Here is an 82,626-nt window from a genome sequence, read left to right on the forward strand (position 1 = left end):
GCCTACGTTTGGCCCGCTCGCTGTGGCCGTCGGCACAGATCCGGACCCGGACCAACCGCCCCAGGCCACTGACCTGGGGCTTCGAGAGTCAGTGAGCCGAAAAATCGACCCCGGGTCCATGGCCCCGCGCCCGACGAACAGCGACCCACAGCAACAAGCCCCCTACCAGCGGTGAAGCCGCAGGTAGAGGGCTTGTTCGTGCGGGCTTACTTCTTCTTGCCCTGGTTCTTGACCGCCTCGATCGCCGCCGCGGCCGCCTCGGGGTCGAGGTAGGTGCCGCCGGGGGTGATCGGGTTGAAGTCGGCGTCCAGCTCGTAGGAGAGCGGGATGCCGGTCGGGATGTTCAGGCCCGCGATGTCGGCGTCGGAGATGCCGTCCAGGTGCTTGACCAGGGCGCGGAGCGAGTTGCCGTGGGCCGCGACCAGGACCGTGCGGCCGGCCAGGAGGTCGGGGACGATGCCGTCGTACCAGTACGGCAGCATGCGGTGGACGACGTCCTTCAGGCACTCCGTCTTCGGGCGGAGCTCCGGCGGGATGGTCGCGTAACGGGCGTCGTTCGCCTGCGAGAACTCGGAGTCGTCCGCGAGCTGCGGGGGCGGGGTGTCGTACGAGCGGCGCCAGAGCATGAACTGCTCCTCGCCGAACTCGGCCAGCGTCGCCGCCTTGTCCTTGCCCTGGAGGGCGCCGTAGTGCCGCTCGTTCAGGCGCCAGCTGCGGTGGACCGGGATCCAGTGGCGGTCCGCGGCTTCGAGGGCCAGCTGGGCCGTGCGGATCGCGCGCTTCTGCAGGGACGTGTGGACCACGTCGGGGAGGAGGTCGGCGTCCTTCAGGAGCTCGCCACCGCGGACTGCCTCCTTCTCGCCCTTCTCGTTCAGGTTGACGTCCACCCAGCCGGTGAACAGGTTCTTCGCGTTCCACTCGCTCTCGCCATGGCGGAGGAGGATCAGCTTGTACGGTGCGTCGGCCATGGGACAGAGCGTAATCCACGGCTTCCCGCGCCCGCCCGGCCTGGCCAGTGGGTGGACTGTCGGCGGCATCTGTTAAACGAGTGGCCACGGCAACCCCCCGCTCTGTAAGTTGTGCTTACCGCTCGAGCCACTTACAGCGCCCCCATGGGGCGTTCTTCGATCCGTGGGGGGTCTTGTCATGTCCGCCGCCCGTCTCCGACGTGCCGCCCGGGAGACCGTCTCCGGACTCCCCCGTGAGTTCTGGTGGCTGTGGACCAGCACCCTCGTCAACCGGCTCGGCGCGTTCGTGGCCACCTTCATGGCCCTCTACCTCACCCTCGACCGCGGCTGCTCGGCCTCCTACGCCGGCCTCGTCGCCTCGCTGCACGGGCTGGGCGGGGTCGTCTCCTCACTGGGCGGCGGGGTCATGGCCGACCGGCTGGGGCGGCGGCCCACGCTGCTCATCGCCCAGTCGGCCACCGCCGCCTCCGTCGCGCTGCTCGGCTTCATGACCGACCCCGTCACGATCGCCGCCGTCGCCTTCCTCGTCGGCATGGCCTCCAACGCCTCCCGGCCGGCCGTGCAGGCGATGATGGCCGACATCGTGCGCCCCGAGGACCGGGTCCGGGCCTTCTCGCTCAACTACTGGGCCATCAACCTCGGCTTCGCCGTCTCCTCCATGGCCGCCGGGTTCATCGCCGAGGTCAGCTATCGCGCCGGGTTCCTGATCGAGGCCGGGATGACGGCGGTCTGTGCCCTCGTCGTCTTCCTCAAGCTGCCCGAGTCGCGGCCCACGGCCACGGCCAAGCAGGCCGGCTCGGACGTCAGCCTCGGGACCGTCCTGCGCGACGGGCGGTACATGACCGTCGTCGGACTGTCCTTCCTGGTCGCGCTGGTCTTCCAGCAGGGGTCCGTGGGACTGCCGGTGGCCATGGGGCGGGCCGGGTTCTCGCCCGCCGACTACGGCCTCGCCATCGCGGTCAACGGCATCCTGATCGTCGCCCTGCAGATCCCGGTCACCCGCTTCATCGAGCACCGCGACCCGCGCACCCTGCTGGTGGTCTCCTCGGTGCTCGCCGGGTACGGCTTCGGGCTCACCGCCTTCGCCGGTTCCGTCGGCGTCTTCGCGCTCACCGTCTGCGTGTGGACCCTCGCCGAGATCGTCCACGCACCGACCCAGACCGGGCTCGTGGTCCGGCTCTCCCCGGTGCACGGCCGCGGTCGCTACCAGGGCGTCTACACCCTGTCCTGGTCCGTCGCCGCACTGGTCGCGCCGCTGATGTCCGGCGCGGTCATCGACCGGCTGGGCACGGAGTGGCTGTGGGGGCTGTGTGCGGCCGTGGGGACGGTCGCGGGCGTCGGATACGGCGTGCTCATGCGCGGGCCGGCGGGTGAACGGCCGGTGCCCGCCCAGCCGTCGTCCGCCTCGGTTCAGGTCACCGAAGTCTGAGCGGAAGTCCGGGCGCGGCTCGCCCGCCCCCGCGGTCCCCGGCCGAGAGCCGTCCCACGCCCCGCACCGAGAGCAGCACGGTGCGGGGCGTCTACCGGGAAGGAAGGTACGGCCCGCCGTCAGTGGCCGAACTGCCGGTCGAAGATACCCCCGACCTTGCCGAAGTCAGGCATGTCCTGGTCGGTGTCCGACGCGCCCTGGCCGGCGTCGGACATGGCCGGTGCGCTGCTCCCGGACTCGACTCCGGTGGTACCCATGTCGTCGTTGTCGTCGGCCAGGGCCTGGGCCGCGCCTCCGAGCAGAACGGTCCCGGCGAGAGCGACGGCACCGAGTGCGGCACGTACACGCATAAGCGTCTCCTTCGGTCGATGTGTGATCGTCAGAGGTATGCCGCCGACCCACAGGCGAGAAGCGTTGACGTGCACACAAGCACCCGATTAGAGGCCGCCGTCAGGACAGGGTGCGGCCCGCCCAGCCCGAGCCGACGCGGACCCGGCTGCCGAAGCCGCCGTGGCCGGTGCCCGGGTTGAGCCAGGTCACGCCGTCGGAGTCGGCCGAGAGGAGGTCGGCCCTGCCGTCGCCGTCCAGGTCACCGGCTCCGAGCACCTGGCGGTAGCTCCGGCCCCAGTCGCGGAAGACCGGCACGCGGTCGGCGAGCTTGCCGGTGCCGGTGCCGTTGTAGCGCCACAGCTCGCCGGAGCCGTCGAGGGCGAGCACGTCCCCGTGCCCGTCGCCGTCGAGGTCCCCGGCGCCGATCACCCGGGTGTACCCCTTCCAGGCGGACCGGATCTTGACGCGCGCCGCGAAACCCGCGCTGCCGTTGCCCGCGTACAGGTAGATGTCACCGGTCGCGGCGGAGCGGGCCAGCAGGTCGGCGCGGCCGTCGCCGGTCAGGTCACCGGGGGTGGTGAGGACGTCGTAGCCGCGCCAGTCACTGCTGGTCTTCTTGTACGGGGACGCCGGCGCGGGCAGCCGGCCCGCCGGGGTCTGGTACATGCGGGCCTCGCCCGTGGGCAGCACGGCGAGGACGTCGTTGAGGCGGTCCCCGTTCAGGTCGCCGAAGCCGGTGAACCGGGTGCCGGCGGGCCAGCCGGTGGTGACGGCGCCGCTGTGCACGGAGCCCGTGGCGAGGTGGCCCGCGGCGTCGCCGTCGTACCGGGTCAGGGTGGTGCCGCTCAGGGCGAGTACGTCGGCGCGGCGGTCGTCGCCGTAGTCGCGGGCGCGGGGCAGCGGGCGGGTGGTGCCGGAGACGGCGTGCAGGGGGCCGCCGAGCGCGGAGCTGTCGTACCAGAGCGCGGTGGGGCGGGTGCCCGCGACCGTGAGGGCGCCGCCGACGGTCCGGTTGCCGGTGGTGGTGGCCAGCGTCTTGGGCGCCGACCAGCCGCCGCGGGTGCGGAAGGCGGAGACGAACCGGTACGAGCCGTTGCCGATGGACACGGTCCAGGCCGCGTGCACGGTGCCGTCGGAGGCGATGCCGGAGGTGGGGGACGCGCCGGGACGGCGGTCGTCGGCCTGCTCGACGGCGCCCCAGTCGCCGGTGCGGGCGGAGCGGGTGGTCGAGATGACCACCTTGTCCGCGGCCCCGACGAGGGTGATGTCGCCGTTCGGGGCGGTCAGCGGGCGGGGCAGGGCGCGGGGGGCGTACCAGCCGGTGAGTCCGGTCCGTTCGGTGGCGCTCCACGCGTCACCGGGAGCGGCCTTGCGGGCGAAGCGGACGGGGCCGCCGACGCTCGCCCACAGGAGGGTGAGGCCGCCGGCCGGGTCGGCGTCCAGGCGGAGGGCGCCGGGCTGGGTGCCGGTGACAGGGGTCAGGTCCTCGGCCGCGCCCCACGCGGTCGCGCCGGCCTTGCGCTCCATGATCCGGGAGTAGTACGAGGGCCCGCCCGGAGGGGTGGAGCCGCCGCCGTCGCGGGGACGGTCGTCGAGGTTCCATGCGACGGCCGCGTTGCCCGCCTCGTCGAGGGTGGCGTGCAGCCCGGTCAGGGAGAACTCCCCGTCCTCGGCCCCGCTCGTGACGGTGTCGAACACGGTGGGCTCGGACCAGGCGTCACCGGGGGCCGGCCGCTCGGTCATGCGCAGCTCGCGGCCGCCCGTGATCCGGACGGCCCAGACGGCCGTGAGGCGCCCGGCGGCGCTGCCGAAGACCCGGGGGTACTCGGCCCTGGAGGAGAGGGTGGCGACGGTGGCCGGGTCGGACCAGCGGGTGGCGCCGGGTGCCAGGGTGGCGGCCTTCAGCAGGCTCCTGCCCTCCGGGAGGCGTTCGCTCCAGTAGGCGATGAAGGAGCCGTCGGCCTGCGGGGCGAGGGCACTGCCGGAGAGATCGGCGGTGGTGGACAGCGTCCGGGGCGCGGACAAGGTGGTGGTGCCCGCGGGGCGGACCTGGACGGTGAGCCGGCGGACCGCCGCGGTCTGCGTGGGGTCCTGGGGCTCGTCACGCAGGGCGACGAGGGCGCCGTCGGCGCGGGCCTGCAGGCCCAGGACGCGGTGCTGGGCGCCGGCGGCGAGCTCGGTGGAGGTGCCCCAGGCGCCGGGCTGTACGGGGTCGGTGGCCACCGTGGCCGTCCCCGCCGCCGTCGTTGCCGTCACCGCCGCCGCCTCGGCGGACAGCGCGGGCAGGGCGCCCAGCAGGCTTCCGCTCAGCACGAGCGCGAAAGCCCCTTTGAAGGCATACGAGTTCACGATCCGGCCCCCCGACCCCAGACTTGGTAATAAAAGTGTGTGGATCTTATTAGGAGCGGAGTGACCGAGCCCCCTGCCTCGATCTCTCCCGGCAGGGGGCTCGGTGCGGTGATCGGAGTGATCAGAGGGCGGCGTTGAAGCCGACCTGGTGGGACTGGCCGAGGGTGCCCAGCGCCTCGCCCTTGACGACGTCGAGCTGGGACAGCAGGTCGGCGCTGCTGAGGGTGGTGGAGTCGAGAGTGAAGCCGGCCTCGGGGCTCAGGCCGCCGGCGACGGTGTCGAGGTCGGCGTCGGAGATCTCGAGGGTCTGCACCTGGTGAGCGGAGTTCATGGGGTAACTGCCCTTCGCATGGGTGGTCCACAGGGGAAGCGGCCCCGCTGGGGACAGACGGTGGGCCGCGACCGCAGGCACGCGCCGTCCTTTTCAGGACACCGTGGCGCGATCCCGGCGGCGCGAGCGATCAAATCACGGAGCGCTCCGGGCATCCAGCCAACCGAGGCCCGCACCGGGCCAGTTGCCGCGCCGGGTGACCGAACCGTGCGGGCACGGTCACGCTTTGGGGGCAGCTTCTCCACACGCCGGGGCACATGGGCGGACCGCAGGGCTTGCCAGCGCCACGCCGACCAGGACAACTCCGTACCAACGGAACCGGCGGCTCCGCAGTTGCGTACGCGCTGTGCAGATTCGGGCGTGATCTCTTCGGCGGGCGCGCCGTCCGCGTGCACCGCGCGGCGTATGGCGCGCGTCACAGGCGGCCGTGTCACATCTCCTCGGATCGTTCCGTCACAGAGGTGTAGCCACCAGGCACCGAACACACAGGCAAACAGACCCCAGCCACCACACGGGAGCAGATCATGGACGCGCGTCTGAACCTCTTCGAGAACCCCGTCTCCGGCAAGTTCTTCAAGTACTTCAACTCGGCGGGGAAGGCGGTCTCGGACTCCAGCCTGCCGGCCGCCACGCAGGAGCTGGTGAAGATCCGGGCCAGCCAGATCAACGGCTGCGGGATGTGTCTCGACATGCACACCAAGGACGCCGCCGCCGCCGGGGAGACGGCGCAGCGGCTGCACCTGGTCGCGGCCTGGCGGGAGGCCAAGGTGTTCAGCGACGCCGAGCGGGCCGCGCTGGAGCTGGCGGAGCAGGGCACCCGGATCGCCGACGCGGCCGGTGGCGTCCCGGACGAGGTCTGGGCGAACGCCGCCAAGCACTACGACGAGGACCAGCTCGCCGCCCTCGTCGCGCTGATCGCCCTCATCAACGCCTACAACCGCATCAACGTCCTCGTCCAGCAGCCCGCCGGCGACTACATGCCCGGCATGTTCGGCTGAGCGGCAGGCAGCCCCGTCACGGGTGCATCCGAGCCCCCTTCAGCACCTTGTCCACGCCGTTCCTCGGGCCGTACACCGCCAGCCCCACCAGGTCCAGCCCGTCCGTCGGTACGGCCCGGACCGCCGCCCGGTTGTCGCGGTCGGCACCGGTCCCGAACAGGTCCGAGGGGAAGACGGCGCACGGCAGGGCGCGGCTCAGCGTCCTGCCGTGCGCCGCCTTCAGGGTCTCCTTGGTGCCCTCGAAGACCAGCACCGGCTGGCGGAACATGGGCAGGTAGCCGACCCCGTCCGCGTCCTCGTACGGCTCGCCGATCACCTCGGGCACCTGGCTGCCGAGGCCGCTGACCAGGAACGCGGTGACGTTCAGGCGCTGCCAGGGCGCCAGGTCCGCGCGCAGCAGCACGGCGATCTTCGTGTCGAAACGGATGGGTTCAGCGCTCATGGCAGGAGACTGCCGGGCGTCGTACGGCGTCGTCTTGTACGTTCTTTGCGTGGCCGCCCGGCAGGAAGTCAGCGCGTGGCGCCCCCGCGTCCCGGGCGTCACCGAGGTCTTCCACGCCCGCTTCACCGAGTACGCCTACCCGATGCACGTCCACGACGCCTGGACGCTGCTCATCGTGGACGACGGGGCCGTACGCTACGACCTCGACCGGCACGAGCACGGCACCCCGCACGACACCGTCAGCCTGCTCCCGCCGCACGTGCTGCGCCGGCGCGTCGGGCAGCTGCACTCCGCCCTCGCCCGGCCCGGTGACGAACTGGAGGCGGAGAGCAGGCTGACCCTCGTCGCGGAGCGGCTGCGGGACCATCTGCGCCGGACGGCCGCCGCGGAGCACCGCCCGGATCCCGTTCTCGCCCGTTCGCTGCGGGAGCTGCTCGACGCCCGTGTCGTCGACGGCGTCCCGCTGGAGGAGGCCGCGCGTCTGCTGCATGCCCATCCCGCCCACCTGGTGCGGGCGTTCAGCGGCGCGTACGGCATCGCCCCGCACCAGTACCTGATGTCGCGGCGGGTCGGGCGCGCCCGGCGGCTGCTGCTGGACGGGCTGGCACCGGGCGAGGTGGCCTCGGTCACCGGGTTCTACGACCAGGCCCATCTCACCCGGCACTTCAGGAAGCTGGTCGGGGTGCCACCGGGGCGCTACCGAAGCAGCTCGCGCTGAGCGTCGTACGGGGCGGGCCGCGGTCAGTCGGCGGGACGTTCGATCAGGTGCCTGAACGCGTCCAGGTTGCGTGTGGACTCGCCGCGGGACACGCGCCAGGCGTACTCCTTGCGGATCGAGGAGGCGAAGCCCAGCTCCAGGAGGGTGTTGAAGGCGCCGTCGGCCGCCTCCAGGACCTGGCCGAGGAGGCGGTCGATCTCGTCGGGGGTGACGGAGGCGAGGGGCAGACGGGCGGTGACGTAGATGTCGCCGAGGCGGTCGACGGCGTAACCCACGCCGTACAGCTTGAGGTTGCGCTCCAGGAGCCAGCGGTGGACACCGGCCTCGTTCTCGTCGGGGTGCCGGATGACGAAGGCGTTCAGGGAGAGGGAGTGGCGGCCCACCAGGAAGGAGACCGTCGTGGACAGCTTGCGGGTGCCGGGGAGCTTGACGACGTAGTTTCCGGGCTCGGGGCTCTCCCACTCCAGCTCGGCGTCCTTCAGGACGGCTTCCAGGACCTGCCCGACCGCCTTGTTGCCATCACCCATGGTGGGAGCGTACGCGACGGCGGTGGGACTGGGTCGCGGCCGTGTAGACGTCGGCGGTCGCGGCGGCGGCCGTGTCCCAGCCGAAGGACCGGGCGTGGCGCGCGGCGGCCTCGCCCATGCTCGTCGCGAGGGACGGCTCGTCGGCGAAACGGCTCAGCACGCGCGCGTAGTCGGCCGGCTTGTGGCCGTCCACGAGGAAGCCGGTGCGGCCGTCGCGCACGGCCACCGGCAGCCCGCCGACCGAGGCGGCGAGCACCGGCGTGCCGGCCGCCTGTGCCTCTATGGCGACCAGGCCGAAGGACTCGCTGTAGGACGGCATCACGAGCACGGACGCGGCCCGGAACCAGTCCGCGAGCTGCTCCTGGCCGACCGGCGGGCGGAACCGTACGACGTCCGCGATGCCGAGCCGCGCGGCGAGCTTCTGCAGCCCCTCGGGCTTGGCGAGCCCGCTGCCGCTCGGGCCGCCGACGACCGGGACGAGGATGCGCGAGCGAAGCTCCGGGCGTTCCTCCAGCAGCACCGCCACCGCGCGCAGGAGGATGTCCGGGGCCTTCAGGGGCTGTATGCGGCCGGCGAAGAGCGGGATCAGGGCGTCCTGCGGCAGGCCGAGGCGGGCGCGGGCGGCGGCGCGGCCGTCGGCCGGGCGGAAGCGGTCGAGGTTGACGCCCGGGTGCACGACGGCGACCTTCGCGGGGTCGGCGGCGTAGTGCCGTACCAGCTCGTCGGACTCCTCCGCCGTGTTGGCGATGAGCCGGTCGGCGGCGGCCACGATCTGGGTCTCGCCGATGACCCGGGCGGCGGGCTCGGGGGTGTCGCCGTCGGCCAGGTTGGCGTTCTTGACCTTGGCCATGGTGTGCATGGCGTGCACCAGCGGCACGCCCCAGCGCTGGGCGGCGAGCCAGCCGACGTGGCCGGAGAGCCAGTAGTGGGAGTGGACGAGGTCGTAGTGGCCGGGGCGGTGACCGGCCCAGGCCTGCATCACGCCGTGCGTGAAGGCGCACAGCTGGGCCGGGAGCTCCTCCTTGGCCAGGCCCTCGTAGGGGCCCGCGTCGACGTGCCGGACGAGGACGCCGGGGGCCAGCTGGACCGTGGGGGCGAGGCCGCCGGCCGTGGCCCGGGTGAAGATCTCGACCTCGATGTTGATCGCGGCGAGCCGCTGGGCCAGCTCCACGATGTAGACGTTCATGCCGCCGGCGTCGCCGGTGCCGGGCTGGTGGAGCGGAGAGGTGTGCACGGAGAGCATCGCGACCCGTCGGGGCCTGCGGAGCAGACGGAGCCGTGACGCGGCCGACGGGGAGCGTCGCCCGAGCCTGCTGACGTACTGGCTCACGTGGCCGTCCTCCTTGCTGCGGGCATGCCGGACGGAGGACCGACCTCGTCCTCCACGGTGGTCCAACAGCGGACGGGTGCGCTGCCATTTCCCGCCCAAGGGGCTTTGCCCAATCATTACCTTCGGGGATACGGTCCCGCGCCCCCGCGGAGCTCCCCCTTACCCTCGTACACATGACAGCCCGCGCAGCGACCCTCCCCCGCCCTCGGCTCCGCCCGAGTGGGAGGACCCCCGTCGTGGGAAACGTGACGCGCGGGACCACCAACCCCAACCGGCTGCGCCGCATGGACCGCTGGATCGCCGCGGCACACGGCAGCGAACTGCGGCGCGCCGGCGATCCCCTGGCCGTCGACCTCGGCTACGGCGCCGCCCCCTGGACGGCCGTGGAGCTGCTCGGACGCCTCACGACCGTCGCGCCCCGCACACGCGTCGTCGGCATCGAGATCGAGCCGGAACGGGTCGCGGCGGCGAGGGCGTACGAGCGGGAGGGGCTCACCTTCCGGCACGGCGGCTTCGAGGTCCCCGTGCCCGGGCGGCCGATGCTCATCCGGGCCGCCAACGTGCTGCGCCAGTACGACGAGACCGAGGTCGCCGCCGTCTGGGCGCGGCTGTGCGCACGGCTCGCCCCGGCGGGCGGCGGCTCGCGCGGCGGGCTGCTGGTCGAGGGGACGTGCGACGAGATCGGGCGGCGGCACGTGTGGGTGGCGCTCGGTCCGGAGGGTCCGAGGACGGTGACGTTCGCGACCCGGCTGGGCTCCCTGGAGCAGCCCTCCGACCTCGCCGAGCGGCTGCCGAAGGCTCTGATCCACCGCAACGTCCCCGGCGAGCCCGTGCACGCCTTCCTGCGGGACTTCGACCGCGCCTGGGCCGCCGCCGCGCCCTACGCCTCCTACGGCGCCCGCCAGCGCTGGCTGCGCGCGGTACGGGACCTGGCTGCCGACTGGCCGGTGACGGACCCCCCGTCGCGCTGGCGGCAGGGTGAAGTGACGGTGGCGTGGGAGGCGTTGGCGCCGCTGAGCTGATCTCACCCGTTCGGGGGTGGCGGGGCGGAACGATCCTCGTGCACCGTTCGTCACACCGGCGGGGAGATTCGTCGCGCCGCCCGCCTCTGTCGCTTTGCGGCGCGACATGGCACCATCCCCGGGGCACCGTAAGTTACTGACGGTAAATCAGCTTGGGGGCATGTGTGATGGGCTGGGGCAAGCGCAGCATCCTCTCGGCCGCCGTGACCGTGGTCTGCGCGGTGACCGTGCTGGGCGCGCCCGGCACGGCCTTCGCCGGCCCGGCGCCCACTCCGAGCGCGTCCCCGACTCCCCCGCCGGGCAAGGACCTTGAGCAGGTCCGCGAGAAGCTCGACAAGCTCTACCACGACGCGGCCGTCGCCACCGACGCCTACAACGCGGCCGAGGAGAAGGCGAAGCGGCAGTCCGCCACGATCGTCGCGCTGGCGAAGAAGATCGACCAGGGGCAGCAGCGGCTCGCCAGGCTCAGGAACCAGGCGGGCGCCGCCGCCCGCGAGCAGTACCGCACCGGCGGCATGCCGCCCACCGCCCAGTTCCTGCTCAGCGACGATCCCGGCCAGGTCCTGGACGGGGCGGGCCTGGTACTGCAGGGCCAGCGGGCCACGAAGTCCCTGATCGGCGAACTGGCCGGCACGCAGAAGCAGTTGCAGGGCTACGCCGACGACGCCGCCGAGCAGTGGAAGAAGCTGGACGCCGAGCGCACGGCCAAGGCCGCCGCCAAGAAGAGGATCCAGCAGCAGATCTCCGCCGCCGAGAAGCTCGAGTCCGAACTGGAGAAGAAGGACCGGGAACGGCTCGCCAGGCTGGAGGAGCAGGCCGCGCTGAAGGCGCAGACGAAGTGGCTCGACACCGGCATCCTCAAGAAGGTGCACGGTGCGGCGTCCGCGCAGGGCGAGAAGGCCGTCGCGTTCGCCACCGACCAGCTCGGCAAGCCGTACGTGTGGGGCGCCGAGGGCCCGGAGACCTACGACTGCTCGGGCCTGACCTCACAGGCGTGGGCGGCGGCGGGCCACCCCATCCCGCGCACCTCGCAGGAGCAGTGGAGACAGCTCAAGCACGTCGACGTCAAGGACATGCGCCCCGGCGACCTCATCATCTACTTCGACGACGCCAGCCATGTCGCGATGTACGTCGGCGACGGCGCGATCATCCACGCCCCGCGCCCCGGACGCACGGTGACGGTCGCGGGCGCCGGCTCGATGCCGATCCTGGGGGTCGTACGACCGGACGCGTGAGGCAGGTCATATGACGGCGCACACGCCTCGTGCGGACCCCGTCATGTGACCCACCGCACGCCCAACCCCCGTACGCCACCGGGTGCCGCGTGAGCTTCGTCATCCCCGCCGCCGGGTCGTCCTGTCCAACTGTCGTACGGAACGCGGCATATGACAGCGGTCTGCGCGGGAGCGACGCGGCTCACACCATTCCATCGGGGCGGGCCGAGCCGCTATGGTCACCCGTCGGTGGCCTCGAGACCCTCGGTGCCACCAATGCCCTCGGGGGGAGGGAAGGAACCCACGACGATGCCCGTACCCGTACCGCGGCAGAGAGCGATCCCGGCCGTGGAGAGTGGTCAGGCGCAGGCTGCTGCCCCGGTTGCCGGCGGCGGCCCCCTCAAGGAAGAGGCCCACCGCGACGCCACGACCGTCCACGGCACCGGCGCCACTCTCACACTGCTGCTGATCGAGGACGATCCGGCCGGCTCGCCGATCGTGCCCGAGCTGCTGGACCCGTCCGGCAAGCCGATCCGCGTCCGCACCGCCCGCAACCTCACCGAGGCCGAGCGGCTGCTCACCGACGACGTGCACTGCATCCTGCTGGACCTGGCGCTCCCGGCGCCGGGCGGCAGCGGCACCGACGACGAGCTGGCCGTGCTCCGGCACGTCCTCCGGCTCGCGCCCCGGCATGCCGTCCTCGCGCTGACCGCCTCCGGCGACGCCGAGCGCGGCGCCGAGGCCGTGCGCGTGGGCGCGCAGGACTACCTCTTCCGGGACGAGCTGGACGGCCGGCTGCTCAGCCGCGCCATCCGGTACGCGGTGGAGCGGAAACGCTCCGACACGGCCGAGCGGCGGCTGGCGGAGGGCCGGCTGCGCGCGCAGGAGAACCGCCGCCTGGAGCGCGGGCTGCTGCCCACGCCCCTGCTGGAGGGCTCCTCGCTGCGCTTCGCCGCCCGCTATCGCCCCGGCCGCTCGCGTGCGCTGCTCGGCGGCGACTTCTACGACGCCGTCCGCACACCCGACGGCACCGTGCACGCCATGATCGGCGACGTCTGCGGCCACGGCCCGGACGAGGCCGCGCTCGGCGTGGAGCTGCGCATCGCCTGGCGGGCGCTGACGCTGGCGGGCCTGTGCGGGGACGAACTGCTCGGCACCCTCCAGGAGGTGCTGGAGCACGAGCGTGCGGACGAGGAGATCTTCGCGACGCTGTGCACGGTGGACATCGCCCCTGACGGCCGCCGCGCGGGCCTGTGCCTGGCCGGCCATCCCGCCCCGCTGCTGGCCCGCCCGGGCCGGACGGCTCGTCTCCTCCCGTACGACAACAACGGCCCCGCCCTCGGCCTGCTCCCCGGCGCCCGCTGGCCGCGGATGCAGGTGGAGCTGGGCTCCGAGTGGAGCCTGATGCTCTACACCGACGGTCTGATCGAGGGCCGGGTCGGTGCGGGCGGAGAGCGGCTCGGCCAGGACGGCATGGTGGAGATGATCCGCCGGCAGCTGTCCGAGGGGCTGCGCGGGGAGAACCTGCTGCGGGCGGCGGTCAGTGAGGTGCGGGACCTCAACGGGGGCGAGCTGACGGACGACGTGGCTGTGGTGCTGCTGGATCGGGCGCCGTGATCGGGGTCGCGCCGTAGGGGCTCTTCGCCGTCGCACCCGGCGGTCAGCCGGTGGCCCTACGGCGAGACGCCCCTAGCGTCCGCCGTTGTACGGCCCGTAGGGACCGTCGCTGCTGCTGCCTCGCCCCCGGCGGCGAAATCCCCGGCCCCCGGCCTGCTGAAGCGCAGGCCTGACATCCACGAAGAAGACGATCGTGGCGACCAGGCCCGCGAGCTGCAGGAACAGCATCGGTACGAACAGGTTCACGGCGACCGCGACGCCGAGGATGATCAGCCAGAAGCCCTTGTTCTGCTTGTCCGCGGCGCGGTACGCGTCCTCGCGGAAGATCGCGGCCATCACGAACGCCACGATGGCGAGCGCCAGCATGGCGGTGAAGATCAGCCACATCGCTCCGCCGACCGCCGTCATCAGCACAATGCCCACCACCCGAGTCGAGTCGTCCGTACCCACCGTACCCGTACAACGGGCCGGACACCCCCAAGGTGCCCGGCCCGTTGTCACGCCCCGGCCCCGGTCACTTGGCCGGAGGCGTCGTCTTCTTCACGGTGGTGGACTTCCGGGGAGCCGGGGCCTTCTTCGCCGCCGGCTTCCTCTCCGCGGCGGGCCCGGCCTCGGCCTCGGCCGGCTTCGGCCCGTCCGTGGCCTCGGCCGGCTCGGACCTGCCCTCGACGGCGATCGCCAGGTCCTCGATCTCCTCGGCGGCCTCGCCGCGCCAGCTCTTCACGGCCTGCTCACCGTGCTCGGCGACCTTCTCGTAGGTCTCGCGGGCCCTGACGGCGTACTCGGCGGCGACGCCGACCCCGCGCAGCGCGAGGTCCTGGGCCTGCTCACCGAGCTTCTTCAGGTCGACGTCGAGCGTGCCGATGAACTCGTTCACCTTGGTCTGGAGGGTCTCCTGCGCCTCCTTGGCCCGGGCGGCGGCCTTCTCCTGCACGGCCTTCGGGTCGGTGTTGCGCACGGCCTCGATGCGGGCCGGGGCCTCGGCGCGCAGCTGCTCGACCAGGGCGGGCACCTTCTTGGCCTGCTGGAGGGCGAGGTCGGCGGTGCCGGCGGCGAAGTAGAGCGGAGTCGGGTCGCTGAGGGTCTTGCGCAGGTCGTCAGTGATGGCCATGGTGATGGTCCTCCCGGATTCGCGTTCGGCTGAGGTTGGTGTGGTCCGCGGTGGGGGCCGGCGCCTTGGTCCGGTTATCCGGCCGTCCGCCGCGGACCGGCATCGACGTCGCTTCCGTCGGCCGTGCGGGTGCCGCGCACGGCGGTGCCGCCGGTGTCCTCGTCCGCGTCCCCCGCCTGGTCCGCCGCGTCCTCGCCCGCGGCGGGATCGCCGATCCCGAATCCGTTCTCTTTGCGGAAGGACTCGTAGATCTGCAGCAGCACCTGCTTCTGCCGCTCGTTGAGCGAGGGGTCGGCGAGGATGACGGCGCGCGTCTCCACTTCGTCCCGGTCCCGCTCGGCGTCGAGGATCCCGGCGCGGACGTACAGCGTCTCGGCGGAGATGCGCAGAGCCTTGGCGACCTGCTGGAGCACCTCCGCGCTGGGCTTGCGCAGCCCGCGCTCGATCTGGCTCAGGTAGGGATTGGACACCCCGGCGGCGTCGGCGAGTTGCCGCAGCGACAGCTGGGCGTTCCGCCGCTGTTCGCGCAGGTACTCACCGAGGTTGCCGACGTTCAGCGATGCCATGCCCCCACCTTGCCGCACTCTCGCTAACAATTGCAAGCACCTGCTTGCAAGAGTGTGTCGCCCCGGACGGCGTCCGTAGCGTTCGCATCCCATCCAATGCAACGGGCCGAACGCTCACCGTTGCGTTAAAAACGGACCGTTGCAACAATATTCGGCTCTCTAGCTGCGGTGATACCGGCACCATGCGGCGAACGTATTGCTCAATCCATGAACGCAACGTAGCGTTTCTCATGTCGGAAACACAGCCGCAGGAGGAGAGCACGATGCAGAAGTTCGACAGCCCCGCCCCGATCTCCGCCGTCCTCGACGTCCCCGCGGGACGCGTCCAGTTCGTCGCCGCCGACCGGGCCGACACCACGGTCGAGGTGCGGCCCGCGAACGCCTCGAAGGGCCGCGACGTGAAGGCGGCCGAGCAGACCAAGGTCGAATACGCCGACGGCGTCCTGCGGATCGCGGCCCCGCCCGCGAAGAACGCGCTGCTCGGGAACTCCGGCTCCCTGGAGGTGACCGTCCAGCTGCCCGCCGGTTCCCGGGTCGAGGTGAAGGCCGCCGCCACCGAGTTCCGGTCCGTCGGACGGCTCGGCGACGTCGCCTTCGACGGCGCGGACGGCGCGATCGAGGTGGACGAGGCCGCGAACGTCCGCCTCACCGCCCTCGCCGGTGACGTCTCGGTCGGCCGCCTGGGGGGCTCCGCGGAGATCAGCACACAAAAGGGCGACATCCGGATCGCCGAGGCCGTGCGCGGCACGGTCGTGCTGCGCACCTCGACGGGCGATCTGTCGGTCGGCGCCGCCGCCGGAGTGTCCGCCTCCCTGGACGCCGGCACCCGCTACGGACGCATCCACAACGCGCTCAGGAACGCCCAGGGCGCCGCCGCCGACCTGAACATCCACGCGACCACCGACCACGGCGACATCGACGCCCGCAGCCTCTGAGGAGCCGCACGCGACGCTCCCGGGTCTGTGCCACCTTCCTGGCGCACAAGCCCGGATAACGTCGGGGCATGCGCCCGGATGGCTGGCACCTCACCGAAGACGTCGACGACTTCCTCGCCCGAGCCGGAGACTTCCTGCGCTCGCGCCCCGCTCTGCACACCATGCCGCTGACGGTGACCGAGAAACTGCGCACGCGGGGGACGGCCGCACACGGCACCCGAGGCCAAGCCCCCGTGTTCGGCCGGCTGGAGCGCGCGGGCGAGGTCGGCGCCACCTTCTACCGCCTCCCGTCCCGCGGCCTGAGCGTCACCTCTCTCACTCCCGAGCAGGCCGATGCCCTCGCCGCCCACCTGGTCGCCCTGGGACACTCCCTTCCCTACGTCAGCGCGGACCACGGCACCGCCACCGCTTTCGCCGAGGCCTGGCAGCGGCACACAGGCGCGACACCGACGCTCCGCGTCCGGCTCCAGCTGTACCGCCTCGGCACGCTCACCCCGCCGGAGCCGGCCCCGGCGGGCCGGGGCCGGCTCGTGGGCGAGCAGGACCATGACCACCTCGTGCGCTGGTGCCGTGAGTTCGCCGCGGACGTCGGGGAGGCCGTCTCCGTCGACGCCGCTTCCTGGGCCGGCACACGCTTCGCCGAGAAGCGCTACACCTTCTGGGAGACCCCGGACGGCACGCCCGTCTCCATGGCGGGCGTGAACCCGATGGTCGCCGGCCAGGTCCGGGTGGACCCCGTCCACACCCCGGCCCACCTGCGCGGTCGCGGCTACGCGGGCGCCGTGACCGCCGAGGTGAGCCGGGCCGCGCTGGCCGCGGGCGCCACGGAGGTGGTGCTGTTCACCAACGCGGCCAACCCCACCAGCAACGCCCTCTACCAGCGCATCGGATACGTCCCGGTCACCGACTTCGCCGTGTACGACTTCTGATGCCTACCGGGCGAGCCGGATCGGTTCGTTCAGGCGGGTCAGCTTGTGGGGGTTGCGGACGACGTGGATACGGGTGATCCGGCCGTCCTCCACCGTGAGGCACACCGCGCTCGGTTCGCCGTCGAACTCGATGCGGCCGGCCGGTGTTCCGTTGAGCCACACGGCCGTCGCCTCCAGCGTGTCCACCACCCGGTGGGCGCGCGCGAGCACCTCCGCGACCTGGCCGGCCCCGTGGAACGGAACCAGCGCGGCGGCCACCACTCCGCCCCCGTCGGTGACCATGACCACGTCCGGGGCCATGACCGCCAGCAGGTCCTGAAGCTGCCCGGTGCGCAGCGCGGCCAGGAAGCGTTCCACCACGGCCTGCTGCTCCGAGCGGCTCACCCGCACGCGCGGGCGCCGGGCCGCCACGTGCTCGCGGGCACGCCGCGCGATCTGCCGTACCGTGGCGGCCGTCTTACCGACGGCCTCGGCGATGTCGCCGTAGCTCAGCTCGAAGACCTCGCGGAGTACGAACACCGCCCGCTCGGTCGGCCCGAGCGTCTCCAGTACGGTCAGCATCGCGACCGAGACGCTCTCCGCGAGTTCGACGTCCTCGGCGACATCGGGGCTGGTCAGCAGCGGTTCCGGCAGCCACTCACCGACGTACTCCTCGCGGCTGCGGGCGAGGGTGCGCAGCCGGTTGAGCGCCTGCCGGGTGACGATCCGGACCAGGTACGCCCGCGGGTCGCGCACCTGCGCGTGGTCGGCGCCGGCCCACCGCAGCCAGGACTCCTGCAGCACGTCCTCCGCGTCGGCCGCCGAGCCGAGCATCTCGTAGGCGACCGTGAAGAGCAGGCTGCGGTGGGCGACGAACGGATCCTGTGTCATGCCGCCGGTGCCGGCCCGGACGTCGCGGTCCGTGCGGCCAGGGGGATCTCGCAGGCGTCGGAGAAGCCCTGCGACTTCACCCCGAGCGCCGTGTTGTTCCTGGTCGCGAAGTTGGCGAAGGCGATCGACGCGGTGATCTCGACCAACGCCGCCGGTCCGAGCCGGTCCAGCAGGCGCGCGGACAGGTCGTCCGAGACGGTCGGCGGCGTGGCCGTCATGGCCTCGGCGTACTCCATCACGTCCCGCTCCAGCGGGGTGAAGACGTCCGATTCCCGCCAGCGCGGTACCTGACTCGCCTTGGTCAGGTCCAGGTTCTTGTTCTGTGCCTGGAAGTAGTTGACGTCGAGGCACCAGCTGCAGCCGACCTGCGCGGCGACGGCCATGTGCACGAACGACTTCAGGCTCTCGTCCGCCGCGTTCCACCCGCTCATCCTGACCCCCATCTCCTGGCCCGCCTGGGCGACGGCGGGGTTGTGCCAGGTGGCCTCGAGGGGTTCGGGCACGGCACCCAACTGCTCGATCAGGCTTTCCCTGGTCTCGGGGTCGATCTCGGCCTTCGGGACGCGGAGCGTCATGGTGTCCTCCTCGTGTGCTTACCGGTTCGACATGAAGACACCGCCGAGGGCGCGCATGTGACATCCCTGCGTCGTCAGTCGGTGACGAGGTCCTCCGGAGCCGACCGGGCGAGGCCCGCGAGGGTGCCGAGCGCCTGGGTGAGGACGTCCGGCCGGGCCGTGGCCAGGCCCAGCCGGACGGCGTTCGGCGCGTGGTGGTCGCCGACGGTGAACGCGGCCGCGGGGACCACCCCGATGCCGTGCCGTGCGGCGGCGGCGACGAACGTGTCCGCGCGCCACGGGCGCGGCAGCTGCCACCAGCAGTGGTAGGAGCGCGGATCGCTCCGCACGGCGAGACCGGCCAGCTGCCGGGCCGCGATCCGCTGCCGTACCGCCGCCTCCCGCTGTTTGGCCCGCACCAGCTTGCGCACGGTGCCGTCCTGCTGCCAGCGGTGAGCGGCCTCCAGGGCGAAGCGCATGGGGACCCCGCCGCCCGAGCGCAGACCGGCGGCGATCTCGCTCGCCAGGGTGGGCGGAGCCACCGCGAAGCCGAGGGTCAGACCGGGTGCGATGCGCTTGGACAGGCTGTCGACCAGGACGGTCCGTTCGGGGGCACGGGCGGCGAGCGGCGGCAGTTCGTCGCGCAGGAACGCCCAGACGGCATCCTCGACGGCGGGCAGCGCGAGCCTGTCCAGGACCTCCGCCAGCTCTGCGACCCGCTCCTCGGGCATCGACAGCGACAGCGGGTTGTGCACCCTCGGCTGCACGTACACGGCGTGCAGCCCGAGCGCGGCGTGTGCCTCGGCCACGGCCTGCGGGACCAGTCCGTCCCGGTCCATGGCCAGCGGTACGAGGGTGATGCCGAGCCGCGCGGCCACGGCCTTGACGACGGGGTACGTCAGCTCCTCCACACCGAGGCGACCGCCGGGCGGCACCAGGGCGGTGACGACGGCCGAGAGGGCCTGGCGTCCGTTGCCCGCGAACAGGATCCGCGCGGGGTCGGGGCGCCAGCCGCCGCGGGCCAGGAGATCGGCGGCGGACTCCCGCACGGCCGGCAGGCCGGCCGCGCCGACCGGCCCGAGGACGTGGCCGAGCGCGTCGGGGCGCAGCAGAGCGCCGAGCCCGTCGGCGAGCAGGGCGCTCAGCTCGGGGACGGCCGGGTAGTTGAGCCCCAGGTCGACGCGGGCGGACGCCGGTTCGGTGAGCGCGAGGCCGGAGCCGCCCGAGTCCGCGGACGCCGCGCGCACGAACGTGCCGCGGCCCACCTCGCCCACCGTCAGGCCGCGGCGGGCCAGTTCCCGGTACACGCGCGTGGCGGTGGAGTTGGCGATGCCGCGCTGCCGCGCGAAGGTGCGTTGCGGGGGCAGGCGGTCGCCCGGCCGCAGGGCGCCGGACCTGATCTCCCCGGCCACGGCGTCGGCGACGCTCCGGTAGTCCTGCACGGCCCTGCTCCCCTCGTCGCCCGAGCCCATCCCACCACAGGATTGCACCGAGCGCAATGTTTTGATTGCACTGAACTATTGCCCCGCCGTACGCTCCTGGCATTGCACCGCGTCCGGCACCGCGTCCGGCACCGCGTCCGGCACTCGACGAGGGGGTTTTCATGGTGGAACCGAGCGGGATCCTCGGTGTGTCGGTGGTGGCACTCGGCATGGTGCTCACCCCCGGCCCGAACATGATCTATCTCGTCTCCCGGAGCATCACCCAGGGCCGGCGCGCCGGGATGATCTCCCTCGGCGGTGTGGCGCTGGGCTTCATGGTGTACCTGCTCGCCGCGAACCTCGGCCTGTCGGTCGTCTTCCTCGCGGTGCCCGAACTGTACGTCGCCGTGAAGCTGGCCGGCGCCGCCTACCTCGCCCACCTCGCCTGGAACGCGCTGAAGCCGGGCGGCATCTCCGTCTTCGACCCGCAGGACGTGCCGCACGACTCGCCGCGCAGGCTGTTCACCATGGGCCTGATGACGAACCTGCTCAATCCGAAGATCGCCATCATGTACGTGTCCCTCATCCCCCAGTTCATCGACCTGGACAAGGGCCATGTCCTGCTCCAGGGGCTGATCCTCGGCTCGTTCCAGATCGTGGTCAGCATCGCGGTCAACACGGCCATCGTGCTCGCCGCCGGCACGATCGCCGTCTTCCTCTCCCACCGCCCCTCCTGGCTGAAGGCGCAGCGCTACATGATGGGTACGGTCCTCGGCGCTCTGGCCGTCTCCCTGGCCGTCGACACCTCGGGCCCGGCGTAGCCGGCCAAGGCCGTCAGGAGTCGTCAGGAGGGGTCAGGAGCGGTCAGGAATCGAGAAGCGCCGGCCGGTGCACCCCCGCTAGCGTGGCCGCCATGGACCTCACCGCCCCGCACGCCGCCGACAGCCACGACCTGATCCGGGTGCACGGCGCCCGCGAGAACAACCTCAAGGACGTCAGCGTCGAGCTCCCCAAGCGCCGGCTGACGGTGTTCACCGGCGTGTCCGGCTCGGGCAAGAGCTCGCTGGTGTTCGACACGATCGCCGCCGAGTCACAGCGGCTGATCAACGAGACGTACAGCGCGTTCGTGCAGGGCTTCATGCCCACGCTGGCGCGGCCCGAGGTCGACGTGCTCGACGGGATCACGACCGCGATCATCGTGGACCAGCAGCGGATGGGCGCCGACCCCCGCTCCACCGTCGGCACCGCCACCGACGCCAACGCCGTGCTGCGCATCCTGTTCAGCCGGCTCGGCAGGCCGTACATCGGCTCGCCCAAGGCGTTCTCCTTCAACGTGGCCTCGGTCAGCGGCGCCGGTGCGGTCACCGTGGAGCGCGGCGGGCAGCAGGTGAAGGAGCGGCGCAGTTTCAGCGTCACCGGCGGCATGTGTCCGCGCTGCGAGGGCCGGGGCACGGTCTCCGACCTCGACCTCACCCAGCTCTTCGACGACTCCCTGTCCCTCAACGAGGGCGCGCTGACCGTCCCCGGCTACAAGTCCGGCGGCTGGAACCACCGCCTCTACACGGAGTCCGGCCTGTACGACCCCGACAAGCCGATCCGGCAGTTCACCAAGCGGGAGCTGCACGCCTTCCTGTACAAGGAACCGACCCGGATGAAGATCGCGGGCATCAACATGACCTACGAGGGTCTGATCCCGCGCATCCAGAAGTCGATGCTCGCCAAGGACAAGGAGGGCATGCAGCCGCACATCCGGGCGTTCGTGGACCGTGCGGTCACCTTCACCACCTGCCCGGAGTGCGCGGGCACCCGGCTCACCGAGGCGGCCCGGTCCTCGAAGATCGCGGGTGTCAGCATCGCCGACGCGTGCGCTATGCAGATCAGCGACCTGGCCGAGTGGGTACGGTCCCTGGCCGAGCCGTCGGTGGCGCCGCTGCTCGACTCGCTGCGGCACACCCTCGACTCGTTCGTGGAGATCGGCCTCGGCTATCTCTCGCTCGACCGGCCGGCGGGCACGCTGTCGGGCGGTGAGGCCCAGCGCGTGAAGATGATCCGCCACCTCGGCTCCTCGCTCACCGACGTCACGTACGTCTTCGACGAACCGACCATCGGACTGCACCCGCACGACATCCAGCGGATGAACGAGCTGCTGCTGCGGCTGCGCGACAAGGGCAACACCGTGCTGGTCGTGGAGCACAAGCCGGAGGCCATCGCGATCGCCGACCACGTCGTCGACCTCGGTCCCGGCGCGGGCACGGCGGGCGGCACCGTGTGCTTCGAGGGCACCGTCGAGGGGCTGCGGGCCAGCGGCACGCTCACCGGCCGCCACCTGGACGACCGGGCCGCCGTCAAGGACACGGTGCGCAAGCCGGCCGGTGCCCTGGAGATCCGGGGCGCGACGACGCACAACCTGCAAGGCGTCGACGTCGACATCCCGCTGGGCGTGCTGTGCGTCGTCACCGGGGTCGCCGGCTCCGGCAAGAGTTCACTGGTGCACGGGTCGATCCCGGCCGGCGAGGGTGTGGTGTCGATCGACCAGACGCCGATCCGCGGGTCGCGCCGCAGCAACCCGGCGACGTACACCGGGCTGCTGGAGCCGATCCGCAAGGCGTTCGCCAAGGCCAACGGCGTGAAACCGGCGCTGTTCAGCGCCAACTCCGAGGGTGCCTGCCCCGCCTGCAACGGCGCCGGGGTCGTCTACACCGACCTGGCGATGATGGCCGGTGTCGCCACGACCTGTGAGGAGTGCGAGGGCAAGCGGTTCCAGGCCTCGGTGCTGGAGTACACCTTCGGCGGGCGCGACATCGCGGAGGTGCTGGCGATGCCGGTGGCCGAGGCGGAGGAGTTCTTCGGCGCGGGCGAGGGGCACCTCCCGGCGGCCCACCGGATCCTCGACCGCATGTCCGACGTCGGCCTCGGCTACCTCACCCTCGGCCAGCCGCTCACCACCCTGTCCGGCGGCGAACGCCAGCGCCTGAAGCTGGCCACGCACATGGCCGACAAGGGCGGGATCTACGTCCTGGACGAGCCGACGACAGGCCTCCACCTGGCGGATGTGGAACAGCTCCTCTCCCTCCTGGACCGCCTGGTCGACTCCGGCAAGTCGGTGATCGTCGTGGAACACCACCAGGCGGTCATGGCCCACGCCGACTGGATCATCGACCTCGGCCCCGGCGCCGGCCACGACGGCGGCCGCGTCGTCTTCGAGGGCACCCCGGCCGAGCTGGTCGCCGCGCGGCCCACGCTGACCGGCGAGCACCTGGCCGAGTACGTGGGGTGTGAGGGCGCGGTTCGGCGCCGTTGAGCCGAGTGCCGTCTCCCGAGTGCGGGTGCGTCGTGGCTGATCGCGCAGTTCCCCTCGCCTCTGGGGAGGTGCAGCCGGCGTCACCTTCCGGGCTACCCCGCGAGCACCGCCTCGCACGTCGACCAGGCCGGTGCGCTCAGCAGGGGGCGGACGCGGGTGAAGAGGCCGAGGAGGGCCGGCCCCCACCGGCTGCGGAAGGCGGGGTCCAGGCGGGCGAGGTCGAGTTCGTTGGCGGCGGTCAGCTCGGCGAAGTCCCGGCGCTGGCCGGCCCCGGGGACGTGGGCGCGGCCGGTGAACCGGTCCTGGAAGACCCCGTCGTCCTCGGCGAGCGCCGGATAGGTGGCCTTGCGGTCGCAGGAGCCGTACAGGTACACGAGTGCCTCGGCCTCGGCACCGATGACGGCCGCCAGTCCGGCGCGGCGCCCGGGCGGCAGCAGGGCGTCGGGAAAGCCGTCGGTTCCGTAGCAGGCGTGGCACAGGCCCGCGAGCCGGAGAGCCGGGCGGGCGCCCCACCGCGCCAGTTGCCGTTCGACGCGCTGGAGATGCGCGAGGAGGGTGCCGCCCGGATGCGCGAGCTCGGCGGCTCCCAGGCCGCGCAGGAACGCGAGCGCGGTGGTCGGGGAATCCGGCACGGGCCCCCTCCGTCCGTCGGTCCGCGGGACGTCGCCCTGCCGATCATCCGGCGGCCGGTGCGGGCCGGTCAATCCTCGGTTCTCCTCCGCCGGCCCGAGCTTTCGCTTCACCCCGGTCATGGACCGCGCGCTCCGTACAGCCGGTGCGCGCCCCGCTCCCCCGCTTCCGCCACGCACCCATGGGGCGAGCCTACGCAGCGCCGCCCGGACGGGTCGGCCAGGCCAGGGTGCGGGCGAGGTACGGGTCGGTCCGGCGCCGGGACGACAGGCCCAGGGAGGCGATGGCCGCCGCCAGGGTCATCGCGTACGACTCCACCGCGCGGCGCACGTTGGGGGCGTCCAGGCTCGTCCCGGTGACCAGGCGGTCGAGGTCGACGTAGGCGGAGCGGACGATCTCGATCCACCGGTACACCCGCCAGTCCTGCTGCCAGTTCCGGGTGAACCGGGCGGGCAGCAGGCTCTCCCAGCGGCGGAACATGCGGTCGCGGATCTCCGGCCGGGTCGGCGTGAGGTGCATGTGCCGGACCAGCTCGTACAGCGGGTCGCCGACCAGGGCCAGTTCCCAGTCGATGAGGGTCAGCGCCAGGTCGTCGTCGCGGCGCACCAGGTTCCAGGGGTTGAGGTCGCCGTGCAGCAGGGCGGGGGCGCGGTCGGTGACCTGGTGCCGGGCGAGGATCTCGCGCAGCCGGGGCGCGTCGGGCAGGCCGAGGAAGCGGGCCAGCCGCTGGGACTGGCGGGGCAGCCCGGCCACCAGCGCGACCAGCTGGTCGCTGAGCCAGCCGTAGAAGCCGGGCCGGCCGGCCACCGGGTCGACCGTGGCGTAGTCGATCCCGGCCAGCGCGGCCAGCTGGTCGACCAGGCGGTCCGCCTCGTGCGGGCGCAGCCCGTGCACCGGGTGCTCGGGTCTGCGGCCGAGGTCGCGGCCGGCCTCGTAGGTGTGGACGGCGAACCGGTCCCCGGCGTAGCGGTGGGCGGGATCGGTGGCGTGGCTCTCGCCGAGCGCCAGCACCCGGGGCGCGGCCACCAACGCCCCGGACCGCTCGATCGCCGCGAGGACGGCGTGCTCGCTGAGGAAGCTGCGCTCGCGCCGCAGCACGACGGTCGCCTCCCGCCGGACGACGACGGGGAAGGGCGCGCCGGGGACCTGGATCACCGTGTTGAGGTGCGCGGCGCCCTTGAACACCCGCTCGGCCGGGGCCGCGCCCTCCAGGAACAGCGCGTCGCCGACCGCGCGGTGCCCGAACGCGGGGTGCTCGGGCACCCGCCGGTCCGGGGTCCAGGCGATGCCCCGGCGGGCGCGACCCGCCGCGCCGGGCCGCCGGGCACCGGCCGAGACCCCCCGCCGGAAGAGGATCCGCTCGATCTCCGGCTGCTCCGGCACCCGGCCCAGCCGCAGCGGCTCGGTGGCGCGGCGCAGGGCCGCGTGCACGGCGGCGGTCGCCTCGTCCAGGCGCCGCCGGCCGCAGGAGTCCTCCAGGGAGCGCGCGGCGCGGATCACGTCCGCGTAGAGAGACTGCGCGTGCTCGAAGGCGACGTAGTGGCGCAGGTCCTTGTGCAGTCCGGCGGTCGCGGCGGGCCGCACCCGGCGTACCGCCCGCTCCCAGGCGCCGGTGGCCTCGGGCCACTGGTGGTCGGGGTAGCGCATCCGCACGAGGTGGACGGCGAGGTCGTGCAAGGGGTCGCCGTAGCCCGCCAGTTCCCAGTCCAGGCAGTGCAGCGGCGCGTCACCGGCGGCCGGCACCACCAGGTTGCCGCGGTGCAGATCGCCGTGGAGCAGGCCGTACGGCCGCCGGGTCATCGCCGGCACCCGGTCGGCGAACCGCAGCAGGGCGTCCTCGGGCACGCCGAGGGCCGTGAACAGGCCGCCGTAGCGGCTCCAGTTGGGCCGGCGGATCTGCCGGTCGGCCTGGTGGGCGAGGGCGCGCAGGAAGGCCTGGGAGTCGGTGTGGTTGGCCGGCCAGGACGACGGCAGCGGCGGCAGGGCCGCGCCGCGCACCTGCGCGATGGCCGCGAGCAGCTCCGCCAGCTCGGTCAGCAGGGGCCCGGCGACCGGTTTGCCGGGGCCGCACAGCTCGGCCAGCGGGGTGCCCTCGGCATGGCTGTGGAGGGCGAAGCCGTCCCCGTCCAGCAGGCATTCCGGCACCTGCGGCAGTACGGCCCGCACCGCCCGCAGGATCTCCGGCTCGCTCGGCCAGGTACGGATCACCACCGGCGGCACGTCCGGTCGCGCCACCCGTACGGTCACCAGGGTGCCCGGCTCCCGGCCGAGCAACCGGGCCAGCGGCTCGGTCAGCGGCAGCACGTGGTTGTCGTGGTGGAAGCCGGGGCCCCTCGGCCGGGTGGCGAACGCGCGGGCCAGGAACGCCCGGACGACGTCCGCTGGAATTCTGCCGGCGTGCCCCCCGGCCGCGGCACGGGGAACAGGCGGTGCGCCCACTGGCCGCTCCGGGGTCGATCGCGCGAAAAGGAAGGGTCGGGCCCAGTCGAGCAGCCGGGCGGGTGGTCCGCCACTCGTCTGTGCCAGGCCGAGGGCCGGCTCGTTGCCGTTCCTCCCGCACGGTTACGCACGCGTCCGAGCGGTGACCCGGACGTGTCGGCATGCTAGCCGACCGGACGGCCGCTCCGGAGCAACCTCAGCAGGGGCTGGAGCGACCGTACGACGTGCCGGGCGCCGGCTGCGCGCAGCAGTCTCTCCTTCACCTCGTTACGCGCGTAGCCGAGGAAGGGCACGCCCGCGGCACGGGCCGCGGCGAGGTCCGACGGGGCGTCGCCGATCATCAGGGCGGCCGAGGGCGCGGCGCCCATCGCGTTCAGGGCGCGGTTGAGGCACTGCGGATGCGGTTTGAGATGGTGCAGCTGCTCGGTACGGCCGTACAGGTGCGGGCTGAAGCAGCCGGTGAGGCCGCGGGTCTCCAGGTAGGTGCGGGCAGCCCGCGGCGAGTTGTTGGTGGTGACGGCCAGCCGGGCGCCGACGGCCGTCCAGGTGCGGATCAGCGGGTCGGCGTAGGCGGTGGGCAGCGCGGAGGCCGCGGCCTTCAGCTCCTCCTGGGTGAGCCGCTCCTCCAGCCCGGCGACCAGGTCGCTGCCGGGGCGTCTGCGGCCCACCGCGCGCAGCACGACCTGCGGGTCCAGCGTGTCCCGTTCGCTGTCGGTGAGCAGACCGTGCAGGCCCTGCCGTGCCAGCCACTCCACCAGGTCCGCGGCCACCCGTTCCGCCTTGTGCCCGGCGAAGAGGCGGCAGATCGGCCCGTCGAAGTCCCACAGCACGAACCGGGCCGGTGTGATCAGTTCCCGAAGCTTCTCGATCTCACTCGCATCAGAAGTCACTAGGAGAGTGTCAGGTCCGTCGTGATGGTTTCCCAGAGGGCGTCGAACCACTTCTGCGATTGCTCCACGAACGCCGCGTCCCGCTGCCCGGCCCGCTGCTCGAAGGAGAACAGCAGCGACTCGGAGCCGAGGGTGTCGTACATCTCCAGCATCCCGCGCTCGGTGGGCTCCTCGCGGCGCGTGATCATGTAGTGCGCGAAGAGCGCCTCCTCCCCGTTGAGCAGGTAGAGCTTGACCGGAGGGGTGAACGGCAGCGCCCGGAAGGTGACATGGACGTCGATGTCGTGGGTGCCGCGCAGCGCCTGGAGGTTGTACTGGAGCACCTGGCCCTGGGCGTTGCGCATCGCCAGCCAGCGCTGGTGGACGGCCTCGTCCTCCTCGCTCCCGGCGTCGACGGAGACCGGGAAGGCGAGGTTGATGTCGCGGGACGGCAGCAGGATGCGGGCGTCGATCCGCTCGGGGTGCAGCCGGCCCTCGTGGATCAGGCGCAGCGGCTCTCCGAGCGCCGGGATCAGGCTCTGCGCGGTCAGGCAGACGGCGTCGATGCGCACGTGCGGTGCCGAGAACGCCTGGGTCAGCCGGGGCGCGAGCGCCACCATCGTCGGCTGGGGCTCCTCCCGCTGCCACGCGGACTGCGGCTCGGCGACCCGGGGCGGGCTGCCCTTGCTGACGCCGGCGAGCAGTCCGTCCCCCTGGAGCACCCGCAGCGCCTGACGTACGGCACCCCGCTCGACCCCGAACTCCCCGGCCAGTTCGGCCTGGGTCGGCAGCCGCTCGCCGGGCCGCAGTACGCCGGTGCGGATGCGCGCACGCAGGGTGTCGGCGATCTCCTGAGGCGTGAGTTTTCTGCTGCCGTTCGCTGCCATATGCTCCTGGGTCACGGCCAAACGCTACAACTCTGATCCATCTACCGGGAGTTGGCTGCCAACGATTCCAAGTTGGCCGGTGGCGCGGCCGGGCTAGGGACCGAGGACCAGCTCCGAACTGATCGTCCCCCACAGCGCGTCGAACCACAGCCGCGACTGCTCCACGAACGCGGCGTCCCGCTGCCCGGCACGCCGCTCGAACCCGAACAGCATCGAGCGCGTGCCGTCGGCGTCGTACAGCTCCAGGTGCGCGTGCTCGATCTCCCGTTCGCGCCGTTTGAGCGTGTAGTACGCGAACAGCGCCTCCGAGCCGTTGAGCAGGTACAGCTTGACCGGCGGGGTGAACGGCAGGGCGCGGAAGCAGACCCGCACGTCGATGCCGTGCGTGGCGTACAGGGCCAGCAGGTTCTGCCGCAGCACCAGGCCCTGGGCGTTGCGCTGGGCCAGCCAGCGGCGGTGCAGCAGACCCTGGTCGTCGGCGGCCACGGGCACCGGGAAGGCGAGGTCGATGTCACGGCTGGGCAGCAGCACCCGGACGTCGATCTTGGCCGGTTTGAGCCGTCTGGCATGGATCTGCCGGAGCGGCTCCCCGACGGCCATCGTGAGCGAGACGGCGGTCAGGCACAGTGCGTCGATGCGCACGTGCGGCACGGCGAAGGCCTCAGCGATGCGGGGGGCGAGGCCCACCATGGTGGGCTGCGGCGGCGCCGCCTCTCCGGCCGGCGGGCACGCCGGCCCCGGCACCGCCGCCACCCTGGCCGGGCTGCCCTTGGAAACGTTGGTCAGCAGCCGCTCCGACTGCAGAATGCGCAACGCCTGCCGCACGGCGCCCCGTTCGACACCGAACTCGTCGGCCAGCGCGGCCTGGGTGGGCATGCGCTGACCCGCCCGCAGCACCCCGGACCTGATCCGGGTGCGCAGTTCGTCGGCGATGTCACGGGACGCGTGAGGCCGGTGTGACCTCGTCCGTCCATTGGCGGAGACGTGCTCCGGGTCCACGAACAAACACTACAACTTCCCGCCAAGTTGCGGCAGTTCGCCGACGGCTGGTTATGAGTCGCTTCCCAACGGAGATAAGTACAGTGGAGTTGGCTGCCAACTCGCATGACATGGTCAAGCTTCCCAGTGGTTGGCCGCCGGGCTCCCTTCCGGAGGGGAGCCGGGAGTCCGGACAGGGGACGGCCACCGAAGCGCACAGTCACAACTGAACACGACTTCGCACAGCCACAACTGAAGACCGCAGCACAGCCACAACTGAACAGCTCGCTACGGATGAACGGTCAGCGTCACCGGGAGAGAGGAGCGGTCAGAAGATGTCCGGGCACCACGGCCGCCCGGACGAGCGGAACAGGGCGTCGGCCTTCCGGGCGACGCCCTCTCGTTCTTCCTGGACCCGGCCGAGCGCGGCCAGCCGCACCAGGGACTCGCCCCCGAGCCAGAGCGAGGCCAACTCACCCACGTCCAGCGTCAGATCGGCGCTCTCGGTGCTCGTCGGGGTGCAGGACGCCCCCTCGGGCGAGACCTCCAGCCGGAACCGGCCCCCGGCGAGACCGCCGCCGTCCACGACCTCCAGTACGACCGTGCCCGCCCCCTCGTACGTCCGTGCCTCCAGAGCGCGTACGACGTCCAGGATCCGCACCCAGAGCCAGTCCGCGTGCGAGGTGATCCGGGCCGCGCGCGGGTCGGGGAGATAGCGCGGGAGCAGGTCGTCGGGGCCTCGGTAGCCGCACCTGACCCTCGTGATCCAGTCGATCGAGCACAGGAAGTGCCACAGGGCGCGCTCGGCCGCCGTCGTGGTGGCGATGAGCCCCAGCACACTGGCGGTCTGATCCGGCTGCTTGCCGGTCCAGGTCTCGTCGGACTTGTACGCCACCAGCCCCTCGACCTCGCCATGGGCCGAGCGGTAGACGGCGTAGAAGGGCTCGGTCCAGTCGTCGTGGAAGCGGACCGCCCCGGTGTTCACCTGCCACCACAGCTCGTCGCGGCTGACCGCGCCGGGCTGGAGGCGACGGAACCGCTCGAACAGCTCGGGGCCGAGCTTGCGCACGTCCTCACCGTCCACCAGATCGATCCGGCCTCCGTCGCCCGGGCCCGACCAGCGCGGGTCGAGGCCCGCCCGGGGCACCTCGACGGTCCACTCGTTCGACCAGGTGGCCGGGCCGAAGCCGTAGCGGCCGTAGATCGGGTACTCGGCGGCGATCAGGGTGGCGACGACGTCACCGCGCTCCTTCGCCGCGGCCAGGTCCTGCGCCATCATGCGGCTCAGCAGGCCGCGGCGGCGGTGGGTGGCGCTCACACTGACGTTGGTGATGGCGTCCGCGGGCACGGACGCGCCGCCGACCGCGGTCAGTTCCTGGGCGAAGGACCGGAAGGTGGCCACACAGCGGCCGTCGTCGAAGGCCCCGAGGAGCCGGCCCGGCACGAACTGCGCCCTCCGGGCCTCGATCTGCTCAGGTGTCAGGACGGGCGGGCGCAGGAACCCGACGGCATGCGCGTGCAACCAGTCCTCGAACTCGGCCTCGGTGAGGATGCGGACGTCGCTCATAGAGCCACGGTAGGCGGCGCCCCGGAGCCTGTCGCCCGTATTTCGCCGCCCCCACCGTGCCCATCGTCCCCCACCGTGGCGCACCATCCCCCGCCGTCCTCCTGTCGACTCAGAGCAGCAGGTCGTCCACCTGGGCCTCGCCCACGCGGTAGCGGCGGGCGATCTCCGCGCTGCAGTCGTCGGCCGTGCGCTGCAGGTGCTGGCGGCGGCGGGAGACCTCCTGCTCGTAGCGGACCAGGCGGCCCATCGCGGTGGCCAGCTCCACGTCCGTACGCGCCTGAAGATCGCTCAGCTCGACCTCGGCGAGCATCTCGGCGGCCAGTTGCCGGTACTCCTCGTTGTGCGGGGTGCCGAGCGTGACATGGCGGGCCGAGGAACGGTGCCGGGCCGGGGCGTCCTTGAGGATCTCCGGAAGCCGGTCGACCATGGAGCCGTCCGCCGGCGCCGGCACGGACGCCCGGCCGCGCCGGCACAGCTCGGCACGCAGGATGTCGATCCGGCCCTGCAGCAGCCGCCGCACATAACTGAGGTCCGCCTCGTCGCGCTGGGCGTCGCGGCGCAGGGTGCGCAGCTCGGGCAGACTCAGCCGGGCCAGATCGGGCCCGGGAGGCTCGGCGGGCAGGGCCGGCGCCACGGACAGCGCCGGATCCACGGACAGCGCCGGATCCACGGACAGGACGGGGTCCACGGACAGGACGGGGTCCACGGACAGGACGGGGTCCACGGACAGGACGGGGTCCACGGGCAGGGGCGGATCCGCCGGAGCGTCGGCGCGCTGGGCGGGCGGCCGGTACGTCCCCTGCACCCCCTGCGCCCCGTGTGCCCCCGGTGTTTCCAGCCGCCCGCTGGTGCTCGGTGTGCTCATGTGCGTGTGACCGTCCCCTCGACCGGCGTGTGGGAGCATCGTGCCACCCCAACTGGCCGCTATGTGACCGAGTGCTCCCGAACAGCCCCAGATGGGGGGTAAGGGATCTATATTGGACCCCCTATGACCATGTGCCGGGCACCCGGCATGATGGTCCGCATGCGTGCGGTGGTGCAGAGAGTGGACGGCGCGAGCGTCGTCGTGGACGGCGAGACGGTCGGCGCGATCGAGGGCGAGGGGCTGTGCGTCCTCGTCGGGGTGACCCACGAGGACACCAAGGAGAAGGCGGCGCAGCTGGCCCGCAAACTCTGGTCGATCCGCATGCTGCAGGACGAGCGGTCATGCAGCGACATCGACGCCCCGCTGCTGGTCGTCAGCCAGTTCACCCTCTACGGCGACGCCCGCAAGGGCCGCCGGCCCACCTGGAACGCGGCGGCCCCGGGTGACGTGGCCGAGCCGCTGGTGGACGAGGTCGTGGCTCAGCTGCGGGCCTTGGGGGCGACGGTGGCCACGGGCCGCTTCGGCGCCCGGATGCGGGTGTCTCTGACGAACGACGGGCCGTTCACGGTGCTGCTGGAGATCTAGGCGCGGGGCAGCCCGCGACGGCGGGTCGCGCACCGGAAGGGGCGCGGGGAACTGCGCGACCAGCCCACCCGCACCCGCACGACTACGGCTGAACCACGACCTCCTGCGCCGCCGCGGTCTCTCCGGCCAGGAGCCTCGCATCGACCGGCACATTGCGCTTCACCAGTGCCAGCGCCACCGGCCCCAGCTCATGGTGCCGTACGGACGTCGTCACGAAACCGATCTTCCGGCCCTCCGGCCCCTCGTCCGCGACGCGGATCTCCGTGCCCGCCACCGGCAGGTGGACGTCGCTGCCGTCCAGGTGCAGGAAGACCAGGCGGCGCGGCGGCTTGCCCAGGTTCTGGACGCGGGCGACCGTCTCCTGTCCCCGGTAGCAGCCCTTCTGCAGATGCACGGCCGTGCCGATCCAGCCCAGCTCGTGCGGAATGGTCCGGTGGTCGGTCTCGAAGCCGAGCCGCGGCTGGTGGTGCTCGACGCGCAGCGCCTCGTGGGCGAGGAGCCCGGCGGCCGGGCCGTGCGTGGCCGCGAAGGACTCCAGGTCGGCACGCGGCAGGAACAGATCACGGCCGTACGCCGTCTCCCGTACGACGACACCGTCCGGCACCTCGCCGATGGACCCGGCGGGCAGGTGCACCACGGCGTAGTCACCCGTTCGGTCGGCGACCTCCACCCGGTAGAAGAACTTCATCGACTCCAGGTAGGCGATCAGCGCGTCCTGCGTACCCGGCTCCACGTGCGCCCAGACGGTCGTACCGTCGTCCACCAGGTACAGCGCGTGCTCGATGTGCCCGTGTGCGGACAGGATCAGCGCCTCGGTCGCCTCACCGGCCGGCAGCTCGCTGACGTGCTGGGTGAGCAGGAGGTGCAGCCAGCTCAACCGGTCGTCGCCACTGACGGTGACGACGCCCCGATGGGACAGGTCGACGAATCCGGTGCCGTCGGCGAGGGCGCGCTGTTCGCGGAACAGGTCGCCGTAGTGGGCGGCGACACCTTCGTCCACACCCTCGGCGGGGACGGCGCCGGGCAGGGACAGCAGGGGACTCTTCATGGGGTCAGCCTACGACGTGGTAGTTGAACTCTTCAGGGAACAGTCCTTGCACCGGCCGAAGATCGCGAAGTGCTTCATGTCGGTGTCGAACCCGAACTGTGCACGCAGCTTCGCCGTGAACTCCGCGGCGATGCCGACGTCGGCCTCGATCACGTTCTCGCAGTCCCGGCACACCAGGTGCAGATGGTGGTGGCGGTCGGCGAGATGGTAGGTCGGCGCACCGTGCCCGAGGTGGGCGTGGCTGACCAGACCCAGTTCCTCCAGCAGCTCCAGGGTCCGGTAGACCGTGGAAATGTTGACCCCCGACGCCGTCTTCCTCACCTCGCTGAGGATGTCGTCGGGGGTCGCGTGCTCAAGGGTGTCCACGGCTTCGAGGACAAGCTGCCGCTGCGGCGTCAGCCGGTAGCCGCGCTGCCTGAGGTCGCTCTTCCAGTCGGTGCTCACCACACCGAAGAGTCTAGGACCACTTGGTACCGGGGCTACTGGAGCGGGCCTACTTGAAGAAGGCGATCCCGTCGTCCGGCATGTCGTCCGGCAGGGCCTTGGCCCAGCGCTCGACGTCCTCCGGGGTGACGACCTTCTTCAGGTGCGCCGACATGTAGGGGCGCAGCTCGACCTCGGGGGTCTGCTTCTCGCCGACCCACATCAGGTCGCTCTTGACGTAGCCGTAGAGCCGCTTGCCACCGCTGTACGGCTGCGAGGCGGCCGTGCGGGCGACGGCGTCCGTGACCAGGTCGATCTGCGGCTTCTTGTCGGCCATCTCGCCGTACCAGATCTCGATGACACCGTCGTCGCGGGTCATCGTCACCTCGACCTTGCGGCCGGCGTCGATCCGCCAGAAGCCGTGCTCCGACTCCAGCGGACGGACCTTGTTGCCGTCGTTGTCCAGCACCCAGGTGTGGGATTGGTACTCCAGGAAGTCCCGGCCGTCGTGGGTGAAGCTGACCTCCTGGCCGAAGTTGCACTTCTCGGAGCCGGGGAAGTCGTGCACGCCCGCACCGGCCCAGTTGCCGAGCAGGAAGGCGAGCGGGACGAGGTCCTTGTGCAGGTCGGACGGGATCTCGATCATGAGGGGCGTTTCCTAGGTGGGGGTCAGCGCTGGCCCTGGTACAGCTTCTTCACGGTCAGACCGGCGAAGGCGAGCACGCCGACGCAGACCAGGACCAGCAGGGTTTCGAAGAAGATCTCCACGGGTGCTCCTTGAGCGAGGGTGGGCATACGACAGAGCCGGGGCCCAGCTTACGCGGCCGGGGTCGGGCTCTCTTGAGGAGGTGGGCCGACCAGGGCCCCGGCCCCATTCGGCCCGCCTGGCTCGCCCCGGGATCGGTCGGCACCGAACCTTGATCCAGGTTCAACCTGAAATCGGAGGCCAGAACATGCTCAAGGTGCTGCGGAGGATGGCGACGGGTGTGGCTGCCGGCCTGTTGCTGACGGTCACGCCGACTACCGCCCACGCCCAGGACACCGGCTCCCTGGAACACGCCCCCGCTCCCAGCGCCGAAGATCCCGCGGCCCTGTCAGACGTCACAGACCTGGTGGGCACCCCGCTGAACGCAGGACTCTTCGGCTGAGCCCTGGTCACGTGACGACAGCAGGATGAGGCACAGCGTCCCGATCACCATCGCACCCTGGCCAGCGGGAGGCAGCAGTCGCGCCTACTTTTCCCCACGGGGCATATGCGGGGCAGGGACGGGCCAGGACTCGTTCGCCGGGTCGTCCAGCCACACGCGTTGTCCGTACGCGTCGACCGTGAGGCCGAAGCGGGTCACGCTGGGGGACCCCCGCTCCTTCCACCACCAGTAGGCGTCGGTCACCTCGTCCCAGAGGCGTCGGTGTCCTGACTGCCAGACGCACGCGCGCCGCTCGCCGTCCCGGAACATCACGCACGCCCACGACTCGTCCGTCAAGCTGTAGAACCACACAGGCCGAGCGCCGTCGCGCTTTTCTGCCACGGCCTGACGGCACTGGAACACCCGCAGGCCGAGCACGAACGGCAGATCTGTGAACTGGCCCGTCACGAAATCCTCGTCAGTGAGGGGTGTCGTGGTCCGCTCCGCGTCCTCCAGGGGGCCCGCCGACAGATAGTCGGCGTGGCTGACGGCCGGGCCCCTTTGCGCGCGGAGCTTCATGAACTCCACGCACCGGGTGAAGGGCCCCACGGCCACCTCACCCTCGGCCTCCAAGCGGACCACGGCGTCCGCGTTGCCGTAAGGGGTACCCCATGGCGCGAGGATCACGCCGCCAGGCCGGGTCTGCCGGATCCACGCTGCTGGTACCTGGCGGATGCCGACGGTGGCCAGGATCCGGTCGTACGGAGCCGCCGCGGGGCAGCCCTCGAACCCGTCCCCCACGACCACTTCCGGATACAAGCCGTGCCTGCACAGTCGGTCACGGGCCAGCGCGGACACGGCCCGGTCCACTTCGACGGTGGTCACGTTGCGGGGCCCGAGCCGGTGGGTCAGCACGCCGGCCGTTTCGCCGGTGCCCGTTCCCACGTCCAGCACCCGCATGTCGTCTTCCACCGCCAGGTCCTGGAGCAGGGCGTAGACCACGGACGGCATGGACGAGGAACTGGTGGAAAGCTCGCCCGGACCGGCCCCCACGTGTGCACCGTCATCCCACTGCGTGACGATGGGCACGTTGCTGTCCGCCGCCGCGTACCAGGCATCCGGGTCCTCGCACCTGTCGACGGGGACGCTCGCACGGGTCGTCATGTCGTAGGGCCACATCAGATCCGGGAGGAACGCGGCCCGGTCGACGGCCGCGAACGTCGGCGCCCAGTCCGAGGACAACGCGCCTGATTCCATGAGGACCCGCCCCAGCTCTTTTCGGCCGGGGCGGTCCACGCGCAGCACGTCGGGTGTCACTTGCGGTGCTTCCCGTCGCCTTCCGGGCTGCCGCCGTCGGGGCTCGGGGGCTCCTGGGGCGGGTTCCACGGCTGGCCGGGAAGGTTGTCGTCGTCCCCGTGGGCGTGCGGCTCGATGGGTACGTTCATCGCCTGGGCTCCCTCCGTAGTCGCCATGACGACAACGCTAGGAGCCCAAGCACGTCAACTCCCAGCCGATTGCACGTGATTGCGGCCCGATCATCCGAGTGAGTCCATAGCCGCCGTGATCAGTGCGCGCGCCTTCGGCCCGTAGACAGCCGCCTCAGACAACCTGGCAAACGTGTCGGCGTATGCGCCTACCTCACTGGGCTGCGTGAGCGTGAGGTAGCCCGAGACCAACTCGACGTTGACCTGCACCTTGTCGAAGATCCAGAACCCCTCTACCGGCATACGAGAACGGCCCAGCCCCATGGGCACCACGCCCACGCTGACATTGGGTAGTGAACCCACGGTAAGCAAGTGGTCGAGCTGTTCGAGTTGCGTGTCCGCCCCGCCCAACGCATTCCGTAGCACTGGCTCCTCAATCAGGAACGCGAAACGGCGATGCCCCTCGTAGAGGACGCGTTGACGATCCATGCGCACGGCCACGGCATCCGCCACGTCGTCGATCTCGACCCGCCGACGCTGGACCCCCCGCAACACGTCTTCCGTGTAGCCGTACGTCTGGATGAGTCCCGGAACGAGCCCAGGTGAGTACGAGCGGAACCAACAGGTCCTCTCATACAAGGGCAAGCGCGCTTCCTGTGACTGCCGGAGGCCGGCACGCTCCATCCGGTGCCACTGCACGAACATGCCCTCTACGGCGCGGAGAGAGGCGATCAGGTCGTCCGTCTGGTCCTCGGCGCCGCAGGCCCGGCACCAAGCTCGAATGTCGTCGGCAGAAGGCTGAGTCTTCGCCGTCGAAATCCGCGACACCTTGGACGGGTGCCACCCGCAGGCTTTCGCGAGTCCCTTGCCATCCAGGCCGGCGTCCTTGCAGATCTCCCTGAGCCGATCGGCAAGGACTTGCCGAGCTGCCTGAAGGCTTGACGATCCTGACGCGGGCATGGCTCCGACCGGTCAGACCGGCTTGTACTCGTCGTGCGGCGTGGCCCGCTCCCAGACCTTTTCGAACGCCGTGCTCACCAGCTCCACGACCGCCGGTTCGGTGTGCCATTCACGGTCGACCACCTCACCGTTCCCGGAGAAGTACGTGAACAGCACAGAGGAGTTGTCGAACATCCACAGGTCGGTTCCCGGGAGCGGGATGTCCGCCGCCCTGCGCCGGGGCAGCCATCGCACCAGCTCACCAGCCGCGATGTTGGGGAACGTCACGTCGTACTCGTACTTGATGTAGTCCGTCACCGGCTCCGAGACGATCCGGGCCCGCCTCATCACCACTCCGCGCGCCCTGGTCTCGATCACCACGTCCAGGAACGGACGCCACCAGGTCGACCGGTCTGCGGTGGGGTCGAGTCGCTTGCCGTTCTGCCACGCGATGAACTCCGGATCACCGGGCTGGTAGGCATCGCGCATTTCGAGGTGCACGGCCGAGCGCTGGGCCTTGGCCAGACCCTCAAGAACAGGGTTCATCACTGGCGCTGCCCTCCGAGCGCGGGATGTACTGCACCATGACCTTGGGCAGCCGAATGATCGTCTCGTGGTCCGGCACGTCCGTCGAGTGCCCCGGAACAGAGCCGATCTCCTGGCACGCCTTCACCTCAGCCTCGGTGGCCTTGTAGGACTGGATCAGCAGATCCCCCGTTTCCTCTTCCAGCCAGATCGTCGGCGAGTCCGTGTCAGGCGTGTTCGGGATGATCCCAAGGAAACGTAACCGCATGCCTTCTCCCTGCATCGATGCCATTGCGTCCGGTGGATGACGTTCGCCTGGCGAGCGATGCCCGTCAAGGGCGCATGGGAGCAGGTAAGTCGACGACCATGAGGGCTCAGCCGAGCGGCCTTACCGCTTGACTCCGTCCACGAAGGCGGACCAGGCGCCCGCGCCGAAGAGGAGGGGGGTGCGGGTGGTGTCCTTGCTGTCGCGGACGGGGACGAGCCCCTTCGCGGGGACGTTGTCGGCGACTTCCAGGCAGTTGCCGCCGTCCGAGTTGCTGTAGCTGCTCTTGCGCCAGTCGGCGGTGCGGAGGAGGTCGTCGGACACCTCGACGCACTCGCCGCCGTCCTGGTTGCTGTAGCTGCTCTTGCGCCACGTGATGGTGCTCAGATCGATGGCTCGCATGGCGCCTCCTCCAGGATCCGGCCGATGAACTCCCGCGATTCGCCCGGAGATAGGGCCACATCGCGTACTCGATCGTATCGGAGCTGGAGCCGGTCGACGGCAGTACTTTCCTGGACCAGTTCGCCCGAATAGCCCGTCTCGACCCAGGCGACGATCCGGCCGGCATGGTGCAGGAACATGGTGTGGGTGTTCGTCAGCGCGTGCAGCCCTTTCGCATGCGGCAGCACCTGGACGGTGACGTTGGGGCGCTCGCCCATCGCCAGAAGATGACGCAGTTGCGCCTGCCACGCGACCGGATCACTCAACGGGCTGCGCAGCACCGTCTCCGAGAGGATTGCGCGGAACTGCGGCCCGCCCTCCGCCAGCAGCGGCTCACGACGCCCCATGCGGGCCGACACCTGCTTGTCCAGCTCCGCTCCCGTCAGTCCGCCCTGCGTAAGCAACTCGGCCGCGTATTCGGGGGTTTGCAGCAGACCAGGGACGATGCTCGGCGAGTACTGCCACATACTCACCGCCTCAGCCTCCCGCAGCATGTACTGCCGATACCGCTCCTTGAACTGCGTAGGGTCCGCCACCGCCAGCTCCCACAGGGTCAGCACCAACCGCCCCGTGCCGTAGTACTGGTCCAGCGCCTGCGCCACCTCCGGCCCGCCCAGTGTGTGGCCGTTCTCCAGCTTGCCGAAGAGGGACGCGTCCCAGCCCACCGCGTCGGCCAGCGTCCGCAGGCTCACGCCCCGGGCGGCCCGCAGTAACCGCAGCTCCTCGGCGAAACGAACCCTCGGCTCCTGGCTCCGCCCCGTGATCGCCCTGCGCTGCGGCACCGCGCCCTCCCCTGTTCGTGGAACTTGTGGAATTTGGGCCGCCCGCTGTGGCACTAGCCGCCATTCCGCTCGTGTCCGCCTTCGCCCTGGGCCATCCTCGTATCAGCCCAGGAGTACGCAGAGTAGTGCAACTGTCGCATTCCGTAGAGAAGTTGAGCAAAGGAGCGAACGCCATGAGAACGGAACCGGCCGGCTACGAACCCGGAACCGTGCTGTACGACCCCGCCACCCGGCGCGTCGGCGAGTACCAGGACCGCTCGGGGCCGTACGCGCTGCTGCGTCCCCTCGGCGGTGGCCGCGAGTGGCAGGCCGATCCCGCCACGGTGCGCCCCGCCACCGACCGCGAACGCCTCAGCGCGAGCGTCCACGCGAGGAACGGCCGTACGCGGGCCGTGCCGCCCGACCCCGGCGACCTCAGCCGGCCGCCCCGGCCGGTCCCCGGTTGCCCGGCGTGCATGAGGCTGGCCGAGCTGCGGGAGACGGCGCGGGCGGTGTGTGATCGCAGCGCCGAGACCGACGCCAATGTGCTGCTCCGGCAGCACCAGCGGCAGGAGCACCGGGCATGAGCGGCGCCCAGGGCGGCGGGCTGCCGTACGAGGAGTGCAAGCGGTACCGGGCGGAGCACGGCGCACCGGGGGACGAGGCCCCGCTCTCCCCGGGCTATGCGCTCCCGCCCTTCCACCCCGGTTTCGCCACCCGGCCCCGGCACCGGCAGCGGCGGCGGCCCCGGCTCGACGGTGCCACCGTGAGCGGCGTACTCACCGCCCTCTGTGTCGCCACGCTGCTCGTCACGATCGTCGCCGCGGCTACGCTTCCGGTATGACCAAGAAGCTCGTGATCAAGGTGACGGCCGGGGCGGACGCCCCCGAGCGCTGTTCGCAGGCGTTCACGGTGGCCGCGGTGGCCGTGGCCAGCGGGGTCGAGGTGTCGCTGTGGCTGACCGGGGAGTCGTCCTGGTTCGCGCTGCCGGGGCGGGCCGCCGAGTTCGAGCTGCCGCACGCGGCTCCGCTGCCGGACCTGATCGAGTCGATCCTCGCGGCCGGGCGCATCACGCTGTGCACGCAGTGTGCCGCCCGGCGGGAGATCACCGAGAAGGACGTCATCGAGGGCGTACGGATCGCGGGCGCGCAGGTCTTCGTACAGGAAGCGCTCGGCGACGACACGCAGGCGCTCGTCTACTGATCCGTACGGACCGGCTGAGGCGAGCGCCCGCTCACGCGTCTCAGAAGACGAGGGCGTCCGCCGCCGTGGGCTCCCGAACCGTGATCTTGGGGGCGTGGACGTATGTCCTTGCGGCGACCGGCAGGGCACGACCCGCATCGACGACCACGGCAGGCCCTTCCGCACCGCCGGCATGCGCGGCGACAAGCAGTACTGGTACAACGCGGCGGACGGCGTGGGCGCCTGGCAGCCCTGGACAGGCCGAACGCGCGGGCTACCGCCGCTTCTTGCCGTCCAGCTCGTCCCACCACTCGTCGGACTGGGGATCGCCGGAGGGGTCGTCCCACCAGCGGTCCTCAGGGCCCCGCCGGTTGGCGATCATCGCGGCTACCGGCGGGATGACCATGGCCACGACGCACATGCCGACGGCCGCCGGCACCGACCAGAGGCGCACGACCGCCCACGCCAGGACGAAGAGACCGATGCACGTCCCCATCATGGCGAAGTAGACGTGACGCCGCCGCGCGTACATGCATCCAGGGTAGGGCGGGCGGCCCCTGTTACAACTGATCCACAATTCCCGCTCGTCCGCCCCCGCGGGGTTACCGTGGCGTAGCCACACCAGTCGCCGCCCCGGGGGGAAACACCACATGCGCGCCCTGCGAATCATCCTGATCCTCGTCGTGATCCTGGGCGGGCTGTTCGTGATCGCGGACCGGGTCGCCGTGCACTTCGCCGAGGGGGAGGCCGCCGACAAGCTGAAGGCGACCGAGAACCTGGCCGCGACGCCGGACGTGGACATCAAGGGGTTCCCGTTCCTGACCCAGGTCGCGGGCGGGTCCCTCGACGACGTCGAGGTCGGCATCAAGGACTACCAGGCCGCCACCGGCAAGGCCGGGCAGACGATCAGGATCGACGACCTCAAGGCCGACATGAAGGGCGTCACCTTCTCCGGGGACTACAGCTCCGCCACCGCCGACAGCGCCACCGGTACCGCGACGATCTCCTACTCCGAGCTGCTGAAGACCGCCAACTCGCAGCCGACCGAGGTCGCCCCCGGGATCACGGCCCGGATCGTCGGCCTGTCCGACGGCGGCAACGGCAAGATCAAGGTCATGGTGGAGGGCACCGTCGCGGCCCTCGGGATCAAGCAGACCGTGCCCGTGCTCAGCACGGTGACCGTCGAGAACGACAAGGTGCAGGTCCACGCCGACTCGCTGCCCAGGCTCGGTGCCGCCGCGATCGCCGAGAACCGCATCCGTGAGATCACCGACTTCCAGCAGGCCGTCGACCGGCTGCCCGGCGGCATCAAGCTGGACAAGGTGCAGGCCGCGAAGAACGGGGTGGAGATCACGGTGAAGGGTTCCGACGTCAAGCTGGCCGGGTAACGGGACAGCAGGGCGATCGTCCGGTCTCGTCCGACTGGCGAGACGGGGTCGTCCGTAGCGTAGATGAGAAGACTCCCGCAAGCGCTCGGCGGGCCGCGCGACGGCCGCCGGGCGTTTGTTCGTTCCGCCATACGGACGATCGTGTCTCGCCATGTGACACACCGGTGACACGCCCGCCCGGACGTCCCTACGATCGTCGGCATGAAGCGACAGGCGGATCTCACGAAGCGGCGGGCAGTGGACCTGTGCCGCGTTGCCGCCATGCTCTGTCGCCCCTTCTGAGCGAGAGTCCCCGACTCCCGCATCCCTCAGCCGCCCTGCTGCAAGGGCACCCGTGCGCCGCCCGCCTCGCGAGCGCGCACCCCTCTACTCGCACGCCCCGCCGCAACTGCCCCGGAGGAGAAAGAGCATGAGCCGCACCGACGTCCTGGTCGACGCCGACTGGCTGCAGGAGCACCTGGACGACCCGGCCATCGCCATCGTCGAGGTGGACGAGGACACGTCCGCCTACGAGAAGAACCACATCAAGAACGCGATCCGCATCGACTGGACCAAGGACCTCCAGGACCCGGTCCGCCGCGACTTCATCGACCAGGAGGGCTTCGAGAAGCTCCTGTCGAAGAAGGGCATCGCCAACGACACCCTGGTGATCCTCTACGGCGGCAACAACAACTGGTTCGCGTCGTACGCCTACTGGTACTTCAAGCTGTACGGCCACGAGAACGTCAAGCTCCTCGACGGCGGCCGCAAGAAGTGGGAGCTGGACGCCCGCGAGCTGGTCGCCGGCGACGAGGTCCCCGAGCGCCCGGCCACCGACTACAGGGCCAAGGCTCAGGACACCTCCATCCGGGCCTTCCGTGACGACGTCGTCGCCGCGATCGGCTCGCACAACCTGGTGGACGTGCGCTCGCCCGACGAGTTCTCCGGCAAGCTGCTCGCCCCGGCGCACCTGCCGCAGGAGCAGTCGCAGCGTCCGGGCCACGTCCCGAGCGCCCGCAACATCCCGTGGTCGAAGAACGCCAACGACGACGGCACCTTCAAGTCGGACGAGGACCTCAAGGCCCTCTACGCCGAGGAGAACGTGGACCTCGCCAAGGACACGATCGCCTACTGCCGCATCGGTGAGCGCTCGGCCCTGACCTGGTTCGTGCTGCACGAGCTGCTCGGCGTCGAGAACGTCAAGAACTACGACGGCTCCTGGACCGAGTACGGCTCCCTCGTCGGCGTGCCGATCGAGCTCGGCGCCAACAAGTAATCCCAACCCCTCTGGAGAGACAGCATGTGCGGAGCGAAGGCCGGCGGCCCGGACGCCTCGACGATCAAGCCCGGTGAGACCACGATCCAGGGTCAGGTGACCCGCGACGGCGAGCCGGTGACGGGCTACGTCCGTCTGCTGGACTCGACCGGCGAGTTCACCGCGGAGGTGCCCACCTCGGCGACCGGCCAGTTCCGGTTCTACGCGGCCGAGGGCACGTGGACCGTGCGCGCGCTGGTGCCCGGCGGCACGGCGGACCGCACGGTCGTGGTGGCGGAGAAGGGTGCTCTGGCCGAGGTCGCCATCGCGGTCTGAGTGCACCGCGTGACGGCCGTGCGCTGAGAGACGGCTGAGGGCCGTACCCCCGGGGTTGGACGCCAGTGGGGGTGCGGCCCTTCGGCATGCCGGGGCGTTCCTTCAGAGGGGCGCCCCTCAGAGGGGTGTCCCTTCAGAGGGCGCGGAGCAGCCCCGGGCTGAGACGGTGAGGTGCCGCTCACGACGGCACCGTCGCCGGGTGCGGATGCGTGGGGCTCATTCGCAACGAGCCCGCACCCGGCAGACGGCCGGTCCCCCAGGGCGCCTAGCCCAGCGCGCGCCCCAGCAGCCACACGACCGGTGCCGCCGCCGACAGGGGCAGGGCCACGCCCGCGGTGAAGTGGACGAAGCGGGACGGGTAGTCGTAGCTCGCCACCCGGTGTCCGATCAGTGCGCAGACGCCGGCCGCCGCTCCCAGGGCGGCGCCCTTCGCGCCCAGGCCGGTCATCCCGCCGACGGCGATCCCCGCACCCGCCGCCGCCAGCAGCGACACCACCACCGACACCGGCGAGGGCAGCGGCAGGGCGCGGGCCAGGATCGCCACCGCCACCGCCGCCGCGCCCACCGACACCGCGTGCGGATCGGCGCCCAGGTACCCGGTGGCCAGGACCGAGAGGGCCGCCGAGACGACCGTCGCCATCAGGCCGTACATCCGCTCGTCCGGCGAGGCGTGCGAGCGCAGCTGCAGGACCAGGCACAGCAGGACCCAGACGCCGAGCGGGCCGAGGATCGCGGCGGGCACGTGGTCGCGGCCGGCGGCCAGGACGGCCACGTCCGCGGCGAGCCCGCCCGCGAAGGCCAGCGCGATGCCCTGCCGGGCCGGCCACATGCCGTTCAGCCGGAACCAGCCCGCCGCCGTCACCGCCTGGAGCAGCACGAGCGGGACGACCAGCGCGTACGAGGCGACCGGTGCCGTCGCGGCCAGCAGCAGGCCCAGTACCGCGGTCAGCAGGGCCGGCTGCATACCGGGCTCGATGATCGGCGAACGGCCCTCGAGGCGCGCCCGCTGGGCATCCGTGATCCGCGAGTTGCCGCCGATGGTGGCGGGACCGTAGTCGGGCTCGGCCTCCTCCGCTACGGCCTCCGGCGCCGCTGCCGGTGCCGGTGCGGGCTGCGGCTGAGGAGCGGCCGGGTACGGCTGGGCGTACTGCTGCCCGTACTGGCCCTCGAACGTCTGCGGCGGCACATGCGCCGCCTCCGCCGCCTGCACCGGCATCTGCACCGACCCGTGCGTCTGCGTCTCCCAGGTCTGCCCCTGCCACTGCTGGGTCAGCTGGGGGTCGTAGCCGGGCTGCTGCCCGTACTGCTGCTCGTCGTACCCGGACCACTGCTGCTGGTACGGGTCGTAGCCCTCGTAGGGGCCGCCCTGGTACGGCTGTCCCCCCTGGTAGGGCTGTCCGCCCTGATACGGCTGGTCGCTCATCGCCTCACCCTCCTGCGAACGGCGGGAGCACCTCGACCGTGCCGCCCTCGGCCAGCCGTACCGTCTCATGCGCGCGGGTCCCGACGGGGTCACCGTCGACGAGGAAGGAGCATCGCTGCAGTACGCGCGTGAGTTCACCGGGGTGTCGCGCGCGCACCGCGGCCAGCGCGTCGGCGAGCGTGTCCGCGTCGTACGGCTCCTCGGCGACCTGGGCCGCGGCCTTGGCGGCGGCCCAGTAGCGCACCGTGACCTTGGGCATCTCGTTCCTCAATCGGCGGCAGGAAAGACAAAAGACAGAAGACAGATGGTGTCAGGCTAGCCCGCCCGGCCCGCGGCCCAGTGCGCGATCCGGGCGAGGAGCGCCTCGCCGGCCGCGTGTTCGGCGTGCCCCATGCCCGGCTCCACCCAGAGTTCCCCGTGGTCACCGGCTGCCTCGGCGAGCATCCGGGGGTGGTCGAGGGGGAAGTAGGCGTCGCGGTCGCCGTGCACGATCAGCAGGGGCGTGGGAGCGATCCCGGGGACCGACTCCACCGGGGACAGGGGGACCGGGTCCCAGTCGCGGGGGTGGATACGGGTGCGCAGGCCGTAGCGGCCGACCAGGCGGCCCTCGGGGCGGGTGACCAGCCAGTGCAGGCGGCGCATCGGGGCCGTACCCCGGTAGTACCAGCGGGCCGGGGCGCTGACCGAGACCACCGCGTCGATCGTGCCGGGGTGCAGGGCCGCGTGCCGCAGGACCACCGAGCCGCCCATGGAGAAGCCGACGGTCACCACGCGCGCGTGGCCGAGAGCGCGGGCCCGCTCGACGGCCGCGGACAGGTCCAGAACCTCCTTGTCGCCGACCGTGGAACGGCCGCCGGAGCGTCCGTGGCCCCGGAAGGAGAAGGTGAGGACCGCACCGTAACCGCGCAGGACCCCCGCCACCCGTCGTACATGCGGCCGGTCCACGTCCCCGGTGAACCCGTGGGCGACGACGAACACCAGGTCGCCTGAACGTGTACAGGAGGCATCCGGATGCGTTTCGTATACGACCGCGCCCGGGTCGTATACGAAATCGACCGGAACGCCGTCGGCCGTGCGCAGAAACGTCCGGATAGGCGCCCGTCTGCCTGTCTCGCGATACGGACGAACGGTGGAACGTGCCACATGACCTGCCGGACCGTTGCTCATGTGGGCTATTCTGCTGGGCAGAGGACTCGGGCAGCGCAGCCCCCGGGTCCTTTTGTGCTTTCGGACGCGTTGTATACGAAGCGGGAAACCTCGGGTGACCGCCGGTGTACGGGCCTTCGGGAACGCAGAGCAGTGCCCGTCCGCACAGCCTCGCAGGGATCGAGGAGGAACCAGACGTATGAGTTCTCTGCTGCTCCTGACCAACGCCCTCCAGCCGTCGACGGAGGTGCTCCCGGCCCTCGGCCTGCTGCTGCACAACGTGCGCGTGGCTCCCGCGGAGGGCCCCGCCCTGGTCGACACCCCGGGCGCCGACGTGATCCTCGTCGACGGCCGCCGCGACCTGCCCCAGGTGCGCAGCCTGTGCCAGCTGCTGCGCTCCACCGGCCCCGGCTGTCCGCTGGTCCTGGTCGTCACCGAGGGCGGTCTGGCCGCCGTCACCGCCGACTGGGGCATTGACGACGTACTCCTCGACACCGCGGGCCCCGCGGAGGTGGAGGCCCGGCTGCGGCTCGCCATGGGGCGCCAGCAGATCGTCAACGACGACTCCCCCATGGAGATCCGCAACGGCGATCTGTCGGTGGACGAGGCGACGTACAGCGCGAAACTCAAGGGCCGGGTCCTCGACCTCACCTTCAAGGAGTTCGAGCTGCTCAAGTACCTCGCCCAGCACCCGGGCCGCGTCTTCACCCGCGCCCAGCTGCTGCAGGAGGTGTGGGGCTACGACTACTTCGGCGGTACCCGGACGGTCGACGTCCACGTGCGGCGGCTGCGCGCCAAGCTCGGCCCGGAGCACGAGTCGCTGATCGGCACCGTCCGCAACGTCGGTTACCGGTTCGTCACGCCCGAGAAGGCCGACCGGACCGCCGAGGAGGCCAGGGCCAAGGCGGACCGGGCCAAGGCCGACCGGGCCAAGGCGGCGGATGGGGCCGCATCGGCCGCCCGGGACGACGCCGAGGTCCACGCGGACGCCTAGTCCGGCGCCCGGTTCATCGCTTGCGCACATCCAAGGACTGGTACGCCCTGCCCAGAGCAGGTCAATCCGCGTAGACTCCGCGCGTGGCCAAGGTGACTCGGGATGACGTGGCACGGCTGGCTGGGACCTCCACCGCCGTCGTCAGTTATGTCATCAACAACGGACCCCGGCCGGTCGCCCCGGCCACGCGCGAGCGTGTCCTCGCGGCGATCAAGGAACTGGGGTACCGCCCCGACCGGGTCGCCCAGGCGATGGCGTCCCGGCGCACCGACCTCATAGGCCTGATCATCCCGGACGCCCGCCAGCCGTTCTTCGGCGAGATGGCGCACGCGGTCGAGCAGGCCGCCTCCGAGCGCGGAAAGATGGTCCTGGTCGGCAACACCGACTACATCGGCGAGCGCGAGGTCCACTATCTGCGCGCCTTCCTGGGCATGCGCGTCTCCGGGCTGATCCTGGTGAGTCACGCCCTGAACGACCTCGCCGCCGCCGAGATCGACGCCTGGGACGCCCGGGTGGTGCTGCTGCACGAGCGCCCCGAGGCCATCGACGACGTGGCCGTGGTCACGGACGACCTCGGCGGCGCCCAGCTCGCCGTACGCCACCTGCTGGAGCACGGCTACGAGTACGTCGCCTGTATGGGCGGTACGGCGGAGACACCGGCCGTCGGCGACCCGGTCTCCGACCACGTCGAGGGCTGGAAGCGGGCCATGGACGAGGCAGGCCTGCCCACCGAGGGCCGGCTGTTCGAGGCGCCGTACAACCGCTACGACGCCTATCGCGTCGCTCTGGACATCCTCTCCGGCCCCGACCGGCCGCCGGCGATCTTCTGCTCCACCGACGACCAGGCGATCGGCCTGCTGCGGGCCGCGCGCGAGCTGCGCATCGACGTGCCCGGCAAGCTGGCGGTGGCCGGGTTCGACGACATCAAGGAGGCGGCGCTGGCCGACCCGCCGCTGACCACGGTCGCCTCGGACCGCTCGGCGATGGCCCGTGCGGCGGTCGACCTGGTCCTGGACGACGGGCTGCGGGTGGCGGGCTCACGCCGCGAGCGCCTGAAGACGTTCCCGTCCCGGCTGGTACTCCGCACGAGCTGCGGCTGCGAGGCCTGAGCCTCACCGGCAGGTCAACCGGCACGTCGACCCGCACGTCAACCGGCGGGTCTTTATATCGGGCAAACGAGGTTCTGCCGGGCTTCTCAGCGAGCACTCAGGAACCTCTCATGGTCACGGGGGATTCTTCTGGACATGACCGAGAGCCAGGGTTCCCACCCCCAGCAGCCCAGCAGCTACTCCGCTCCCGTGAACTCCGAGTGGCCGCCTCCGCCGCCGTACCAGCCGGTGACGGCGGTGGTGGCCGAGCCGCGCAAGAAGCGCAACCGCCGCCCCGCCGCCCTCCTCGCGGCCGTCGCGATCGTGGCGGCGGCGGTCGGCGGCGCCACGGCGTACGGCTTCCAGGAGCTGACCGGCAAGGACACGGTCGCCTCCGCCGGTACGGCCACGCATGTGGTGCCGACCGGCAAGAAGGGCGACGTCGCCGCGATCGCCGCCGCGGTCAGCCCGAGCGTGGTCGAGATCAACGCGGCCCTGGGCAACGGCTCCTCCACCGGCTCCGGGGTGATCATCAAGTCGAACGGCGAGATCGTCACCAACAACCACGTCGTCTCCGGCGCGCAGTCCCTCAAGGTGCGCACCAGCGACGGCACGAGCTACACCGCCGACGTCGTCGGTACCGACAGCTCCAAGGACCTCGCGCTGATCAAACTGCGCGGCGCCTCCGGGCTGAAGCCGGCCTCACTGGGCAGTTCGTCGGGCGTCCAGGTCGGTGACACGGTCGTCGCGATCGGCTCCCCCGAGGGCCTGACCGGCACCGTCACCAGCGGTATCGTCTCCGCGCTCAACCGGGACGTGACCGTCTCCACCGACGAGAACCAGGGCCAGGGCGGCGACGGTCAGTGGCCGTTCCAGTTCGGCGGCCGTGAGTTCAACGGCGACACGGGCTCGTCCACGACGACCTACAAGGCCATCCAGACCGACGCCTCGCTGAACCCCGGCAACTCCGGCGGCGCGCTGATCGACGCGAGCGGCAACGTCATCGGCATCAACTCCGCGATGTACTCGTCGAGCCAGCAGTCCTCCTCGTCGTCGGACGCGGGCAGCATCGGCCTCGGCTTCGCGATCCCCGTCAACACCGTCAAGTCCGACCTGGCCAAGCTGCGGGCGGGCGACAAGAGCTAACGCTTCACCCTCAGTCAGCAGGGAGTACGTCATGAACCAGCATGTCTCGCACCAGACCGCCGGCCTCCGTCCCGCCGACGTCACCCTCGCCCTGTCGATCGTCCGCGACCTGCACGCGCCCTTCCCGGCGCCCCGCGCCCCCCGGGTGATCCTGCCGCCGGTCCCGCGCGAGCTGATGGGCCTGCGCACCTCCGCCGCCCGCCCCCACCGCCGCAAGGTGCCGCTGCGCCGCCTCACCGCGGTCCAGGCCTGACCCCGGCGCTGCGCCACCCGGCGCGACCCGGCGCTGTGCCGCCCGGACCATCGGGCGTGGCAGGCTGAGACACACGCGTTCATCCTGTCCACCGCACCCCGAGGAATCGCGAGCGATGAGCCCCGCCGAAGGCGACCGTGACCCCCAGCGCATCCTGATCGTCGACGACGAGCCGGCCGTGCGCGAGGCACTGCAGCGCAGCCTCGCGTTCGACGGGTACGACACGGAGGTGGCCGTCGACGGCGCGGACGCGCTGGAGAAGGCGACCGCCTACAAGCCCGACCTGGTCGTCCTGGACATCCAGATGCCGCGCATGGACGGTCTGACGGCGGCCCGCCGCATCCGCGGGGCCGGCGACACGACGCCCATCTTGATGCTGACGGCCCGGGACACGGTCGGCGACCGGGTGACCGGTCTGGACGCGGGCGCCGACGACTATCTGGTCAAACCCTTCGAGCTGGACGAGCTGTTCGCCCGTATCCGCGCGCTGCTGCGGCGCAGCTCGTACGCGGCGGCGGTGTCGGCTCAGGCCCAGGAGGACGAGGCGCTGGCCTTCGCGGACCTGCGGATGGACCTGGCGACCCGCGAGGTGACCCGGGGCGGCCGGCAGGTCGAACTGACCCGCACGGAGTTCACTCTGCTGGAGATGTTCATGGCGCATCCGCGCCAGGTACTGACCCGCGAGCAGATCCTGAAGGCGGTCTGGGGCTTCGACTTCGAACCGTCCTCCAACTCGCTCGACGTCTACGTCATGTACCTGCGCCGCAAGACCGAGGCCGGCGGCGAGCCGCGCCTCGTGCACACGGTGCGGGGCGTGGGATACGTCCTGCGCCAGGGCGGCGCCGAGTGAACAAGCTGGTACGGCGCTACCGCTCGCTCCCGATCCGGGCCCGGCTGGCGATGCTGGTCGCGGCGGCGGTGGCGTTCGCGGTGGCGGCGGTCTCGGTCACCTGCTGGTTCATCGTGCAGCGCAAACTGGACGTGCAGGTCGACAAGACCCTCGACAACTTCAACCAGCGGCTGTCCGAGGACCAGATCGCCGCGGTCCTGGCCACCTGTCCGAGGACCGCGGACCAGCCGCCGCCCAACGCGGTGCGTCCCACCTTCTACTACATGCAGGTGGTCAGGTCGGACGGCCGGGCCTGCGTGTTCAACTACTCCAAGGGATCGGTGACGCCCTCGGCGCAGGACGCGGAAGTGGCCGCGAAGGGGGACGTCCGCATCTACCACGACGCCAAGGACATCCACGGCAACGACGTACGGGTCAAGACCGTGCCCATACTGGTGGGAGGCCCCGGCCTCGTCCCCCAGCGCTACCCGGGCGTCGCCCTGATGGTCGCCGTCTCCCTCAAGGACACCCAGCGGACCCTCAACGACCTGGCACTCGTCCTGCTCCTCGTCTCCGGCATCGGGGTGATCGGCGCGGGAGCCGCGGGGCTCGTGGTGGCCCGTGCGGGTCTGCGCCCGGTCGACAAGCTCACCGAGGCCGTGGAGGAGGTGGCCCGGACCGAGGACCTGACGATCCGCATCCCGGTGGAGGACGACAGCGAGGACGAGGTCGCCCGGCTCTCCCGGTCCTTCAACTCGATGACCGCCTCGCTGGCCAGCTCCCGTGACCTCCAGCAGCAGCTGATCGCCGACGCCGGCCACGAACTCCGCACCCCGCTGACGTCGTTGCGCACGAACATCGAGCTCCTCACCCGCAGCGAGGAGACGGGCCGGCCGCTCCCGCCCGAGGACCGCAAGGCCCTGCTGGCCTCGGTGAAGGCGCAGATGACGGAACTGGCCGCGCTGATCGGTGACTTGCAGGAGCTGTCCCGCTCGGAGGGCCAGCGCGGCGAGCGCCTCCAGACGGTGGCGCTGCGCGACACCGTCGAGGCGGCCCTGCGCCGCGCCCGGCTGCGGGGACCGGAGCTGACGATCACGGCGGACCTGGAGCCCTGGTACGTCCGGGCGGAGCCCTCCGCGCTGGAGCGGGCGGTCGTCAACATCCTCGACAACGCGGTGAAGTTCAGCCCCGAGGGCGGCACGATCGAGGTGCGGCTGGGCGAGGGCGTACTGACCGTACGGGACCACGGCCCCGGCATCCCCGAGGACGAACTCCCCCACGTCTTCGACCGCTTCTGGCGCTCCCCCAGCGCCCGCGCCCTGCCCGGCTCGGGCCTCGGCCTGTCCATCGTGGCCCGCACGGTCCAGCAGGCGGGCGGCAAGGTCACCCTGACCCGGGCGAACGGCGGCGGCACGACGGCGACGGTACGCCTGCCGGGCGCACCGACACCTCCGCCGGAGACACCGGAGACACCCGGGAGGCCGGCCGGCTGAGCGGGCCTTCCGGGCGCGCCCGGTCGGCTCAGTCCGGCTTCGGCCGGGTGCGCAGGTGCTCGATCTGGGCGCGGCTGAGGTCGTTCGCGCGGCGCATGTGCCGGATGATCACCTGGAGTTCGGCATCGGTGTGGTCGTCGAAGATGGCCTGCCAGCCCTGCCGGAGGTCCCCCCACACAGCGGCGACCCGGGCGATGTGCTCCGGGACCGGGGTGACCAGGACGCGGCGGCGGTCCCGCCGGTCGGGGGTGCGCACGACATAGCCGCCGCGTTCGAGCCGGTCCACCAGGCGGGTGGCCGAGCCGGTGGTGAGACCGGTCATGTCGGCGATCTGGCGGACCGTGAGGGGTTGCGGCTCGGCCGTCAGCAGGCTCAGACACTGCACGTCCGTGGGGTGCAGGCCGAGGTGGTCGGCGACGGCCTGGTTGAACAGGACGTAGGCCGCCAGGTAGCGGCGCGATTCCGTGGACAGTTCCTCGTACAGCCGGTCCCGGCTCGGCTCCGTCATATCGCTCGCCTCCAAAATCGCTGCGCGGCGCAGCAACCGACTGCTATTCTCCTGCGTGACGCAGCTAATGCGCCACACAGTCATTCTATCCACTGGGGGACACCCATGCTCACCGTCGCCGTCACCGGCGCCACCGGCGCCCAGGGCGGGGCCACCGCCCGCGCCCTGCTGGCAGCCGGCCACCGCGTCCGCGCCCTGACCCGCCGCCCCGACGCACCGGCCGCCACCGCCCTGCGCACCCTCGGCGCCGAGATCCGCCGCGCCGACTTCGACGACCGCGCCTCCCTCGACGCGGCCCTCACCGGCGCCGACGCGCTCTTCGCGGTCACCACCCCGTTCGGCACCGACACCGACACCGAGGTCCGGCAGGGCCGGGCGCTGGTCGACGCCGCCTCCGCCGCCCGCCTCGGGCACGTCGTCCTCACCTCGGCCGCGCACGCCGACCGCGGCACCGGCATACCGCACTACGACAGCAAGTACGCGATCGAACGGCATCTGCGCGAGTCCGGGGTGCCCTGGACGGTGATCGCACCGGCCGCCTTCATGGACAACCACGCAGGCGGCTGGGCCCTCGAAGGGCTGCGCGAGAACACCTTCGGCTGGCCCATGCCCGCCGACCGGCCGATCACGCTCATCCCCTCCGCCGACATCGGCGCGTTCGCCGCCCTGGTCATGGACCGCCGCGACGAGTTCTCCGGCAGTCGCATCGACATCGCCTCCGACACCTGTACGCCCGCACAGATCGCGGACGTCCTCGCCACCGCCACCGGCCGCCCGGTCACCCACCACGAGGTGCCCCTGCAGTACGTCCGGGCCCACTCCACCGACCTGGCGGCCATGTTCGAGTACTTCAACACCCACGGTCTGGATGTCGACGTCGCCGGCCTGCGGCGCTCCTGCCCCGAGGTGGGCTGGCACACCTTCGCGCAGTGGGCGTCCGCACAGGACTGGCCGCGGCTGCTGACCGACCCCGCCCTCGGAGGAACCCCCGCATGAAACCCGTCGGCTACTGGCTCAACCGCACCGACAAGGCCCTGACCCACGCCATGAACGCCACGCTGACGGAGTTCGGCCTCACCCGTGTCGACTGGCAGGTGCTCAACGTCCTCCGCGACACACCCCGGGCCGGCGACTCCGACGTCCTGTCGGCCCTCGCCGTCAACGCCGACGTCCCCACGCTGAAGGCGTCCGTCGACGCCGTACTCACCGGCGGCTGGGCGACCCGCACCGCCCGGGACCGGCTCACCCTCACCCCGGACGGCCGGCGCCGGCTGGCCGCCGTCGCCGAGCGGGTCGACGCGTTCCGCGACCGGTGCATGACCGGAATCTCGCCCGACGAGTACCGCACCGCCGTCCGGGTCCTGGAACGCATGGCCACCAACGCGGAGGACGTCACCGCGGAGGACGGCAACCTTTCGCCCGGCCGGTGACGACTGCCCGGCGGTCACCCCCGGGAGAAGGTCAGCCCCGCATGCCGCAGCACCGCGGTACGGCCAAGCCCCGCCACCGCAGGGGCCGCACGGCGCTCGGGTCCGGCCGGCCGCTCGCGCTCACCGCCACCGCCGCCCTCGCCTACGGCCTCCTGGGCACCGGCACCGGCACCGGCACCGGCACCGGCACCGAGCAGCGGGCTCCAGTGGCAAGGTGTTGCCGATGTGGGCGGTGTGCAGGAGGTCAAGGACCGACTGGAGGCCGCCTTTCTCGCGCCGCTGCGCAACCCCGAGTTGAGGAAGCCGTACGGCCCCGGGATGCGGGAAGAGTTCATCGCGCGGGCCGTCGCCGGGGAGCCGGGCGCCGCCTTCCCGTCCGTGTCGGTCGACGACGTGCTCGACACGTGGGCCGGCAACTGCGAACGCAACATGCACGAGGTCTTCCAGACCACCTAGCCGGAAAAGGGCAATTCCGGTGAGACCTCAATCAATGAGTCACCTGCCGTACCCTCTACCCATGAGCAGCGACGACACCGTACGGGCCTTCCCCGCCCGCTCCATCGAGACCCATTCCGCGCTCACTCCGGACCAGGCCGAGGCCGTGCTGGCCCTGCTCGCCGAGGCCGCCCGGGTCGACGGACAGCAGCCGGTGTCCGAGCAGGGGCGGCTGCAGCTGCGCGGAGGTGCCCGCGAGGGCGTCTCGCATCTGCTGCTGACCGTCGGCGGCGAACTCGTCGGCTACGCCCAGCTGGAGGACACCGACCCGGTGGAGGCACCGGCCGCCGAACTCGTCGTACACCCCACGCACCGCGGGCACGGGCACGGCCGGGCGCTCGGCTCGGCGCTGCTCGCCGCCTCCGGCAAGCGGCTGCGGGTCTGGGCGCACGGCGGGCACTCCGCCGCCCGGCATCTCGCCCAGGTGCTCGGCCTGACCCTGTTCCGCGAACTGCGCCAGATGCGGCGGCCGTTGACCGATCTGGCGCTGCCCGGACCGGTACTGCCGGAGGGCGTGACCGTGCGCGCCTTCGTGCCCGGCAAGGACGACGCCGCCTGGCTCGACGTCAACGCCGCCGCCTTCGCCCACCACCCCGAGCAGGGCTCGCTGACCCAGCGGGACCTCGACGACCGCAAGTCCCAGCCGTGGTTCGACCCGGCCGGGTTCTTCCTCGCCGAGCGGCGCGGGGAGTTGATCGGCTTCCACTGGACCAAGGTGCACGCCGAGGAGGGGCTCGGCGAGGTGTACGTCCTCGGCGTGCGGCCCGGCGAGCAGGGCGGCGGGCTCGGCAAGGCCCTCACCACGATCGGCCTGCGCCACCTGGCCGACCAGCAGCTGCCGACCGCGATGCTCTACGTCGACGCCGACAACCAGGCGGCGGTGTCGGTGTACGAGCGGCTGGGGTTCAGCACGTACGAGACGGACCTGATGTACCGCACGGAGACCTGAGCACCGGCCGCCGGCACACCTGATCACCGTCGGGCTACGGGCGACCGCGGGCCGTAGCCGGCGGCGACCGGCTCCCGGCCCGCACCGGCGAGGGGCACCGGAACGTCACATTCGCGATCATGACGCCCGGGAGCCGCCCTGCGCTATCCCGCACGTCATGTCGCCGTAACCATCGATTCAGCCAGGCTTGCGACGCTCGGCCAATGAAGCCCGCCGTGCCAGAGCCTTCGCCGCCCCCCGGGGGGCCCGCGGTGAACGGGACCGTGACGCTCCCTCCCGCACGTTCCGACGCGCCCGTCTCGCCCATGGCGCGGAAGAATGGGTTCATGAGTCAGCAAGACACCCAGGCAGCCGAGGTCCAGCACGTCCAGCCCTCCGTGGGCTCCATCGCCGCGCACCGCCCGCACACGGTGTCCGCGACCGTCTCCGATCTGGAACCCGACCTCGATGCCGACCTCGACGCATACGAAGAGTCGCAGGTCGACGGCGCACCGTTGCCGCAGGGCCGGTTCCTCGACCGTGAACGCAGCTGGCTCGCCTTCAACGAGCGCGTCCTGGAACTGGCCGAGGACCCGAACACGCCCCTGCTGGAGCGCGCGAACTTCCTGGCGATCTTCGCCAGCAACCTGGACGAGTTCTTCATGGTCCGGGTGGCAGGGCTGAAGCGCCGCATCGCCACCGGTGTGGCGACGCGCTCCGCCTCCGGCCTGCAGCCGCGCGAGGTGCTGGAGATGATCTGGGCCCGCTCGCGCGAGCTCATGGCCCGGCACGCCGCCTGCTACCACGAGGACGTCGCCCCCGCACTCGCGGACGAGGGCATCCACCTGGTCCGCTGGAACGAGCTTGCCGAGAAGGAGCAGGCCCGCCTCTTCACGCTCTTCCGCCACCAGATCTTCCCGGTCCTCACCCCGCTGGCCGTGGACCCCGCGCACCCGTTCCCGTACATCTCCGGCCTGTCCCTGAACCTGGCCGTCGTCGTGCGCAACCCGGTCAGCGGCCACAAGCACTTCGCCCGCGTGAAGGTGCCGCCGCTGCTGTCCCGCTTCCTGGAGGCCGCCCCGGGCCGGTACGTCCCGCTGGAGGACGTCATCGCCGCCCACCTGGAGGAGCTGTTCCCGGGTATGGAGGTGCTGGAGCACCACGCCTTCCGGCTGACCCGGAACGAGGACCTGGAGGTCGAGGAGGACGACGCCGAGAACCTCCTCCAGGCCCTGGAGAAGGAGCTCATGCGGCGCCGCTTCGGCCCGCCGGTGCGCCTGGAGGTCGAGGAGTCCATCGACCGCGAGGTGCTGGACCTGCTGGTCCGCGAGCTGAAGATCAGCGAGGCCGAGGTGTACCCGCTCCCCGGCCCCCTGGACCTCACCGGCCTCTTCCGCATCCACAGCCTCGACCGGCCCGAGCTGAAGTACCCGAAGTTCATCGCCGGCACCCACCGGGACCTCGCCGAGGTCGAGTCGGCGTCCGCGCCCGACATCTTCGCGGCCCTGCGCACCCGGGACGTACTGCTGCACCACCCGTACGACAGCTTCTCCACCTCGGTGCAGGCCTTCCTGGAGCAGGCGGCGGCCGACCCCGACGTCCTCGCGATCAAGCAGACCCTGTACCGCACCTCCGGCGACTCCCCGATAGTCGACGCGCTCATCGACGCCGCCGAGTCCGGCAAACAGGTCCTCGTCCTGGTCGAGATCAAGGCCCGCTTCGACGAGCACGCCAACATCAAATGGGCGCGCAAGCTGGAGGAGGCCGGCTGCCACGTCGTCTACGGCCTGGTCGGCCTGAAGACGCACTGCAAGCTGTCCTTGGTGGTCCGCCAGGAGGGCGAGACCCTGCGCCGCTACAGCCACGTCGGCACCGGCAACTACCACCCGAAGACGGCGCGCCTGTACGAGGACCTCGGCCTGCTTACGGCCGACCCGCAGGTCGGCGCGGACCTCTCCGACCTGTTCAACCGCCTGTCGGGCTACTCCCGCCGCGAGACCTACCGCCGCCTGCTGGTGGCCCCCAAGTCCCTGCGGGACGGTCTGATCTCGCGGATCGACAAGGAAGTCCAGCACCACCGCGCGGGCCGTCCGGCCTTCGTCCGCATCAAGGTCAACTCCATAGTCGACGAGGCGGTCATCGACGCCCTCTACCGCGCGTCCGAGGCGGGCGTGCCGGTGGACGTGTGGGTGCGCGGCATCTGCGCGATCCGCCCCGGCGTCACCGGCCTGTCCGACAACATCCGGGTCCGCTCGGTCCTCGGCCGCTTCCTGGAGCACTCCCGCGTGTTCGCCTTCGGCAACGGCGGCGAACCCGAGGTGTGGATCGGCAGCGCCGACATGATGCACCGCAACCTCGACCGCCGGATAGAGGCCCTGGTGCGGGTCGTCGACCCCGCCCACCGCGCAGCCCTCAACCGGCTGCTGGACACCGGCATGTCCGACACGACCGTCTCCTGGCACCTCGGCCCGGACGGCGAGTGGACGCGACGCGCGACCGACGCGGACGGCCAACCCCTGCGCAACGTCCAGGAGATGCTCATAGACGCCCGGAGGCGCCGGCGTGGCACAGCAACACCTTGACCCGACGGACCCCACGGCCGAGGTGGTGACCGGGGACGCCCTGGCGGCGTACCTGCGCGCCCAGGCCACGGAGTTCCTCCGCGCCCTGCGCCTGCACCGCGAGACGGGAGGCAACACGGCGAACGGCACGGAGGAACCCGTCGACGCGGCACGCCTGCTGCGCCGCTCGGCCCGCCGGGTCAGCGGCAGCCTGCACACCTTCCGCCCCCTCCTCGACCCCGACTGGTCCGAGGAGATGCGACCCGAACTGGCGTGGCTGTCGGGCACGTTGGGCCTGGAGCACGCATACGAGTCCCGCCTGGAACGGCTGCTCCTGGCATTGCACCGCCTGTCGGGGGTGACGGCGCTCCCGGCCCAGGCGGTCGATGCGGCAGCCGTCGTGGCTGCCGGCAGTCGTGCCGCCGGGGCGGCGCCCGCGCCACTGAAAGCGGCACCTGCCGACGCCAGTGGCCCGGCCAACCGGACGACCACCGCAGAACGCGGCAGCCTGACCGTCGGCGCGGCGAAGGCCGGCGCCCTGCTGGAACGCCAGCTGACGCTGGCCCGGACCCGAGCCCACTCCACGGCGCTGCAAGCCCTCGGCTCCTCCCGCTTCCACGCCGTCGCCGACAAGGTCGCCGTACTCGCCAGCGAGGTCCCCCTCACCGCCACCGCCCCCACCACCGGCCTGCGCCCCCTGGCAGCCGCCGCGGAGGAACGGCTGACAGACGCCATCACCGCGCTCCCCCTGGTCACCGCGGGCCACCCGTACAACGCGGAGGCCCTCGTCCACGGCCTGTCCCCGGACCCGTCCCCCCACCCGCAGGACGGCCCCTGGCACCAGGTCCGCCTGCTGCTGCGCCTGCACCGGTACGCCCGGGAGGTGCTGCACGGGGGCAACGCGCCGGTGGACGTACGGCTGTTGGCGGCGGGGCAGGCGCTGAACCGGCACCGGGACGCCTCGGAGGCGGCAGCGGCGGCGGCCCAGGCCGCCCGTACCCCCCGTATCGCCCCGGCGACGGCGTACGCGCTCGGCGTGCTCCACGCCGACCAGCGGCACGAGGTGGAGGCCGCCAGGTTCGCCTTCCAGCAGGCCTGGCAGAAGCAGACCGTCAGCGCACCCTGAGGCCCACGTGGCCTGCGCCAGGTCAGGCCACGGCGTCGCCGGTGGGTCCGGACGCGAAGGCCAGGATGTGCGGGACGGCTTCGCGCAGGCTCGCGAAGTGGCAGTGCACGCCCTCCACCGGGGCGGGGGCGTTCACGCCCCACACCGTCATACCGGCACGCAGCCCGGACCGCACTCCGGACGCGGCGTCCTCGATGACCAGGCAGTCTCCCGGCTCCGCACCCAGTCGCGCAGCGGCCTGCAGGTACGGAACGGGAGACGGCTTGCCCTCCGCGACAGCGGCTGCGTCGACGATCAGGCCGGGCACCGGCAGGCCCGTCCGCAGGAAACGGCCGCGCACCCGGTGCTCGTAGTTCGAGGTCACCAGAGCCCAGGACCCCGGCGGCAGGCCGCACAGCACCTCTGCCGCACCGTCGAAGGCCGTGTAGAGGCCGGACCGGACGTCGTCGTCCTCCAGCTCGTGCAGCGTGGCCAGGCACTCACGCGGATCGTGGCACGCAGCGACCTGGGCGAAGGTTTCGACGGGTCTGGTCCGCAGAGCCACCCCGTAGACCTCGTCCGGGTCCAGTCCGTAGTGCTCCGCCCACGCTCGCCACACCCGGCGCTGGTTGTCCAGGGCGTCGATCAGCGTGCCGTCGACATCGAACAGGACGTACCTCGTCCGGCCGGGCTGCGCTGTTTCGCTGGTCACGCCTCGATCATGCCAGCACAAGGGAGTTGACGTCCGAGGCGTAGCCGGGTCTCCGGACGCCCTGGATCGACCAGCGCCTCGCCCGACCTACCCGCGCTCGATGGCTGCGAGGGCCGGGGAGATCAGTTCCCTGTCCCGTTCGTAGGTCAGACGTGCGCGGGCTTCATCCGGCGACAGCCAGAGCAGCTCGCTCACTTCGGCGGTGGGCTCGAAGGTCCCGCCCGTCGACTCCGCGCACCAGTACTCGACTTCCTTCTGCCGGCCCCGGTGGTCGGTGTAGCGGGAAGACGGCAGGCCGGCTCCGAGCCGGCAGGTGTGCCCGGTCTCTTCCTGTACTTCTCGCAGGGCGGCAGCGCGGGCCGTCTCGCCCTTCTCGATCTTCCCTTTCGGCCAGGACCAGTCCGACCACCTGGGCCTGAAGATCAGGGCCAGTTCGACGGTGCCGGAGGATGAGCGGCGCCAGAGCACACAGCCGGCCGCACGAACCGGTGAGGTACGTCCCATGGGTCCATGTTGCCCGGTTCCAGGGCCGCGCCCGGCCAGGAGCAGCACGGTGCGCCCTCCTCGCGAACGGCCGCCCGAAGCCGGTGCGTTGCGGGGCGGCCGGGACGGTTTCCGGCCACTTCATCCCCTGGGCCCAAGGGCGGGATGCGGCGGTCACAGGTCCGCCAGGTGGCCCTCCGCGTCGGTGCGGGCCTGGCTGCGGGCCCTGCGGGCGGGGCCGCGCCAGCCGCAGCTGCAGCGGGCCACGCAGAAGCGGCCCTGTTCGGTCGTCGTGACGAGGTGTTCCTGCCCGGACCGGGCGTGTTCCGGCCCGTCCTGCCGTACCGCGGTGACTGTCACCCCGACAACGTTACCCACCCGTGCGCAAAGGGTTCGCACGGCTGTCCCCGCGCCCGGCCCGCGCGTGACGGCGCCTCCTACCCGTCGTTATCCGGACGACAGGGGGCCCGTGACGGACGTACCGGCTGGGGGTAGGCAGGCGATGGATCGGCGGCAGCAAAGGAACGCGGGCAGGACGTTCGTCGCGGTCGGCATCATGCTCGGCCTCGGGGCTGGTGCCACGGGCTGTTCCGGCACCGGGGCCGCCGCCGAGGACGTCAGGGGCGGGGGCGACCCGGTCGCCGTTCTGCACCGGAGCGCCGACACACTGAGCGGCGCGGGCAGTTCCAAGGCCACCACGTCCATGGAGATGGCCGCGGGCGGCACCCGCGTCACCATCCGCGGCAAGGGCGTCTACGACTTCCACAGCCGGCTCGGCCGGCTCACGGTCGTCCTGCCCGAGGACCCGTCGGGCACCGCCGAGCACCAGCCGATCACGGAACTCCTCGCTCCCGGCGCCCTGTTCATGAAGAACCGGGGTGCGGGTGTGCCGGCCGACAAGTGGGTGCGGGTCGACACCGCCACGCTGTCCGACGGGAACCTCGTCACCGGCGGCGCGACCGACCCGTACGCGGCGGCCGAGGTGCTGCGCGGGACGCGGACGGCGACCTACGTCGGCAGGACCGAGGTCGGCGGCACAGCCGTACGGCACTACCGGGGCACGGCCGACCTGCGCAGCGCGGCCCGCCTGGCCTCCGCCGACTACCGGCAGCCGCTGGCCGCGGCGGCGAAAGGGTTCGCCACCACCCGGGTTCCGTTCGACGCCTATCTGGACGACCAGGGCCGCATCCGCAAGCTCAGACAGCACTTCAGCTTCGTCAACAGCCGGCAGAAGATCCCGGTGGCGGTCGCCTCGACGACGCTGCTGTACGACTTCGGCGCCCCCGCCGGCGTACGGCTGCCACGCTCGGCGGACATCTACGCGGGCCGCATCGCCGAGGGCGGCAACTAGTCCGTCCCATCACCCCGTAAGTAGCCCGTCCGTGCCATGCGCGGCGTGTAGAGGGCTGCCTACTCTAGGAATTCGGTGACGGCAGGGAAGAGGTGAGGCGGGTGGCTCCGGTCGGCGGTACGGCGGTGCAGGACCATGTGGCCCTCGCCGAGATCGAGCTGTGCGGAGAGCTGATCATCGCGGCCTCCGCGGCCGAGGACCGGCTCAGCCTGGAGAGCATCGACGAGGTGCTGCGGGTCGCCGAGGAGAAGGAAGCCTGAGGACCCAGGCGTGAGCCGGGTGGGACCCGGGTCGGCTCAGGTGCGCAGCAGACGGCCGATCGCCTTCGTCGCCTCGTCCACCTTCGCGTCGATCTCGTCGCCCCCCTTGAGGGCCGCGTCCGCGACACAGTGCCGCAGATGCTCCTCCAGCAGCTGCAGCGCGAAGGACTGCAGTGCCTTGGTGGAGGCCGAGACCTGGGTGAGTATGTCGATGCAGTACGTGTCCTCGTCGACCATGCGCTGCAGGCCGCGGATCTGGCCCTCGATCCGGCGCAGCCGCTTGAGGTGCTCGTCCTTCTGCTTGTGGTAGCCGTGCGTGGCGCCGGCCTCGGTCGTCGTCATCGCTGGGCCTCCCTCTCGGACGAACGGCGGATCCCACGGATCCCGCGGATCAAGTGGATACATACCCCTACTGGGTATATGGTAACGAATTCCGCGGGGTAGGAGGGCCTTGGTACGCCCCCGTGCTGATCACTCTGCCCGATGGGCGACACTGGGATGCGGCCCGATAGCCGTGGCCGGATGATGCGCCTAGCATCAGCCTGACCGAAACCGAAGCACCGCGAGGACCCCAAGTGCGCTTTCGTCTGACCCCCAGGGAGACGAGCTTCTACGACATGTTCGCCGCATCCGCGGACAACATCGTCACGGGCTCGAAGCTCCTGATGGAACTGCTCGGGGCGGACGCACCTGCCCGAGCCGAGATCGCAGAGCGTATGCGGGCCGCGGAACACGCGGGTGACGACGCCACGCACGCGATCTTCCACCAGCTGAACTCCTCGTTCATCACGCCGTTCGACCGCGAGGACATCTACGCCCTCGCCGGGTCCCTCGACGACATCATGGACTTCATGGAGGAGGCCGTCGACCTGGTCGTCCTCTACAACGTCGAGGAACTGCCGAAGGGCGTCGAGCAGCAGATCGAGGTGCTGGCCCGGGCCGCCGAGCTGACGGCGGAGGCGATGCCCAACCTGCGCACGATGGACAACCTCACCGAGTACTGGATCGAGGTGAACCGCCTGGAGAACCAGGCGGACCAGATCCACCGCAAGCTTCTCGCGCACCTCTTCAACGGCAAGTACGACGCGATCGAGGTGCTCAAGCTCAAGCAGATCGTGGACGTCCTGGAAGAGGCGGCGGACGCGTTCGAGCACGTGGCGAACACGGTGGAGACCATCGCCGTCAAGGAGTCCTGAGGCGTCGATGGCCACCTTCGCCCTGGTCGTGACCATCGCGGTCGCGCTCTTCTTCACGTACACGAACGGCTTCCACGACTCGGCGAACGCGATCGCCACGTCGGTGTCGACGCGGGCGCTGACCCCGCGGGCGGCCCTCGCCATGGCCGCGGTCATGAACCTGGCCGGCGCCTTCCTGGGCTCGGGCGTCGCCAAGACGGTCAGTGAGGGCCTGATCGAGACCCCGGCCGGCTCGACCGGCCTGGGCATCCTCTTCGCCGCCCTGGTCGGCGCCATCACCTGGAACCTGACCACCTGGTACTTCGGCCTGCCGTCCTCCTCCTCCCACGCGCTGTTCGGCGGCCTGGTGGGCGCGGCCCTGGCAGGCGGTACCGCCGTCCACTGGAACGGCGTGGTGGACAAGATCATCATTCCGATGTTCCTGTCCCCGGTGGTCGGCCTGATCGTCGGCTACCTGGTCATGCTGGCCATCATGTGGCTGTTCCGCCGATCCAACCCGCACAAGGCCAAGCGGGGCTTCCGCATCGCGCAGACGGTCTCGGCGGCGGGCATGGCGCTCGGGCACGGCCTCCAGGACGCCCAGAAGACGATGGGTGTCGTGGTGATGGCACTGGTGATTTCCGGCCACGAGACCTTCGGTGATCCGATCCCGGTCTGGGTCAAGATCGTCTCGGCCCTGATGCTCTCCCTCGGCACCTACGCGGGCGGCTGGCGCATCATGCGCACCCTCGGCCGCAAGATCATCGAACTCGATCCGCCGCAGGGCTTCGCGGCCGAGACCACCGGTGCCTCGATCATGTTCGGCACGGCGTACCTCTTCAAGGCCCCGATCTCCACGACCCACGTCATCACCTCGGCGATCATGGGTGTGGGCGCCACCAAGCGCGTCAACGCCGTCCGCTGGGGCGTGGCCAAGAACATCGTCCTGGGCTGGTTCATCACGATGCCGGCCGCCGCACTGGTGGCCGCACTGGCCTTCGGCGTACTGAACCTGACGGTCCTGTAACCGCCCTTCCCGAGCGCCCGGCGAATCGGCCGGGGCTGAGCAGCAGAACGCAGTGGGCCCGCCCCCGGGAGCCAGGGGCGGGCCCTTTTGCGTCCTCGCGGTGGCACCGCCATGCAGCACCGCGAGGGGATCAGGGGCCGATCAGCCGAAGCGGCCGGAGATGTAGTCCTCCGTCGCCTGCACCGACGGGTTGGAGAAGATCCGCTCGGTGTCGTCGATCTCGATGAGGCGGCCGGGCTGGCCCACCGCCGCCAGGTTGAAGAACGCCGTACGGTCCGAGACACGCGCGGCCTGCTGCATGTTGTGCGTCACGATGACGATCGTGAAGCGCTCCTTCAGCTCGCCGATCAGGTCCTCGATCGCCAGGGTCGAGATGGGGTCCAGCGCCGAGCAGGGCTCGTCCATCAGGAGGACCTTCGGTTCCACCGCGATCGCACGGGCGATGCACAGGCGCTGCTGCTGGCCGCCGGAGAGGCCGGAGCCCGGCTTGTTCAGGCGGTCCTTGACCTCGTTCCAGAGGTTCGCGCCCTTGAGGGACTTCTCGACGATGTCGTTCAGTTCCGACTTCTTGTACTTGCCGTTCAGGCGCAGGCCCGCCGCCACGTTGTCGAATATCGACATCGTGGGGAAGGGGTTGGGGCGCTGGAACACCATGCCGACCTCGCGGCGGACGGACACCGGGTCGATGCCGGTGCCGTACAGGTCCTCGTCGTCCAGCAGCACCTTGCCCTCGACGCGGCCACCGGGGGTGACCTCGTGCATCCGGTTCAGCGTGCGCAGGAACGTCGACTTGCCGCAGCCGGAGGGGCCGATGAACGCCGTCACCGAACGCGGCTCGACGGTCATCGAGATGTCCTCGATCGCCTTGTGGGAGCCGTAGTAGGCGGTCAGTCCGCTTACGTCGATTCGCTTGGCCATGTCGTCTACTTCACTTCCAGAGATTCAAGCTCGGTCGCTGTTGGCCGCCGTCAGCGACCGGTCTTCGGGGCCTTCCAGCGGGCGATGCCGCGGGCCACCAGGTTGAGGATCATCACGAAGGCGATCAGCGTGAGGGACGCCGCCCACGCGCGGTCGTAGGCCGCGTTGGCGCCCGCGCTCTGCGCGTACTGCTGGTAGATGTACAGCGGCAGCGACGCCTGCGCACCCTCGAACGGGTTGTTGTTGATGAACGGGTTGCCGAACACCAGCAGCAGTACCGGGGCGGTCTCGCCCGCGATACGGGCGATGGCCAGCATGACGCCGGTGGTGATACCGCCGATGGAGGTCGGCAGGACCACCTTCAGGATGGTCCGCCACTTCGGCACACCGAGCGCCAGCGAGGCCTCGCGCAGCTCGTTCGGGACGAGCTTGAGCATCTCCTCGGTGGAGCGGACGACGACCGGCATCATCAGGATGGCCAGGGCCAGCGAACCGGCGAAGCCGAACGGCTGCATCTCGAAGATGAGCATCAGCGACAGGATGAACAGGCCGGCGACGATCGACGGGATACCCGTCATGACGTCCACGAAGAACGTGACGGCCTTGGCGAGCTTGCCCCGCCCGTACTCCACCAGGTAGATCGCGGTGAGGATGCCGATCGGCGCACCGATGACGGTGGCGAGGCCGACCTGCTCCAGGCTGCCGATGATGGCGTGGTAGATACCGCCACCGGGCTCGGAGTCGGCGACGACGCCCATGGAGTGGGTGAGGAAGTAGACGTCGAGGACCTTCACACCGCGCGAGACGGTCACCCAGATCAGGGAGACCAGCGGGACGACGGCGAGCAGGAAGGCGACCCAGACGAAGGAGGTGGCGATCCGGTCCTTGGCCTGCCGGCGGCCCTCCACCCTGGAGGCGATGCCGTAGGTGCCGAGGAGGAAGAGGAACGCGGCGATCAGACCCCACTGGACCTTGCTGTGCAGGCCGCCGACCAGGCCGATGGCCACGGCCAGGACGATCGAGCCGGCGGCGATGGCCCACGGGGACCACGTCGGGAGGCTGGCGCCGCGCAGCGTGCTGGGGCGCTTGTCGGTGACGGCTGCGGTGGTCATGCGTTGGCCCCCGAGTACTCCTTGCGGCGGGCGATGATCGCGCGGGCCGCGCCGTTGACCAGCAGGGTGATGACGAACAGGACGAGACCGGAGGCGATCAGCGCGTCGCGGCCCTGCTCGGTGGCCTCACCGAACTTGCTGGCGATGTTCTGGGCGAAGGTGCCGCCGCCCGGGTTCAGCAGGCTGAGGTGGATGACGTAGTCCGGGGAGAGCACGGTGGCGACGGCCATCGTCTCGCCGAGGGCGCGGCCGAGACCGAGCATGGACGCGGAGATCACACCGGAGCGGCCGAAGGGCAGGACGGCCATGCGGACGACCTCCCAGCGGGTGGCGCCGAGGGCCAGCGCGGCCTCCTCGTGCATCCGCGGGACCTGCCGGAACACCTCACGGCTGACGTTGGTGATGATCGGCAGGATCATGATCGCCAGCAGGATGCCGACGGTGAGCATGGCACGGGGCGCGCCGTCGTCCCAGGAGAAGAGGCCGGTCCAGCCGAGGTAGTCGTTCAGCCAGCCGTACAGGCCCGTCATGTGCGGGACGAGGATCAGGGCGCCCCAGAGGCCGTAGACGATGGACGGCACGGCGGCGAGCAGGTCGATCACATAGGCGATGGGACCCCTCAGCCGGCGCGGGGCGTAGTGGGTGAGGAACAGCGCGATCGCGACGGCGACGGGGACCGCGATGACCATGGCGATGATCGAGGAGACGACCGTGCCGTAGGCCAGCACCGCGATGCCGAAGCTCGGCGGGGTGAGGTTGGTGTTCCACTCGAAGGTGGTCAGGAAGTTCCCGTGGTCCTTGCTGATCGCGAGGGAGGCACGGTAGGTGAGGAAGACCGCGATCGCGGCCATGATCACCAGCAGCAGGACGCCGGAGCCGCGGGACAGGCCGAGGAAGATGCGGTCGCCGGGGCGGGCCGCGCCGTGGGCGCCTCGCTTCTGCTCGGTCGCTGTGGGCTGGGGCGTGGGGGGAGGTGCGTCGGTTGTCTTGGTCGATATGTCCATCGGGATCTCCGGTCTGCGGAGCCGGGCGCCCTCACGGGCGGCGACTCATGGCGGCGGTGCACCGGACGGTGCGGCCCGGGCCCTGTCGGGCACGGGCCGCACTCTCGGATCAGGTCAGCTCAGGCCCTCGATGGTGGTGCGGACCTTGGCGATGATCTCGTCGGGGATCGGGGCGTAGTCGTTGCTCGACAGCGCCTTCTGGCCGTCCTCGCTGGCGATGTAGCGCAGGAAGGCCTTGGTGGCGGGCAGGGTGTCGGACTTGTTGCCCTTGTCGCAGACGATCTCGTACGTCACCAGGGTCATCGGGTAGGCGTTCTCGGCCTTGGTGGCGTAGTCCAGCTTCAGCGACAGGTCCTTGCCGGTACCGACGACCTTGGCGGCCGCGATGTCGGCGGTGGCGCTCTCCACGGACGGCTTGACCGGGGTCTTGGCGCCGGTGGCGATGGCGACGGTGGTCATGTCCTTGGCGTAGGACAGCTCGAAGTAGCCGATCGCGCCGGCGTTCTGCTTGACGCCCTGGGCCACACCGGCGGAGCCGGAGGCCGCCTGGCCGCCCTGGGCCTGCCAGGCCTTGCCGCCGGAGTACTTCCAGTTGTCCGGGGTGGTGGCGATCAGGTACTTGGTGAAGTTGTCCGTCGTACCGGAGTCCTCGGAACGGTGGAAGGCCTGGATCTTCAGGTCGGGCAGCTTCGCCGACGGGTTCAGCTTCTTGATCGCCGGGTCGTTCCAGTTCTTGATCTTGCTGTCGAAGATCTTGGCGATCGTCGGGGCGTCCAGGACCAGGTTGTCGACACCCGGGACGTTGTAGCCGAGGGCGATCGGGCCGCCGACCATCGGCAGGTCGATGCCCTGGCCGCCGGAGCAGACCTTCTTGGAGGCGGTGACGTCTTCCGGCTTCAGCGCGGAGTCCGAACCGGCGAACGCGAGCTGGCCCTGGTTGAAGGAGGTGACGCCGGCGCCGGAGCCGCCGCCCTTGTAGTTGATCTGCACGCCACAGGCCTGCGAGAACGCCTTGACCCATGCGTCGATCGCGTTCTTCTGCGCGGACGAGCCGTCTGCCAGCAGCTGGCCCTTGGCACCGTCGCACTTGACCGAGGAGGCGTTGGCGGAGCCGGACGGATTGCCCGAGCCCTTGCCGCCGCCACCGTTGTCGTCGGAGCCGCACGCCGTCAGGGCCAGGGCGCCGGTCACGGCGATCGCACCGAGCGAAAGGGCGCGCAGCCGGTTCTTGCGCTGAAGCTTCACTTTCGGGAGTTCCTTCCAGGAGCCGCCGCTGTCGGCGGCGTGCGAGGTGGTGAGGTGCCGAGCCCATGAGCGAGCGCGCTCCGCACCGTGCACGGCCGAAATTAGGCAGAACAGGTGAAGCCGCCGATGGCCGGAAGTGAACGGGGGGTGAACCCCTGCCATCGGCCCGGTGAGGTCACGGAATGCTTACGGGGAGAGCACGTGGAGGTTCCGACGGCCGGGTTACACGCACACGTCTTCGACGTTCGTTTCCCTGTGCGCGAACTGTTACGAACCAATGTGCGCACGGGGTCGTCTCACCCCAGGAAGGGCCAAGGGGGCCCGCGGAGAGGCGACAGAAGACGATGCACATGGAACGCCGTACGTTCATCGCGGGCGGCACGGCCGCGCTGGCCGCGACCGCACTGACCGGCTGCGGCTCGGGCTCGGGCAGGTCCACCGCGTCGGCGACCACGGGCTCATCGTCCCTCACGTCCCTCAAGACCACCAGCGCGAACGCCGCCGCGACCTGGGCGGCGCTCGCCCGTGACCTGGACGGCCCCCTGATCCGCCCCGGCGACGCCACGTGGAAGACCGCCCACCAGCTGTACAACACCCGCTTCGACGGTCTGAAACCGGCCGCGGTGGCGTACGCGGCGCACACCGACGACATCCGTACGACGCTGGCGTACGCCCACGCGCACAACCTACGGGTGTCGATACGCAACGGCGGCCACTCCTACGCGGGCTACTCCTCCGGCGACAACCGCCTCGTCCTGGACGTGTCCCGGCTGAACCGCATACGGGTCAGCGGCGGGACGGCGGTGGTCGGCGCCGGCTCCAAGCTGATCGACGTCTACCGGGCGCTGGCCGCCAAGGGCGTGACCATACCCGCGGGCTCCTGCCCCACCGTCGGCGTCTCCGGCCTGGTCCTCGGCGGCGGCCACGGCGTCGCCTCCCGCGCCTACGGCCTGACCTGCGACAGCCTCACCCAGGCGACACTGATCACGGCCGACGGCACCCAGGTGACGGCCGACGCGAGGAACCACTCCGACCTCTTCTGGGCGCTGCGCGGCGCGGGCAACGGCAACTTCGGCGTCGTCACCGAGCTGCAGTTCAAGACCCACCCGGCGCCGCAGGCGGTCACCGCGTACATGACGTGGCCCTGGGCGAAGGCGGCCGCGGTGCTGAGGGCCTGGCAGGAGTGGGGCCCGAGCCAGCCCGACGAGATCTGGTCCTCCGTGCACCTGGCGGCCTCGCCGGGCCGCACCCCGACCATCTCCGTGGCCTGCTTCTCCCTCGGCACCTACGGCGAACTGCAGAACGCCGTGGACCGCCTGGCCCACGCGGCCGGCGCGAACGCCGCCTCCGTCACCCTGCGCCGCCGGGGCTACGAGGAGGCGATGGAGATCTACGCCGGCTGCTCCTCCTTCTCCACCGACGCCCAGTGCCACCTGCCCGGCTCCACCCCGGGCCGCTCCCCGCAGGGCAAGCTCGGCCGTGAGACGTACGCGGCCCGCTCCGACTTCTTCGACCGCTCCCTGTCCGCGGCGGGCATCCAGACGGTGCTGCGGCAGATCGGCTCGGTGCGGGGCGGCGCGGGCAGCATCGCGTTCACGGCCCTCGGCGGCGCGGTCAACCGCGTCTCGCCCACGGCGACGGCGTTCGTCCACCGCCGCTCCCGGATGCTGGCGCAGTACATCGCGTCCTGGGGAGCGGGGGCCTCCGGCGGTTCGGCCCAGTCATGGCTGGCCTCGGCCCACCAGGCGATGTCTCCTTACGCCTCCGGCGCGGCGTACCAGAACTACACGGACGCGACGCTGAGGGACTGGAAGAAGGCGTACTACGGGGACGCGGTGGCGCGGCTGGGGAAGGTGAAGCAGCAGTACGACCCGCAGCGGTTCTTCTCGTACGCGCAGGGGCTGTGAGGACGGGGCCCGCGGGGCGCCGCCGGCGCGGACCCAAGCGAACCCACCCCGCCCAGCCGCAGCACCGGCTAGGCCGCCAGGTCGCGTTCCTCTGACCCGACCGGCTTACGGGCGCTGGGAAGCACCGCACCCTCACGCGCCCCGCCCACCGGCCGGCGCCGTACGATCCACCCCGCCCTCGGCGACCGCTCCACCGCCCGCATCAAGGGGGTGAGCAGCGCCATGGCCGGCGGCGACAGCAGCAGCGCGACCGCCGTACCGAGCGCGAAACCGCCGACGACGTCCGTCGGGTAGTGCACCCCCATGTACACCCGGCAGAAGCCCTCCAGCAGCGCCAGCCCGATCCCGGCGATGCCGAACCGCCGGTTGGCGACGAACAGCCCCACGCCCAGCGCCATGGTGATCGTCGCGTGGTCGCTGACGAAGGAGAAGTCGGTCTTGCCGGAGACGAGGACGTCCAGCCCCTGGTGTTGCACGAAGGGGCGGGGTCTCTCCACGAACCCCCGGATGGGCACGTTCACCAGCACCGCGACGCCGGCCGCGAGCGGCGCCCACACCAGCGCGGCGACAGAGGAGGCGGCATCCTCGCCGCCCCGGCGCCGCACGGACCACCAGCACCACAGCACCAGCAGGACCATGGCCAGCAGCAGGCCGTACTCGCCGACGAACTCCATGACCCGGTCGAACCAGTGCGGGGCGTCCTTGGCCAGGCCATTGATGTCGTAGAGCAGGTCGACGTCGGGGTTCGATCCGGATTCGGCGAGTACAGCCATGGTGCTGCGGCCCCTTCGTCGGCTACCGGACGCACCTCGTGTGCGCCGCTCCTACCCCCGTGGTTCGTAGATCCGCTTCCGCTGCACTGCCGTACTGACGTCCGCTCGGCTACGTCAACAGGAACGCACGGCCACCATCAATACGTTCCACTCTCCACTGAAAGATCACGCAGACGTTATCGAAGAGAGACTCATCACCGCAGCTCAGGCTGGTGGTTCACGCACCGTGCACACCGTCTCAAACCGGTGTGGGGAGCGCTTTTGCGCCATCCGCGGTGACCCGGGTGGCGCCGAAGTAGTCGCCCGTGTCGACGGGATCGAACCGGATGACGGCCCCGGTGCGCGGCGCGTCGATCATGTACCCGCCGCCCACGTAGATGCCCACGTGATGGATGGCCCGCGAGTCGCTGCGGTCGGTGGAGAAGAACACCAGGTCACCCGGCAGGAGCTGATCCCGCGAAGGGTGCGGGCCGGCGTTGTACTGGTCGTTGGCGACGCGCGGCAGGGTGATCCCGACCTTCGCGTACGCCGCCTGGGTGAGCCCCGAGCAGTCGAACCGCCCGCCCTGCGCGGCCGATCCCTCGCCGCCCCACAGGTAGGGCGTCCCCAGCTTGCTCTGCGCGAAGGCGATGGCACCGGCGGCCTGCCGGGTGGGGTCGAGCCGGCTGACGGGCGCGGCGAAGCTCTGCTCCAGGCTGCGGATCCGCTTGACGTAGTTCCGCGTCTCGCTGATGGACGGGACCCCGCCGGCCCTTATGACGCGGTAGGCACCGGCGTTGTAGGCGGCGAGCATGTTGTCGGAGACGTTGCCCGGCACGTCCTTCACGTCCTTGGCGAGTTCGCAGTCGTACGAAGCGGCCGACGGGATCGCGTCGTTGGGATCCCAGACGTCCCGCTTGCCGTCCCCGTTGCCGTCGATGCCGTGCGTGGCCCACGTGCCGGGGATGAACTGGGCGATGCCGCGCGCGTCGGCGGGGCTGACGACGTTCGGGTTCCAGCCACTCTCCTGGTACAGCTGGGCGGCCAGCAGCGCCGGAGTGAGCGCCGGGCACAGGTTGCCCCACTGCTGCACGAGCGACGTGTAGGCGGCCGGTACGGCCCCCTTCGCGAGCCCCCGGCTGCCCGAGGTGGCCGAGTTGAGGAGGTTTCCGGCGACGACGTACACCCCGACGACGAGCAGCACGACGAAGCTCAGCCCGCCCCCCACGAGGGCACCACCGACGACCCACGCCTTACGCACCGTCAACCGCCCCTCGCCACCGGCAAGTCCACCGGCAGCAGTCTAAGAGCGGACCCGTCCCGGCACGAGAACCCCGGACCGCCGCACCGCACGAAGGTGCGGACAGGTCTCTGACGCGCCATCACCCGGCGGGAGTGCGGGGCACCGGCTCAGGAGTCGCCGGCCGCGTCCCTGTACAGCTCGGCCGCCTCGCCGCGCAGCACCACGCTGTACGACACGTCGTCGGTGGAGCCGCCGTCCTCGTGTCCGCCGAGGATGCCGACGACCTGGCCGTCGCCGTTGATCCAGGGACTGCCGCTGGTGCCGCTGGTGAAGGCGGGGCAGTTGATGCGCTGCTGGCCCGTGCTGTGCCGGGTCGGCTTGTTGGTGCAGCTGATGGGTTCCTCGCGGGTGTCGGGGTAGCCGATGAGCGTCACGGCGGTGGCGCCGGTGGCCGTGCCGGGCGCGAACCGGTTGCCGCCCACCACGTCCTCGACGCGCTTGCCGTCCAGTTCGGTGACGGCGGCGAAGGCCAGGTCGCCGTCCTCGTCCCGGCCCCTGGCCCAGCTGTCGGGCAGGTACCGCCTGCTCACCGTCCACACCCCGTACGGCGCCTTCCCGTCCCGGTAGCCCGGCACGAACACCAGGTCGCCGTCGGTGTCGCTGACGCAGTGTGCGGCCGTGGCGATGAGGTCGCGCCGCGGGCTGTGCACGACCGAGGCCGTGCAGAAGTGCCCGCCGGCCAGATGGCCGGCCCGGTCCGCGCCGAACAGCGCGCCGACCCGCGGCGTCTGCCGGTTCGCGACGGCATCGACGGTGACCCCGAAGGGCCCCGGCCCGTCGTCGGCGGCCGCCACGGATGCCGAGGTGACGGCGAGCATCACCACAGCACCGAGCAACGCGGGACGCGAGGTGACCGAGATGCGTGAGGAGCACTTCATCAGCCCCCACTCTGTCCCAGGAAGGTGAGAATCGCGCTCCGGCTTCGCTGAGATTTTCCTGTGAAACGTCCTACGGCCGCCGCCCCCGGCTCAGCGATGAACTCTTGCGCATACCGGGACGTACTCCCTATAGGCGCTCTTTGTCCGGAAGGACAGCCCTTCACCCAGAAGGTGGTGACCAGAAGGTGATGAGTCGGATGGCAACCTCGACCCCCATGACCCGTACCCGTACGGCACTCGGCACGACGGCGGTCGCCTTCACCGCCGCCCTCGTCCTGGCCGCCTGCTCAGGCGGAGGAAGCGGCGGTCACGCGAACGTGAGCGGCTCGGCGAAGGCCGGCTCGGGGAACCGGGTGACGGTCACCGAGACCGAGTACGCGCTGAAACTGTCCCGGTCGTCCTTCACACCGGGCACCTACACCTTCGTCTCCGACAACCACGGCAAGATCACACACGCCCTGTCCATCGACGGCCCCGGCGTGGAGGACGCCAAGACCAAGAACGTCGACAGCGGTCAGCAGGCCACGCTGACGGTGACCCTCAAGAAGGGCACCTACGACCTGTACTGCCCGATCGACAGCCACAAGCAGCTCGGCATGGACAAGCACATCACGGTCGGCTGACCGGCTTCAGCCCCCACGACACCCCGGTCAGCTCCTCCGACAGTGTCCACAGCCGGCGGGCCGCCCGGGGGTCGCTGGCCGCCGTGCTGCGGCCGACGAGGGTGGGGGCGCCGCGCATCTCGCCGAGGCCGGCGGGGCCGACGTACGACGCTCCGGGGAGGTCCTGGCTCGCGGCGTAGAGGGTGGGCAGGGCGCCCGCCTTGTCGGTCTGCGCGAACACCCTGTTGCCGACGGCCATGACGGCCCTGGCCAGCCGGTTCTCGGTGTGGCTCTGCAGGTTGGTGGCCGCGTAGCCAGGGTGGGCGGCGAGGGCGCGGACGGGGGATCCGGCCTCGGTGAGGCGGCGCTGGAGCTCCAGCGTGAACAGGAGGTTGGCCAGCTTGGACTGGGCGTAGGCGCGGACCGGGGTGTAGCGGCCGCGCAGGTTGACGTCGGCGAAGTGGATCACACCGTCGCCCAGGCGGTGGGCGCCGGAGGAGACCGTCACCACCCGGTCGGTGAGGTGCGGCAGCAGCAGGTTGGTCAGCGCGAAGTGCCCGAGGTGGTTCGTGCCGAACTGCATCTCGAAGCCCTGCTCGGTGCGCTGCTCCGGCAGCATCATCACGCCGGCGTTGTTGATCAGCAGGTCCAGCGGGCGGTCCCAGGCGTCCGCGAACTCCCGCACCGAGTCCAGGTCGGCCAGGTCCAGGCGGCGCACCTCGGTACTGCCGCCCGCCTTCGCCGCGGCGGCGCCGCCCCGCGCGAGATCCCGTACGGCGAAGACCACATGCGCGCCGGCGCGGGCCAGCGCCTCCGCGGTCGCGAGGCCCAGGCCGCTGTTGGCGCCGGTGATCACGGCCGTACGGCCGGTCAGGTCGGGGAGATGGGTCGGGTTCCAGGTATCAGCCACGCCCCCAAAGTAGGCGCCGACAACAATGATGTCAATGACAACATCAGGTTACGATGGTCCGCATGCCGCGCATGTCCCCGTCACCGACGAACCGCCCCTATCACCACGGGGACCTGCGCGCCGCCCTGCTCAAGAGCGCGGACCGCACCCTGCGCGAGAAGGGGGTCGGCGCGCTCTCGCTGCGCGAGCTGGCCCGTGACACCGGCGTGAGCCACGCCGCCCCCGGCCGGCACTTCAAGGACAAGCAGGCCCTGCTCGACGCCCTCGCACTGGACGGATACGAGCGCCTGAACCAGGCGCTGAACGCCGCGACCGACCGGCCGGAGCAGACCTTCGAGCAGCGGATGACGGCCCTCGCGCGGGCCTACCTCGGCTTCGCCGTCGACAATCCGGAGCTGCTCGAGCTGATGTTCGCCCGCAAGCACGACCCCGACAGCTCCGCACAGCTCGCCGCGGCCGTCGACGAGTCCCTCGGCTCCTTCACCCGGATGATCGCGGACGCCCAGGGGCGCGGCGAGATAGTCGAGGGCGATCCCGAGCGGATCACCCTGGTCGCCGCCGCGAGCCTGCACGGCCTCGCCGCCCTCATCGCCAGCTGCGCGCTCGACGCCGAGGAGACGATGAGCGGCCTGGACGCACACGTCCACCTGCTCCTGCACGGCCTCACACCCCGCTGACCCGTCCCCCCGGCCGCCCCCGCACCAGCACCAGCCCCCTCGCTGTGCGGCCCCTGTGCCCCGGGCCAAGCGGCGCCCAGCACAGCGCCGGCACACCGCCGCGGTGAACGAGGCCGTCAAGCTGGGCGCCAGGTCCGTACAACGCGGCCGGCACCTCCGTCCTCAACGACGTCACCAACGGCACCTGTTCCACGCCGTACTTCTGCACCGCCCGGTCCGGCTACGACGGCCCGACCGGCCGGGGCACCCCGCAGGGCACGGACGCCTTCGCCGCCAACTGAGCCGACCACCCCGTCGGGTCACGGGGAGCCGCCAGGTGAGGGGGACGTGGGATCTCCTTGTCCGCTTTCCCTCCCCCTCCCGTGAGAACATCGTCTCGACGCCTCACCCGACCGGCCGTCAGAAGCCGGACCAGGCCGTGAAGAAGGACAACGACGCAACCACACGCCAGGTTCCGGACGCACCTCGTTGCCCGGCGTGACCTGCCGTGATACACAGAGTGACCGTACGGGCTATTCGTACGAAACCCGCCAGCCAATGACGTCAAGTCGACATACGTTGGCGACGTTGTCGGCGACAATGAGGCCTGACCTCTGCACACCGCAGGGGGCCAAGCGGAACTACCCACCAGGGGCGGTGACTTACATGCTCTTTGCGGCCGACAAGGGAGACATCAACACCATCATCGGCGGGATCGCTCCGGACTGGGGCCCCTTCGGCAGCCTGGGCAACGAGGCCAAGGTGATGATCGAGGTGGTCATGGCCGTGGCCATCCTGCTCTGCCTCGGCATCGCGGTCTGGGGCGCGGCCAAGCAGCGGATCGGCGCCACGGCCCTGCGCGACACCTTCAGCGCCGAACAGGGCAAGGGCCTCATCATCGCCGGCCTGACCGGGGTCTTCATCATCGGTTCCCTCGGCACCCTGTTCACGATCGTGTACGGCATGGCGGTCTGACCCCGCCTTCCTCCCCCGGCTGAGGTTGCGTCTCCCTGATGTCCCTGATGTCGAGTCACCACACCCCGCCCGCGCGGGAACCAGCACGGCTACCGTCGTATCTCTACGAGGTGGAGAGGGCGAACGCGGCATGAACCCCGGAGACGAACAGGCCTACACCGACTACGGCGACACGGGCCACACCCGCACCCGCCTCCCTGACACCGACCCCTACGGCGGCGCCCCCCGCCGAGGCCCCCACCGCTCCTCCTCCCGAAGCCTGGTCACGGTGGTCGGCGTGGTGGTCCTCCTGATCGCAGCGATCGCTTTCGCCAACAGAGGCGACAGCTCGTCCGCCGACGACTCGACACCAAAGACCGCCCCACCCAGAACCTCCCCCACAGCCCCCTCGGGCACCCGCCCCGTCCAAACCACCCCCGGCACCATCCCCTCAGGCTTCGCCCGTACGGAGCAGGGGGCGCAGAGTGCGGCGGCGAATTATGCAGTGGTCTTGTGGTCCGACAGCATGGTTGACACGGGCAGCCGCCACGCAATCATCCAGGCCGTCACCGATCCCAGCGCTTTGAATCGCCTTCAGGCCAGCTTCGACGCCAACTATTCGGCTGACTTCCTCAAGAACGTGGGGCTCACCCCGGACGGGAACGCCCCCAAGGGCGACACCTTCGTGAACCGCACCCTGCCGGCCGGTACGAAGGTCACTTCCTACAGCGGCGAAGTGGCGATTGTCGACGTCTGGTGCAACACGCTCTTCGGCCTGGCCGGTGAGAGCTCGAACAATCCTGTGACCAGCGGCTGGTCCACTGTCACATTCAAGCTGAAGTGGAACAGCAGTGACTGGAAGATTCTGGAGGCCAGCCAGAAGACCGGCCCCACGCCGATCACTGGCGACAACCCCGTCTCCGGCGCTGATGAGATCGGTAAGGCGGTCAAGGAGTTCGGAGGGTTCACCTATGCCCGGTAGTCCGCAGCGCATCTTCAAGCTTGCCGGCCTGGTGGGAACGGTGCAGGTGGCTGTTGTGCTCCAGGCCACGCGAGCGATGGCGGCGCCATCACCCACGCCCGCTCCCAGCAAGAGTGCAAACTGCAGCCTGCTCGCGCCACCCGCAAGGAAATACTGTGAATCGGGTGGCAGTTCCAAGGGCTCTGGTCCCGCCATCGATAACCCCCTCACCGACACCCTCGACCCCCTCTCCTCCCTGGCCAAAGGCTGTGCCGATGCTGCCTCCTGGACCATCGGGAAGCTCAGCAAGGCCGTGAAGGAAACCGCCAACGTCGACTTCACCAACCCCAAGTTTCTGCAGCAGTACGCCATCGTGTTCGCCGCGTCCACGATCCTGACCCTCCTGCTGTGGCTGCTCGCCGTAGCCAAGCGCGCCGTGCGCGGCGTGCCGCTCACCACCGCCATCTCCGAAGCCATCGGCTTCCTCTGGCTCACGGTGCTCGCCTCCGCCTTCACCCCGCTGATCCTCTACACCGTCGTATCGGCCACGGACGGCGTGACGGACGTCCTCGCCAAGGCCACCGGCGACCAGGCCGACACGTTCTTCGGCACCTTCTCCGGCGCCCTCGGCAAGGGCACCAACATCGGCGGCGGACCGATCATGCTGATCGTCGTCTCCCTCGTGAGCATCCTCGCCGCCGGCGTCCTGTGGCTGGAGCTCGTCATCAGGGCCGCGCTCCTCTACGTCGGCGCCCTCCTCGGCACCGTCGTCTACGCCGGACTCGTCGACAAGAACCTGTGGGGGCACGTGCGCCGCTGGGCGGGCATCATGATCGCCGTGATCCTCGTCAAGCCCGTCATCGTGATCGTGCTCGGGCTCGCCGGGGCCCTGTCCAGCGGCAACGGCCCCGACGCCTTCTCCGCCGTCGTCTCCGGCCTCGCCATCATCCTGCTCGCCATCTTCGCCAGCGCGATGATCTACCGCTTCGTCCCCGGCTTCGGCGACGAGATCGCGAACGGCCGCAACAACCGCATCATGCAGGGCGCCGAGAGCAAGGCCGCCGCCGTCATCAGCTCCCCCGCCACCCTCGTCGCCCAGGGCATCAAGACCCACAGCACCCGCGCCGGCAACAACCAGGCGGCACCGGGCGGCTCCAGCAGCCCCCGCCCCGCCAACCCCGCCACCGGCGGAGTCGCCGCCCACAGCAGCCGTACCCCCACCGGTGGCGGCGGAGCCGTCCCCTCCGCCACGCCCGCGCCCCGCGCGCCCAGCCCGGTCAACACCCCGCACGCAGGCAACACCCGCAACAACCGCACGGGAGGTGAAGGGCGTTGACGACCGAGTCCCACCTGTCCCATCCGGTCACGCCTCGCCGTACATATCTGATCGGCCGCGCCCGGCCGAACGCGATCATCGGCCGGAACCGCGAGTCCGGTGAGATCGCGCTGATCATCGCGGGCGCGTTCCTCGGCATGATGTGCGGCCTCCTCGTCCCGGTCCTGTCCCTGCGGATCCTGCTGCTGACGGGCTTCCCGCTGCTCGCACTCGCCGCGGTCTACGTGCCCTACAAGCGCCGCACCTTCTACAAGTGGTTCGAGATCAACCGCAGCTACAAACGCACCGTCAAGGGCGGCCAGGCGGTCTACCGCTCGGCCTCCATGGAAGCCGGCACCCGCCTCGACGGACGCGAAGTCGAAGTCGGCCCTCCCCCCGGCATCGGCCGCATCACCTGGCTCGCCGCGCCCTTCGGGCCGGACGAGATCGCCGTACTGCTGCACGCCGACCGCAAGACGGTCACCGCCGCCATCGAGATCGAGGGCCCCGGCGTCGGCCTGCGCGACTCCGAGGACCAGGAGGCCCTGGTCGACCGGTTCGGCACACTGCTCAAGCACGTCGCCAACGGCGACGGGTTCGTGACGCGGCTGCAGATGCTCGCCCGCACCCTGCCCGCCGACCCCGACGCGCACGCCAAGGACGTCGCCCTGCGCGGCGACGACCGCTCCCTGGACTGGCTCCAGGAGTCGTACGACCAGCTGCAGTCCATGGTGTCCACGAGCAGCGAGCAGCACCGCGCCTACCTCGTCGCCTGCATGCACTACAGCCGCGAACTGGCAGCCGAGGCCCAGGCCATGGCCCGCGCCGTCCGCAGCCACGGCGGCAAGGTCGACCGGGACGCCGGCCTCGCCGTCGTCATGGCCCGCGAGCTCACCGACATCTGCTCGCGGCTCCAGGAGGCCGACATCCGGGTACGGCAGCCGCTGGGACAAGGACGGCTGGCCTCCCTGATCCACTCCATGTACGACCCCGACCACCCCATCGACCACATCCAGGCCATGACCCAGCGCAACGCATGGCCGGCCGAGCTCGACGCCATGGAGCCCACCTACCTCCAGGCCAAGACCCGGGAGTCGACGACCCGCGCCCCCTGGTGCCACGCCACCGCCTGGGTGAAGGAGTGGCCGATGACCCCGGTGGGGGTCAACTTCCTGGCGCCCCTCCTCGTCCACACCCCGGACGTCATCCGAACGGTCGCCGTCACGATGGATCTGGAGCCCACCGAGGTAGCCATCGAACGCATGCTGACCGAGAAGACCAACGACGAGGCCGAGGCCTCCCGCGCCGCCAAGATGAACCGGACCGTCGACCCCCGGGACATCGCCGCCCACAACCGGCTCGACCAGAGAGGCGAAGACCTCGCCAGCGGTGCCGCCGGCGTCAACCTCGTCGGTTACATCACCGTCTCCGCCCGCAACCCGGAAGCCCTCAACCGCGACAAGCGGACCATAAGGGCCTCCGCCGGAAAGTCGTACCTGAAGCTGGAGTGGTGCGACCGCGAGCACCACCGGGCCTTCGTGAACACACTTCCCTTCGCCACCGGCATCCGCAGGTAGGGGCTGATTCGCCGATGCGGGATCCGCTGTCCGTCCTCACCGACGCCTTCACCGCCTTCCTGTTCGGGAAGGTCGAAACGACCCGGCTGCCGGTACGCACCTCCACGGGCCAGGCCCAGGCGGTCTACCTGCCCACGGCCGCGCCCGGCCTCGGCGACTCCGGGGTCATCATCGGCCGCGAGGTGTACTCCGGGAAGGGCTACATCTACGACCCCTTCCAGCTGTACGGCCAGCAGCTCCCGGCCCCGCACTGGCTCGTCCTGGGCGAGTCCGGCAACGGCAAGTCGGCCCTGGAGAAGACGTACGTCCTGCGCCAGCTGCGCTTCAAGGACCGCCAGGTCGTCGTCCTGGACGCCCAGGGCGAGGACGGCGTCGGCGAATGGAACCTGATCGCGCAGGAGCTGGGGATAACTCCTATTCGGCTGGACCCGACGGCCGCCCTGAACCACGGGATCCGGCTCAACCCCCTGGACCCGGCGATCACGACCACCGGGCAGCTCGCGCTGCTCCGGACGATCATCGAGGTCGCGATGGGGCACGGCCTCGACGAACGCGCCGGCTTCGCCCTCAAGGTCGCCCACTCCTACGTCAACGAGACGATCGTGCACCGCCAGCCGGTCCTCTCCGACATCGTCGAGCAGCTACGGCACCCCGAGCCGGAGTCGGCCGAGGCGATGAACGTCGCCATAGACGACGTACGCGCCTGGGGCCTGGACGTCGCCCTGGTCCTGGACCGCCTCGTCGACGGTGACCTGCGCGGCATGTTCGACGGACCGACCACGGTCGGCATCGACCTCGACGCCCCGCTGATCGTCTTCGACCTCTCCCACATCGACCGCAACTCCATCGCCATGCCGATCCTCATGGCGATCGTCGGCGTGTGGCTGGAGCACACCTGGATCCGCCCCGACCGGAAGAAGCGCATCTTCCTGGTCGAGGAGGCCTGGCACATCATCAACAGCCCGTTCGTCGCCCAGTTGTTCCAGCGCCTGCTGAAGTTCGGCCGCCGGCTCGGCCTGTCCTTCGTCGCGGTCGTCCACCACCTGTCCGACGTGGTCGACGGGGCCGCGGCCAAGGAGGCGGCGGCGATCCTGAAGATGGCGTCGACCAGGACGATCTACGCCCAGAAGGCGGACGAGGCACGGGCCACCGGCCGGGTCCTGGGTTTGCCGAGGTGGGCGGTGGAAATCATCCCGACACTGACGCCCGGCATCGCCGTATGGGACGTCAACGGCAACGTCCAGGTGGTCAAACACCTGGTCACGGAGACGGAACGCCCGCTGGTCTTCACCGACCGCGCGATGACCGAGTCCTCCAGCGACCTCGCGGCCGACGAAACGCTGCGCGCCGCCGAGCTGGAGGCCGAACAGCGGGCGGCGGCCTTCGTGGAACAGCACCTGGGCGACTCCGAATCGACGGTGGCCTAGGGGCTCAGGCAGAGGCAGGGGAGGAACGGGTGAGACCGGACGCCGACGACCGCCGCGAGGGCCACCGGGACGGCCAGGGCGGCATCCCCGACGGCCTCCTGATCGGCACCATCGCGTTCCTCCTCGGCATGACCGTGCTGGTGTGGACGGCCACGGGGCTGGCCGCCCTCTTCGCCCAGGGCACCTGGCCCGACGGCGTCACCTTCGCCCGCACCCCCCTGGCCATGCGCCACCTCATCGGCGCCCCCCACGACATCACCGGCGCCTGGCCGGACACCCCCGCGTCCCAGCTGTCCGGCTGGGGACTGTTCTGGGGCCTGCTCATCGGCCAGCTGATGGTCCTGGTCGTGCTCACCGTGTTCGTGATGGGAACGGTGGCACGGTGGCGGGCGGGAAGAGCCACACGACGGGCCGGGAGGAGGGCGGCACAGGACGCTGCTACGGCACCGGCGCCCCAGATCACCGCACCGGCACCGGCACCCGCGCCCATGCCCGCCCCTGTGCCCGCGCCCGCGCCCCCAACGGCACCAGCGCCGGTGGGCACCCCCGCGCCTCGGCACGAGGTACCCGCACCTCGCAGCGAGCCCGATCCCCAGGGAGTGGGCACCCTCCCGGCCGACGGCGAACGGGCGGGCCGGTGGGAAAGAGTCCTCATGGCACCCAGGGAAAGCCGCCAGGCGACCGCAGCCCAAGCCATCCACGACGCGCCGGGCCCCGCCCTCGTCGTCACCTCGAACCCGGTCCTGTGGTCGGAGACGAAAGACTCCCGGTCCAAACTGGGCCCCATCCTCCTCTACGACCCCGCACACCTCTGTGACACACCGGCCCGGCTCCACTGGTCCCCCACCACGGGCTGCGAGGACAAACAGACCGCGCTGAACCGAGCGGTGGCGCTCCTCGCCCCCGTACGCCCCACAGCCAAGATCGACCAGACGGTGGCCGACACGGCCACGACCCTCCTGCGCAGCTACCTCCACGCCGCCGCCCTGGAGAACCGCACCATCCGCCACGTCCAGCGGTGGTCCCAGGGCACCCAGGTCCAGGAGGCCGTACGCACCCTCCGTACTCACACCAAGGCCGCCACCGGCGCCGCAGGCGAACTGGAGGCCGCGCTCACCGCACACCCCGAGCGCCGCGACATCGCCCAGGAGCTGACCAGCCGCGCCCTGTCCGCCCTGTTCACCGTGAACATCCGCGAGGCTTGCACCCCAAACCGAACTGATGCCCTTGCCTTGGATTCCTTCGTCCACGAAGCGGGCACGCTTTATGTGGTAGGTGAATCCATCGAGGACCCCAGGACGCACCCCGGCGCCATGCCGCTCCTGACGGCCCTCGTCTCGAGCGTGGTCGAGCGCGGCCGGCGCATGGCCGAACGGTCATCCTCCGGTCGGCTCGACCCACCATTCACCCTGGTGCTGGACGACATCGCGGCCGTGGCGCCGCTCCCCCAGCTCCCGGACCTGCTCGCGACCGGCAACGACCAGGGGCTGCCGACCCTCGCCCTGCTCCGCTCCCGCGAACAGGCCCGCTCCCGCTGGCCGCACCAGGAGCTGCCGGTCTGAAGGATGTCTCGTCCAGCAGCACTCGGTCTCTGAGCGGCAACGACCATGGACGTCCAGGTCGGACCGTATCCGTGCCGGCCCGACAGCCCTGTGAACCGCCTGCACGAGTCCGACACGAACAGGACGGCCCTGAACGCAGAAAGGCCCACGCCGGATGGCGTGGGCCTTTCTCAAGATTTGTTCGGCGGTGTCCTACTCTCCCACAGGGTCCCCCCTGCAGTACCATCGGCGCTGTGAGGCTTAGCTTCCGGGTTCGGAATG

General features: G+C 71.1%; 91 protein-coding genes, 1 rRNA gene and 1 pseudogene. 45 read left to right on the forward strand and 48 right to left on the reverse strand.

Annotation, left to right across the window (positions count from 1 at the left end; translation table 11 throughout):
* Positions 1-206 precede the first annotated feature (206 nt).
* Positions 207-968, reverse strand: coding sequence for a phosphoglyceromutase (locus ACZ7GZ_RS25325; protein ID WP_471027588.1), 762 nt, complete (start codon positions 966-968; stop codon positions 207-209).
* Positions 969-1,146: 178 nt separating this feature from the next.
* Here ACZ7GZ_RS25325 and ACZ7GZ_RS25330 point away from each other — a divergent pair, with 178 nt between their 5' ends.
* The gene (locus tag ACZ7GZ_RS25330; protein ID WP_471027589.1) at positions 1,147-2,397 is read left to right on the forward strand and encodes an MDR family MFS transporter; all 1,251 of its coding nucleotides are present in this window, start codon (positions 1,147-1,149) and stop codon (positions 2,395-2,397) included.
* A 119-nt stretch (positions 2,398-2,516) separates the two neighbouring features.
* Here the strand turns inward: ACZ7GZ_RS25330 and ACZ7GZ_RS25335 are convergent, their stop codons facing one another.
* From ACZ7GZ_RS25335 to ACZ7GZ_RS25345, 3 genes are all read right to left on the reverse strand, one after another.
* Positions 2,517-2,747 (reverse strand): hypothetical protein, encoded by a 231-nt coding sequence (locus ACZ7GZ_RS25335; protein WP_471027590.1) that lies wholly within the window; start codon positions 2,745-2,747, stop codon positions 2,517-2,519.
* Between the two features lie 100 nt (positions 2,748-2,847).
* Positions 2,848-5,040: an FG-GAP-like repeat-containing protein gene (locus ACZ7GZ_RS25340; protein WP_471027591.1), complete on the reverse strand. Its 2,193-nt coding sequence runs from the start codon at positions 5,038-5,040 to the stop codon at positions 2,848-2,850.
* 157 nt (positions 5,041-5,197) lie between these two features.
* Positions 5,198-5,407, reverse strand: coding sequence for a hypothetical protein (locus ACZ7GZ_RS25345; RefSeq protein WP_471027593.1), 210 nt, complete (start codon positions 5,405-5,407; stop codon positions 5,198-5,200).
* 524 nt (positions 5,408-5,931) lie between these two features.
* Here ACZ7GZ_RS25345 and ACZ7GZ_RS25350 point away from each other — a divergent pair.
* Positions 5,932-6,405, forward strand: coding sequence for a carboxymuconolactone decarboxylase family protein (locus ACZ7GZ_RS25350; protein WP_471027594.1), 474 nt, complete (start codon positions 5,932-5,934; stop codon positions 6,403-6,405).
* A 16-nt stretch (positions 6,406-6,421) separates the two neighbouring features.
* Here ACZ7GZ_RS25350 and ACZ7GZ_RS25355 read toward each other — a convergent pair whose 3' ends face one another.
* A complete protein-coding gene (locus tag ACZ7GZ_RS25355) occupies positions 6,422-6,847 on the reverse strand; it encodes a DUF2000 family protein (RefSeq protein ID WP_471027595.1) in 426 nt (141 codons plus the stop codon).
* Here ACZ7GZ_RS25355 and ACZ7GZ_RS25360 point away from each other — a divergent pair.
* Positions 6,846-7,565, forward strand: coding sequence for a helix-turn-helix transcriptional regulator (locus tag ACZ7GZ_RS25360; RefSeq protein ID WP_471027596.1), 720 nt, complete (start codon positions 6,846-6,848; stop codon positions 7,563-7,565). The two genes, ACZ7GZ_RS25355 and ACZ7GZ_RS25360, sit on opposite strands and share 2 nt — an antisense overlap.
* 23 nt (positions 7,566-7,588) lie before the next feature.
* Here the strand turns inward: ACZ7GZ_RS25360 and ACZ7GZ_RS25365 are convergent, their stop codons facing one another.
* On the reverse strand, positions 7,589-8,092 hold the full coding sequence (locus ACZ7GZ_RS25365) for a type III secretion system chaperone family protein (RefSeq protein ID WP_471027597.1): 504 nt from the start codon (positions 8,090-8,092) through the stop codon (positions 7,589-7,591).
* Positions 8,085-9,422, reverse strand: coding sequence for a D-inositol-3-phosphate glycosyltransferase (gene mshA / locus ACZ7GZ_RS25370; protein ID WP_471027598.1), 1,338 nt, complete (start codon positions 9,420-9,422; stop codon positions 8,085-8,087). Before mshA ends, ACZ7GZ_RS25365 begins: the two co-directional genes overlap by 8 nt.
* A 236-nt stretch (positions 9,423-9,658) precedes the next feature.
* Here mshA and ACZ7GZ_RS25375 point away from each other — a divergent pair, with 236 nt between their 5' ends.
* The 3 genes from ACZ7GZ_RS25375 to ACZ7GZ_RS25385 all read left to right on the forward strand — a co-directional run bounded on the left by ACZ7GZ_RS25375 (position 9,659) and on the right by ACZ7GZ_RS25385 (position 13,275).
* Positions 9,659-10,444 carry a class I SAM-dependent methyltransferase gene (locus tag ACZ7GZ_RS25375; RefSeq protein WP_471027599.1) on the forward strand — a complete coding sequence of 262 codons (786 nt, stop codon included), beginning with the start codon at positions 9,659-9,661 and terminating at the stop codon, positions 10,442-10,444.
* Between the two features lie 167 nt (positions 10,445-10,611).
* Positions 10,612-11,679: a C40 family peptidase gene (locus tag ACZ7GZ_RS25380; protein ID WP_471027699.1), complete on the forward strand. Its 1,068-nt coding sequence runs from the start codon at positions 10,612-10,614 to the stop codon at positions 11,677-11,679.
* A gap of 288 nt (positions 11,680-11,967) precedes the next feature.
* Positions 11,968-13,275 carry a PP2C family protein-serine/threonine phosphatase gene (locus ACZ7GZ_RS25385; protein WP_471027601.1) on the forward strand — a complete coding sequence of 436 codons (1,308 nt, stop codon included), beginning with the start codon at positions 11,968-11,970 and terminating at the stop codon, positions 13,273-13,275.
* Positions 13,276-13,347: 72 nt separating this feature from the next.
* Here the strand turns inward: ACZ7GZ_RS25385 and ACZ7GZ_RS25390 are convergent, their stop codons facing one another.
* The 3 genes from ACZ7GZ_RS25390 to ACZ7GZ_RS25400 form a co-directional block, all read right to left on the reverse strand.
* On the reverse strand, positions 13,348-13,662 hold the full coding sequence (locus tag ACZ7GZ_RS25390) for a DUF2516 family protein (RefSeq protein ID WP_471027700.1): 315 nt from the start codon (positions 13,660-13,662) through the stop codon (positions 13,348-13,350).
* 127 nt (positions 13,663-13,789) lie between these two features.
* Positions 13,790-14,386 (reverse strand): hypothetical protein, encoded by a 597-nt coding sequence (locus tag ACZ7GZ_RS25395; RefSeq protein ID WP_471027603.1) that lies wholly within the window; start codon positions 14,384-14,386, stop codon positions 13,790-13,792.
* Between the two features lie 74 nt (positions 14,387-14,460).
* Positions 14,461-14,952 carry a helix-turn-helix domain-containing protein gene (locus ACZ7GZ_RS25400; protein WP_471027605.1) on the reverse strand — a complete coding sequence of 164 codons (492 nt, stop codon included), beginning with the start codon at positions 14,950-14,952 and terminating at the stop codon, positions 14,461-14,463.
* 263 nt (positions 14,953-15,215) lie between these two features.
* On the opposite strand from ACZ7GZ_RS25400, the gene ACZ7GZ_RS25405 reads away from it, so the two are divergent.
* Both ACZ7GZ_RS25405 and ACZ7GZ_RS25410 read left to right on the forward strand, forming a co-directional pair.
* Positions 15,216-15,887 (forward strand): DUF4097 family beta strand repeat-containing protein, encoded by a 672-nt coding sequence (locus tag ACZ7GZ_RS25405; RefSeq protein ID WP_471027606.1) that lies wholly within the window; start codon positions 15,216-15,218, stop codon positions 15,885-15,887.
* A gap of 68 nt (positions 15,888-15,955) precedes the next feature.
* Positions 15,956-16,816: a GNAT family N-acetyltransferase gene (locus ACZ7GZ_RS25410; protein ID WP_471027607.1), complete on the forward strand. Its 861-nt coding sequence runs from the start codon at positions 15,956-15,958 to the stop codon at positions 16,814-16,816.
* A gap of 3 nt (positions 16,817-16,819) precedes the next feature.
* Here ACZ7GZ_RS25410 and ACZ7GZ_RS25415 read toward each other — a convergent pair whose 3' ends face one another.
* The 3 genes from ACZ7GZ_RS25415 to ACZ7GZ_RS25425 form a co-directional block, all read right to left on the reverse strand.
* On the reverse strand, positions 16,820-17,686 hold the full coding sequence (locus ACZ7GZ_RS25415) for an RNA polymerase sigma-70 factor (protein WP_471027608.1): 867 nt from the start codon (positions 17,684-17,686) through the stop codon (positions 16,820-16,822).
* Positions 17,683-18,261 (reverse strand): carboxymuconolactone decarboxylase family protein, encoded by a 579-nt coding sequence (locus tag ACZ7GZ_RS25420; protein WP_471027609.1) that lies wholly within the window; start codon positions 18,259-18,261, stop codon positions 17,683-17,685. Before ACZ7GZ_RS25420 ends, ACZ7GZ_RS25415 begins: the two co-directional genes overlap by 4 nt.
* Positions 18,262-18,335: 74 nt before the next feature.
* The gene (locus ACZ7GZ_RS25425; protein ID WP_471027611.1) at positions 18,336-19,682 is read right to left on the reverse strand and encodes an aminotransferase-like domain-containing protein; all 1,347 of its coding nucleotides are present in this window, start codon (positions 19,680-19,682) and stop codon (positions 18,336-18,338) included.
* A 161-nt stretch (positions 19,683-19,843) separates the two neighbouring features.
* Between ACZ7GZ_RS25425 and ACZ7GZ_RS25430 the strand changes: the two genes are divergently transcribed.
* Together ACZ7GZ_RS25430 and ACZ7GZ_RS25435 are read left to right on the forward strand one after the other, a co-directional pair.
* Positions 19,844-20,482, forward strand: coding sequence for a LysE family translocator (locus ACZ7GZ_RS25430; RefSeq protein ID WP_471027612.1), 639 nt, complete (start codon positions 19,844-19,846; stop codon positions 20,480-20,482).
* 92 nt (positions 20,483-20,574) lie between these two features.
* Entirely contained in the window at positions 20,575-22,962 is a 2,388-nt protein-coding gene (locus ACZ7GZ_RS25435) for an ATP-binding cassette domain-containing protein (protein ID WP_471027613.1), read from the forward strand.
* Between the two features lie 92 nt (positions 22,963-23,054).
* Here the strand turns inward: ACZ7GZ_RS25435 and ACZ7GZ_RS25440 are convergent, their stop codons facing one another.
* The 7 genes from ACZ7GZ_RS25440 to ACZ7GZ_RS25470 all read right to left on the reverse strand — a co-directional run bounded on the left by ACZ7GZ_RS25440 (position 23,055) and on the right by ACZ7GZ_RS25470 (position 31,197).
* A complete protein-coding gene (locus ACZ7GZ_RS25440; RefSeq protein WP_471027614.1) occupies positions 23,055-23,594 on the reverse strand; it encodes a DUF6817 domain-containing protein in 540 nt (179 codons plus the stop codon).
* Between the two features lie 190 nt (positions 23,595-23,784).
* On the reverse strand, positions 23,785-26,031 hold the full coding sequence (locus ACZ7GZ_RS25445) for a phosphotransferase (protein ID WP_471027616.1): 2,247 nt from the start codon (positions 26,029-26,031) through the stop codon (positions 23,785-23,787).
* 164 nt (positions 26,032-26,195) lie between these two features.
* The gene (locus ACZ7GZ_RS25450) at positions 26,196-26,921 is read right to left on the reverse strand and encodes an HAD family hydrolase (RefSeq protein ID WP_471027617.1); all 726 of its coding nucleotides are present in this window, start codon (positions 26,919-26,921) and stop codon (positions 26,196-26,198) included.
* The gene (locus tag ACZ7GZ_RS25455) at positions 26,921-27,808 is read right to left on the reverse strand and encodes a winged helix-turn-helix domain-containing protein (RefSeq protein WP_471027618.1); all 888 of its coding nucleotides are present in this window, start codon (positions 27,806-27,808) and stop codon (positions 26,921-26,923) included. The genes ACZ7GZ_RS25450 and ACZ7GZ_RS25455 overlap by 1 nt, the downstream gene beginning before the upstream one ends.
* A gap of 72 nt (positions 27,809-27,880) precedes the next feature.
* Positions 27,881-28,792 (reverse strand): winged helix-turn-helix domain-containing protein, encoded by a 912-nt coding sequence (locus ACZ7GZ_RS25460; protein ID WP_471027620.1) that lies wholly within the window; start codon positions 28,790-28,792, stop codon positions 27,881-27,883.
* 301 nt (positions 28,793-29,093) lie between these two features.
* Positions 29,094-30,332 (reverse strand): GNAT family N-acetyltransferase, encoded by a 1,239-nt coding sequence (locus ACZ7GZ_RS25465; protein WP_471027621.1) that lies wholly within the window; start codon positions 30,330-30,332, stop codon positions 29,094-29,096.
* A 109-nt stretch (positions 30,333-30,441) separates the two neighbouring features.
* A complete protein-coding gene (locus tag ACZ7GZ_RS25470) occupies positions 30,442-31,197 on the reverse strand; it encodes an RsiG family protein (protein ID WP_471027622.1) in 756 nt (251 codons plus the stop codon).
* Positions 31,198-31,356: 159 nt separating this feature from the next.
* On the opposite strand from ACZ7GZ_RS25470, the gene dtd reads away from it, so the two are divergent.
* Positions 31,357-31,782, forward strand: a complete 426-nt coding sequence (gene dtd, locus ACZ7GZ_RS25475) for a D-aminoacyl-tRNA deacylase (protein ID WP_471027623.1) — start codon at positions 31,357-31,359, stop codon at positions 31,780-31,782.
* 82 nt (positions 31,783-31,864) lie between these two features.
* On the opposite strand, the gene ygfZ is transcribed toward dtd, so the two are convergent.
* The 3 genes from ygfZ to ACZ7GZ_RS25490 are packed head-to-tail and all read right to left on the reverse strand — an operon-like array spanning position 31,865 to position 33,899.
* A complete protein-coding gene (gene ygfZ, locus ACZ7GZ_RS25480; RefSeq protein WP_471027624.1) occupies positions 31,865-32,830 on the reverse strand; it encodes a CAF17-like 4Fe-4S cluster assembly/insertion protein YgfZ in 966 nt (321 codons plus the stop codon).
* A gap of 9 nt (positions 32,831-32,839) precedes the next feature.
* Positions 32,840-33,277, reverse strand: a complete 438-nt coding sequence (locus ACZ7GZ_RS25485; protein WP_471027626.1) for a Fur family transcriptional regulator — start codon at positions 33,275-33,277, stop codon at positions 32,840-32,842.
* A 46-nt stretch (positions 33,278-33,323) separates the two neighbouring features.
* On the reverse strand, positions 33,324-33,899 hold the full coding sequence (locus tag ACZ7GZ_RS25490; protein WP_471027628.1) for a heme-binding beta-barrel domain-containing protein: 576 nt from the start codon (positions 33,897-33,899) through the stop codon (positions 33,324-33,326).
* A gap of 307 nt (positions 33,900-34,206) precedes the next feature.
* Between ACZ7GZ_RS25490 and ACZ7GZ_RS25495 the strand changes: the two genes are divergently transcribed.
* On the forward strand, positions 34,207-34,401 hold the full coding sequence (locus ACZ7GZ_RS25495; RefSeq protein ID WP_471027629.1) for a hypothetical protein: 195 nt from the start codon (positions 34,207-34,209) through the stop codon (positions 34,399-34,401).
* 84 nt (positions 34,402-34,485) lie between these two features.
* On the opposite strand, the gene ACZ7GZ_RS25500 is transcribed toward ACZ7GZ_RS25495, so the two are convergent.
* The 7 genes from ACZ7GZ_RS25500 to ACZ7GZ_RS25530 all read right to left on the reverse strand — a co-directional run bounded on the left by ACZ7GZ_RS25500 (position 34,486) and on the right by ACZ7GZ_RS25530 (position 38,756).
* Positions 34,486-35,697 carry a methyltransferase domain-containing protein gene (locus ACZ7GZ_RS25500; RefSeq protein ID WP_471027631.1) on the reverse strand — a complete coding sequence of 404 codons (1,212 nt, stop codon included), beginning with the start codon at positions 35,695-35,697 and terminating at the stop codon, positions 34,486-34,488.
* The gene (locus ACZ7GZ_RS25505; protein ID WP_471027632.1) at positions 35,694-35,852 is read right to left on the reverse strand and encodes a hypothetical protein; all 159 of its coding nucleotides are present in this window, start codon (positions 35,850-35,852) and stop codon (positions 35,694-35,696) included. Before ACZ7GZ_RS25505 ends, ACZ7GZ_RS25500 begins: the two co-directional genes overlap by 4 nt.
* A gap of 63 nt (positions 35,853-35,915) precedes the next feature.
* Positions 35,916-36,764, reverse strand: coding sequence for a helix-turn-helix domain-containing protein (locus tag ACZ7GZ_RS25510; protein WP_471027634.1), 849 nt, complete (start codon positions 36,762-36,764; stop codon positions 35,916-35,918).
* 12 nt (positions 36,765-36,776) lie between these two features.
* Positions 36,777-37,292 (reverse strand): DUF6879 family protein, encoded by a 516-nt coding sequence (locus ACZ7GZ_RS25515; RefSeq protein WP_471027636.1) that lies wholly within the window; start codon positions 37,290-37,292, stop codon positions 36,777-36,779.
* A complete protein-coding gene (locus ACZ7GZ_RS25520; protein ID WP_471027637.1) occupies positions 37,273-37,536 on the reverse strand; it encodes a hypothetical protein in 264 nt (87 codons plus the stop codon). The genes ACZ7GZ_RS25515 and ACZ7GZ_RS25520 overlap by 20 nt, the downstream gene beginning before the upstream one ends.
* Positions 37,537-37,656: 120 nt before the next feature.
* Positions 37,657-37,935 carry a DUF397 domain-containing protein gene (locus ACZ7GZ_RS25525; RefSeq protein WP_471027638.1) on the reverse strand — a complete coding sequence of 93 codons (279 nt, stop codon included), beginning with the start codon at positions 37,933-37,935 and terminating at the stop codon, positions 37,657-37,659.
* A complete protein-coding gene (locus ACZ7GZ_RS25530) occupies positions 37,917-38,756 on the reverse strand; it encodes a helix-turn-helix domain-containing protein (protein WP_471027639.1) in 840 nt (279 codons plus the stop codon). Before ACZ7GZ_RS25530 ends, ACZ7GZ_RS25525 begins: the two co-directional genes overlap by 19 nt.
* Before the next feature lie 173 nt (positions 38,757-38,929).
* On the opposite strand from ACZ7GZ_RS25530, the gene ACZ7GZ_RS25535 reads away from it, so the two are divergent.
* From ACZ7GZ_RS25535 to ACZ7GZ_RS25545, 3 genes are read left to right on the forward strand one after another with little or no spacing between them, the layout of a single operon-like run.
* Positions 38,930-39,322: a hypothetical protein gene (locus ACZ7GZ_RS25535; protein ID WP_471027641.1), complete on the forward strand. Its 393-nt coding sequence runs from the start codon at positions 38,930-38,932 to the stop codon at positions 39,320-39,322.
* Positions 39,319-39,579 (forward strand): hypothetical protein, encoded by a 261-nt coding sequence (locus ACZ7GZ_RS25540; protein WP_471027642.1) that lies wholly within the window; start codon positions 39,319-39,321, stop codon positions 39,577-39,579. Before ACZ7GZ_RS25535 ends, ACZ7GZ_RS25540 begins: the two co-directional genes overlap by 4 nt.
* Entirely contained in the window at positions 39,576-39,938 is a 363-nt protein-coding gene (locus tag ACZ7GZ_RS25545) for a DsrE family protein (protein ID WP_471027644.1), read from the forward strand. The genes ACZ7GZ_RS25540 and ACZ7GZ_RS25545 overlap by 4 nt, the downstream gene beginning before the upstream one ends.
* 253 nt (positions 39,939-40,191) lie before the next feature.
* Here the strand turns inward: ACZ7GZ_RS25545 and ACZ7GZ_RS25550 are convergent, their stop codons facing one another.
* Positions 40,192-40,449 carry a DUF3099 domain-containing protein gene (locus ACZ7GZ_RS25550; RefSeq protein ID WP_471027645.1) on the reverse strand — a complete coding sequence of 86 codons (258 nt, stop codon included), beginning with the start codon at positions 40,447-40,449 and terminating at the stop codon, positions 40,192-40,194.
* A gap of 118 nt (positions 40,450-40,567) precedes the next feature.
* Between ACZ7GZ_RS25550 and ACZ7GZ_RS25555 the strand changes: the two genes are divergently transcribed.
* From ACZ7GZ_RS25555 to ACZ7GZ_RS25570, 4 genes are all read left to right on the forward strand, one after another.
* Complete coding sequence (locus ACZ7GZ_RS25555; RefSeq protein WP_471027646.1) at positions 40,568-41,305, forward strand: LmeA family phospholipid-binding protein; 738 nt, start codon at positions 40,568-40,570, stop codon at positions 41,303-41,305.
* A gap of 201 nt (positions 41,306-41,506) precedes the next feature.
* A complete protein-coding gene (locus ACZ7GZ_RS25560; RefSeq protein ID WP_350751515.1) occupies positions 41,507-41,587 on the forward strand; it encodes an Ms5788A family Cys-rich leader peptide in 81 nt (26 codons plus the stop codon).
* A 127-nt stretch (positions 41,588-41,714) separates the two neighbouring features.
* A complete protein-coding gene (locus ACZ7GZ_RS25565; RefSeq protein WP_471027648.1) occupies positions 41,715-42,560 on the forward strand; it encodes a sulfurtransferase in 846 nt (281 codons plus the stop codon).
* A 24-nt stretch (positions 42,561-42,584) separates the two neighbouring features.
* Positions 42,585-42,875, forward strand: a complete 291-nt coding sequence (locus ACZ7GZ_RS25570) for a DUF1416 domain-containing protein (protein ID WP_043502058.1) — start codon at positions 42,585-42,587, stop codon at positions 42,873-42,875.
* Between the two features lie 265 nt (positions 42,876-43,140).
* On the opposite strand, the gene ACZ7GZ_RS25575 is transcribed toward ACZ7GZ_RS25570, so the two are convergent.
* The 3 genes from ACZ7GZ_RS25575 to ACZ7GZ_RS25585 are packed head-to-tail and all read right to left on the reverse strand — an operon-like array spanning position 43,141 to position 45,465.
* The gene (locus tag ACZ7GZ_RS25575) at positions 43,141-44,298 is read right to left on the reverse strand and encodes a hypothetical protein (RefSeq protein WP_471027649.1); all 1,158 of its coding nucleotides are present in this window, start codon (positions 44,296-44,298) and stop codon (positions 43,141-43,143) included.
* A 4-nt stretch (positions 44,299-44,302) separates the two neighbouring features.
* Positions 44,303-44,557 carry a MoaD/ThiS family protein gene (locus ACZ7GZ_RS25580; protein ID WP_031173297.1) on the reverse strand — a complete coding sequence of 85 codons (255 nt, stop codon included), beginning with the start codon at positions 44,555-44,557 and terminating at the stop codon, positions 44,303-44,305.
* Between the two features lie 56 nt (positions 44,558-44,613).
* Complete coding sequence (locus ACZ7GZ_RS25585) at positions 44,614-45,465, reverse strand: alpha/beta hydrolase (protein ID WP_471027650.1); 852 nt, start codon at positions 45,463-45,465, stop codon at positions 44,614-44,616.
* A 178-nt stretch (positions 45,466-45,643) separates the two neighbouring features.
* Here ACZ7GZ_RS25585 and ACZ7GZ_RS25590 point away from each other — a divergent pair, with 178 nt between their 5' ends.
* The 6 genes from ACZ7GZ_RS25590 to ACZ7GZ_RS25615 all read left to right on the forward strand — a co-directional run bounded on the left by ACZ7GZ_RS25590 (position 45,644) and on the right by ACZ7GZ_RS25615 (position 51,247).
* Positions 45,644-46,438, forward strand: a complete 795-nt coding sequence (locus ACZ7GZ_RS25590) for a winged helix-turn-helix transcriptional regulator (RefSeq protein ID WP_471027652.1) — start codon at positions 45,644-45,646, stop codon at positions 46,436-46,438.
* A gap of 83 nt (positions 46,439-46,521) precedes the next feature.
* Positions 46,522-47,547 carry a LacI family DNA-binding transcriptional regulator gene (locus ACZ7GZ_RS25595; RefSeq protein ID WP_471027653.1) on the forward strand — a complete coding sequence of 342 codons (1,026 nt, stop codon included), beginning with the start codon at positions 46,522-46,524 and terminating at the stop codon, positions 47,545-47,547.
* A gap of 135 nt (positions 47,548-47,682) precedes the next feature.
* A complete protein-coding gene (locus ACZ7GZ_RS25600) occupies positions 47,683-48,672 on the forward strand; it encodes a S1C family serine protease (RefSeq protein ID WP_471027654.1) in 990 nt (329 codons plus the stop codon).
* Positions 48,673-48,703: 31 nt separating this feature from the next.
* The gene (locus ACZ7GZ_RS25605) at positions 48,704-48,925 is read left to right on the forward strand and encodes a hypothetical protein (protein WP_471027655.1); all 222 of its coding nucleotides are present in this window, start codon (positions 48,704-48,706) and stop codon (positions 48,923-48,925) included.
* Positions 48,926-49,040: 115 nt separating this feature from the next.
* Entirely contained in the window at positions 49,041-49,775 is a 735-nt protein-coding gene (locus ACZ7GZ_RS25610; protein ID WP_471027657.1) for a response regulator transcription factor, read from the forward strand.
* Positions 49,772-51,247 carry a HAMP domain-containing sensor histidine kinase gene (locus ACZ7GZ_RS25615; RefSeq protein WP_471027659.1) on the forward strand — a complete coding sequence of 492 codons (1,476 nt, stop codon included), beginning with the start codon at positions 49,772-49,774 and terminating at the stop codon, positions 51,245-51,247. Before ACZ7GZ_RS25610 ends, ACZ7GZ_RS25615 begins: the two co-directional genes overlap by 4 nt.
* A 28-nt stretch (positions 51,248-51,275) precedes the next feature.
* On the opposite strand, the gene ACZ7GZ_RS25620 is transcribed toward ACZ7GZ_RS25615, so the two are convergent.
* Complete coding sequence (locus tag ACZ7GZ_RS25620) at positions 51,276-51,755, reverse strand: MarR family winged helix-turn-helix transcriptional regulator (RefSeq protein WP_471027660.1); 480 nt, start codon at positions 51,753-51,755, stop codon at positions 51,276-51,278.
* Positions 51,756-51,860: 105 nt separating this feature from the next.
* Between ACZ7GZ_RS25620 and ACZ7GZ_RS25625 the strand changes: the two genes are divergently transcribed.
* The 6 genes from ACZ7GZ_RS25625 (at position 51,861) to ACZ7GZ_RS25650 (ending at position 58,295) form a co-directional block, all read left to right on the forward strand.
* The gene (locus tag ACZ7GZ_RS25625) at positions 51,861-52,751 is read left to right on the forward strand and encodes an NmrA/HSCARG family protein (RefSeq protein ID WP_471027662.1); all 891 of its coding nucleotides are present in this window, start codon (positions 51,861-51,863) and stop codon (positions 52,749-52,751) included.
* Positions 52,748-53,185 (forward strand): MarR family winged helix-turn-helix transcriptional regulator, encoded by a 438-nt coding sequence (locus ACZ7GZ_RS25630; protein WP_471027663.1) that lies wholly within the window; start codon positions 52,748-52,750, stop codon positions 53,183-53,185. The genes ACZ7GZ_RS25625 and ACZ7GZ_RS25630 overlap by 4 nt, the downstream gene beginning before the upstream one ends.
* Positions 53,186-53,410: 225 nt before the next feature.
* Positions 53,411-53,641, forward strand: a complete 231-nt coding sequence (locus ACZ7GZ_RS25635; RefSeq protein ID WP_471027665.1) for a hypothetical protein — start codon at positions 53,411-53,413, stop codon at positions 53,639-53,641.
* Positions 53,642-53,702: 61 nt separating this feature from the next.
* Positions 53,703-54,629: a mycothiol synthase gene (mshD, locus tag ACZ7GZ_RS25640; RefSeq protein WP_471027666.1), complete on the forward strand. Its 927-nt coding sequence runs from the start codon at positions 53,703-53,705 to the stop codon at positions 54,627-54,629.
* Positions 54,630-54,832: 203 nt separating this feature from the next.
* The gene (locus ACZ7GZ_RS25645) at positions 54,833-57,190 is read left to right on the forward strand and encodes an RNA degradosome polyphosphate kinase (protein WP_471027667.1); all 2,358 of its coding nucleotides are present in this window, start codon (positions 54,833-54,835) and stop codon (positions 57,188-57,190) included.
* The gene (locus ACZ7GZ_RS25650) at positions 57,171-58,295 is read left to right on the forward strand and encodes a CHAD domain-containing protein (protein ID WP_471027668.1); all 1,125 of its coding nucleotides are present in this window, start codon (positions 57,171-57,173) and stop codon (positions 58,293-58,295) included. Before ACZ7GZ_RS25645 ends, ACZ7GZ_RS25650 begins: the two co-directional genes overlap by 20 nt.
* Positions 58,296-58,317: 22 nt before the next feature.
* Here the strand turns inward: ACZ7GZ_RS25650 and ACZ7GZ_RS25655 are convergent, their stop codons facing one another.
* The 3 genes from ACZ7GZ_RS25655 to ACZ7GZ_RS25665 form a co-directional block, all read right to left on the reverse strand.
* Positions 58,318-58,986 (reverse strand): HAD family hydrolase, encoded by a 669-nt coding sequence (locus tag ACZ7GZ_RS25655; protein ID WP_471027669.1) that lies wholly within the window; start codon positions 58,984-58,986, stop codon positions 58,318-58,320.
* 87 nt (positions 58,987-59,073) lie between these two features.
* Entirely contained in the window at positions 59,074-59,490 is a 417-nt protein-coding gene (locus ACZ7GZ_RS25660) for an NUDIX hydrolase (RefSeq protein ID WP_471027670.1), read from the reverse strand.
* 153 nt (positions 59,491-59,643) lie between these two features.
* On the reverse strand, positions 59,644-59,829 hold the full coding sequence (locus ACZ7GZ_RS25665) for a hypothetical protein (RefSeq protein ID WP_471027671.1): 186 nt from the start codon (positions 59,827-59,829) through the stop codon (positions 59,644-59,646).
* A 142-nt stretch (positions 59,830-59,971) separates the two neighbouring features.
* Between ACZ7GZ_RS25665 and ACZ7GZ_RS25670 the strand changes: the two genes are divergently transcribed.
* Together ACZ7GZ_RS25670 and ACZ7GZ_RS25675 are read left to right on the forward strand one after the other, a co-directional pair.
* A complete protein-coding gene (locus ACZ7GZ_RS25670; RefSeq protein WP_471027672.1) occupies positions 59,972-60,820 on the forward strand; it encodes an SCO4651 family lipoprotein in 849 nt (282 codons plus the stop codon).
* A gap of 101 nt (positions 60,821-60,921) precedes the next feature.
* On the forward strand, positions 60,922-61,080 hold the full coding sequence (locus ACZ7GZ_RS25675; RefSeq protein ID WP_471027701.1) for a hypothetical protein: 159 nt from the start codon (positions 60,922-60,924) through the stop codon (positions 61,078-61,080).
* 36 nt (positions 61,081-61,116) lie between these two features.
* Here the strand turns inward: ACZ7GZ_RS25675 and ACZ7GZ_RS25680 are convergent, their stop codons facing one another.
* The gene (locus tag ACZ7GZ_RS25680; protein ID WP_020940900.1) at positions 61,117-61,422 is read right to left on the reverse strand and encodes a metal-sensitive transcriptional regulator; all 306 of its coding nucleotides are present in this window, start codon (positions 61,420-61,422) and stop codon (positions 61,117-61,119) included.
* A gap of 233 nt (positions 61,423-61,655) precedes the next feature.
* Between ACZ7GZ_RS25680 and ACZ7GZ_RS25685 the strand changes: the two genes are divergently transcribed.
* Together ACZ7GZ_RS25685 and ACZ7GZ_RS25690 are read left to right on the forward strand one after the other, a co-directional pair.
* Positions 61,656-62,276 carry a DUF47 domain-containing protein gene (locus ACZ7GZ_RS25685; protein ID WP_031173265.1) on the forward strand — a complete coding sequence of 207 codons (621 nt, stop codon included), beginning with the start codon at positions 61,656-61,658 and terminating at the stop codon, positions 62,274-62,276.
* Between the two features lie 7 nt (positions 62,277-62,283).
* On the forward strand, positions 62,284-63,282 hold the full coding sequence (locus ACZ7GZ_RS25690) for an inorganic phosphate transporter (protein WP_471027673.1): 999 nt from the start codon (positions 62,284-62,286) through the stop codon (positions 63,280-63,282).
* A 141-nt stretch (positions 63,283-63,423) separates the two neighbouring features.
* On the opposite strand, the gene pstB is transcribed toward ACZ7GZ_RS25690, so the two are convergent.
* The 4 genes from pstB to pstS form a co-directional block, all read right to left on the reverse strand.
* Positions 63,424-64,200 (reverse strand): phosphate ABC transporter ATP-binding protein PstB, encoded by a 777-nt coding sequence (gene pstB, locus ACZ7GZ_RS25695; RefSeq protein WP_471027675.1) that lies wholly within the window; start codon positions 64,198-64,200, stop codon positions 63,424-63,426.
* A gap of 50 nt (positions 64,201-64,250) precedes the next feature.
* Positions 64,251-65,312 (reverse strand): phosphate ABC transporter permease PstA, encoded by a 1,062-nt coding sequence (gene pstA, locus ACZ7GZ_RS25700; RefSeq protein ID WP_471027676.1) that lies wholly within the window; start codon positions 65,310-65,312, stop codon positions 64,251-64,253.
* A complete protein-coding gene (pstC, locus tag ACZ7GZ_RS25705) occupies positions 65,309-66,316 on the reverse strand; it encodes a phosphate ABC transporter permease subunit PstC (protein WP_471027678.1) in 1,008 nt (335 codons plus the stop codon). Before pstC ends, pstA begins: the two co-directional genes overlap by 4 nt.
* 114 nt (positions 66,317-66,430) lie before the next feature.
* Positions 66,431-67,561, reverse strand: a complete 1,131-nt coding sequence (pstS, locus tag ACZ7GZ_RS25710) for a phosphate ABC transporter substrate-binding protein PstS (RefSeq protein ID WP_471027679.1) — start codon at positions 67,559-67,561, stop codon at positions 66,431-66,433.
* A gap of 350 nt (positions 67,562-67,911) precedes the next feature.
* Here pstS and ACZ7GZ_RS25715 point away from each other — a divergent pair, with 350 nt between their 5' ends.
* A complete protein-coding gene (locus ACZ7GZ_RS25715) occupies positions 67,912-69,468 on the forward strand; it encodes an FAD-binding oxidoreductase (RefSeq protein WP_471027680.1) in 1,557 nt (518 codons plus the stop codon).
* A 68-nt stretch (positions 69,469-69,536) separates the two neighbouring features.
* On the opposite strand, the gene ACZ7GZ_RS25720 is transcribed toward ACZ7GZ_RS25715, so the two are convergent.
* The 3 genes from ACZ7GZ_RS25720 to ACZ7GZ_RS25730 form a co-directional block, all read right to left on the reverse strand.
* Positions 69,537-70,241 (reverse strand): phosphatase PAP2 family protein, encoded by a 705-nt coding sequence (locus ACZ7GZ_RS25720; protein ID WP_471027681.1) that lies wholly within the window; start codon positions 70,239-70,241, stop codon positions 69,537-69,539.
* Between the two features lie 238 nt (positions 70,242-70,479).
* The gene (locus ACZ7GZ_RS25725) at positions 70,480-71,487 is read right to left on the reverse strand and encodes a C40 family peptidase (protein WP_471027683.1); all 1,008 of its coding nucleotides are present in this window, start codon (positions 71,485-71,487) and stop codon (positions 70,480-70,482) included.
* Positions 71,488-71,630: 143 nt separating this feature from the next.
* Positions 71,631-72,401 (reverse strand): trypsin-like serine peptidase, encoded by a 771-nt coding sequence (locus tag ACZ7GZ_RS25730; RefSeq protein WP_471027685.1) that lies wholly within the window; start codon positions 72,399-72,401, stop codon positions 71,631-71,633.
* 197 nt (positions 72,402-72,598) lie between these two features.
* Between ACZ7GZ_RS25730 and ACZ7GZ_RS25735 the strand changes: the two genes are divergently transcribed.
* Entirely contained in the window at positions 72,599-73,024 is a 426-nt protein-coding gene (locus ACZ7GZ_RS25735; RefSeq protein ID WP_471027686.1) for a cupredoxin domain-containing protein, read from the forward strand.
* Here ACZ7GZ_RS25735 and ACZ7GZ_RS25740 read toward each other — a convergent pair.
* Positions 73,011-73,913, reverse strand: a complete 903-nt coding sequence (locus ACZ7GZ_RS25740; RefSeq protein WP_471027687.1) for an oxidoreductase — start codon at positions 73,911-73,913, stop codon at positions 73,011-73,013. The two genes, ACZ7GZ_RS25735 and ACZ7GZ_RS25740, sit on opposite strands and share 14 nt — an antisense overlap.
* 53 nt (positions 73,914-73,966) lie before the next feature.
* Between ACZ7GZ_RS25740 and ACZ7GZ_RS25745 the strand changes: the two genes are divergently transcribed.
* The 8 genes and pseudogenes from ACZ7GZ_RS25745 to ACZ7GZ_RS25780 all read left to right on the forward strand — a co-directional run bounded on the left by ACZ7GZ_RS25745 (position 73,967) and on the right by ACZ7GZ_RS25780 (position 82,365).
* Entirely contained in the window at positions 73,967-74,590 is a 624-nt protein-coding gene (locus ACZ7GZ_RS25745) for a TetR/AcrR family transcriptional regulator (protein WP_471027688.1), read from the forward strand.
* A 134-nt stretch (positions 74,591-74,724) separates the two neighbouring features.
* A pseudogene (locus ACZ7GZ_RS25750) lies at positions 74,725-74,871 on the forward strand (peptidase S8); the annotation flags it as partial.
* A 364-nt stretch (positions 74,872-75,235) separates the two neighbouring features.
* A complete protein-coding gene (locus ACZ7GZ_RS25755) occupies positions 75,236-75,544 on the forward strand; it encodes a hypothetical protein (RefSeq protein WP_014673544.1) in 309 nt (102 codons plus the stop codon).
* Positions 75,545-75,674: 130 nt separating this feature from the next.
* On the forward strand, positions 75,675-76,505 hold the full coding sequence (locus tag ACZ7GZ_RS25760) for a DUF8175 domain-containg protein (RefSeq protein ID WP_471027690.1): 831 nt from the start codon (positions 75,675-75,677) through the stop codon (positions 76,503-76,505).
* Positions 76,495-77,820 carry a hypothetical protein gene (locus ACZ7GZ_RS25765; RefSeq protein WP_471027691.1) on the forward strand — a complete coding sequence of 442 codons (1,326 nt, stop codon included), beginning with the start codon at positions 76,495-76,497 and terminating at the stop codon, positions 77,818-77,820. The genes ACZ7GZ_RS25760 and ACZ7GZ_RS25765 overlap by 11 nt, the downstream gene beginning before the upstream one ends.
* The gene (locus tag ACZ7GZ_RS25770) at positions 77,817-79,376 is read left to right on the forward strand and encodes an SCO6880 family protein (protein WP_471027692.1); all 1,560 of its coding nucleotides are present in this window, start codon (positions 77,817-77,819) and stop codon (positions 79,374-79,376) included. Before ACZ7GZ_RS25765 ends, ACZ7GZ_RS25770 begins: the two co-directional genes overlap by 4 nt.
* A 14-nt stretch (positions 79,377-79,390) precedes the next feature.
* The gene (locus ACZ7GZ_RS25775; RefSeq protein ID WP_471027693.1) at positions 79,391-80,803 is read left to right on the forward strand and encodes an ATP-binding protein; all 1,413 of its coding nucleotides are present in this window, start codon (positions 79,391-79,393) and stop codon (positions 80,801-80,803) included.
* A gap of 29 nt (positions 80,804-80,832) precedes the next feature.
* On the forward strand, positions 80,833-82,365 hold the full coding sequence (locus ACZ7GZ_RS25780) for a type IV secretory system conjugative DNA transfer family protein (protein ID WP_471027694.1): 1,533 nt from the start codon (positions 80,833-80,835) through the stop codon (positions 82,363-82,365).
* 179 nt (positions 82,366-82,544) lie between these two features.
* Here ACZ7GZ_RS25780 and rrf read toward each other — a convergent pair.
* Positions 82,545-82,626: ribosomal RNA gene (gene rrf, locus ACZ7GZ_RS25785) — 5S ribosomal RNA — on the reverse strand; the annotation flags it as partial.

The sequence above is a fragment of the Streptomyces sp. NPDC037288 genome (assembly GCF_055603265.1).

Coding starts and splice junctions, on each gene's coding strand:
- ACZ7GZ_RS25325 (WP_471027588.1), bottom strand. CDS start 968: ATGGCCGACGCACCGTACAAGCTGATCCTCCTCCGCCATGGCGAGAGC.
- ACZ7GZ_RS25330 (WP_471027589.1), top strand. CDS start 1,147: ATGTCCGCCGCCCGTCTCCGACGTGCCGCCCGGGAGACCGTCTCCGGA.
- ACZ7GZ_RS25335 (WP_471027590.1), bottom strand. CDS start 2,747: ATGCGTGTACGTGCCGCACTCGGTGCCGTCGCTCTCGCCGGGACCGTT.
- ACZ7GZ_RS25345 (WP_471027593.1), bottom strand. CDS start 5,407: ATGAACTCCGCTCACCAGGTGCAGACCCTCGAGATCTCCGACGCCGAC.
- ACZ7GZ_RS25350 (WP_471027594.1), top strand. CDS start 5,932: ATGGACGCGCGTCTGAACCTCTTCGAGAACCCCGTCTCCGGCAAGTTC.
- ACZ7GZ_RS25360 (WP_471027596.1), top strand. CDS start 6,846: ATGGCAGGAGACTGCCGGGCGTCGTACGGCGTCGTCTTGTACGTTCTT.
- ACZ7GZ_RS25355 (WP_471027595.1), bottom strand. CDS start 6,847: ATGAGCGCTGAACCCATCCGTTTCGACACGAAGATCGCCGTGCTGCTG.
- ACZ7GZ_RS25365 (WP_471027597.1), bottom strand. CDS start 8,092: ATGGGTGATGGCAACAAGGCGGTCGGGCAGGTCCTGGAAGCCGTCCTG.
- ACZ7GZ_RS25380 (WP_471027699.1), top strand. CDS start 10,612: ATGGGCTGGGGCAAGCGCAGCATCCTCTCGGCCGCCGTGACCGTGGTC.
- ACZ7GZ_RS25385 (WP_471027601.1), top strand. CDS start 11,968: ATGCCCGTACCCGTACCGCGGCAGAGAGCGATCCCGGCCGTGGAGAGT.
- ACZ7GZ_RS25390 (WP_471027700.1), bottom strand. CDS start 13,662: ATGTGGCTGATCTTCACCGCCATGCTGGCGCTCGCCATCGTGGCGTTC.
- ACZ7GZ_RS25395 (WP_471027603.1), bottom strand. CDS start 14,386: ATGGCCATCACTGACGACCTGCGCAAGACCCTCAGCGACCCGACTCCG.
- ACZ7GZ_RS25400 (WP_471027605.1), bottom strand. CDS start 14,952: ATGGCATCGCTGAACGTCGGCAACCTCGGTGAGTACCTGCGCGAACAG.
- ACZ7GZ_RS25405 (WP_471027606.1), top strand. CDS start 15,216: ATGCAGAAGTTCGACAGCCCCGCCCCGATCTCCGCCGTCCTCGACGTC.
- ACZ7GZ_RS25410 (WP_471027607.1), top strand. CDS start 15,956: ATGCGCCCGGATGGCTGGCACCTCACCGAAGACGTCGACGACTTCCTC.
- ACZ7GZ_RS25415 (WP_471027608.1), bottom strand. CDS start 17,686: ATGACACAGGATCCGTTCGTCGCCCACCGCAGCCTGCTCTTCACGGTC.
- ACZ7GZ_RS25420 (WP_471027609.1), bottom strand. CDS start 18,261: ATGACGCTCCGCGTCCCGAAGGCCGAGATCGACCCCGAGACCAGGGAA.
- ACZ7GZ_RS25430 (WP_471027612.1), top strand. CDS start 19,844: ATGGTGGAACCGAGCGGGATCCTCGGTGTGTCGGTGGTGGCACTCGGC.
- ACZ7GZ_RS25435 (WP_471027613.1), top strand. CDS start 20,575: ATGGACCTCACCGCCCCGCACGCCGCCGACAGCCACGACCTGATCCGG.
- ACZ7GZ_RS25465 (WP_471027621.1), bottom strand. CDS start 30,332: ATGAGCGACGTCCGCATCCTCACCGAGGCCGAGTTCGAGGACTGGTTG.
- ACZ7GZ_RS25470 (WP_471027622.1), bottom strand. CDS start 31,197: ATGAGCACACCGAGCACCAGCGGGCGGCTGGAAACACCGGGGGCACAC.
- dtd (WP_471027623.1), top strand. CDS start 31,357: ATGCGTGCGGTGGTGCAGAGAGTGGACGGCGCGAGCGTCGTCGTGGAC.
- ygfZ (WP_471027624.1), bottom strand. CDS start 32,830: ATGAAGAGTCCCCTGCTGTCCCTGCCCGGCGCCGTCCCCGCCGAGGGT.
- ACZ7GZ_RS25490 (WP_471027628.1), bottom strand. CDS start 33,899: ATGATCGAGATCCCGTCCGACCTGCACAAGGACCTCGTCCCGCTCGCC.
- ACZ7GZ_RS25495 (WP_471027629.1), top strand. CDS start 34,207: ATGCTCAAGGTGCTGCGGAGGATGGCGACGGGTGTGGCTGCCGGCCTG.
- ACZ7GZ_RS25505 (WP_471027632.1), bottom strand. CDS start 35,852: ATGGCGACTACGGAGGGAGCCCAGGCGATGAACGTACCCATCGAGCCG.
- ACZ7GZ_RS25510 (WP_471027634.1), bottom strand. CDS start 36,764: ATGCCCGCGTCAGGATCGTCAAGCCTTCAGGCAGCTCGGCAAGTCCTT.
- ACZ7GZ_RS25520 (WP_471027637.1), bottom strand. CDS start 37,536: ATGCGGTTACGTTTCCTTGGGATCATCCCGAACACGCCTGACACGGAC.
- ACZ7GZ_RS25525 (WP_471027638.1), bottom strand. CDS start 37,935: ATGCGAGCCATCGATCTGAGCACCATCACGTGGCGCAAGAGCAGCTAC.
- ACZ7GZ_RS25535 (WP_471027641.1), top strand. CDS start 38,930: ATGAGAACGGAACCGGCCGGCTACGAACCCGGAACCGTGCTGTACGAC.
- ACZ7GZ_RS25540 (WP_471027642.1), top strand. CDS start 39,319: ATGAGCGGCGCCCAGGGCGGCGGGCTGCCGTACGAGGAGTGCAAGCGG.
- ACZ7GZ_RS25545 (WP_471027644.1), top strand. CDS start 39,576: ATGACCAAGAAGCTCGTGATCAAGGTGACGGCCGGGGCGGACGCCCCC.
- ACZ7GZ_RS25550 (WP_471027645.1), bottom strand. CDS start 40,449: ATGTACGCGCGGCGGCGTCACGTCTACTTCGCCATGATGGGGACGTGC.
- ACZ7GZ_RS25555 (WP_471027646.1), top strand. CDS start 40,568: ATGCGCGCCCTGCGAATCATCCTGATCCTCGTCGTGATCCTGGGCGGG.
- ACZ7GZ_RS25560 (WP_350751515.1), top strand. CDS start 41,507: ATGAAGCGACAGGCGGATCTCACGAAGCGGCGGGCAGTGGACCTGTGC.
- ACZ7GZ_RS25565 (WP_471027648.1), top strand. CDS start 41,715: ATGAGCCGCACCGACGTCCTGGTCGACGCCGACTGGCTGCAGGAGCAC.
- ACZ7GZ_RS25570 (WP_043502058.1), top strand. CDS start 42,585: ATGTGCGGAGCGAAGGCCGGCGGCCCGGACGCCTCGACGATCAAGCCC.
- ACZ7GZ_RS25575 (WP_471027649.1), bottom strand. CDS start 44,298: ATGAGCGACCAGCCGTATCAGGGCGGACAGCCCTACCAGGGGGGACAG.
- ACZ7GZ_RS25580 (WP_031173297.1), bottom strand. CDS start 44,557: ATGCCCAAGGTCACGGTGCGCTACTGGGCCGCCGCCAAGGCCGCGGCC.
- ACZ7GZ_RS25585 (WP_471027650.1), bottom strand. CDS start 45,465: ATGAGCAACGGTCCGGCAGGTCATGTGGCACGTTCCACCGTTCGTCCG.
- ACZ7GZ_RS25590 (WP_471027652.1), top strand. CDS start 45,644: ATGAGTTCTCTGCTGCTCCTGACCAACGCCCTCCAGCCGTCGACGGAG.
- ACZ7GZ_RS25600 (WP_471027654.1), top strand. CDS start 47,683: ATGACCGAGAGCCAGGGTTCCCACCCCCAGCAGCCCAGCAGCTACTCC.
- ACZ7GZ_RS25605 (WP_471027655.1), top strand. CDS start 48,704: ATGAACCAGCATGTCTCGCACCAGACCGCCGGCCTCCGTCCCGCCGAC.
- ACZ7GZ_RS25610 (WP_471027657.1), top strand. CDS start 49,041: ATGAGCCCCGCCGAAGGCGACCGTGACCCCCAGCGCATCCTGATCGTC.
- ACZ7GZ_RS25620 (WP_471027660.1), bottom strand. CDS start 51,755: ATGACGGAGCCGAGCCGGGACCGGCTGTACGAGGAACTGTCCACGGAA.
- ACZ7GZ_RS25625 (WP_471027662.1), top strand. CDS start 51,861: ATGCTCACCGTCGCCGTCACCGGCGCCACCGGCGCCCAGGGCGGGGCC.
- ACZ7GZ_RS25630 (WP_471027663.1), top strand. CDS start 52,748: ATGAAACCCGTCGGCTACTGGCTCAACCGCACCGACAAGGCCCTGACC.
- mshD (WP_471027666.1), top strand. CDS start 53,703: ATGAGCAGCGACGACACCGTACGGGCCTTCCCCGCCCGCTCCATCGAG.
- ACZ7GZ_RS25645 (WP_471027667.1), top strand. CDS start 54,833: ATGAAGCCCGCCGTGCCAGAGCCTTCGCCGCCCCCCGGGGGGCCCGCG.
- ACZ7GZ_RS25660 (WP_471027670.1), bottom strand. CDS start 59,490: ATGGGACGTACCTCACCGGTTCGTGCGGCCGGCTGTGTGCTCTGGCGC.
- ACZ7GZ_RS25670 (WP_471027672.1), top strand. CDS start 59,972: ATGGATCGGCGGCAGCAAAGGAACGCGGGCAGGACGTTCGTCGCGGTC.
- ACZ7GZ_RS25680 (WP_020940900.1), bottom strand. CDS start 61,422: ATGACGACGACCGAGGCCGGCGCCACGCACGGCTACCACAAGCAGAAG.
- ACZ7GZ_RS25690 (WP_471027673.1), top strand. CDS start 62,284: ATGGCCACCTTCGCCCTGGTCGTGACCATCGCGGTCGCGCTCTTCTTC.
- pstB (WP_471027675.1), bottom strand. CDS start 64,200: ATGGCCAAGCGAATCGACGTAAGCGGACTGACCGCCTACTACGGCTCC.
- pstA (WP_471027676.1), bottom strand. CDS start 65,312: ATGACCACCGCAGCCGTCACCGACAAGCGCCCCAGCACGCTGCGCGGC.
- pstC (WP_471027678.1), bottom strand. CDS start 66,316: ATGGACATATCGACCAAGACAACCGACGCACCTCCCCCCACGCCCCAG.
- ACZ7GZ_RS25715 (WP_471027680.1), top strand. CDS start 67,912: ATGGAACGCCGTACGTTCATCGCGGGCGGCACGGCCGCGCTGGCCGCG.
- ACZ7GZ_RS25720 (WP_471027681.1), bottom strand. CDS start 70,241: ATGGCTGTACTCGCCGAATCCGGATCGAACCCCGACGTCGACCTGCTC.
- ACZ7GZ_RS25730 (WP_471027685.1), bottom strand. CDS start 72,401: ATGAAGTGCTCCTCACGCATCTCGGTCACCTCGCGTCCCGCGTTGCTC.
- ACZ7GZ_RS25735 (WP_471027686.1), top strand. CDS start 72,599: ATGGCAACCTCGACCCCCATGACCCGTACCCGTACGGCACTCGGCACG.
- ACZ7GZ_RS25745 (WP_471027688.1), top strand. CDS start 73,967: ATGGTCCGCATGCCGCGCATGTCCCCGTCACCGACGAACCGCCCCTAT.
- ACZ7GZ_RS25755 (WP_014673544.1), top strand. CDS start 75,236: ATGCTCTTTGCGGCCGACAAGGGAGACATCAACACCATCATCGGCGGG.
- ACZ7GZ_RS25760 (WP_471027690.1), top strand. CDS start 75,675: ATGAACCCCGGAGACGAACAGGCCTACACCGACTACGGCGACACGGGC.
- ACZ7GZ_RS25765 (WP_471027691.1), top strand. CDS start 76,495: ATGCCCGGTAGTCCGCAGCGCATCTTCAAGCTTGCCGGCCTGGTGGGA.
- ACZ7GZ_RS25775 (WP_471027693.1), top strand. CDS start 79,391: ATGCGGGATCCGCTGTCCGTCCTCACCGACGCCTTCACCGCCTTCCTG.